The following is a 115,343-nucleotide window of genomic DNA, read 5'->3' on the forward strand; positions in this document are numbered from 1 at the left end:
CAGGTGCAGATGCGTCAGGGCTTCTTCACCGTGCAGCAGGCGTGTCCGCACTGCCATGGCCGCGGTCAGATCATCAAAGATCCGTGCAACAAGTGCCATGGCCACGGCCGGGTAGAGAAATCCAAAACGCTGTCGGTGAAAATTCCGGCCGGCGTGGATACCGGCGACCGCATCCGCCTGGCGGGTGAAGGCGAAGCCGGCGAGCACGGTGCACCGGCGGGCGATCTGTACGTTCAGGTGCAGGTGAAGGCGCACCCGATCTTCGAGCGTGAAGGCAACAACCTGTACTGTGAAGTGCCGATCAACTTCGCCATGGCGGCGCTGGGCGGCGAGATTGAAGTGCCGACGCTGGACGGCCGGGTGAAACTGAAGGTGCCTTCGGAGACCCAAACCGGCAAGCTGTTCCGCATGCGCGGCAAGGGCGTGAAATCGGTGCGTGGCGGCAGCCAGGGCGACCTGCTGTGTCGCGTAGTGGTGGAAACCCCGGTCAATCTGAACGACAAGCAGAAGCAGCTGCTGCGTGAGCTGGAAGAGAGCCTGGGCGGCCCGTCCGGTGACAAGAACAGCCCGCGCTCGAAGAGCTTCTTCGACGGGGTGAAAAAGTTCTTTGACGACCTGACTCGTTAACCTGCTGTTTATTATAGGTTATATTAGAACCCCGGGCGTCTGCTCCGGGGTTTTTATTTGCATGCTGCACCCCTAATTCCCTATCAATAATGTGACTTATTCGTGCTTTTAATCGGTTTTTTCGAGTTATTTAGCATTTATAAACTTATTTTTTCGAACTAAAACGCCCTCTATACTCACTTCATGACTGTGGTTCGCAGGGCGCTACGCCCTGCACAGATTTGGAGAGACGTATTGTGACCAACATCATTCGTCAATTTTTACGTCAGGAAGCCGCGGGCGGCATCATTCTGATCGCGGCGGCGATCGTCGCCCTGATCATGGCCAACACCCCGGCGCAGGGGATCTATCAGGCATTCCTCAACCTGCCGGTGATGGTAAAAATTGCTTCGCTGGAAATCGCCAAGCCGCTGCTGCTGTGGATCAACGACGGCCTGATGGCCATCTTCTTCCTGGTGGTGGGGCTCGAGGTCAAGCGCGAGCTGATGCAAGGCTCGCTGTCCGGGCGCGACAAGGCGGTGTTTCCGGCGATCGCCGCGCTGGGCGGCATGCTGGCGCCGGCGCTGATTTACCTGCTGTTCAACGGCGCGGATGAAGTCACCCGCCAGGGCTGGGCGATCCCGGCCGCGACCGATATCGCCTTCGCGCTGGGCGTAATGGCGCTGCTGGGCAACCGCGTGCCGACCAGCCTGAAAGTGTTCCTGCTGGCGTTGGCGATCATCGATGACCTGGGCGTGATTATCATCATCGCGCTGTTCTACACCCACGAAGTGTCGATGGTGGCGCTGGGCGTGGCGGCGGCGGCGACGGTGCTGCTGGCGGTGATGAACTGGCGTGGGGTGGGTAAAACCTCACTGTACATGATGGTCGGGCTGGTGCTGTGGGTAGCGATACTCAAGTCCGGGGTGCACGCGACGCTGGCCGGGGTGATCGTCGGCTTTATGATCCCGCTGAACGTCAAGAAAGGGCCATCGCCGTCGGAAACGTTGGAGCATGAGTTGCACCCTTGGGTCGCGTTTATGATCCTGCCGCTGTTCGCGTTTGCCAACGCCGGGGTCTCTTTGCAAGGCGTGTCGCTGGAAGGGTTGACGTCGCTGTTGCCGGTAGGGATTGCGGCCGGGCTGTTTATCGGCAAGCCGCTGGGGATTTTCCTCTTCAGCCTGCTGGCGGTGAAAATGGGCATCGCCCGTTTGCCCGAGGGGATCGGTTTCAAACAGGTGTTTGCCGTTTCGGTGCTGTGTGGTATTGGTTTCACCATGTCGATTTTCATCGCCTCGCTGGCGTTCGGCGATGCGGATGCGGCGCTCAGCACCTATTCTCGCCTGGGGATCCTGCTGGGCTCCACCGCGGCGGCGGTGACAGGATACGGATTGCTGCGTCTGGCGTTGCCGCGGGTGCGTTAATCCTGCGTGTGCCCGATAAGGGCACACAATAAAATGGCTGGTCGGAGCTGTGCGGTATAAAATATGTGCAGCTTCGGCCGTTCTTCGTTGGGACTAATGGGGCTACACGTTGTCTGAAGCAGGGAAAGGAAGTTTGTCGCTCGTCACGGCACACCGTTTGCCGCTGCGAAACGTTGTTAAGGAGAGCCGCTCGTGAGGATGTCGCATATCAACTTTAATCACCTTTACTATTTCTGGCAGGTCTGCAAGGCCGGTTCCGTGGTCGGCGCCGCCGAAGCGTTGTTTTTGACGCCGCAGACCATCACCGGCCAGATCAAAGCGCTGGAAGAGCGGTTGGACGGCAAGCTGTTCAAACGCCAGGGGCGCGGGTTGGTGCCTTCGGAGCTGGGGCAGCTGGTGTTCCGCTACGCCGACAAGATGTTTATGCTCAGCCAGGAAATGCTGGATATCGTCAACTACCGCAAAGAGTCGAACCTGCTGTTCGACGTCGGCGTGGCGGACGCGCTGTCGAAGCGCCTGGTCAGCCAGGTGTTGGAAGCGGCGGTGGTGGTGGACAACGAACAGATCCACCTGCGCTGTTTTGAATCGACGCACGAGATGCTGCTGGAGCAGCTCAGCCAGCACAAGCTGGATATGATCCTGTCGGATTGCCCGGTGGACTCCAGTCAGCAGGAAGGGCTGTTTTCACTGAAGCTGGGCGAGTGCGGCATCAGCTTCTTCTGCCGCCAGCCGGCGCCGGAGCTGCCGTTCCCGGCCTGCCTGGAACAGCGCAAGCTGCTGATCCCCGGCCGCCGTTCGATGCTGGGGCGCAAACTGCTCAACTGGTTCAATACGCAGGGCATCCAGGTCGAGATTCTGGGCGAGTTCGACGATGCGGCGCTGATGAAAGCCTTCGGCATGTACCACAACGCGATCTTCGTGGCGCCGACGCTGTATGCGCAGGATACCTATAACGATGACAACGTGGTGGAGATTGGGCGCATCGACAGCGTGCAGGAGGAGTATTACATCATCTTCGCCGAGCGCATGATCCAGCATCCGGCGGTGCAGCGCGTGTGCAACAAAGACTTCTCGGCGCTGTTTTCCTGCTAGCGGTTCACTGAACGCAGGACGTAAAAAAACCGGCCTGAGCCGGTTTTTTTATCAAGCAGATAACGAAATGCTTATTGCATTGCGTTGATGCGTGCAGTCAGGTTTGACTTATGACGCGCTGCTTTGTTTTTGTGGATCAGGCCTTTAGCTGCCTGACGGTCCACCAGTGGCTGCATTACCAGGAATGCATTTTGTGCTGCTTCTTTGTCGCCAGCTGCGATAGCTGCGTCTACCTTCTTGATGAAGGTACGCACCATTGAGCGACGGCTTGCGTTATGCTTGCGGCGTTTCTCAGACTGTACGGCGCGTTTCTTAGCTGATTTGATATTAGCCAAGGTCCAACTCCCAAATATATTCTATTGAGGACAATTCAAAGGCCGAGGAATATGCCCTTTTAGCCTTCGTTTGTCAATGGATTTGTGCAAATAAGCGCCGTTTGTACAGGCGGCACTCGCTACGTTGTGATGGCGCAGGATTTTACCAGCTTCCCTCTTGGGAATACAGTGTTTCGCGAGAAAATTCGCCAATGTTTTGCCGCAGCGGACGCAAGCCGTTGGCCGCGGTCGAGAATCGGCCCGGCGGCGCCGGATAAACTGCGGCGAAGCCGTTTCACGCGCAGATTATCTCCGGTATGGTATGTCTATTACATAAAGGCACCAATCGCGGGTTAACCTTACCGGCTGTACAAGGTATAATCCGCCGATTTCCACTGTTTTGAGCCAGCTATGGAGCTAATTCGCGGCATTCACAATATCCGGGCGCGCCACCATGGTTGCGTGCTCACCATCGGCAACTTTGACGGCGTGCATCGCGGTCATCAGGCGTTGCTGGAGCAGTTGAAGCAACAAGGGCAACGCCTCGGGCTGCCGGTGATGGTCATGATCTTTGAGCCACAGCCGCTGGAGATGTTCGCCGCAGACAAGGCGCCGGCCCGTTTGACGCGCCTGCGCGACAAGGCCAGCTACCTGGCGCAGGCGGGCGTCGACTACCTGCTGTGCGTCAAGTTCGATCCGCGTTTTGCCGCCAACACCGCGCAGGCGTTCGTCGCCGAGCTACTGGTGGAGAAACTGGGCGTCAAATTCCTGATGGTAGGGGATGATTTTCGCTTTGGCGCTGGGCGCCAGGGCGATTTTCCGCTATTGCAGCAGGCCGGAAAAGAGTACGGCTTCGACGTGGTCAGCACCCCGACCTTCCGCGAAGGCGATCGGCGTATCAGCAGCACCGCGATCCGCACCGCGCTGAGCGAGGACGATCTGCCGCTGGCGGAGACCTTGCTGGGCCACCCGTACAGCATCTCCGGGCGCGTGGTGCATGGCGACGAGCTGGGCCGCACCATCGGCTTCCCGACTGCCAACCTGCCGCTCAAGCGCCTGGTGGCGCCGGTGAAAGGGGTGTATGCGGTAGAAGTGTACGGCCTGGGGCCGCAGCCGCTGCCGGGCGTGGCCAATATCGGTACGCGCCCGACCGTCGCCGGCGTGCGCCAGCAGCTGGAAGTGCATCTGCTGGATGTCACAATGGATCTTTACGGGCGCCATATTGAGGTGGTGCTCCGCGCAAAATTGCGCAATGAACAACGATTTGCTTCGCTCGATGCCCTGAAGCAGCAAATCGCCAATGATGTGGTGACGGCCCGGAAGTTCTTTGGGTTAAAAACACTGGTTTAATCGTTTACCCTAAACAATTCGAGTAGCATCGCGGCGGCAACCGCGCGAATCCCGATGAGCTTGCACAGGCAAGTGATTCGGGTGAGAAAGGGCGGCCGACAAAGATGCAGCTTGAAGTGTGACGGGTAAATAGCCGAAAACGGAAACGAGAATCTCATGAGTGACTACAAGAATACCCTGAACTTGCCGGAAACAGGGTTCCCGATGCGCGGCGATCTCGCCAAGCGCGAACCTGGCATGCTGCAACGTTGGTATGAACAGGATCTGTACGGGATGATTCGTACTGCCAAAAAGGGCAAAAAAACCTTCATTTTGCATGACGGCCCTCCGTATGCGAACGGCAGCATTCACATTGGTCACTCGGTTAACAAGATTCTCAAAGACATTATCATCAAGTCGAAAGGGATGGCCGGCTTCGACTCGCCTTATGTGCCGGGTTGGGACTGCCACGGCCTGCCGATCGAACTGAAGGTTGAACAGCTGTACGGCAAACCGGGCGAGAAGCTGACGGCGGCCGAGTTCCGCCAGAAGTGCCGCGAGTACGCGGCCGAGCAGGTTGAAGGCCAGAAGAAGGACTTCATCCGCCTGGGCGTGCTGGGCGACTGGGATCGCCCGTACCTGACCATGGACTTCAAAACCGAAGCCAACATCATCCGCGCGCTGGGCAAGATCATCAGCAACGGCCACCTGCTGAAAGGCGCCAAGCCGGTTCACTGGTGCACCGACTGCGGATCGTCGCTGGCGGAAGCGGAAGTGGAGTACTACGACAAGACTTCGCCGTCGATCGACGTGAGCTTCCATGCGGCCGACGCGGCTGCCGTGGCGGCCAAGTTCGGCGTGAGCCACTTCAACGGGACTATCTCCCTGGTTATCTGGACCACCACCCCGTGGACCCTGCCGGCCAACCGCGCGATCTCGCTGCACCCGGACTTCACCTACCAGCTGGTGCAGGTTGACGGCCAGTGCCTGATCCTGGCGGCCGAGCTGGTGGAAAGCGTGATGAAACGCGCCGGCATCACCGAATGGACGGTGCTGGGCAGCTGCAAAGGCGCCGATCTGGAACTGCTGCGCTTCAAACACCCGTTCATGGACTTCGACGTGCCGGCGATCCTCGGCGAGCACGTGACGCTGGACGCCGGTACCGGTGCGGTGCACACCGCGCCAGGCCACGGCCCGGATGACTTCGTGATCGGCCAGAAATACGGCCTGGAAGTGGCCAACCCGGTGGGGCCGAACGGTTGCTACCTGACCGGCACCTACCCGCTGCTGGACGGCAAGTTCGTCTTCAAGGCCAACGATCTGATCGTCGACCTGCTGCGTGAGAAAGGCGCGCTGCTGCACGTCGAGAAGTTCCTGCACAGCTATCCGTGCTGCTGGCGCCACAAGACGCCGATCATCTTCCGCGCCACGCCGCAATGGTTCGTCAGCATGGATCAGAAAGGCCTGCGTCAGCAGTCGCTGGAAGAGATCAAAGGCGTGCAGTGGATCCCGGATTGGGGCCAGGCGCGCATCGAAATGATGGTGGCCAACCGCCCGGACTGGTGCATCTCGCGTCAGCGCACCTGGGGCGTGCCGATGTCGCTGTTCGTGCACAAAGAAACCGAGCAACTGCACCCGCGCACCGTTGAGCTGATGGAAGAAGTGGCCAAGCGGGTCGAGCAAGACGGCATTCAGGCCTGGTGGGATCTGGACGCGGCCGACATCCTCGGCGCGGAAGCCGCCGACTACGTGAAAGTGCCGGACACGCTGGACGTGTGGTTCGATTCTGGTTCCACCCACGCTTCGGTGGTCGACGTGCGCCCTGAGTTCCAGGGCCACAGCGCCGACATGTATCTGGAAGGCTCCGACCAACACCGCGGCTGGTTCATGTCATCGCTGATGATCTCCACCGCGATGAAAGGTAAGGCGCCTTATAAAGAAGTGCTGACCCACGGCTTCACCGTCGATGGCCAGGGCCGCAAGATGTCCAAGTCGATCGGCAACACCGTCAGCCCGCAGGACGTGATGAACAAGCTGGGCGGTGACATTCTGCGCCTGTGGGTGGCGTCGACCGATTACACCGGCGAAATCGCGGTGTCCGACGAGATCCTCAAGCGTTCCGCCGACTCTTATCGCCGCATCCGCAACACCGCGCGCTTCCTGCTGGCCAACCTGAACGGGTTCGAGCCGAGCACCGACTGCGTAGCGCCGGAAGACATGGTGGTGCTGGATCGCTGGGCGGTCGGCCGTGCGCTGGCGGCGCAGCAGGATATCGAGCAGGCTTACGCCAACTACGATTTCCACGAAGTGGTGCAGCGTCTGATGCAGTTCTGCTCGGTCGAGATGGGCTCCTTCTACCTGGATATCATCAAGGATCGTCAGTACACCGCGAAGAGCGACAGCGTCGCCCGCCGCAGCTGCCAGACCGCGCTGTATCACATCGTGGAAGCGCTGGTGCGCTGGATGGCGCCGATTATGTCGTTCACTGCGGACGAGATCTGGGGCTTCATGCCGGGCAAACGCGCGCAGTACGTGTTCACCGAAGAGTGGTACGACGGCCTGTTCGGGCTGGCGGAAGGCGAGCCGATGAACGACGCTTTCTGGGCCGAGCTGCTGAAAGTGCGCGGTGAAGTGAACAAGGTGCTGGAGCAGGCGCGTGCAGACAAACGCCTCGGCGGTTCGCTGGAAGCGGCGGTGACGCTGTATGCCGACAGCGAGCTGGCGGCGCGCCTGAACAGCCTGCAGGATGAGCTGCGCTTCGTGCTGCTGACCTCTGCGGCAAGCGTTGCGCCATTGGCGGATGCGCCGGCCGACGCGCAGGCTTCCGAGCTGCTGAAAGGGCTGAAGATCGCCTTCAGCACGGCGCCGGGTGAGAAGTGCCCGCGCTGCTGGCATTACACCACCGATATCGGCCTGGTGGCGGAGCATGCAGACATCTGCGGCCGCTGTGTAAGCAACGTCGCCGGTGACGGCGAGAAGCGTAACTTTGCCTGAGAATTCGCGCCTGATGAGTAAACCAATTTGTTCGACCGGCCTGCGTTGGCTGTGGGTTGTGGTGGCGGTGCTGGCGCTGGATTTCGGCAGCAAGCAGTGGATCCTCGCTAACTTTACGCTGGGCCAGTCCCAGCCGTTGATCCCGTCGTTCAACCTGTTTTACGCGCGCAATTACGGCGCTGCGTTCAGCTTCCTGGCCGATCACGGCGGTTGGCAGCGCTGGTTCTTCGCCGGCATCGCCATCGCCATCGTCGCGGTGCTGCTGGTGATGATGTACCGCAGTGCGGCGCAGCAGAAGTTGAACAACATCGCCTACGCCTTCATCATCGGCGGGGCGTTGGGCAATCTGTTCGATCGCCTGTGGCACGGTTTCGTAGTCGATTTCATCGACTTCTACGTCGGTGACTGGCACTACCCGACCTTCAATCTGGCGGACAGCTTTATCTGCGTGGGTGCGGCGATGATCGTGCTGGAAGGTTTCCTGTCGCCGGCGAACAAAGGCGCAAAGAGTAAAGGTGAGTAACATGACGGCTCAGATTATCAGTGACAGCGCGGTGCTGGTTCACTTTACGCTGAAACTGGAAGACGGTTCGACCGCCGAATCTACCCGCAGCAGCGGCAAACCGGCGCTGTTCCGTCTGGGTGACGGTAGCCTGTCGGCGCCGCTGGAGGCGCAGCTGCTCGGCCTGCGCGCGGGCGACAAATGCGCCTTTACCCTGCAGCCGGAAGCGGCGTTCGGCGCGGAGAACCCGGATCTGGTCCAGTTCTTCTCGCGCCGCGACTTTGCGGAAACCGGCGTACCGGACGTGGGCACCATCATGCTGTTTACCGCCATCGACGGCAGTGAAATGCCGGGTGTGGTGCGCGCGGTGGCGGAAGATTCGATCACCGTCGATTTCAACCATCCGCTGGCGGGCCATCCGGTGACCTTCGATATCGAAGTGCTGGAGATCGATCCGCAGCAGGAGGAGACGCATGCAAATATTGCTGGCTAACCCGCGCGGCTTCTGCGCCGGGGTTGATCGTGCGATCAGCATCGTGGAACGCGCGCTGGAACTGTATGGCGCACCGATCTACGTGCGGCATGAAGTGGTGCACAACCGCTACGTGGTCGACAGCCTGCGTGAGCGCGGCGCGGTGTTTATCGAAGAGATCGCCGAAGTGCCGGACGGCTCTATCCTGATCTTCTCGGCGCACGGCGTTTCTCAGGCGGTGCGTGCCGAAGCCAAGGCGCGCGATCTGACCATGCTGTTCGACGCCACTTGCCCGCTGGTGACCAAGGTGCATATGGAAGTGGCGCGCGCCAGCCGCCGCGGCACCGAAGCGATTCTGATCGGTCACGCCGGGCATCCGGAGGTGGAAGGCACCATGGGCCAGTACAGCAACCCGCAGGGCGGCATGTACCTGGTCGAGTCGCCGGAAGACGTGTGGAAGCTGCAGGTGAAAGATGAAAGCAACCTGTGCTTCATGACGCAGACCACGCTGTCGGTTGATGATACCTCGGACGTGATCGACGCTCTGCGCCAGCGTTTCCCGAGCATTATCGGCCCGCGCAAGGATGACATTTGCTACGCTACCACCAACCGTCAGGAAGCGGTGCGCAACCTGGCCGGCGATGCGGACGTGGTGCTGGTGGTGGGGTCTAAAAACTCCTCCAACTCCAACCGTCTGGCGGAACTGGCGCAGCGCGTCGGCAAACCGGCTTATCTTATCGATTCGGCGGCGGATATTCAGGAGAGTTGGCTGAGCGGGGCGCGCCACATCGGCGTTACCGCCGGTGCCTCAGCGCCGGACGTGCTGGTGCAGGAGGTGATCTCTCGCCTGAAAGCGCTGGGCGGCCTGGACGTGCATGAAATCAGCGGGCGTGAAGAGAACATCGTGTTCGAAGTGCCGAAAGAGTTGCGCGTGGACGTTCGCCAGATTGACTGATATGCGTTAATGAATGACAACGGGGAGCTTAGGCTTCCCGTTTTTTTTTTGGGAATACGGTGCGGGGTTAAAAATAACATTCTGGCATATTCAAATTTTCTGCTAACTAAAGTCAAATTTATTCTGAGTATTTGAAATAGAGTCTGCATCATTAATTATATCGGCTGGAGAAAAGTCATTAAGAGGAATATCATTAGGCTGCAATCTAAATAGGGCCTGGTGTTGGTAAAGTGATTACAATAATTACAATAGTGGTCTTGCAGATGTTTCTTATTTTATTCTTGTCGAATATGTTCTACGGCGTTTAATCCTTTCTCCTTTAAATAGAGCTTCATATGCTCCAGCAATCGTCGGACTTTTAATGGCTGGATCTCCCGGCGCGGCATTATGGCATAGCAATTAATTTCCGGTAATCGCCAGTCGGGCAATATTTCAATCAGCTCGCCGCTGCGCAACTCACGCTCAACGTTGGCGAAGAAATTGCGAATGATGCCTTTGCCGGTCAGCGCCAGTTCCTTCATCGCCATACCGCTGTTGGTGAACAAGCGCCCGGTCATGCGCATGCGGTGTTCACCGCCGTCGCGATGGATCAGACGAACAAACTGCGGGTTGCCGAGCGGTGTAAAGGTCACCCAGTGGTGATGCGTCAGCGCCTGCGGCGAATCCGGCACGCCGTGGTGCGCCAGGTAGGCCGGCGAGGCGCACAACACTTCGCGGCAGCGTGCCAGCCGCGTGGAAACGTAGCTGGAGTCGGCCAGCACGCCGCCACGTATCGCCAGATCGATGCGTTGCGTGATGAGGTCTATCTTCTCATCGTGGATTTCCAGTCGCAGCGTAAGCTGCGGGTGTTCATCGAGGAAGCTCTGCAGCGCCGGCACCAGATAGTGGGTGGCGAATTCGGTGGAGGTGGCGACGCGCAGTTCGCCGACCAGTTCGCCACGCAGCGCGGCGATCCGTTGTTGGCCTCTTTCGGCGGCGTGGATCATCAGCAGGCAATCTTCATAAAAGCACAATCCGGCTTCGGTCAGACTCAATGAACGCGTCGATCGCAGCAGTAATTGAATGCCCAGATGTTCCTCCAACTGGCGAATATGTTGGCTGACGGCCGATGTCGTCATGCCCAATTCTTTTGCCGCCATGCTGAATGCGCCGCAATCGACCACTTTTGAGAAAATGGCCATGCGTTTTAAAATATTGCTCATAGTTTGTTAAGCACAACTTAACCAAGATTGTGAATTATACGGGCTAATAATATAGCACCATCTCTTCTATATTGCCTGAAGCATATAAACGCCGGGCTGATTATTATCTCGCAGAGGTTTTTTCTCTTTTTGATAAATCTTATTGCGCTTTTCAATAATACACCCGCGCCGCATCGCAACAGGAGCACATTGTGGACAGCGTTCAGAAAGATGAAATAGCGTTAAAAATCCTACGTGAATTATTGCAATACCGCCGCCGTTTCCCCGGCGGCGACACCTCAATTGCCGAAGAAGAACAGCGGGTCACTCAGGTGCAGTTGCCACGCATTCGGGCATTCATTGAAAACGAGCAGCGCATCGAATTCGTGCTGCCGGCCTTTCCGACCAAGTCACCCAACACCAACAAGGTGATCGGCGCGGTGCCGGATATGGCGGAGCGGCTGTCGCTGATCTTCCTCAATTCGCTGTGCCAACGTATTCAGCTCTATTACCCGCCGGGTGCGCATATCGTTATCTGCTCCGACGGCCACGTGTTCGGCGATCTGATCCGCGTCAGCGACGACGCGATCAACCACTATCAGCGTGAGATTGAAAGCCTGCTGCATGAAGTGGGCGCGACGCACCTGAGCGTGTTCAACCTCGGCGACGTCAAAGGCCTGGCGGAGCATACCGATGATTACGACCTGCTGCGCCGGCTGTTGGTGGACGGCTACGCCGAATCGGAAGAGGCGATCAAGCAACAGCTGATGCAGGACGAACAGGGTCTCTTGCTGTACCGCGCCATCACGCGCTTCCTGTATGAAGACAGCCAGCTGCCGGGCTACAGCGGTTCCAACGCCGCGCTGCAGAAAGACGCCAAACAGCGTGCCTGCGGCGTGATCCAGCGCAGCTGGGCCTGGGGCAACCTGCTGGCGCAGCACTTCCCGGCGGCGATCCGTCTGTCGATTCACCCGCAGCCGGTCGACAGCCTGAAGATGGGCATCCATATGATGCCGACCAAAGACGACTGGCTGACGCCGTGGCACGGCGTGGCGGCCAACGTGAACGGCCAGTTCGTGCTGATGAAGCGTAAAGACGCGCAGAGCCTGGACGGTGAACTGGTGGAGATTCGCGGCACGCCGAGCCATTACCTGATCGAGCAGCCGCAGATGGCCTAAGGCCGCTGCAAGCTTTTGCGCCCGAAATCCTGGCGGGCGCGTTTTTGACGGCACGTTGCCGTGTGAGCAGCACATTCGATGCAAGGAGAATACCGATGAACAACCAACCGCTTAATTGCCACATCCAACCGAATACCCCGTTCGGCGCGATCCTGACGCCGCAGCATCCGGGGCAAAAGATCGGCGAGCTGCCGGTGGCGGCGCTGCGAGCGCTGGCGCAGGAACACCACTTGCTGGTGCTGCGCGGATTCGACTCCGGTTTCAGCGAGGCGGAAGTCCTGACTCGCTATGCCGAACAGTGGGGCGAGATCATGATGTGGCCGTTCGGTGCGGTGCTGGACGTGAAGGAGCATCCTGACGCCAAGGATCATATCTTCGACAGCAGCTACGTCCCGCTGCATTGGGATGGCATGTATAAGCCGACCATCCCCGAGTTCCAGCTGTTCCACTGCGTAGCGGCACCTTCTCAGGACGAAGGCGGATGCACCACCTTCGTCGACACCACGCGGCTGCTGGCCAATGCGGACGAAGCGCTGCTGGATCAGTGGCTGTCGGTCTCGATCACCTACCGCATCAAACAGGTGGTGCATTACGGTGGCGAAGTCTGTTCGCCGCTGGTGGTGCAGCACCCGAACGGCAGGGGGTTAATCATGCGCTACAATGAACCGCCGACGGAGGGGAAAAAATTCCTCAACCAGCATGCGCTGGAATATCACGGCGTGCCTGAACAGCAGCAGGAACAATTCCACCACACCCTGCAGCAGCATCTGTACGATCCGCGTCACTATTATGCTCACCAATGGCAACAGGGTGACGTAGTGGTGGCGGACAACTTCTCGCTGCTGCATGGCCGTGAGGGCTTTACCGCCCGTTCCGCGCGTCATTTGCAGCGCGTGCATATCCAGAGCAACCCGGTGTGCGCCAATCTGGCGCTGAAGCCGGCCAACGCAGAAGCGTAAAGGAGCATTATGGCAAGGATACTGATGGCGGCGGTCGCCACTCCGGGGCACGTCTACCCGATGTTAGCCATCGCTCGCCACCTGATTGCCCAAGGGCATCAGGTGCGGGTGATGACCGGCGCGCTGTTCCGCGAACGCGCCGAGGCGGTTGGGGCAAGCTTCGTGCCGTTCGACGCGCAGGTGGATTTCGATTATCGCCACCTGGAGGAACATTTCCCCGAGCGCGCCGCGCTGCCGCCGGGCAATGCGCAGATGGCGCTGGCGCTGAAGGATTTCTTCGCCGCACCGATCCCGTTGCTGGATCGGCAGCTGCGTGCGGCCATCGCCGCCGAAAAGATCGACCTGCTGATGGTGGAGAACTGCTTCTACGGCGTGCTGCCGCTGCTGCAGTCCGCCGAGCGGCCGCCGGTCTTCGGTATCGGCGTCACACCGCTGTCGTATTCTTCGCGCGATGCTATTTTTTATGGCCCGCGTATCCCGCCGGCGCTGCTGCCGCGGGCGCTGACCCGCGAGCAACTGGTGGATGAAGCGACGCGGGTGTTGCTTGATGAGGTGCAGCAAAGCTTTGATGCGGCACTGGTGCAGGCGGGCGGGCGGGCGCTGAATCGCCCGTTTACCGACGCGCTGATCGGCGGCTGCGAGCGTTTCCTGCAGTTGGCCACCACGGCGCTGGAATATGAGCGCGACGATCTGCCGAGCGGCGTGCGCTTCGTCGGCCCGCTGCGCAGCGGCGGCCAGCCGGCGGCGGAAGAGACGCTGTGGGAGAAGGACGATGATCGGCCGCTGGTGATCGTGTCTCAGGGCACGCTGGCCAATGTCGATTTGCATCAGCTGATCGTACCGACGCTGCAAGCGCTGGCGCATCTGCCGGTGAGGGTGTTGGCCACCACCGGCGGGCGGGCGACGGAAGGGCTGATGGAGGCACTGCCGGGCAATACCAGAGTACGGAAGTTTATCTCCTTCGAACGCTGGCTGCCGGAGGCGGCGCTGCTGATCACCAACGGCGGTTATGGCTCGATCAACTATGCGCTGGACAGCGGCGTGCCGCTGATCGTCGCCGGCACCGGCGAAGACAAACTGGAGGCGGCCGCGCGCGTGGTGGCCGCCGGCTGCGGCATCAGCCTGCACACCAGCACGCCGAGCGCCGAACAGATTCTGGCGGCGGCGACGCGTATTCTGCAACAGCCGATCTATCGGCAACGCGCGGCGCTGGTACGTGAGGACTATGCTCGCTACGACGCGCTGACGGCGATTGCCAACGAAGTGGCCGCCATTACCGCCTGACCTCGCCGTTCTCCCTTCCTCAGGCGCCGTTTTCGGCGCCTTTTTTCTGCATTTTTTTGCCATGCAAACTGCATGATTATGTACAATCGTCGCAGGCCGCCAAATCGGTTGAATGTTAATCTCACGACAGCGCCGCTGATGAGAACGGAGGAATATCATAATTTTCTAATTATGAAATGAATCCTCTGGCGACGCTGAAGCGGGGCGGTTACCCTGAATCGATAGCCTAATGGGATAGGCGTCAAATCAAGAAGAGAGCAAGCATGAGTGATTCACAAATCCGCATTGCGATTGCGGGCGCCGGCGGCCGGATGGGCCGTCAATTGATCCAGGCGGTGCAGCAGGCGGAAGGCGTGGTGTTGGGGGCAGCGTTGTCGCGCCCGGGCTCCAGCCTGGTCGGCGTCGACGCCGGCGAACTGGCGGGCATCGGCGCGTTGGGCGTCAAGGTGAGCGACAGTCTGGAGAAGGTGGCGAACGAGTTCGATATTTTGATCGACTTCACCCGCCCGGAAAGCACCCGGGGCTACCTGGATTTTTGCGTGGCGCACCATAAGGCGATGGTGATTGGCACTACCGGCTTCGATGACGCCGGCAAACAGGCGATCCGCGATGCGGCGCAGCATATCGGCATCGTGTTCGCCGCCAACTTCAGCGTCGGCGTTAACCTGGTGCTGAAACTGCTGGAGAAGGCCGCGCAGGTGATGGGCGACTATACCGATATCGAAATCGTCGAGGCACACCACCGCCACAAAGTGGATGCGCCGTCGGGCACGGCGTTGGCCATGGGCGAAGCGATCGCCGGCGCGCTGGGGCGCGATCTGAAAAGTTGCGCGGTCTATGCGCGCGAAGGCCATACCGGCGAACGCGATCCGAAAAGCATCGGCTTTGCCACCATTCGCGCCGGCGACATCGTCGGCGAGCACACCGCGATGTTCGCCGACATCGGTGAACGGGTGGAAATCACCCATAAGGCCTCCAGCCGTATGACTTTTGCCAGCGGCGCGGTGCGCGCGGCCGCCTGGTTGCATAATCGGGATAAAGGCCTGTTTGATATGCGCGACGTGTTGAATTTGGACCAATTATAATTGATTTGCATACCATCGTGATGTGGTTGTATTGATCATAATGCTATGATAATCGGACAATAATTTTATTGTCCTTTTTTTTAACATGAAAAATGAAGCATTGGTGTGATTTTGTTTCATTGACTGTTATTTATTGATATTTACCTTGCTAATCATCCCGTTTTTATCCGCCAAATCCCATTTTAAGGTCTTTTTGAGTCTATTCTGGCGCCATTTTCCGTCATTCAGCCTCGCAACCGTTTTCCAGCCCCGGTTTTCTGTGTTTTTATCGTCGCTCAAGCCGCATGAGCGGCGAGAACTGCAAAAATAAAACAAAAAACGGCAGTTTGGGTAGACAAGCCGGGCACTCATCATTAAAATGCGCCCAATTTGCCAAAAATTGGCCTCGCGGACGGTTTTTGCATTGATTTAGATCGTGATATCTGAATTAATATGCAAATATTGTGATTGATTATTCCTCGGAGGATGTTTTGATAAAGTCAGCGCTATTGGTTCTGGAAGACGGAACCCAATTCCACGGTCGGGCCATCGGGGCAGAGGGAACGGCAGTGGGGGAAGTGGTCTTCAATACGTCGATGACCGGTTATCAAGAAATCCTCACTGATCCTTCCTATTCCCGCCAGATCGTTACTCTTACTTATCCTCATATCGGCAATGTCGGCACCAATGCTTCCGACGAAGAATCCTCCGCAGTACACGCCCAAGGCCTCGTCATTCGTGACCTCCCGCTGATCGCCAGCAACTACCGCAACGAAGAAAGCCTGTCCGACTACCTCAAGCGTCACAACATCGTGGCGATCGCCGATATCGATACCCGTAAATTAACCCGCCTGCTGCGCGAGAAGGGCGCCCAGAACGGCTGCATCATCGCCGCCGACTCGCCGGACGCCGCGCTGGCCCTGGCCAAGGCGCAAGGTTTCCCGGGGTTGAAGGGCATGGATCTGGCGAAAGAAGTCACCACCCGAGAGGCCTACAGCTGGCAGCAAGGCAGCTGGACGCTTGAAGGCGACCTGCCTGAAGCCAAAACCGCCGCGGAGCTGCCGTTCCACGTGGTGGCTTACGACTACGGCGCCAAGCGCAACATCCTGCGCATGCTGGTGGATCGCGGCTGCCGCCTGACCGTGGTGCCGGCACAGACCCCGGCCGACGAGGTGCTGAAAATGAATCCGGACGGCATCTTCCTGTCCAACGGCCCGGGCGACCCGGAGCCGTGCGACTACGCCATCGCCGCCATCAAACAGTTCCTGGAAACCGACATTCCGGTGTTCGGCATCTGCCTGGGCCACCAACTGCTGGCGCTGGCCAGCGGGGCGAAAACCATGAAGATGAAGCTCGGCCACCACGGCGGCAACCACCCGGTGAAGGATCTGGACAACAACACCGTGATGATCACCGCGCAGAACCACGGCTTCGCCGTCGATGAAAACAACCTGCCGGCGAACCTGCGCGTGACGCACAAATCGCTGTTCGACCACACGGTGCAGGGCATTCACCGCACCGACAAGGCGGCGTTCAGCTTCCAGGGGCACCCGGAAGCCAGCCCAGGCCCGCACGACGCCGCGCCGCTGTTCGATCACTTTATCGAACTGATTGAGACTCACCGTTCTAACGCCAAATAATCAGGAGCAGTAAAAAATGCCAAAACGTACAGACATAAAAAGCATCCTGATCCTCGGCGCTGGCCCGATCGTTATCGGCCAGGCGTGTGAGTTCGACTACTCGGGTGCCCAGGCGTGTAAAGCGCTGCGCGAAGAGGGTTACCGCGTCATTCTGGTCAACTCCAACCCGGCGACCATCATGACCGACCCGGAAATGGCCGACGCGACCTACATCGAGCCGATCCACTGGGAAGTGGTGCGCAAGATCATCGAAAAAGAGCGCCCGGATGCGGTGCTGCCGACCATGGGCGGCCAGACGGCGCTGAACTGCGCGCTGGAGCTGGAGCGTCAGGGCGTGCTGGCCGAGTTTGGCGTTACCATGATCGGCGCGACCGCCGATGCGATCGACAAGGCCGAAGACCGTCGCCGTTTCGACGTGGCGATGAAGAAAATCGGTCTGGACACCGCGCGTTCCGGCATCGCGCACACCATGGAAGAAGCGCTGGCGGTGGCCGCTGACGTCGGCTTCCCGTGCATCATCCGTCCTTCCTTTACCATGGGCGGCACCGGCGGCGGCATCGCCTACAACCGCGAAGAGTTCGAAGAGATCTGCGAACGCGGTCTCGACCTGTCGCCGACCAAAGAACTGCTGATCGACGAATCGCTGATCGGTTGGAAAGAGTACGAGATGGAGGTGGTGCGCGATAAGAACGACAACTGCATCATCGTCTGCTCCATCGAAAACTTCGACGCCATGGGCATCCACACCGGCGACTCGATCACCGTCGCACCGGCCCAGACCCTGACCGACAAGGAATACCAAATCATGCGCAACGCCTCGATGGCGGTGCTGCGTGAGATCGGCGTCGAAACCGGCGGCTCCAACGTGCAGTTCTCGGTCAACCCGAAAACCGGCCGCCTGATCGTTATCGAAATGAACCCGCGCGTGTCGCGCTCCTCGGCGCTGGCGTCGAAAGCCACCGGCTTCCCTATCGCCAGCGCCGAGGCCAAGCTGGCGGTGGGCTACACCCTCGATGAGCTGATGAACGACATCACCGGCGGCCGCACCCCGGCGTCGTTCGAACCGTCCATCGACTATGTCGTGACCAAGATCCCGCGCTTCAACTTCGAGAAGTTCGCCGGCGCCAACGACCGCCTGACCACCCAGATGAAATCGGTCGGCGAAGTGATGGCCATCGGCCGCACCCAACAGGAGTCGCTGCAAAAAGCGCTGCGCGGTCTGGAAGTGGGTGCCACCGGCTTCGATCCGAAAGTCAGCCTGGACGATCCGGAAGCGCTGACCAAAATCCGCCGTGAGCTGAAAGACGCCGGTTCCGACCGCATCTGGTACATCGCCGACGCCTTCCGCGCCGGTCTGTCGGTCGACGGCGTCTTCAACCTGACTAACGTCGACCGCTGGTTCCTGGTGCAGATTGAAGAGCTGGTGCGCCTGGAAGAGCAGGTGGCCGACGCGGGCATCAACGGCCTGAACAAAGAATTCCTGCGCACCCTGAAGCGCAAGGGCTTCGCCGATGCGCGTCTGGCCAAGCTGGCCGGCGTCGCCGAGAGTGAAATTCGCAAGCTGCGCCACAGCCACGGCCTGCATCCGGTGTACAAGCGCGTGGATACCTGCGCGGCGGAATTCGCCACCGACACCGCCTACATGTATTCCACCTATGAAGAAGAGTGCGAGTCCAACCCGACCAACGACCGGCCGAAAGTGATGGTGCTGGGCGGCGGGCCGAACCGTATCGGTCAGGGCATCGAGTTCGACTACTGCTGCGTGCACGCCTCGCTGGCGCTGCGCGAAGACGGTTACGAGACCATCATGGTCAACTGCAACCCGGAAACCGTCTCTACCGACTACGACACCTCCGACCGCCTGTACTTTGAGCCGGTAACGCTGGAAGACGTGCTGGAAATCGTGCGTATCGAGAAGCCGAAAGGCGTTATCGTGCAGTACGGCGGCCAGACCCCGCTGAAGCTGGCGCGCGAGCTGGAAGCCGCAGGCGTGCCGATCATCGGTACCAGCCCGGATGCCATCGACCGTGCCGAAGACCGCGAACGCTTCCAGCAGGCGGTCAACCGCCTGGGCCTGAAGCAGCCGGCCAACGCCACCGTCACCGCCATCGAGCAGGCGGTAGAGAAGGCGGCGGGCATCGGCTATCCGCTGGTGGTGCGTCCTTCCTACGTGCTGGGCGGTCGGGCGATGGAAATCGTCTATGACGAAATCGACCTGCGCCGCTACTTCCAGACCGCAGTCAGCGTGTCCAACGATGCACCGGTGTTGCTGGACCGCTTCCTGGACGACGCGGTGGAAGTGGACGTCGATGCTATCTGCGACGGCGAGCGCGTGCTGATTGGCGGCATCATGGAGCACATCGAGCAGGCGGGCGTGCACTCCGGCGACTCCGCGTGTTCGCTGCCGGCGTACACCCTGAGCCAGGAAATTCAGGACGTGATGCGTCGTCAGGTGGAAAAACTGGCGTTCGAGCTGCAGGTGCGCGGCCTGATGAACGTGCAGTTCGCGGTGAAAGACAACGAAGTCTACCTGATTGAAGTGAACCCGCGCGCCGCGCGTACCGTGCCGTTCGTGTCCAAAGCGACCGGCGTGCCGCTGGCCAAAGTAGCCGCGCGCGTGATGGCGGGCAAAACGCTGGTCGAGCAGGGCGTGACCGAAGAAATTATCCCGCCGTACTACTCGGTGAAAGAAGTGGTGCTGCCGTTCAACAAATTCCCGGGCGTCGACCCGATTCTGGGGCCGGAAATGCGCTCTACCGGGGAAGTGATGGGCGTGGGCCGCACCTTTGCGGAAGCCTTCTCCAAAGCGATGCTGGGCAGTAACTCGGGCATGAAGAAGCAGGGCCGCGCGCTGCTGTCGGTGCGTGAAGGCGACAAGGCTCGCGTGGTCGATTTGGCCGCCAGCCTGCTGAAGCAGGGCTTCGAGCTGGACGCCACCCACGGCACCGCAGTGGTGCTGGGCGAAGCGGGCATCAACCCGCGCCTGGTCAACAAGGTGCACGAAGGGCGTCCGCACATTCAGGACCGTATCAAGAACGGCGAGTACACCTACATCGTCAACACCACGGCCGGCCGTCAGGCGATTGAAGACTCCAAGCTGATTCGCCGCAGTGCCCTGCAGTACAAGGTGCACTACGACACCACGCTGAACGGCGGCTTCGCCACCGCGATGGCGCTGAAAGCGGATCCGACCGAACAGGTGACTTCGGTGCAGGAAATGCACGCGCGTATCGATAAGTAACCGCGCGAGAACGTTACGCCAGGGCGCTGCAGATGCAGCGCCTTTTTTTATTCAGCGAATTTGTCGGCTGACGTTAAAAATTTCCGCTATCAATCAGTGGGCAAACTGTCACTCTGTGTGATTGGTATATGCTTGGTGTATTGGCAAGGAACGAAGGAACGACGATAACAATGATTTTGATAATTTATGCTCACCCATATCCCCGGCATTCGCATGCCAATCAGCGCCTGTTGCAGGCGGTGAGGGATCTCCCCGAGGTAGAGGTGCGCTCGCTGTATGAGCTGTATCCTGATTTCAATATCGACATCAACGCCGAGCAGCGGGCGCTGGAGCGCGCCGACCTGGTGGTGCTGCAGCATCCGATGCAGTGGTACAGCTTCCCGCCGCTGTTGAAGCTGTGGATCGACAAAGTGCTGGAGCACGGTTGGGCCTACGGCCACGACGGCAATGCGCTGGTGGGTAAAGACTGCCTGTGGGCGGTGACCAGCGGTGGCGACGAGCACCACTTCGAGCTGGGCGACTTTCCCAACTTTGCTACGCTAGGACAGCCGCTGCAGGCCACGGCGATCTACTGCGGCATGAACTGGCAGCCTTATTTCGCCCTGCACAACACCTTTACCTGCAACGAGCCGGCGCTGCTCGCCGCCGGCGAAGCCTATCGCCAGCGGTTGGTCGACTACCTGATGGAACATGCCGAAGCGGAAACACGGGAGGCCAGCCATGGATAACCACCACATGATGATCGAGGGGCTGATCTACCTCGGCTCCGCCGCGCTGTTTGTGCCGATCGCGGTGCGACTGGGGCTGGGCTCGGTACTCGGTTACCTGATCGCCGGCTGCATCATCGGCCCCTGGGGGCTGAAACTGGTATCGGACGCCGAGTCGATCCTGACCTTCGCCGAGATCGGCGTGGTGCTGATGCTGTTTATTATCGGCCTGGAGCTGGATCCCAAGCGGCTGTGGACGCTGCGCGCCTCGGTGTTCGGCGGCGGCAGCATTCAGATGGTGGGCTGCGGCCTGGCGCTGAGCGCCTTCTGTTACTTCCTCGGCCTCAACTGGAAGGTGGCGCTGTTGATCGGTTTGACGCTGGCGCTCTCATCCACCGCCATTGCCATGCAGGCGATGAGCGAACGCAATTTGACGCCGTCGCCGATCGGCCGCAGCGCGTTTGCGGTGCTGCTGTTCCAGGATATCGCGGCGATCCCGCTGGTGGCGATGATCCCGCTGCTGGCCAGCAGCGGCGCCACCACCACGCTGGGCGCTTTTGTGCTGTCGGCGGCCAAGGTGGTGGGCGCACTGGTGATGGTGGTGCTGCTCGGCCGCTACGTCACCCGCCCGCTGTTGCATTTCGTCGCCCGTTCGGGCATGCGCGAGGTATTCAGCGCCGTGGCGCTGTTCCTGGTGTTCGGCTTTGGCATCCTGCTGGAGATGGCCGGGCTGTCGATGGCGATGGGGGCGTTCCTCGCCGGGGTGCTGCTGGCGAGCTCGGAATACCGCCACGCGCTGGAGAGCGATATTCAGCCGTTCAAGGGGCTGCTGCTGGGGCTGTTCTTTATCGGCGTCGGCATGTCGATCGACTTCGGCACGCTGTTCCATCACCCGCTGCTGATCGCCTCGCTGCTGCTGGGCTTTATGCTGATCAAGGCGGCGCTGCTGTGGCTGATTGGGCCGCTGCTCGGCGTGCCGAAGCGCCAGCGCGGCCTGTTCGCCATTCTGCTGGGGCAGGGCAGTGAGTTCGCTTTCGTTATCTTCAGCGCCGCACAGCTGGCCGGCGTATTGCCGGTCGAATGGGCCAAGTCGCTGACGCTGGCGGTGGCGCTGTCGATGGCGGCCACGCCGCTGCTGTTGGTGATCGCCGCGCAGCTGGAGAAAAATGCGCCGAAAGAGGAGCGCCCGGCTGACGTCATTGACGACGAAAATGCCAGCGTGATCATCGCCGGCTTCGGCCGTTTCGGTCAGATCGCCGGCCGCTTGCTGTTGGCCAACGGCGTACACACCGTGGTACTGGATCACGATCCGGACCATATCGAGACGCTGCGCAAATTCGACACCAAGGTGTTCTACGGCGACGCCACGCGCGCCGATTTGCTGGAGGCCGCCGGCGCCGCCCACGCCAAGGTGTTGATCAACGCCATCGACGACGTGGAAGACAGCCTGGCGTTAACCGAGCTGGCCAGGCAGCACTTCCCGCATCTGAAGGTGGTGGCGCGGGCGCGCGACGTCGATCACTGGTATCAGCTGCGGCAGTTGGGGGTGGAAAAGCCGGAGCGTGAAACCTTTGAAAGCTCGCTGCGCATCGGCCGTGAAACGCTGGAGCTGCTGGGGCTGGACGCCTATGAGGCGCGCGAGAAGGCAGACACGTTCCGCCGCTATAACCTGAAGATGCTGGAAGACACGCTGGAGAATTATCAGGACACCGAGTTCCGCATCGCCAGCCTGCAGCGGGCCAAAGAGATGCTCAGCGCGGCCATCGAGCAGGATCAGAATCGGCTGGCGCGGGTGCAGCAGACCGGCTGGCGCGGCAGTATCGACGGCAAGGCGCCGGAGGACGAAGTGGTGGAAGCCAAAGGATAACCGCAGGGGCGCCAGATTGGCGCCCCGTTTTTTTGCTTAGCTCAGCGCGACCTTGATGCCTAAGGCGATCAGCATACCGCCCAGCAGCTTGTCGACGATTTTCTGGGTCTTTTCCAACCCGCGGCGCACCGGACCGCTTTGGATCAGGAACACCAGCAGCGGCCACCAGATGACCGACAGGCCGAGAATAATCCCCGCGTACCACAGCTTGTCGGCCAGGCCGGAATCGATCTGCAGCACCTGGGTGAATACCGCCAGGAAGAACAGGGTGGCTTTCGGGTTCAGCAGGTTGCACAGGTAGCCTTGCGCAAAGGCGCTCTTCAGGCTGACCTGTTGCTGCGGCAGATTGCTGACGTTCATCTTGCCGCCGCCGCGCGACAGCAGCGCCTGGATGCCGATCCACACTAGATAGACCGCCCCGGCGTATTTCAGCAGGTTAAACAGCCACGGCGTGGTGGTGATCACCACCGCCAGCCCGGCGACGCAGTAGGACATGTGGGTGGCGACACCGCAGATCACGCCGAAGGCGGTCATCATGGCGGCCAGCCGCGGATAGCGGGCGGCGTTTTTGATCACCAGGAAAAAATCCGGGCCGGGGGAGAGCATGCCGAGGGCGGCAATGCCGGCGACGAACAGCGAAGTTTCAAGCATGGGGCGTCTCGCGCAAAAGACAGAGTTCTGGCGATAATAACGCCGCTTCCTCTGATGCGCATCAACCCAATGAGGTATTGTTAGGCTCTATGATAATAATTCATCTACCGCCAGCGACGGAGCACCATGCAGCAGACTACCGCCACAGACATGCCGGAGCCGCACCGGCAACAGCGTGAAATTACCCGCCTGTGCATTCAATGCGCCATGCTGCTGTTGCAGCATGGCGCCGAGAGCACGGTGGTGGAACAGCTGTCGACCCGCCTGGGGTTGGCGCTGGGGATGGACAGCGTGGAAAGTTCAATCTCCGCCAATGCGGTGGTGTTGACCACCCTCAGCCATGGCGCCTGCCTGACCACCACCCGCAAGAATGTCGATCGCGGCATCAATATGCAGGTGGTGACCGAAGTGCAGCATATCGTGATCCTCGCCGAGCACCATCTGGCGGATGCGCACGACGTGGCGCGTCGCTTTGAAAGGATCCGGCCGCTACGCTACCCGCGCTGGCTGGTGGTGCTGATGGTGGGCCTGTCCTGTGGATGTTTCAGCATGCTCAACGGCGGCGGCGGCGACGCCTTTTTGGTGACCTTTATCGCCAGCGGCGCGGCGATGCTGGTACGTCAAATCCTCACCGCCCGTCATATGAATCCGCTGATCAATTTTTGCCTGACGGCGTTTGTCGCGACGTCGATCTCCGGACTGCTGCTGCGCCTGCCGGCGTTTAAAGACACCTCCAGCGTGGCGATGGCCGCCAGCGTGCTGTTGCTGGTACCGGGCTTCCCGCTGATCAACGCGGTGGCCGATATGTTCAAGGGGCACGTCAATACCGGGCTGGCGCGCTGGGCGATGGCCAGCCTGCTGACGCTGGCGACCTGCATCGGGGTGGTGATGGCGATGTCGCTGTGGGATCTGCGGGGGTGGTCATGAGTCTGCTGTGGGCATTGTTGCAGGAGATGCTGTTGGCGGCGGTGCCGGCGCTGGGCTTTGCCATGGTGTTCAACGTGCCGCTGCGCGCGCTGCGCTATTGCGCGCTGCTCGGGGCCATCGGGCGCGGCTCGCGCATGCTGATGATGCACGGCGGCATGAACATCGAGTGGGCCTCGCTGCTGGCGGCGATCCTGATCGGTATCATCGGTATCTACTGGTCGCGCTGGCTGTTGGCGCATCCCAAGGTGTTCACCGTGGCGGCGGTGATCCCGATGTTCCCCGGCATTTCCGCCTATACCGCGATGATAACTGTGGTAGAGATCTCACATCTGGGCTACAGCGAAGCCTTGATGGAGACCATGATCACCAACTTCCTCAAGGCCAGTTTCATCGTCGGCGCGTTGTCGATCGGCCTGTCGTTGCCGGGCCTGTGGCTGTACCGCAAACGCCCCGGCGTGTGAAATTTCCCGGCGGGAGAACGTTGGTTATTAGATATGCTGATAAGAGCTATCTTATATATTCATCTTGCTTGATTAGCCTATCGACGGCACTCAGGCCTTTACGTATAGTGTCACCAATTTTGCTGCCTACACAGGGTTAAACAATGATTATCAGCCTGATCGCTGCCTTGGCGGCGGATCGCGTTATTGGCATGGAAAACGCCATGCCGTGGCACCTGCCGGCGGACCTTGCGTGGTTTAAACGCAACACGTTGAACAAACCGGTTATTATGGGCCGCAAGACCTTCGAGTCCATCGGCCGCCCGTTGCCGGGCCGCCACAATATCGTTTTGAGCAGCCGTCCGGGCAGCGAAGCCGGGGTGACCTGGGTGACCTCGCTGGATGAAGCGCTGGCCGCCGCCGGCGACGTGGAAGAAGTGATGGTGATCGGCGGTGGGCGTATCTATACCCAGCTGCTGCCGCGCGCCGATCGTCTTTACCTGACGCACATCGACGCCGAAGTCGGCGGCGATACCCACTTCCCGGATTATGAGCCGGACGAGTGGGAAACCACCTTCAGCGAGTTCCACGACGCCGACGATCTGAACTCGCACAGCTACTGCTTCGAGATCCTGCAGCGCCGCTGATTTCAGCGCGTTAGCCAACTCTCCCCGGGGGCGCAAGCAATTGCGCCCCCGGCCTTTTTGCGCCCGTCGTCCGTAACCTTTCCGTCACATTACCTGATTAGTATGAAGCCCAACTCCGAGCGCCCCGGCAACTCTGGTGAATCTTGACCGCGGCGCCATAACTAAAAAGGTAACCACGCTATGACCAAGCAATTTGAGCAAGTAGACGCCGACCGCCTGATCGATCCCACTCGCCGTAAACTGCTGCTCGGCAGCGCCGGCGCCGTCGGCCTGGCCGGCTTTCTCGGCGGCGGCATCTGGTCGGTCTCCGCCGAGGCGTTGGCCGAGGATCTGCCGCCCAACACGCTGCTGGGCTTTCAGGGCATCGCCGCGTCTACCGCCGACGAGGTGACCATCGCACCGGGCTACCGCGCGGAGGTGCTGATCTCCTGGGGCGAGCCGCTGGTGGATGGCGCACCGGCCTTCGATCCGCAGGGCAACAACAGCGCCGCCGATCAGGAAAAACAGTTCGGCGACAATAACGACGGCATGAGTTTCTTCCCGATCGACGATCGCCACGGCGTGATGGCCATCAATAACGAATACGTCAACGAGCAGTACCTGTTCGCCCATGGCGGCGCCAAGGCCACCAGCCTGGAAGAGGTGCGTAAATCCCAGGCGGCGCACGGTGTTTCCATTGTGGCGGTAAAGCGCGTCGGCGACAGCCAGCGTTGGGAAGTGGAGCGCCCATCGCGCTATAACCGCCGCGTCACCGCCAACACCGACATGCAGTTCAGCGGCCCGGCCGCCGGGCATCCGCTGCTGCAGACCGCCGCCGATCCGAGCGGGCGCAAGGTGCTGGGTACCTTCGGTAACTGCGCCAACGGCAAGACGCCGTGGGGCACTTACCTGACCTGCGAAGAAAACTTCGATACCTACTTCGGCACCCGTCAGGCCGATTACCCAACCACGCCGGAACAGAAGCGCTACACGCTGAAGGTCAGCGAGCCGGAGCGCAACTGGCCGGACTATGACGAGCGCTTCGACGTGGCGAAGAACCCCAACGAATTCAACCGCCACGGCTGGATCGTGGAGATCGATCCGCTGAATCCGACCTCGACGCCCATCAAGCACACCGCGCTGGGCCGCTTCAAGCATGAAAATGCGGCGGTGACCGTGGCCAAAGATGGCCGCCTGGTGGTGTACATGGGGGACGACGAGCGCGGCGAGCATATCTATAAGTACGTTTCCAAAGGCGTGGTCGACGCCGCCAACCCGGCCAACAATCGCACGCTGTTGGACGAGGGAACGCTGTACGTGGCGCAGTTCGACGGCGACGACGTCGGCACGCCGCTGAAGGGCAAAGGGCGCTGGATTGCGCTCGAGTTCGGCAAGAACGGCCTGACGCCGGAGAACGGTTTCCGCGATGAGGCCGAAGTGCTGATCTTCGCCCGCAAGGCGGCGCAGCAGGTCGGCGCCACCAAAATGGATCGCCCGGAGTGGATCGCGGTGAACCCGCATGACGGCCGTGCGTACTGCACGCTGACCAACAACAGCAAACGCGGTGAGGAAGGGATGCCGCTGAACGCCGCCAACCCGCGGCCGAACAATATCTATGGCCAGATCATTCGCTGGGACGAAGGCGGCGACGCCACCGCCGGCACCTTTGCCTGGGACATGTATGCGCTGTGCGGCAACCCGATTGCCCACCCGGAAGGCGTCAACCGCGGCACGCCGAACATCACGGCGGACAACACGTTCAACAGCCCGGACGGGCTGGGCTTCGATCGCGCCGGCCGCCTGTGGATCCTCACCGACGGCAAGTATAGCAACAAGGGGGATTACGTTGGGCAGGGCAACAACCAGATGCTGGTGGGCGATCCGGTCAGCGGCGAAATTCGCCGTTTCATGGTAGGGCCGAAGTCCTGCGAACTGACCGGTATCACGTTCACTCCGGACTACAAGACGATGTTCGTCAACGTGCAGCATCCGGGAGAAGAAGGCGATTCGCACTTCCCGAACAACAGCCCGCGTCCGCGTTCATCGGTGTTGATGATTACGCGTGAAGATGGCGGGGTGATTGGGGCGTAAGGCAGTAAAGAGAACCAAGGCGGCCATGGGCCGCCTTTATGTTTTCAGGATGCGGCCAGTCTGCCGGCGTGGTCAGGCGCCTCGCCACGGTTGGCGGGCTGCGTGAAGTAACGGCGGTCTTCCCAGCGCAGCATCGTCAGATCGCCGCCCCAGCAGCAGCCGGTATCCAGCCCGATCACGCCCTCCGGCGTGCCCTTGCCTTCCAGCGAGGCCCAGTGGCCGAAAATGATGGTGTATTCCGGATCCACCAGGCGCGGCAGCTCGAACCACGGCTTCAGCGGCGCCGGCGCGGTGCCCGGCGCATCTTTGCAGATCATGTCGAGCTGGCCGTTGGGGAAGCAGTAGCGCATGCGCGTGAATGCATTGGTGCTGAAACGCAGGCGCGCCAGGCCGCTCAGCTCCGGCGACCAGTTGTTCGGCATGTCGCCGTACATGGCGTCGAGAAACAGCGGGTAGCTGTCGCTGCTCAATACCGCTTCCACTTCGCGCGCGCACATTTTCGCGGTGTCGATATCCCACTGCGGGGTGATACCGGCGTGCGCCATCACCAGCTTTTGCTCATCGTCCACCTGTAGCACCGGCTGGCGACGCAGCCAGTTGATCAGCTCGTCGGCGTCCGGCGCTTCCAGCAGCGGGGTGATGCGATCTTTGGGTTTGTTGCGGCTGATGCCGGCGTAGACCGCCAGCAGGTGCAGATCGTGGTTGCCCAGCACCATGCGCACCGCCGGGCCGAGCGAGCGCACGAAGCGCAGCACGTCCAGCGAGGCGGGGCCGCGCGCCACCAGATCGCCGGTCAGCCACAGCCGATCGCGCTCGGGATCGAAAGCAGCCTGAGCCAGCAGCGACTTCAGTTCATCGTAACAACCGTGAACGTCGCCGATAAGGTATGTCGACATAATTAATGGATCAGCGTTGGAATGGCTAAGCGAAACACGGGAATAGCGGTGCGGAATGGCTGACCCTGATGGTCCACCATTTCGTAATGGCCTTCCATGGTGCCCAGCGGCGTTTCCAGAATGGCGCCGCTGGTATACTGAAACTCTCCGCCGGGCGGAATGACGGGCTGTTCGCCGATCACGCCTTCGCCCTGAACTTCGGTTTGACGGCCGTTGCTGTTGGTGATCAGCCAGTAACGGCCCAGCAGTTGCACGTCGGTCCGCCCCAGATTGCGGATAGTGATGGTATAGGCGAAGACGTAACGCTCTTCTTCAGGGATCGACTGTGATTCCACATAGATGCTCTGAACCTGAATACACACGCGGGGCGAATCAATCATGACAACAACTCCTTATTGCTGCGGCGTCGGATTGGCTGACAGCCAGTTCGCCAGCTTACAGTACTGCGCCACAGAAATATTTTCTGCTCTGAGCGAAGGATCGACGCCCAGCTCCGTCAGCTGCTCCGGCGTGAACAGGTCGCCCAGGCTGTTGCGGATGGTTTTCCGCCGCTGGTTAAAGGCCTGCGTAGTGATGCGGCTCAGCATGCGCACGTCGCCCACCGGGTTCGGCAGCACGCTGTGCGGCACCAGGCGCACCACGGCGGAATCGACCTTCGGCGGCGGCGCGAACGCGGTCGGCGGCACTTCCAGCACCGGAATGACGTTGCAGTAGTACTGCGCCATCACGGTCAAACGCCCGTAGGCCTTGCTGTTCGGGCCGGCCACCAGACGGTTGACCACCTCTTTTTGCAACATAAAGTGCATGTCGCGGATTGCCTGAGTATAGCTGAAAAGGTGGAACATCAGCGGCGTCGAAATATTGTACGGCAGGTTACCAAATACGCGCAGCGGTTGGCCAGCTTCCTCGGCCAGTTCGGCGAAATTCACCGTCATGGCGTCCTGCTGGTGGATGGTCAGCTTGTCTTTCAGGCGCGGGTGGTTCTCCAGCCGGGTGGCCAGATCGCGGTCCAGTTCGATCACCGTCATGCGGTCCATGCGTGCGCCGACCGGCTCGGTCAACGCGCCGAGGCCGGGGCCGATCTCGACCACCGCTTCGCCCGGCTGTGGGTGAATGGCGGAGACAATGCTATCGATGACAAACTGATCGGTTAAAAAGTTTTGTCCAAAGCGTTTGCGGGCAAAGTGCCCTTGGTGGACTCTGTTATTCATTACAATTAATTATCATTTTAATGGCGAGATTCAGGGCCGTTTGGAAACTGCCGACATCGGCGGTGCCGGTGCCGGCCAGTTCCAGAGCGGTACCGTGGTCGACCGAGGTGCGTATGAAAGGCAAACCGAGGGTGATATTCACCGCGCGGCCGAACCCTTGGTATTTTAGCACCGGCAGTCCCTGATCGTGATACATCGCCAGCACCGCATCGGCATCTTGCAGATATTTGGGCTGGAACAGGGTGTCCGCCGGCAGCGGGCCGACAAGATGGATGCCGTCAGCGCGCAGCGCATCGAGCGCCGGGATGATGGTATCTATCTCTTCGTGCCCCATATGGCCGCCTTCCCCGGCGTGGGGGTTCAGACCGCAAACGTAAATGTGCGGCTGGGCGATGCCAAATTTGGTTTTCAGATCGTGGTCGAGGATACGGATGACTTCGAACAGGCTCTGTTGCGTGATGGCGCCCGGCACCGCCAGCAGCGGCAGGTGGGTGGTCGCCAGCGCCACGCGCAGCTCTTCGGTCGCGAGCATCATCACCACGCGATCGCAGCGGCTGCGATCGGCAAAGAATTCGGTATGGCCGATAAACGGCACGCCGGCGTCGTTGATCACGCCCTTGTTCACCGGGCCGGTGATCAACGCCGCGAACTCGCCGTTCAGGCAGCCGTCGCAGGCGCGCGCCAGGGTTTCCACCACATAGGCGCTGTTGCCGACGTTCAACTCACCGGCGGTAACCGGGTGAGCGAGCGGGACCGGCAGCACGGTCAGCGTGCCGGCGCGTTGCGCTTCGGCCGGTTGCTGCGGCTGGTAGTCGCGCAGCGTCAGCGGCAGGCCCAAACGCTTGGCGCGTTCAAGCAGCAGGGCCGGATCGGCGCACACCACCAGCTCAACAGGCCAATCCTGTTGCGCCAGCGCTGCCACCAAATCCGGCCCAACCCCGGCAGGTTCGCCGGGGGTAATGACGACGCGTTTATTGCTGTGCATCGCTGCCATCGAGGATCTTCACGTAAGCCTGGGCGCGCTGTTCCTGCATCCAGGTCTGCGCTTCTTCGGCGAACTTACGGTTGAACAGCATACGGTAAGCGCGATCTTTCTGCGCGGCGTCGGTCTTATCCACCTGGCGGGTATCCAGCAGCTGGATCAGGTGCCAACCGAAGGAGGAGTGGACCGGCGCGCTGATTTCACCCTTGCTCAGCTTCAGCAACGCATCGCGGAAGGCCGGATCGTAGATGTCCGGGGAAGCCCAGCCCAGATCGCCGCCCTGCATCGCAGAACCCGGATCTTGCGACAGCTGTTTGGCTTCGTCGGCAAACTTGGCGCGGCCGCTCTTGATCGCTTCCGCCACGGATTGCAGTTTGGCGCGCGCCTGATCGTCGGTCAGCACCACCGAAGGTTTCAGCAGGATGTGACGGGCGTGCACTTCGGTGACCGACACTGACTGGCTCGCGCCGCGGATGTCGTTCACTTTCAGGATGTGGAAGCCGACGCCGGAACGGATTGGGCCGACGACGTCGCCTTTCTTGGCGCTCACCAGACGTTCCGCGAACAGGGTCGGGATCTCTTGCAGTTTGCCCCAGCCCATGTTGCCGCCTTTCAGCGCCTGAGAGTCGGCGGAGTAGGTGATCGCCAGCTTGCCGAAGTCGGCGCCGCTGTTGATCTCACCCACCAGGCGTTTGGCCAGCTCTTCGGCTTTGTCGACCTGCTGCTGCGACGGGTTCTCCGGCAGCGGGATCAGGATGTGGCTGATGTTCATTTCGGTGTCGCTGCCGTTCTGCGCACCCACCTGTTTCGCCAGCGAGTCCACTTCCTGCGGCAGGATGGTGACGCGGCGGCGTACTTCGTTGTTACGCACTTCGGAGATCAGCATCTCTTTACGGATCTGCGAACGGTAGGTGTTGTAGTTCAACCCTTCGTACGACAGGCGGCTGCGCAGCTGATCGACGCTCATCTTGTTTTGCGCGGCGATGTTGGCGATCGCCTTGTCCAGATCGGCGTCGGACACGGTGATGCCCATTTTCTTGGCCATCTGCAGCTGGATGTTATCCATGATCAGGCGTTCGATGATCTGATGACGCAGCGTCTTGTCGTCCGGCAGCTGTTGGCCGGCCTGCTGGGCGTTGAGCTTCACGGACTGCAACAGACCGTTGACGTCGCTTTCGAGTACCACGCCGTTATCCACGACGGCGGCGACTTTATCCACTTCTTGGGGTGCTGCGAACGCGGCATTGGCGCAAACCACCAATCCGAGAATAAGCGTTCTCCAGTTCTTCATACATTTCCCATTATGTAATCCGCAAATGCGGGTGAAAGTTCTCGTTTTCAAAGTGTTGCAAAGCGTCAGAATGCGCGCTGATACGGCAGAATGCCGGAGCGCAGCATTTCTGCGGAGCCGAGACTATGATCGCTGCTCAGGCCGCGCAGTTCGACGTTGAACGAAACTCTGTTGTCGTAAACGCTGGTATTGTTGCTGTTGTTCCAGTCGGTGATCTTGCGCTCATAGCCCAGAGTCACCGCCCAGCAGCAGGTGTTGTACTTCAGCCCCACCAGCTGATCGGCGGATTGTTTGGCGCGGGTGTCGTAATAATACGCCCCGACCACCGCCCAACGATCGGCGATCGGCCAACTGCCGGTGATGCCCACCTGCGAGATGCCGTCCTGGAAGGCCGGAACCTGCCGGGTGTTCAGCGCCGTCTGGATATATTCCGGCGTGGCGTAACGGTAGTTCAACTGCACCACGCGCTCGCTGTCCTGGCGGTATTCCACCACGCCGTTGCCCAGCGAGATGCTGTTCAGGCGGGTGTCGTACTGCAGGCCGCCGCGCAGGCCCCAACGATCGTCGATTTTCCAATAGGTATCGCCGGCCCAGGCCACGCTGCCGGTGTCGTCGTTGTTGTCATAACCGGTCATCCGGTCACCGGTACGGGAACGGCTGAAGTAGTAGATTTGACCCACGGAAGCGTTAAAACGTTCAACCAGTGCGTCATCATAAATGCGGGTGGTCAAACCGGTAGAGACGCGGTTCTGCGAAGCGATGCGATCCAGGCCGCTGTAGGTGCGGTCACGGAACAGGCCGGAGTAGTCGGTCTGCAGCAGCGTGGTGTCGTAGGTGTAGATGTTACTCTGGTCGCGGTACGGTACGTACAGGTACTGCACGCGCGGCTCCAGCGTCTGGGTGGCGCCTTCGGCCCAGATCATCGGGCGTTCGAACACCAGCTTGCCGTCGACCTTGAACTGCGGCAATACGCGGTTGACCGAGTCATCAAGTTCCGGTGCAGCGGCGCCTTTGCGGTTCTGGTAGTTGGTGGCGAAACCGTCAGGAATATCCTGCTGGTAGTGGGTCGCCATCACCTTGGCCTCGGTGTTCAGGCTGGCCCAGCCGTTGGTGAGCGGCAGGCTCAGCGTCGGCTCCATGTGCAGACGGGTAGCGTCCGGGCTGTACGGGTTGACGCTGGTGAACTTGGCCGCCTGGCCGTAAATATGGAAGTCGAACGGGCCGAGGTCGTTCTTGTAGTAGTTCAGGTCCAGCTGCGGCTGAACTTTATATGAGTCCGACTGTGAACGATCGGTATCGTCGTAGATCTGGAACTGCTTGGAGCTCAGCGTGGCGTTCCAGTTCTCGTTGGCGTAGCCGAGGCTGAATTTCTGCGTGGCGTAGCCGTCGGTGGTGGAACCGTATTTGGAGTCAAGATCGGTGAAGTATTTGGAATCGCTGACCTTGGTGTAGTCGACGTTGAAGCGCCATACCTGATCCATGACGCCGTTGTGGTTCCAGTAGAACAACCAGCGTTTGTTGTCGTCATGATCTTTGCCGTATTCCTTGTCGTCCGGCAGCCAGTCGAACTCCATCAGGCCGAGGCCCGGCTGCACCAGATAACGGAACTCGGTCTGCCACTGCAGGCCGCGCTTGGACATATAGTGCGGCGTGATGGTGGCGTCGTAGTTCGGCGCAATGTTCCAGTAGTACGGCAACATGAACTCGAAGCCGTTGTTGCTGCCGTATTTGGCGTTCGGGATCAGGAAGCCGGAGCGGCGCTTGTCGCCGACCGGTAATTGCAGGTACGGGCTGTAGAACACCGGCACGCCACCGATGCGGAAGCGGGCGTTCCATATTTCCGCCACCTGCTCTTCGCGATCGTGGATCACTTCGGAGCCGACCACGCTCCAGCTGTCGTCACCCGGCAGACAGGAGGTAAAGGTGCCGTTTTCCAGGATGGTGTAGCGGTTGGCGCCGCGCATTTTCATCTTGTCGGCGTCGCCGCGCCCCTGGCGGCCTACCATCTGGTAGTCGCCTTCATAGACGTCGGTATCTTTGGTATTCAGGTTCGACCAGGCCTTCGGGCCTTTCAGTTTGATCTGATTGTCGCTGTAGTGCACGTCGCCGGTGGCGGTGACGGTGCGAACCGGATCCGTCTGGCCGGGTTTTTCCGTCTGGTTCAGCTCAACTTCTTTGGCGGTCAGGGTGCTATTGCCCTGCTCGACGCGCACGTTGCCGCTGAACAGGGCGCTTTTCGGGTAGTCGGCGCGCGAGTCATCGGCATTGATGGTCACCGGTTGGCTGTTCGGATCGCCGCTGACCAAAGGCTTGTCGTAAACGGGAACGCCAAGCATGCATTGCTCGGCCAGATCAGCCAGCGCATGCTGACTGTAGAGTGCCGTCCAAATCATCGTGGCCAGCAGTGTTGGGAAACTTTTTTTCATACGCGGTTTTGGTGTTCCGTCATCAGAGGCGTCATGTCCGGCAAACGGTCAGAGACTATATTACTCATCTGCGTTGCGCTAGTGCTAAATCCAGCCGTTTACTTGCGTCGTCGTTAGGCGCAAAGATAAATGACAGGTATGATAATCCAAATTCTAGGAAAAATCGCCTGCGCCCTTTCCTGAAACGGAGGAGAGCGGGCGGCTTTCGGCATGATAATTGAGGAGTATATGCAGTATTGGGGAAAACTGCTCGGCGTCATCGTTGCCATCTGGTCTGGCGCGGGATTCTGGGGTGTAGTTCTGGGGCTGATTATCGGTCATATGATCGATACGGCGCGCAGCAACAAGCGCAGCCGGGGATTTTTCACCGATCAGCAAACGCGGCAAACGCTGTTTTTCCGCACCACTTTTCAGGTCATGGGCCACCTGACCAAATCCAAAGGACGCGTCACCGAGGCGGATATCCAGATCGCCAGCCTGTTCATGGATCGTCTGCAGCTGCACGGCGAAGCGCGCACCGCCGCGCAGCAGGCGTTCCGCGAGGGCAAACAGAGCCAGTTCCCGCTGCGTGAGACGCTGCAGCAGTTCCGCAGCATCTGTTTCGGCCGCTTCGATTTGATTCGGATGTTTCTGGAAATTCAGATTCAGGCGGCGTTCGCCGACGGGTCGCTGCACCCGAATGAACGTCAGGTACTGTATGTCATCGCCGAAGAGCTGGGCATTTCGCGGGCGCAGTTCGATCAGTTCCTCAGCATGATGGAGGGCGGGCGCCAGTTCGGCGGCGGTCAGCAGGGCGGGTATTCGCAGGGCGGCTATCAGCAGGCTCAGCGTGGCCCGACGCTCGACGATGCGTGCAAGGTGCTCGGCGTGCGCAGCAGCGACGATGCCGCCACCATCAAACGTGCCTACCGCAAGCTGATGAGCGAACACCATCCGGATAAGCTGGTGGCGAAAGGCTTGCCGCCGCAAATGATGGAAATGGCCAAGCAGAAAGCGCAGGAAATCCAGGCGGCGTACGACCTGATCAAACGCGAGAAAGGCTTTAAATAACGATACCCGTCATACTTCGAGCCGCAGGTGTGTTGGCTGCCCGCGCTTACCCCGGTCACGTACTTTTTGTACGCTCCCTGGGCTGTGCTTAGTTGCCGCCTTCCTGCAACTCGAATTATTTAGGGTATCCCTGAGTGGTGGGCTCAGAAATCCGGCTCGGCGCGAAAGTGCATCGGCGTCTGGAAAGCGGGGTGGGTGATGCGCAGCTCCTGCGCGTGCAGCTGCAGCCGTGGCGCCATCGCTTTGGCTTCCGGCGGGGCATAGAAACCGTCGCCAAGGATCGGGTGCCCCAGCGCCAGCATGTGCACCCGCAGCTGATGCGAGCGGCCGGTGATCGGGGTTAGCTTCACACGGGTGCTGCCGTCGGCGTCGCGCGACAGCACCCGATATTCCGTTTGCGCCGCTTTGCCGGTGTCAAAACAGACCTTCTGCAGCGGCCGGTTCGGCCAATCGCAGATCAGCGGCAAGTCCACCAACCCTTCATCATGCGCCATATGCCCCCAAACGCGGGCGATATAGGATTTCTTCGGTTCGCGTTCGCGAAACTGACGCTTCAGCTCACGCTCGGCGGCCTTGTTGAGCGCCACCACGATCACCCCGCTGGTGGCCATATCCAGCCGGTGCACCGATTCGGCGGCCGGGTGATCGGCCTGAATGCGGGTCATCAGGCTGTCTTTGTTTTCCGGCGCGCGGCCGGGCACCGACAGCAAGCCGCTCGGCTTGTTGACCACCATGATGTGTTCATCCTGATACAGGATGTGCAGCGGGTCCTGCGGGGGATTGTAGGGTTCCATCTTGGCTCCGCGAAAAGGGCCGAACGGGGAGACGGTGGTCTCCCCGCATCGCGCCGGTTACTGGTGGGTGACCACCACCAGACGAATGGCGTCCAGGCGCCAGCCGGCTTCATTGAGGTTAGCCAACACCTGACGGCGGTTGAACTCCAGCGTTTCGACTTCGTCGTCGCGGATGTTCGGGTTGACCGCCTTCAGCGCTTCCAGACGCGCCAGCTCGGCGCTCAGCTTGTCGTCCGCCTCTTGCTTCGCCTGTTCGATAAGCGTGCGTGCCTGCGCTTCCACCAGGCTTTCCGCCTGCTGCAGCATGGCGTGCACATCTTGCTGCACGGCGTTGACCAGCTTGCTGGAGGTGTGGCGGTTGACCGCGTTCAACTGGCGGTTGAAGCTTTCGAACTCGACCTGCGCCGCCAGGTTGGTGCCCTTGCGGTCCATCAGCATGCGGATCGGCGTCGGCGGCAGGAAGCGGGTCAGCTGCAGGTGCTTCGGCGCCTGGGCTTCCACCACGTACACCAGTTCAACCAGCAGAGTGCCAACCGGCAACGCTTTGTTTTTCAACAGGGACACCGCGCAGCTGCCGGTATCGCCGGAGAGGATCAGATCCAGGCCGTTGCGGATGATCGGGTGTTCCCAGCTGACGAACTGCGCATCTTCGCGCGACAGCGCCTGATCGCGGTCGAAGGTGACGGTGCAGCCGTCCTGCGGCAGGCCAGGGAAGTCCGGCACCAGCATATGATCGGACGGTGTCAGCACGATCAGGCTGTCGCTGCGGTCTTCCTGATTGATGCCGACGATGTCGAACAGGTTGAGCGCGAAGCCCACCAGGTTGACGTCGTTATCCTGCTCGGCGATGGCGGCGGCCAGCGCCTGGGCCTTGTCGCCGCCGTTGGAGTGCATCTCCAGCAGCCGGTCGCGGCCCTGTTCCAGCTGCGCTTTCAACTGATCGTGCTGCTGGCGGCAGGCGTGGATGAATTCGTCGAAGCCTTCCTGTTCGGTCGGCGCGGCCAGATAGCCGATCAATTGCTCGTAGCAGCTGTCGTAGATGGTGCGGCCGGTCGGGCAGGTGTGTTCGAAGGCATCCAGGCCCTCGTGGAACCAACGGCCCAGCACCGCCTGCGCGGTGTGCTCCAGGTAAGGCACCATGATTTGGATATCGTGCATCTGACCGATACGATCCAGACGGCCGATACGCTGCTCCAGCAGATCCGGGTTGAACGGCAGATCGAACATCACCAGCTGGCTGGCGAACTGGAAGTTGCGGCCTTCGGAGCCGATCTCGGAACACAGCAGCACCTGTGCGCCTTCTTCTTCGGAGGCGAAGTAGGCGGCGGCGCGGTCGCGCTCGATGATCGACAGCCCTTCGTGGAACACGGCGGCGCGGATCGCTTCACGCTCGCGCAGTACCTGCTCCAGCTGCAGCGCGGTGTCGGCCTTGGCGCAGATCACCAGCACTTTTTCGTTACGGTTGGCCAGCAGGTAGTCCAGCAGCCACTCGACGCGCGGGTCGAAGTTCCACCAGGTGGCGTTTTCGCCCTCGAACTCCTGATAAATCTGCTCCGGGTACAGCATGTCGCGCGCGCGTGCTTCGACGGACTTCTTGGCGCCCATGATGCCGGAGACTTTGATCGCGGTCTGATACTGGGTCGGCAGCGGCAGCTTGATCTGGTGCAGGTTGCGGTGCGGGAAGCCCTTCACGCCGTTACGGGTGTTGCGGAACAGCACGCGGCTGGTGCCGTGGCGATCCATCAGCATGGAAACCAGCTCCTGACGCGCCTGCTCGGCGTTGTCACCTTCGCTGTTGGCGGCTTTGAGCAGCGGTTCGATGTCCTGCTCGTCGATCAGCTCGCCCAGCAGGTTCAATTTGTCGTCGGTCAGGCGCTCACCGCTCAGCAGCAGGGTGACGGCGTCGGCCACCGGGCGATATTTTTGCTGCTCGGCAACGAACTCGCCGTAGTCATGGAAACGATTTGGATCGAGCAGGCGCAGGCGCGCAAAGTGGCTCTGTTGGCCCAGCTGTTCCGGGGTGGCGGTCAGCAGCAGCACGCCGGGGATATGCTCGGCCAGCTGTTCGATCACCTGATATTCGCGGCTCGGCGCTTCTTCGCTCCAGGCCAGGTGGTGCGCTTCGTCGACCACCAGCAGATCCCACTGGGCGTCCGCCAGCTCTTCCAGGCGCTGCTTGTTGCGGCGCACGAAGTCCAGCGAGCAGATCACCAGCTGTTCGGTTTCGAACGGGTTGCTGCTGTCGAGCTTGGCTTCGGCGTAGCGGCTGTCGTCGAACAGCGAGAAGTAGAGGTTGAAGCGGCGCATCATCTCCACCAGCCACTGGTGCTGCAGCGTTTCCGGCACCACGATCAACACGCGTTCGGCGCGGCCCGCCAGCAACTGCTGGTGGATGATCATGCCGGCTTCGATGGTTTTACCGAGGCCGACTTCGTCCGCCAGCAGGACGCGCGGCGCATGACGCTGACCGACTTCATGGGCGATGTGCAACTGGTGCGGGATCAGGCTGGCGCGCATGCCGCGCAGGCCGGCGAACGGCAGCCGATACTGCTCGCTCTGGTATTTGCGCGCGCGGAAACGCAGCGCGAAACGGTCCATGCGGTCGATCTGGCCGGCGAACAGGCGATCCTGCGGTTTGCTGAAGGTCAGCTTGCTGTCCAGCAGCACTTCGCGCATCGCCACGCCGCCTTCCTGGGTGTCCTGGCGGGTGCCGATATAGGTCAACAGACCGTTTTCCTCTTTCACCTCTTCCACCTGCAGCTGCCATCCCTCGTGGCTGCTGACGGTATCGCCCGGGTTGAACATCACGCGGGTGATCGGCGAATCATTTCTGGCATAGAGGCGGTTTTCACCGGTGGCGGGGAAAAGCAGGGTAACCATGCGCGCGTCCAGCGCCACGACGGTGCCCAGTCCTAATTCGCTTTCCGTATCGCTGATCCAGCGTTGACCAAGAGTAAAAGGCATATATTGTCGGCTCGATTCTTTGTAAGTAAGTCTTGTTACCGGGCGGGAAGGGCCGCGGCACCTGTACTGAACGTCTGCTAATCCCGGTTTGTTTTAAATTTGACGGGCAATAGCCGTTCACGCCATGCAGACGTCGCGAGACGGCAGGGCTAAGCGTGGTTCAGTTTTGGGAAGGGCGCTATGGTAATGGAAGGCGGCGCGTTCGTCACCTGCAAAACCGGATGATTTTTCTTAACCTGGCGCAATCTCAAAACAGCCCCATCTGCCCGGTGACCAGCGTAGTGAAATCGTCGTGCAAGAAAGGGAGTATAGCGTCTGCCACCGGTTGCAGCTGGCGTTCGAGGTAATGCTGATAGTCGATGGGCGAATGGCGGGTTTCCAGCGGTTCCGGCCCGGCGACGGTCATCACATAGCTGATCCAGCCGCCGTTCTGATACTGCAGCGGCCGCCCCTGGCTGCGGTTGTAGTCGTCGGCGATGCGCGCGGCGCGGGCGTGAGGCGGCACGTTGCGCTGATAGTCGTCGAGTTTCCTGCGCAGCCGTTTGCGGTACACCAGCTGATCGTCGAAGTCGCCGTTCAGGGTTTTGCCGACGTAGTCGCGCACGTAGTCCTGGTAGGGTTGCCGTTTGAAGATGCGCTGATAGAGCTGCTGCTGGAACTCCTGCGCCAGCGGCGTCCAGTCGGTGCGCACCGTTTCCAGGCCTTTGTACACCATCTCTTCCTGGCCGTCGGCACGCGCGATCAGGCCGGCGTAGCGTTTCTTGCTGCCCTGTTCGGCGCCGCGAATGGTCGGCATCAGGAAGCGGGAATAGTGGGTTTCGAACTCCAGCTCCAGCGCGTTCTCCAGCCCGAACTGCTGCTGCAGATGCTGCTGCCACCAGGCGTTGACCCGTTGCACCAGCGCCCGGCCGATCTGCGCGGCCTGCTGCTCGTCATGCGGCTGTTTCAGCCAAACGAAGGTGGAGTCGGTGTCGCCGTAAATCACCTGATAGCCATCGGCTTCGATCAGCTCGCGGGTTTGGCGCATGATCTCGTGGCCGCGCAGAGTGATCGACGACGCCAGCCGCGGATCGAAGAAGCGGCAGCCGCTCGATCCCAGCACGCCGTACAGCGCGTTCATGATGATCTTCAACGCCTGCGACAGGGGCTTGTTGTGTTGGCGCTTGGCGGCCTCGCGCCCCTGCCAGATCTGTTCGACGATCGCCGGCAGGCAGTGTTTGTTGCGCGAGAAACGGGCGTTGCGAAAGCCGGGCACCGAATCGGCGTCGCTGGGGTGGCGCATGCCTTCCACCAACCCGACCGGATCGATCAGGAAGGTGCGGATGATCGACGGATACAGGCTTTTATAGTCCAGTACCAGCACCGAATCGTACAGGCCGGGCTGGGAGTCCATCACGAAGCCGCCGGGGCTGTGCTCCTCCGGCTGTTCGCCAAGGTTGGGGGCGACAAAGCCCAGGCGATGCATGCGCGGCATATAGAGGTGGCTGAAGGCCGCCACCGATCCGCCGCTGCGATCGGCCGCCAGCCCGGTGACGGTGGCGCGCTCCAGCAGGAAGTTGAGCAGATCGGCCTTGGCGAAGATGCGCGTCACCAGCTCGCAGTCCTTCAGGTTGTAGCGGGCCAGCGCCGGCTTGTCTTCGGCGAAGCGTCGGTCGATCTCCGCCATGCGCTGATAAGGGTTGTCGATCGCCTTGCCTTCGCCCAGCAGCGCCTGCGAAACGTATTCCAGGCTGAAGGAAGGAAAGTTCCAGGTGGCGGATTTCAGCGCCTCGATGCCGTCGATGATCAGGCGGCCGGCGGCGGCGGCGAAAAAGTGATTCTGCTTGAAGCCGTGCTCGCGCCACTCCAGCAGGTTGCCGCTACGCCCCAGCCGCAGCGGGATTTGGTAGCGTTCGGCGTGCTTTTGCAGTACCCGCAGATCGAACTGCACCAGGTTCCAGCCGATGATGGCGTCGGGATCGTGGCGCTCCAGCCACGCGTTCAACCGTTCCAGCAGCTGAGGGCGGCTGGCGCAGTATTCCAAATCGAAATCCAGCGGCTCATCGCCGCCGTTGGCCGGCCCCAGCATGTAGACCTGCCGCTGGCCACAGCCTTCCAGCGCGATGGAGTAAAGCTCGCCGTGGGCGGTGGTTTCGATATCCAGCGACACCAGCCTGAGCGTCGGGCGGTAGTCCGGCGCCGGCTTCATCTGGCCGCTGAGCAACGGCCCATCGCCGTTGTCCTGGCCGTTGAACCACACCGGCGCGGTGATGAAGCGTTCCATCAGGTAGCGCTCGGGCGGGCGAACGTCGGCTTCATAGACCGCAACGCCGCCTTCCCGCAGCAGCTTTTCCAGCTTGATGAGCTGACGGTGCTGGCGGCAGTACAACCCCAGCATTGGGCGGTGGTGAAAATCCGTCAGTGCCAGCGGTTTCAGTTCGACTTGCCGTTCTTCACACAGCAGCAGTTCCGCGCGCTGCCTTTGTTCGGCGGGGATAAACGCCACCGAGGTTTGCGGCGGCAGGCGCAGTTGACGCGGGCCTGCGTCGGTCGCCAGCCAAAATTCGACCTCGGTGCCGGCGGGCGTGTCGCGCCAGTGGCGAGTGAGCAGGAAACCCTGTTGCAGTGCTGTCATAACCCCTTCGTCTTCGGCCGGGCGGCGTGCGCGACATTCAGCGAGATGTCGGTTTTGGCGCTAATATAGATAAATTATAGTATGTGTTTTTATACAGTCATTGTCCATCGGCGTACGGCGCTGCCAAATACGCATACAATTCATCGATTGACTCGTCTGCGGCGGCACTGGAAAATCCTCCGCCCCGTTTGGCCGAATAATCTGCAGAGGTGTAATGGAAGCCTATTTACAAGATTTGATCACCCAGTCCCTGGCTTTCACCCTGATGGTCGTTCTGCTGGTCGCTTTTCTCGAGTCGTTGGCGCTGGTGGGGCTGCTGCTGCCCGGCACGGTGATGATGGCCAGCATCGGCGCGCTGATCGGCAGCGGCAAAGTGGACTTTTACTATGCCTGGGCGGCGGGGATCGTCGGCTGCCTGCTCGGCGACTGGATCTCCTATTTCGTCGGCCGCGCCTTTAAGGGGCCTTTGCACCGCTGGTCGTTCCTGAAGAAGAACAAAGCGCTGCTCGACAAAACCGAACACGCCTTGCACCAGCACAGCATGGCGACCGTTCTGATCGGCCGCTTCGTTGGCCCGACGCGCCCGCTGGTGCCGATGGTGGCCGGCATGCTCGATCTGCCGCCGTACAAGTTCGCGCTGCCGAACATCATCGGCTGCCTGACCTGGCCGCCGGTCTATTTCTTCCCCGGCATTTTGGCGGGCGTGGCGATCGACATTCCCGCCGGCGCCAACAGCGCGATGTTCAAGTGGTTGCTGCTCGCTGCGGCGCTCACCCTCTGGCTGGCGGTGTGGCTGAGCTGGCGCTGGTGGCGTGAGGGCAAACGCAACGCCGATCGGCTGAGCCGTTGGCTGACGCCGCTGCGGCTGCGCGTGGTGTGCGCCGTGAGTTGGCTGGCGGCGCTGGCGGTCGGCTATCTGCTGAGCCAGCAGCCGCTGATGCCGGTGTATCGGCACCTGTTGTGGCAGGTGCTGTCCGGGCAATGATTGCGGGGGCGTAAGCCCCCGTTTGCCTTACTGGAAGAACGCTTCCAGCTGTTCAAATACCCGCACGTCTTCGCTGTGGCGCTTCACCTGCAGCACGTCTTCCAGCTTTTCCACCTGGCTTATCATTTGCTCCAGCCGCTGATCGTCGGCGACCAGTAGCCAAATGCGGCTCTGCTGGCCGTCCTTCAGCGGCAGACACAGAATGCCTTCGACGTTGAACGCGCGGCGGGCGAACAGCCCGCAAACGTGCGACATGACGCCGGGATGGTTGCGCACGGCCAGCTCCAGGATCACCTGGGGTTTATCTTGTGGTTGCAGCATGGCTTATTCTCCAATCATGTCGATGTTGGCGGCGCCCGGCGGCACCATCGGGAACACTTTTTCGTTGATGTCGATCAGCGCGTGGATTAGGCAAGGGCCCGGGCGTTGGATCGCTTCGGCCAGCGCGGCCTGCGGATCTTCCGCGGCGTTCAGATCGCAGGTATCCAACCCGAATCCGGCGGCGATCTTCAGGAAGTCGGTGCGCTTCGGATAGGCGGCGGCGAAGATGCGCTGCTGGTAGAACAGGGTTTGCTGCTGGTGCACCAGCCCCAGCGCCTGGTTGTTCATCAAAATGATTTTCACGTCCAGATCGTGTTCGACCGCGGTGGCCATTTCCTGAATGTTCATCATCAGGCTACCGTCGCCGGAGAAGCACAGCACTTTACGCTCGGGCTCCGCCAGCGCCGCACCGATCGCCGCCGGCAGACCGAAGCCCATGGTGCCCAGGCCGCCCGACGTCAGCCACTGGCGCGGCCGGCTCAGCGGATAGGCCTGCGCCACCCACATCTGATGCTGGCCCACGTCGGTGGTGATAATGGCGCTGTCGTCCACGCAGCGCGCGGCGGCCAGCACCAGGCCGTAATGGCTCAGCGGATCGTCGGCGTTCGGCATGTTGAACGGGAACTCGCGCTTCAGGTCGTTGACCGTGTTCAGCCACGCGCTGCGCGGCTGCGTGTCGATCTGCGGCAGCAGCTGTTGCAGTACCTGGCCGACGTCGGCATGGATCGCCACGTTGGCCTGTTTGACCTTGCCCAGCTCGGCGCGGTCGATATCCACGTGAATGATGGCGGCGTTAGGGCAGAACTGCTCGGTTTTGCCGATTGCCCGATCGTCGAAGCGCGCGCCCAGCACGATCAGCAGATCGGCCTCCTGCAGAATGAAATTGGTGCTACGCGCCGCGTGCATGCCCAGCATGCCCAGCGACAGCGGGTGTTCCACCGGCATCGCCCCCAGCGCCATCAGCGTCATGGTGGTAGGCAGACCGGCGCGCTCAGCCAGTTCCAGCGCCTGGTGGTGAGCGTCGGCGCAGATGATGCCGCCGCCCAGGTAGAGGATCGGGCGTTTCGCCTGGTTGATCATCGCCGCGGCCTGCGAAACCAGCGCCGGATCGAAGCTCGGTGCGGCGTCCGGTACGGCGATCGGCGGCAGCTCTTCCAGCGTGATGCTGGCAGTCTGCACGTCTTTCGGCACATCGATCCAGACCGGGCCGGGGCGGCCGGACTCGGCGATGCGGAATGCGTCGCCGATCACCTGCGGCAGTTCGCGGATATCGCGTACCAGATGGTTGTGCTTGGTGATCGGAATGGAAATGCCGTAGGTGTCCACCTCCTGGAAGGCGTCGGTGCCGATCATTGAGGAGGGCACCTGACCGGTGATGCACACCAGCGGAATGGAGTCGAGCTTGGCGTCGGCGATGGCGGTGACCAGGTTGGTGGCGCCCGGCCCGCTGGAGGCGATGCACACCGCCGCTTTGCCGTTGGCGCGCGCCATGCCCTGCGCCATAAAGCCCGCGCCCTGTTCGTGGCGCGCCAGCACGTGGTGTATGCGGGTGCTTTGGCTCAGCGCGTCATACAGCGGCAGCGCCGCGCCGCCGGGGATGCCGGCGACGGTGGTGATGCCCTGCCGCTCCAGCAGATGAACGATCAATTGTGCGCCGGTGAAGCGGGTGCTCGGTTGAGGCGTGCCCGAAGTTGCCATGTTCCTGTCCTTTCTCAAGGCCGGTGAGCTTTGCTGGGCAGGGTGCTAAAACAAGAAACCCCGCCCGGTTTGCGCCGGCGGGGTTTGGGAATCGATGCGTTGATTCGGACCCTACGGCGCATTGCCGACGACCACCACCACACGCACGACGACCACCGCGGCTGGTAGCGCGGTAACTAGTAGGGTCGAAGTCAGCGAGGATGCGATCACAGGGAACCTTATCATCAGTAAAAAAAGTCAGGTTTTTATAAAAACACAGGCGCAAAATTCGCACAACAGGTTTATTGGCGCAGCATAAAAAACGCGCGTCAGATCACGCTTTACCCGAAATGCCAAGCACGCGCGCTTCGGGCGCGCTGCCGTCCAGCAGGGCCTGCGTCGGGCCGTCGTAGTAGATGCGCCCGTCGACCACCAGCAGCGTGCGCGGCGCGATGCGCGCGGCGTCGTCGAGGTTATGCGACACCATCAGCAGCGTCAGGTTGCGCTGTTCGCACACCGTCTGCAGCAGCTGCAGCATCTCGTTGCGCAGCGCCGGATCGAGCGCTGAGAAAGGCTCGTCGAGCAACAGGATCGGCCGTTGGCGAATCAAACAGCGCGCCAGCGCGGCGCGCTGACGCTGGCCGCCGGAAAGCTGCGATGGCAGGCGCTCCAAGTGTTCCTCCAGGCCGACCTGACGGGCGATATGCGCCCGCTGTTGGCGCTGCTGTTCAGTCAAGCGCAGACCGGGATCCAACCCCAGCCCGATGTTCTGCGCCACCGTCAGGTGCGCGAACAGGTTGTTTTCCTGAAACAGCATCGACACCGGCCGTTTGGCCGGCGGCGTGGCGGTGTGGTCCTCGCCGTTCAGCAGCAGCCGGCCGCTGGCCGCCGGCAGAAAACCGGCGATCAAACTCAGCAGGGTGCTTTTACCGGCGCCGCTGGGGCCGAGCACCGCGACGCGCTCGCCCGGCTGAATGCGCAGATCAAAGCGCATCGGCAGGTGTTCATACAGATAGGTCAGTTTTTCAAGCGTCAGCATGGCGCCCCGGTAAGCGTTCGATCAGGGTAAACAGCAGGAAGCACAACAGCAGCAACAGCAGCGCGGTCACCGCCCCGTCGTTGCTGCGGTAGGCGCCAATCTGCTGATACAGGTAAAAAGGCAGGGTACGGAAATGCTCGTTGCCAAACAAGGCGACCACGCCGAAATCGCCGATCGACAGCACGCAGGCGAAGGCCAGCGCCTGCGCCAGCGGGCGGCGCAGGGCGCGCAGTTCGATCAGCCGCAGCCGTTGCCAGCCGCGGATATCCAGCGACAGGCACAGCGGGTTGTAACGTTCGGCGAGGTCGCGCATCGGGTTCTCCAACACCTTCAGCGCATAGGGTACCGCCATCAGCGCATTGGTGAGGATCACCAGCGCATAGGGCGACTGCGGCAGCCCGATCGTATCGCTCAGCAGCAGGAAGAAGCCGGTGGCCAGCACGATGCCCGGCATCGCCAGGATCACCATGCCGCTCAGCTCCAGCGCCTGGCCGCCGCGCAGCTGCTGCCGCAGCTTCAGCTCGCGGCTGCTCCACAGCAGCATCATCGTGAGCGCCACGCACAGCAGCCCGGCGCCGAGGGCGATGCGCAGCGACGTGAACAGCGCCTGCCACAGCACCGGCTGGCGCAGCACGCTGACGACGGCCTGATTGGCGCCGTCGGCGATCACCGCCAGCAGAGGCGGCAGCAGCAGGAGCAGCGCGGCGGCGATCAGCAGAAAATCGCCGACGCGTCGCCACCGGCTGTCTTCCGGGTTGCGCCAGCGTTGGGCGTGGGTATGGCCCACCGGCAGCGCCTGGCTCAGGCGCTGGCTGATCAACACCAGCCCCAGACAACAGCTTAACTGGATCAGCGCCAGCATGGCGGCGCGGCCCAGATCGTAGTCGTAACTCAGCGCCTGGTAGATCGCCAGTTCGATGGTGGTGGCCTGCGGTCCGCCGCCCAGCGATAGCACGGTGGCGAAGCTGGCGAAGCACAGCATAAAAATCAACGCGCCGCTCGGCAGGATCTGGCGGCGCAGCGCCGGCCATTCGACGAAGCGGAACTGCTGCCAGCCGCTCATACCCAGTTGGGCGGCCAGCTGGCGCTGCTCCACCGGAATGTTCTCCAGCGCCTGCAGCAACAGGCGGGTGGCCAGCGGCAGGTTAAAGAACAGGTGCGCCAGCAGAATGCCCTGCAGCCCGTAGGGCGAGAAGCCATACTCGACGCCCAGCCAGCCGCACAGCGTCGCCAGCCAGCCCTGGCGGCCATAGACGCTGAGCAGGCCGAACACCGCCACCAACACCGGCAGCACCAGCGTCATGGCGCACAGCCGCAGCAGCAGCTGCCGGCCGGGGAAACGGCGGCGATAGAGCGCACGCGCCAGCAGAACGGCGGGCAGCACCGAAATCAGCGCCGACAACAGCGCCTGCCAGAAGGTGAAGCGCACCACGTGCCACAGGTAGCTGTCCTGCCACAGGCCGCGCCAGTCGCTGTCCGGCGCATGGCGCCACAGCGAGCCCATCGCCAGCGCGGCGACCAGCAGGATCACGCCGGCGGCCAGCAGCCCCGGCCAGAGCCAGCGGGGGATCAACGGCTGACGGCAGTTTGCCATGCCCGGATCCAACCACCGCGTTGTGTGGCCACCTCTTCGGCGCTGTATTGCAGCGCGGTATGCGGTACGTTCATCTGCTCAAAGCCGACGGGCAGTGGGGTGTTGATCACCGGATACATCCAGTTGCCGGTCGGGATGGTGTTCTGGAACGCCGGCGTCACCATGAACTGCATGAAGCGCTCCGCCAGCTCAGGCTGTTTGGCGGCCTTCAGCTTGCCCGCCACTTCCACCTGCAGGTAGTGACCTTCACTGAACATGGCGGCGGCATAGAGATCTTTTTTCTCTGCGATCAGGTGATAGGCGGGAGAGGTGGTGTAGCTGAGCACCAGATCGCCTTCGCCTTTCAGGAACAGGCCGTAGGCCTCGCTCCAGCCTTTGGTGACGGTGACGGTCTTTTTCGCTAACTGCTGCCAGGCGGCCGGCGCCTTGTCGCCATACACTTTTTGCATCCACAGCAGCAGGCCGAGGCCCGGCGTGCTGGTGCGGGGATCTTCGTAAATCACCTTCCAGTTGCGATCGCTGCTGATCAGCTCCTGCAGGCTTTTTGGCGGGTTCTTCAGTTTTTCTTTGTTGTAGACGAAGGCGAAGTATCCGTAGTCGTAAGGCACGAAGGTCGTATCCTGCCAGCCGCCCGGCACCGTCAGTTTGGCGGTGTCGACGCCGCTCGGCGCGAACAGGCCGGTTTGCTGCGCCGCCTGCAACAGGTTATTGTCTAACCCCAGCACCACGTCGGCGGCGCTGTTCTTGCCCTCCATGCGCAGGCGGTTCAGCAGCGAGACGCCGTCTTCCAGCGCGACGAACTTCAGTTCACAGTCGCACTCGGCTTCGAAGGCTTTTTTCACCGCCGGGCCTGGGCCCCAGTCGGCGGCGAAGGAATCGTAGGTGTATACCGTCAGCGTCGGCTTGGCGAACACCGGCGCGGCGCACAGCAGCAATAAGCAGGGCAGATATTTTTTGACCACGTTGCACTCCTGAAAAATAAGGGGGCAAGGGCATCTGAGGGGGCGAGGCGGCGTCGCCGGTTCGCTGGGCTCAAATCCCTCCGCCGGTATTGACCGGATCAGGTTCGACGGGTGTGCTCTCAGCGGAAAATCGGGCTTATCACACGGCCCTATTCTCCGCACCCCGTTGAGACGGCGCTATTGTAAAGATTAACCGACCTGGGCGAAAGGCGCTTATGCCTCCGGCGGGGCAAACCAGGCGGACTTGAAGTCGAACCAGCCCAGGGTGTTCATCCGCACGCCGCGCATGCTGCGCTGGCCGTGCAGCTGCAGCCAGTGGTGGAACAGCGGATGCAGCTGGTGGTTGCTGACCAGGCGCCGGCAGAACTCGGCCAGCGGCAAGCGGTTGGCGCGCCACAGCGCCGCATCCTCCGCCAGATCCTCGTTCATGCAGTGCTGCATCAGCGGCAGTTCGTACAGCGTGGCGAACAGCGAAAACTCCAACGGCAGATAGAAGTTGGCGCTGCCGAGCCACAGATCGCTGCGCGCGTCGCCCTGGTGCCAGGTGGCGTAATCCACGCTTTGCACGATCAGGCGGATGCCGTGCTGCGCCAGCAGCGGTTCGATCGCCTGGCGAATGGCGTGAAACTCCGAATGCTCATTGAAGTGGGTCATCGTCAGTTCGGTCAGGCCCGCGGGTTTGGGCTGCTGCGCCAGCGTGCGGTTGTGGTGCCAACGCGGCAGCAGGCCGTACGCCGGCGACCAATAGCGCTGGTAGAGCGGCCCGGCGTGGCTCAGCAGCGAAATGGGGTTGATCAATTCGCACAGCCAACTGCGAATGGCAGGATCGGCCGCTAATGGGGATCGCTGATCGAACAGCAGGAAATAACAGCCTTCTTCCAGCCGGCTTTCCAGCTCGCTGTTGCCGGTTTCATTGCCCTGCAGCTGCACGCCGGAGTGCACCAGCTCTTCGGAGAATTCCGGCAGCACCCAGATATTGACCTCATCAATAAGCGCCCGGTAGCCGAAATAGTCGTCGAAGGCGTGGATCTTCATCTGGCTGGGAAGGTTGCGCACCACGCGGTAGGGGCCGGTGCCGACCGGATGGCGGGCGAAATCCGGCAGTTCGCGCCATTCGTGCGGTAGGATCATGGCCTGCACGCTGCCCAGCAGCCAGGGCAGCCAGTGATCGGGGCTGCGCAGATGCACGTGATAACGAACGGCGTCGGCGAGGTGACGCTCTCGATATGCGAGAACAGCGGTTGCGAGGTGAGACGCGAGAGGGAAGTGATGACGTCTGCCATCTCCAGCTCGCGGCCATGATGAAAATGGATTGCCGGGCGCAGATAAAACCGCCAGTGCAGCGGCGTCAGCGCCTGCCAATGGTGAGACAGATCGGATTCCAGTTCCCCGTTTTCCTCATTTATGCGCGTCAGGCCGTTGAAGATCTGGCGCGCCAAATGGGTCTCCGAACGCCGCAGCGCCGAGCCGGGCAGCAGGTTGTACAGCTGCCGGTAGTAGAGCACCCGCAGGATGTGTTTACCCTGGCGGAAGCTGCGACCCAGCTGCGACAGCAGCATCTGGCGCACCACGTTTTTGTCGCCCACCAACTGCACCAGCTGATCGATGCGGTCCTGCTCCAGCAGCTCCTCGGCCCGCTGTTGCTGCAGCGCCAGGCCGGTGTAGTGGAAGGTAAGCCGTGAACGCTTGCCGCGCCCCGACTCCGCCTGCCAGGTGAGCCAGCCTTCCCGCTGCATGGCGCTCAGCAGGGAGCGCACGTGGCGCCGCGAGCAGCTGAGCACCTCCGCCAGATCCTGCAGCGTGGTGTCAGTGGTTTCACCGTGACAGCGCTGCCACAGGCGGATGAACTGTTGCTGCAATCTGGACGTGGACATAAAAGAGGAACGCTCCCGCCTCAACTCGTCAATTTATCTTTCCCTATATTACGCCGATAATTTTCATCAATGAAAGGGGAGGGCGTAATCATGAAAGCTTTCTTATCCAGGCAGTTCTATCAGCGCTATTTCAGCGCGGTGCGCCGCCAGCGCGCCGACTGGCTGAGCGTGGTGCCCGAACAGGCGCGGCTGGCGATGCTGGCGCACCTGACGCAATGGGATATCAAAGAGATGACGGACAAACAGTATCGCGAGCACCTGTAAGGCGCTGCGGTATAAAAGTTTCTGAGTAATGGTGCTGTTTCACCAGCCAGTGGGGCGACCCACTGGTTTTTTTATGCGTGGTCATGGCGATATGCTTGCATTTTTCTCGTCGTGGCCTAAGGTTCATTCTTCTGCTTTGAGGTCAGGGAAGACGATATGCAACGCCTGAGCCGGTTGTCACTGCGCATCAACCCCATCTTTGCCGCATTCCTGCTGATCGCTTTTCTCTCCGGCATCGCCGGCGCGTTGCTGACGCCGACGCTCAGCCTGTTTCTGACCACCGAGGTCAAAGTGCGGCCGCTGTGGGTCGGTCTGTTTTACACCGCCAACGCGGTGGCCGGCATCGTGGTCAGCTTCATGCTGGCCAAGCGCTCGGACACCCGCGGCGATCGGCGCAGGCTGATCCTGCTGTGCTGCCTGATGGCGGTCGGCAATTGCCTGTTGTTCGCGTTTAACCGCGACTACCTGACGCTGATCACCGCCGGGGTGTTGATGGCGGCGATCGCCAACACCGCCATGCCGCAGATCTTCGCGCTGGCGCGGGAATACGCCGACAGCGAGGCGCGTGAAGTCGTGATGTTCAGCTCGGTGATGCGCGCCCAGCTTTCGCTGGCCTGGGTGATTGGCCCGCCGCTGTCGTTTGCGTTGGCGCTGAACTACGGCTTTACCGTGATGTTCCTGATCGCCGCCGCCACCTTCGCGGTCTGCGTGCTGCTGGTCGGATTCATGCTGCCTTCGGTGCCGCGCGCGGCGGAGGGGGAAGGGTTGCGGGATGGCGCTTCCGCGCCGATTGCGCCCGCCAGCGCCTGGCGCAATCGCGACGTGCGTTGGCTCTTCATCGCCTCAATGCTGATGTGGACCTGCAACACCCTGTACATCATCGACATGCCGCTGTATATCACCGCCGATCTCGGCCTGCCGGAAGGGCTGGCCGGGGTGCTGATGGGCACCGCTGCCGGGCTGGAGATACCGGCGATGCTGCTGGCCGGTTATTACGTCAAACGCTTCGGCAAGCGTAATATGATGCTGCTGGCGGTGGCGGCGGGCGTGCTGTTTTATCTCGGGCTGATCGTGCTGGCGGCCAAGCCGGCCCTGATCGCGCTGCAGCTGCTCAACGCGGTGTTTATTGGCATCGTCGCCGGTATCGGCATGCTCTATTTTCAAGATTTGATGCCGGGCCGACCGGGCGCCGCCACCACGCTGTTCACCAACAGTATCTCGACCGGGGTGATCCTGGCCGGGGTGCTGCAGGGCGTGCTGGTGGAGAACCTCGGTCATGGCTCGGTGTATTGGATGGCGGCGCTGTTGGCGCTGGCGGCGCTCTGGATGAGCGCCAAAGTGCGTGAAGTGTGAGGTCAAACGACGGCATTCTTGATGCAAGTCATTGAGAAGGCTGAAGCGGACGCCCAAGCTGAAGGCATATGGAGCGCGATCGTTGCGCCCACGCCCGTCTCGCTATTGAGATGCCGCCTTGTTGTTTAGAACAGTGGGAACGTTATGGATAAACTCACACCGCTCAAACCGCTTCCTTCCTTGTGCGCCCTCGCCGCCACGCTGATTATCTGGTTCCTCATTCCCGTGCCGGAGGGCGTTGCGCCCAACGCCTGGCAGCTGCTGGCGCTGTTTATCGGCACCATCATCGCCATCATCGGCAAGGCAATGCCGATTGGCGCGGTCTCAGTGATCGCCATCGCCCTGGTGGCGGTGACCGGCGTCACCAATCCCGGCAAGCCGGGCGCCGCGCTGGACGATGCGCTCAGCGGTTTTTCCAACCAACTGATCTGGCTGATCGGCTTTTCGATCATGATCTCCCTCAGCCTGAACAAAACCGGGCTGGGCGCGCGCATTGGCTATTACTTTATTTCGCTGTTCGGCAAAAAAACGCTGGGCATCGCCTATGCGCTGACGCTGGCGGAAACCACGCTGGCGCCGGTGACGCCGAGCAACACCGCGCGCGGCGGCGGCATCATTCACCCGATCATGAAATCGATCGCCGACAGCTTCGGCTCCAAACCGGAGCTCAATACCTCCGGCAAGATCGGCCGCTACCTGTCGCTGGTGAACTACAACATCAACCCGGTTACCTCGGCGATGTTTATCACCGCCACTGCGCCTAACCCGTTGATCGTCAGCCTGATCGCCAAAGGCACCCACGGCAGCTTCGAGCTGTCCTGGTCGATGTGGGCGATCGCTGCCCTGGTGCCGGGGCTGTGTTCGCTGATCGTGATGCCGTTGGTCATCTACCTGCTGTATCCGCCGGAGGTGAAAAGCACCCCAGACGCGCCGCGCTTCGCGCGCGAAAAACTGCAGGCGCTGGGGCCGGTGACGCTACCTGAGAAAATTACCCTTGGGGTGTTCGCGCTGTTGCTGGTGCTGTGGGCGGGCATTCCGGCGATGATCTTCGGCCCGGCGCTGGCGGTCAATCCCACCACCGCGGCGCTGATCGGCCTGGCGGTGTTGCTGGCCACCGGTGTGCTGAGCTGGGAGGATGTGCTGAAGCATAAAGGGGCCTGGGACACCGTGGTGTGGTTCTCGGCACTGGTGATGATGGCCAGCTTCCTCGGCAAGCTGGGGCTGATCGGCTGGCTGTCGCAGACCGTGGGCAACGGCATTGACCATATGGGTATGAGCTGGGTGGGCGGTACGATCTTGCTGACCATTATCTATTTGTATTCGCACTATTTCTTCGCCAGTACCACGGCGCACGTGACGGCGATGTTCGCCGCCTTCTTCGCCGCCGGCATCGCGCTTGGCGCGCCACCGGCGCTGCTGGGCCTGATCCTGGCGTTCTCTTCCTCGCTGATGATGTCGTTGACGCATTACGGCACCGGCACCGCGCCGATCATCTTCGGCTCCGGCTACGTGACGCTGGGGGAATGGTGGAAAGCGGGGCTGGTGATGAGTGTGGTTAACCTGCTGATCTGGATGCTGATCGGCGGGGCATGGTGGAAGCTGCTGGGCTACTGGTGAGGAAAAAATTCACCCGCCGGGCGGCGGGTGAAGGGGATTAATTCAAAAACGCCGGCTGCTGCGCTTCGTAGCGGGAGATGTCCGCTTCGTGCTGCAGCGTCAGGCCGATGCTGTCCAGCCCGTTGATCATGCAGTGGCGGCGGAAGCTGTCGATTTCGAACGGGTAGCTTTTGCCACCGGCATTGACCGTCTGGTTCTCCAGATCCACCACGAACTCCGTCCCCTCGTTGGCGCCGACCAGAGTGAACAGCTCATCCACCTGCTGCTCGCTCAGCGTCACCGGTAACAGCTGGTTGTTGAACGAGTTGCCATAGAAGATATCGGCGAAGCTCGGCGCGATCACCACTTTGAACCCGTAGTCGGTCAGCGCCCAAGGGGCGTGCTCGCGCGAGGAACCGCAACCGAAGTTTTCCCGCGCCAACAGGATGCTGGCGCCTTTATAGCGCGGTTTGTTCAGCACGAACGCCGGGTTCGGCTGTTGGCCGGCGTCGTCGAGGAAGCGCCAGTCGTTGAACAGATGCTGGCCGAAGCCGGTACGGGTGACCTTCTGTAAGAACTGCTTGGGAATAATGGCGTCGGTGTCGACGTTGGCCGCATCCAAAGGCACCACTAAGCCGGTATGTTGAGTAAATTTAGCCACGTTAGCCCCTTAGTGAATGTCACGGATATCGGCGAAGTGACCGGCGACGGCGGCCGCGGCGGCCATCGCCGGGCTGACCAGGTGGGTGCGCCCACCGCGGCCCTGACGCCCTTCGAAGTTACGGTTGCTGGTGGACGCGCAGCGCTCGCCTGGATTCAGACGGTCGTTGTTCATCGCCAGACACATTGAGCAACCCGGCAAACGCCATTCGAAACCGGCTTCGATAAAGATTTTGTCCAACCCTTCGGCTTCCGCCTGGGCCTTCACCGGGCCGGATCCCGGCACCACGATGGCCTGCACGCCGCTGGCGACCTTGCGCCCCTTGGCTACCGCCGCCGCCGCCCGCAGATCTTCGATGCGGGAGTTGGTGCAGGAGCCGATGAACACTTTGTCGATCGGCACGTCGGTCAATTTGATGCCCGGCTTCAAATCCATGTAGGCCAAGGCTTTTTCCGCAGAGGCGCGCTCGACCGGATCGTTGAACGATTCCGGCGCCGGGATCGCCTGATTGACGGCGATCACCTGGCCGGGGTTGGTGCCCCAGGTGACCTGCGGCGCGATCTCTTCTGCGCGCAGCGTCACCACGGTATCGAACTGGGCGTCGGCGTCGGACTTCATCGTGCGCCAGTAAGCGACCGCTTGCTCCCAGTTTTCACCGGTTGGCGCGAACTGGCGCCCTTTCAGGTAGGCGAAGGTGGTGTCGTCCGGCGCAACCAACCCGGCCTTGGCGCCCATTTCGATCGCCATGTTGCACAGGGTCATGCGGCCTTCCATGCTCAACGCTTCGATCGCCTTGCCGCAGAACTCCACCACGTGGCCGGTGCCGCCGGCGCTGCCGGTTTTGCCGATCACCGCCAGCACGATGTCTTTGGCGGTAATGCCCTCGGCGGCGTCGCCGGTGACTTCAATCTTCATGGTCTTGGCGCGGCCCTGCTTCAGGGTCTGGGTCGCCAGCACGTGTTCCACTTCGGAGGTGCCGATGCCGAACGCCAGCGAGCCGAAAGCCCCGTGGGTGGCGGTGTGCGAGTCGCCGCAGACGATGGTCATGCCCGGCAGCGTCATGCCTTGCTCTGGTCCGATCACATGCACGATGCCCTGGAACGGGTGGTTCAGGTCATACAGCGAAACGCCGAATTCCGCGCAGTTCTTGATCAGCTCCTGCATTTGGATGCGCGCCATTTCGCCGCTGGCGTTGATGTCTTTGGTCTGGGTCGACACGTTGTGATCCATGGTGGCGAAGGTTTTGCCGGGTTGGCGCACCTTGCGGCCCATGGCGCGCAGGCCGTCGAACGCCTGGGGTGAGGTGACTTCGTGCACCAGGTGACGGTCGATATACAGCAACGGCGTTTCGTTCGGTGCTTCGTACACCACGTGGGCGTCGTACAGCTTCTGGTATAAGGTCTTGGCCATGTTATGCCCCCTGAGCTACAAAGCGAGCGATGATGTCGCCCATTTCATCGGTGCTGACGGCTTTACCGTCACCGGCCAGATCGGCGGTGCGGTAGCCCTGTTCCAACGCCTGGTTGATGGCGCGCTCCACGGCGTCGGCCGCTTCATCGGCGCCCAGGCTGTAACGCAGCAACAGGGTGGCGGACAGGATCTGCGCAATCGGGTTGGCGATGCCTTTGCCTGCAATATCCGGCGCGGAACCGCCCGCCGGTTCGTACAGGCCGAAACCTTGCTCGTTCAGGCTGGCGGACGGCAACATGCCCATCGAACCGGTGATCATCGCGCATTCGTCGGACAGGATGTCGCCGAACAGGTTGGAGCACAGCAACACGTCGAACTGGGACGGATCCTTGATCAGCTGCATGGTGGCGTTGTCGATATACATGTGCGACAGCGACACGTCCGGGTAATCCTTGGCGACCTGATTGACCACCTCACGCCACAGGATAGAACTCTGCAGTACGTTGGCCTTGTCGATCGACGTCACCTTGTGGCGGCGCTTGCGGGCGGATTCGAAGGCGATGCGTGCGATGCGTTCAATCTCGAAACGGTGATACACCTCGGTATCGAAAGCGCGCTCCTGCATGCCCTGGCCTTCGCGGCCCTTCGGCTGGCCGAAGTAGATGCCACCGGTCAGTTCGCGCACGCACAGAATGTCGAAGCCGCGGGCGGCGATGTCGGCGCGCAGCGGGCAGAATGCCTCCAGCCCTTGATACAGGCGCGCCGGGCGCAGGTTGCTGAACAGTTTGAAGTGCTTGCGCAGCGGCAACAGCGCGCCGCGTTCCGGCTGCTCGGCCGGCGGCAGGTGTTCCCATTTCGGGCCGCCCACTGAGCCGAACAGGATGGCGTCGGCCTGCTCACAGCCGGCGACGGTTGCCGCCGGCAACGGGCTGCCGTGGCGATCGATGGCGATGCCGCCGACGTCGTACTCGGCGGTGGTGATGCGAATGTCAAAGCGTTGACGCACCGCGTCCAACACTTTGCGCGCCTGAGCCATTACTTCCGGGCCGATGCCGTCTCCGGGCAAGACGGCAATGTGATAAGTCTTCGTCATGTTCACACCGTTTCCTGATTATTTTGATGTTTGTTTTGCTGCAGGCGCTGCTTTTCTTTTTCTACCTGCTGTGAGCGCCAAATATTGTTCAACACGTGCACCATCGCCTTGGCGGAGGACTCGACGATGTCGGTCGCCAGACCTACGCCGTGGAAGCGGCGGCCGTTGTAAGAGACCACGATATCTACCTGGCCCAGCGCGTCGCGGCCATGGCCCTTGGCGGTCAGCTGGTATTTCACCAGCTCGATCGGGTAGTCGGTGATGCGATTGATCGCCTGATAAACCGCATCGACCGGGCCATTGCCGGTGGCGGCTTCGGCTTTCTCTTCGCCGCCGCAGATCAGTTTCACCGAGGCGGTGGCCATGATGCTGCTGCCGGACTGCACGCTGAAGTAGCCCAGGCTGAAGTGCTCCGGCTCTTCCTGCTGTTTATTGATGAAGGCCAGCGCCTCCAGGTCATAGTCGAACACCTGGCCTTTTTTGTCGGCCAGCTTCAGGAAGGCGGCATACAGGGTATCCAGGTTGTAGTCCTGCTCCTGGTAGCCCATCTCTTCCATGCGGTGTTTCACCGCCGCGCGGCCGGAGCGGGAGGTCAGGTTCAACTGCACGTCCTTCAGGCCGATCGACTGCGGGGTCATGATTTCGTAGTTTTCGCGGTTCTTCAGCACGCCGTCCTGGTGAATGCCGGAGGAGTGGGCGAAGGCGTTGGAGCCGACGATCGCCTTGTTGGCCGGAATCGGCATGTTGCACAGCTGGCTGACGATCTGGCTGGTGCGGAAGATTTCCTGATGATTGATGTTGGTGTGCACGTTCATGATGTCCTGGCGCACTTTAATCGCCATGATCACCTCTTCCAGCGAACAGTTGCCGGCGCGCTCACCGATGCCGTTCAGGGTACCTTCCACCTGACGGGCACCGGCCTGTACCGCAGCGATGGAGTTGCCGACCGCCATGCCTAAATCGTCGTGGCAGTGTACGGAGATGATGGCTTTGTCGATGTTCGGCACGCGGTCATACAAGGTGGTGATGATGCCGCCGAACTGGTTCGGCGTGGTATAACCGACGGTGTCCGGAATATTGATGGTGGTGGCACCGGCGTTGATGGCGGCTTCGACCACGCGGCACAGATTGTCGATCGGCGTGCGGCCGGCGTCTTCACAGGAGAACTCTACGTCGTCGGTGTAGTTGCGGGCGCGTTTGACCGAGCGCACCGCCATCTCCAACACTTCATCGAACGAGCGTTTCAGCTTCGATTCAATGTGCAGGGTCGAGGTGGCCAGGAACACATGGATGCGGAACGCTTCAGCGACGCGCAGCGCTTCGGCGGCCACGTCGATGTCTTTGTCCACGCAGCGGGCCAGGCCGCAGACGCGGCTGTTCTTGATCTGGCGCGCGATGGTTTGCACCGACTCGAAGTCGCCCGGCGAAGAGACCGGGAAGCCAACCTCCATCACGTCTACGCCCATTCTCTCCAGCGCCAGCGCAATCTGAATCTTCTCTTTTACGCTCAGGCTGGCCTGCAATGCCTGTTCGCCATCACGCAGCGTGGTATCGAAAATAATGACTTGTTGGCTCATCGGTGCATTCCTTATCGTGTTGATTTCACGCTAAGCGGGCAAAAAAAAACCCGCGCAGTAGCGCGGGTTTCTTATGGGTGATCGGCTGAGTCAGCTCCGAACTTCGTCCACAGGCATACCGCGCAAACAAGATGCGTTAAGTAGTAGGCCTAGTAGACGGTGAGTACGGATCATAATGGTTCAGCTTCTCTTAAATTGGGTGTCTGCCTAATTTGATACGTGATTGGCCTGGCGATGTCAACACCTGATTGAATGCGGGGACAATGCACCGGCCAAGGGGCCAAACAGAGGATCATGCGGCAAAAAAGCGACGCCTTAGAGAAAAAACGGGGCCAGTTTGCGCGCTGCTTAGCATAAACGAATCGAATAGAGACTGCGCTAATTGCTTCTGGATTTCGTTGCGTTAAGATTTGTAATGAAAAATAAGAGCGATTAATCACGGGGGGCAATAAAATAACATTTTTAATACAAATGATTTAAATTGAATTCATATGATTAATTGATTGTTTTAGTCATAATATAACAAAATAATGCGTTTTTACACAAAGTGAGCGGTGTTTTTAGATGGTTTGATTGCTTATGATGTGTTTTTATAGTTTGTCCCATACTGTGCGGTTAGGTTGTTTAATTGTATTAATCATTGTTGATACCTAATTATTAGTACCACCCAGGTGGCATTCTTCCCGCTGACGGGAGAAGCTGCTGACATGCATTCCATATACGACTTATATCGTGACGATAACACGAGGTTTTTTATCGGCTGATGGCGGTAATGGCAGGATTTGTCGTGCAAAGATAAGACAATGCGGCGTTTCATTGTTTGTCGAGCATAAGGATTAGATTATCTACACAGGATTTAGTGGAGTGAAATATGGCTGAATATGATTCAGAAATCGCCATGGTCAAAGAGCCGGCGGACATTCATTTGCGCAGCGTCGATCTTAATTTGCTGACGGTGTTTGACGCCGTGATGCAAATGCAAAATATTACGCGAGCCGCTAATTCGTTGGGGATGTCGCAGCCGGCGGTGAGCAATGCGGTGGCGCGCCTGAAGGTGATGTTCAACGATGAGCTGTTCGTGCGCTGTGGGCGCGGGATCCAGCCCACCATGCGGGCCAGGCAGCTTTTTGGGCCGGTGCGGCAAGCGCTGCAGCTGGTGCAAAATGAGTTGCCGGGCGCCGAGTTCGAACCGTTGACCAGCACGCGAGCGTTCTCCCTGTCGCTGTGCAGCCCGCTCGATTTGCGTCTGGGCGCCGGGATAATCAATCACGTCAAACAGATCGCGCCGCAGCTTAACCTGCAAATAAAATCGTACATCAACAATAATATTGAGCATCAATTGCGTTATCAGGACGTCGAGTTTGTCATCGGCTACAGCCGTTTCGAATCGGCGGAGTTTCGCAGCCTGGCGATGTTCGACGACGAATTAGTGCTGGCGGTTGCGCAGGCGCATCCGAGAATAGGCGAGGAGGTGACGCCGGAGCACATACTGGCCGAGCAGCACGCTGCGGTTTCCCTAGAAAGTTTTGGATCGTTCAGTAAACCTTTTTATTTAGAGGAACCGATGCTGCGCGCCGTGACGCAACAGTGCACGGATCTTTACAGCGTGTTGAATATGGTGTCGCAAACGGAAATGGTGGCGATTGCGCCCGCTTGGTTGGTGCGGCAACAGGCGGAGGCGTTGAAAATAAAGGCGGTTCCTTTATGTGGCAACGATAATAAAGCCACTTGCTATCTCTCCTGGCATGAATCCTCCGAGCGGGATAAAGGCCACCAGTGGATGAAATCCGTCCTGATTGAGGCCGGTAACCCAAAGTAAAGCGATAAAAAATGGGAACCAAATAAAGATAATATTCAACTGAGCGTTTTTTTCTCATGATAAAAGCTAAGAACTATCTGTGTTTTTATTAAGATGTTTCTTGGTTTTACGGCGATAAAATAACTTATTTTCAGAGTGGGTTTGTTCGTTCAGCAAAAATAATTAATATAAATTAATATTCTGATTTTTACTTCCCGGCTGGTATTTTAAACTAACCGATGCGGCGGCCCGAATGGGCCGCGTTTTATTGCCGCCACCAAACCTTTTCCTTCCCATTCTGTCCAACCTATGGAAGCGCGAAAGCCGGCCTGAGTTTTGGCTCACACTTCTACGCTGAAATCACTTTTCCCTCTGCCTGAGAGTAGGTAGACTGCGCGGAAAAAAGTAAACACGTGTAAGCTGAGATGAGGGCCGCAAGGCGTCGTTCAGGCTTAACTGTATGATTCATTTCAGGCTTAGAGCACTATGATCACTAATCTGCTGCAATACCATCTTATCCATCGTATACAGCATCAAATCATCCACCGAGCCGATCGCACAGCTTTTCGCCAATGGTCGCCCAACGGCGAGTTTCAGTTGACCTGGGGAGAGGCCGCCACTCGTATTGATCGCATTGCCGCCGGGCTGCTGGGGCTTGGCGTCGACGTGCAAGAACGCATCGGTATTTTCGCCAATAACACGATGGCCTGGGCGTTGGCCGATCTCGCTATCCTGCATCTGCGCGGCGTCAGCGTGCCGCTGTATTCCACCAATACGCCGGCACAGGCGGCGTTCGTCACCAACGACGCCGACATCCGTATACTGTTCGTCGGCGAGCAGGCGCAGCTTGACGCCGCCATCGCGCTGCGCGGCGTCTGCCCACAGCTGCGTCATATTGTCGTCTTCGACGAGGGGGCCGATCTGCGCGGCTGCGAGATCGCACAGCATCTGAGCGTCTTCGAACGCGCTGCCGATCCGGCGGCTTTTGCCGCTCAACGTCGGCAGCGTATTGAAGAGTGCGACCTGCAGGATCTCTTCACCCTGATCTATACCTCGGGCACTACCGGCGAGCCGAAAGGGGTGATGCTGGACTACCGCAACCTGGCGGCGCAGCTTTACCTGCATGATGAAAGGCTGACGGTCGGCGAAGAAGATGTATCGCTCAGCTTCCTGCCGCTGTCGCACGTTTTTGAACGGGCCTGGAGCTTCTTTGTGATGCATTCTGGCGCGCAGAACGTTTTCCTGCCGAACACCGACTGGGTGCGGGAAGCGATGGGGCAGGTCCGCCCGACGCTGATGTGTGCGGTGCCGCGTTTCTACGAAAAGATTTTCAGCGCGGTGCACGAAAAAGTGGCGCGCGCCCCTTGGCTGCGCCGTGCGTTGTTCCACTGGGCGATCGTCTGCGGCGAGCGCAAATTCCTGCAGGAACGCGCCGGTAAACCGTTGGGCAAACTGTTCGACTTCACCCACCGCTGGGCCGATAAGCTGGTGTTGAGCAAGCTGCGCGGTATCCTCGGCGGCCGGGTGCGCTTTCTGCCGGCGGCGGGCGCCAAGCTGGACGACAATGTGATTCTGTTTTTCCAGGCGATGGGCGTCAACATCAAGTACGGTTACGGCATGACCGAAACCTGTGCGACCGTCTCCTGTTGGGAAGAGGGGCATTTCCGCTTCGGCTCTATCGGCAAACCGCTGCCGGAGGTTGAGGTGCGCATCGGTGAAGAAAATGAAATCCAGGTGCGCGGGCCGATCGTGATGCGCGGCTATTTCAACAAGCCGTTGGAAACCGCCGCGACCTTTACCGCAGACGGCTGGCTGAAAACCGGCGACGCCGGGGCGATCGATGAAGAGGGCAATCTGTTCATCACCGAGCGCCTGAAGGATTTGATGAAAACCTCCGGCGGCAAATACATCGCGCCGCAGATGCTGGAAGGCACGCTGGCGCAGGATCGCTTTATTGAGCAGGTGGCGATCATCGCCGATGCGCGCAAGTTCGTTTCCGCGCTGATCGTGCCGTGCTTTGAGTCGCTGGAAGAGTATGCGAAGTCAGTGAACCTGAAATACCAGGATCGTCTGGAGCTGCTGCGCAACGGCGAGATCCTCGAGATGTTCGAAAAGCGCCTGCGCGAAATGCAAAAGGAGCTGGCGCGCTTCGAACAGGTGAAGAAGTTCACTCTGCTGCCGGCGGCCTTTTCTATGGAGTTGGGGGAGTTGACGCCCACGCTGAAGCTGCGCCGTAAAGTGATCCTGCAGCGCTACCAGCGTGAAATCGACTCGATGTACCAGGAGCAGGCCTGACGCCGCCGCCGGAACGCGCGTCCGGCGAAAAAAACGGCATATTCTTCGCCTGATTTAGTTCTGTAATTTTCCCCCTGTTCGAAACAATGCCTAGCCCGATAACCCCAGGGCTAGCGCATTGTTTTTATAAAGCCGCGATCTCCAGCCGCTTGGCAATAACCCCGCTACCGTTAAGCTATTTTGCCGTTTGCCTGCCCCATATTCTGACGTTATGTTAATTCGATAGCGACAACCCATAAAAACTTTGGGGCATTGCCCCGCAGCAGGCGCTACGTTCCGGCGCCAGAGAAGAATAAGCAAGCCTGGAGGCAAACCCATGGAGATGTTGTCAGGAGCCGAGATGGTCGTCCGATCGTTAATCGATCAGGGCGTTAAGCATGTATTCGGCTACCCCGGCGGGGCGGTGCTCGATATCTACGACGCCCTGCATACGGTAGGAGGGATCGATCATATTCTGGTGCGCCACGAGCAGGGGGCGGTGCACATGGCTGACGGCTACGCGCGCGCCACCGGTGAAGTGGGCGTGGTGCTGGTGACCTCCGGCCCCGGCGCCACCAACGCCATTACCGGCATCGCCACCGCCTACATGGACTCGATCCCGATGGTGGTGCTGTCGGGGCAGGTGCCCAGCTCGCTGATCGGCTACGACGCCTTCCAGGAGTGCGATATGGTGGGGATTTCTCGCCCGGTGGTGAAGCACAGCTTCCTGGTAAAACGCACCGAAGACATCCCGGCGGTGTTGAAGAAGGCGTTCTACCTGGCTTCCAGCGGCCGCCCCGGCCCGGTGGTGATCGATCTGCCGAAAGATATCGTCGGCCCGGCGGTGCGGATGCCTTATGCCTACCCGCAGGACGTGAGTATGCGTTCTTATAACCCGACGGTGCAGGGGCACCGCGGGCAGATCAAACGCGCGTTGCAAACCATTCTGGCGGCCAAAAAGCCGGTGATGTACGTCGGCGGCGGCGCGATCAACGCCGGTTGCGAGGCCGAGCTGTTGGCGTTGGCGGAGCAGCTGAACCTGCCGGTGACCAGCAGCCTGATGGGATTGGGCGCTTTCCCCGGCACCCATCGTCAGAGCGTCGGCATGCTCGGCATGCACGGCACCTATGAAGCCAACAAAACCATGCACCATGCCGACGTGATCTTCGCCGTCGGCGTGCGCTTCGACGATCGCACCACGAATAATCTCGCTAAATATTGCCCGGACGCCACTGTGCTGCACATCGATATCGATCCGACCTCGATCTCCAAAACGGTGGACGCCGATATTCCGATCGTCGGCGATGCCAAGCAGGTGTTGGTTCAGATGCTGGAGCTGCTGGCGCAGGACGAGAAAGCGCAGGATCACGACGCGCTGCGCGATTGGTGGCAGTCTATTGAGCAGTGGCGTGCCCGCGACTGTCTGGGTTACGACAAGCACAGCGGCACCATCAAGCCGCAGGCGGTGATCGAAACCCTGCACCGCCTGACCAAAGGCGACGCCTATGTCATCTCGGACGTGGGCCAGCACCAGATGTTCGCCGCACTCTATTATCCGTTCGACAAACCGCGCCGCTGGATCAACTCCGGCGGCCTCGGCACCATGGGCTTCGGTTTGCCGGCGGCATTGGGTGTCAAGCTGGCGCTGCCGGAGGAAACTGTGGTGTGCGTGACCGGCGACGGCAGCATTCAGATGAACATTCAGGAGCTGTCCACCGCGCTGCAATATAACCTGCCGGTGGTGGTGGTGAACCTCAACAACCGCTATCTGGGCATGGTGAAGCAGTGGCAGGACATGATTTATTCCGGCCGTCACTCGCAGTCCTACATGGATTCGTTGCCGGACTTCGTCAAGTTGGCCGAGGCTTACGGCCATGTCGGCATCGCCATCCGCACGCCGGATGAGCTGGAAAGCAAGCTGGCGCAGGCGCTGGCGGAAAAAGAGCGGCTGGTGTTCGTCGACGTGACCGTCGATGAAACCGAACATGTTTACCCGATGCAGATCCGCGGCGGAAGCATGGACGAAATGTGGCTTAGCAAAACGGAGAGGACCTGATCATGCGCCGTATTTTATCTGTCTTGCTGGAAAACGAATCCGGCGCGTTGTCGCGCGTGGTCGGGCTGTTCTCTCAGCGCGGTTATAACATCGAGAGCCTGACGGTGGCACCGACCGACGATCCGACGCTGTCGCGCATGACTATCCAGACCGTCGGCGACGAGAAAGTGCTGGAGCAGATTGAGAAACAGCTGCACAAGCTGGTGGACGTGCTGCGCGTCAGCGAGCTGGTGCAGGGCGCTCACGTCGAGCGCGAGATCATGCTGGTGAAGCTGCAGGCCAGCGGCTACGGCCGTGAAGAGGTGAAGCGCTGCGCCGACATTTTCCGCGGCCAGATCGTTGATGTGACGGCGACGCTGTACACGGTACAGCTGGCCGGCACCAGCGACAAGCTCGACGCCTTCCTGAGCGCGGTGCGTGAAGTGGCGGAGATCGTGGAAGTGGCCCGTTCCGGCGTGGTTGGCGTGTCGCGCGGCGACAAAATCATGCGCTGAGCGCGGTCTGGCGGCGAATAATCGGGGGCGCGGCGTGGCTGCGCCCTTTGTTTTTCGGTATTTTTTGCCCGATTGCTGGCACCTTTCGGCAAAAGCGGTTGCTAGGCAGTGTTTTCTGCTGTTAGATCGCAGAGGCTGGATTGAATAACCGCACGGGATGTCATGGTTAATCCGAGCACAGCCTTCACTTCTATTTTCAGCGTCATTAAGGGGTTAATGTGAAACTGGATGAAATCGCGCGTCTCGCGGGCGTTTCGCGCACGACGGCCAGTTACGTCATCAACGGCAAGGCGAAGCAGTATCGTGTCAGCGATAAAACCGTCGAGAAAGTGATGGCCGTGGTCAGGGAGCATAACTATCACCCGAATGCCGTCGCGGCGGGGCTGCGTGCCGGGCGTACCCGTTCTATCGGTCTGGTGATCCCGGATCTGGAAAATACCAGCTATACCCGCATCGCCAACTACCTGGAACGCCAGGCGCGCCAGCGTGGCTACCAATTGCTGATCGCCTGTTCCGAAGATCAGCCGGACAACGAAATGCGCTGTATTGAGCACCTGCTGCAGCGCCAGGTGGACGCCATCATCGTCTCCACCGCCTTGCCGCCGGAGCATCCTTTCTATCAACGCTGGGCCAACGATCCGCTGCCGATCATCGCGCTGGACCGCGCGCTGGATCGCGAGCATTTCATCAGCGTCGTCGGGGCCGATCAGGAAGACGCCTTTGCGCTGGCGCAGGAGCTGCGCACCTTCCCGGCTGAATCGGTGCTGTATCTGGGCGCCTTGCCGGAGCTTTCGGTGAGCTTCCTGCGTGAGCAGGGCTTCCGTCAGGCCTGGCAAGAAGATCCCCGCCACGTCGATTATCTGTACGCCAACAGCTATGAACGTGAAGCCGCCGGCGCGCTGTTTGCCGAATGGCTGAAAACGCACCCGATGCCGCAGGCGTTGTTCACTACCTCGTTCTCGCTGTTGCAGGGCGTGATGGACGTGACGCTGAAGCAACGTGGCCGTTTGCCGACCGATCTGGCGATTGCCACCTTCGGCGACCATGAACTGTTGGATTTCCTCGAGTGCCCGGTGCTCGCGGTGGCGCAGCGCCATCGGGACGTAGCCGAACGCGTGCTGGAGCTGGTGTTGGCCAGCCTGGACGAACCGCGTAAACCCAAACCGGGGTTGACGCGTATTCGCCGCAATCTGTTCCGCCGCGGTAGCCTGAGCCGCAAATAGTTCGCTCTACAGGAGCCCGGCGTGTTGGGCTCCTGATTTAAACGTACCCCGCCACCCGGAACAGCCGCCGGCAATACTCCAGGAAATAGCCATACACCACGCCCATCGCCATGGAGACCAGCGCATTGCTGGTGACCGCCGCCAGCATTTGTTGACCGTCGGCGCCTACGCTCCATAGAATGGCGGCATAAACCGGCGACTGGAAGCTGACGTAGGCCAGCAGGTCGGCGAGGTTGCGCAGCACGAACTGGCCGCGCGGGCAGCGGCGCGCCGTGCGGATAAACAGATCGCGATGGCGGCCGTAAGGCCAGGCGATCAGGATGTTGACCGGGATCGACAGCAGGCGCGAAGAGAGGGATTGCTGGAAGCTCATGCCGGAGATCAACACTTCTATCGCCATACCGGCGATAAAGCAGTACACCACCAGTGCGAACGTATCGGCAGCGGCGCTACGCCAGTGAGCGGCGGGCGAAAGCATGTGTTATCCCTATTGGTTAAAATGCCGTTAAATTATTAATAATTGGATGTTAATTCTAGTTTTTAGCATTATTGTTAGTTTACTAATCTGCATTGTGTTTTTTAACTAGATTTATATTTTTATTTTTAACATTTGTTCGGTTTTTGTCCCGTAGAACGGAGGTTCAGGATGGGGCGGAGAGATTAAAATCGGCATTTTTAAATAAATCGATAAAAAACATAAGGTTGCGATTTTTGATGTTTGAAGGGGATTTTTTCCGGCAAAAATTGTGGAAATAAAGGTGTAAGAAAATGAAACCATAATTGTAAACAGGTATTTTGGGAATAATCTTACCAAATTGATTTAAATCGAAATTACTTCTGCTCGTAATATCCGAACCATTTATTTTTATCGCGGCCGCATCACGGCCATGCAAATTGAAGTAAAATAGCGCCCGGTTTTACGGTGAATAACGATTGAGCGTTATTAACTCAAGGAGTTATGGCCTTATTCCGCGATCGGTTCGCCCGACGCCGAGCCTTGGCGGGCGCGGCTCGCCAGCGGTTACGGCCCTGAGATTGCCGAGCTGAAAAATGAGACATGGCTTGCAGAAGGAAGTAATGAGTTAATTAATCGCCAGTTCGTCAGGTTTTTAATCAGATTCTTTCCGCTTAGAAAATTCTCTCCGTTTATCATGATGTTAATTTTTAATCGTCGAATAATCAGAGTTTCTTTCGCGAGTCAGCTCCCAAAATGACCAGAGAAATATTGCCAAAGCGCTGGCGCTCTGGCTTGACAAGGTTTTCATACCCTCCGTAAACTCCATTGTGTGGGAATTTGTGGGGTAAAGTGGTGAAAACGGTCACTAAGGGGTAGCTCAGGAATGTTCCGTGGAGCGACGATGGTCAACCTCGACAGCAAAGGGCGGCTCGCCGTACCTACCCGATATCGGGAATTGCTCAACGAGGAATCGCAAGGCCAAATGGTCTGTACCATTGACCTCCATCAGCCCTGCCTGCTGCTTTATCCTTTGCCCGAATGGGAAATTATTGAACAAAAATTATCACGTCTGTCGAGCATGAATCCCGCCGAGCGCCGCGTTCAGCGCCTGCTGCTGGGGCATGCCAGTGAGTGTCAGATGGATAGTGCCGGTCGTTTGCTGCTCGCCAATACGCTGCGGCAGCACGCCGGACTCACGAAAGAAGTGATGCTGGTCGGTCAGTTCAACAAGTTTGAACTGTGGGATGAACAGACCTGGTATCAACAAGTCAAGGATGATATTGACGCTGAACAGTCGACTCAGGAACCGTTGTCTGAGCGGCTACAGGACTTGTCGCTATAAGCATGTTGGAAAACTATAAACACACCACCGTCCTGCTGGACGAAGCCGTCAACGGCCTCAACATCCGCAGCAACGGCATATATATCGACGGTACTTTTGGTCGCGGTGGCCATTCTCGTCTGATTCTGTCCCAGCTGGGGCCGGAAGGGCGCTTGCTGGCGATTGACCGTGACCCTCAGGCGATTGCAGCCGCCAAATCTATTGAAGATCCTCGTTTTACCATCGTACACGGCCCATTTTCCGAGTTGTCGCACTATGTGCGGGAGCGCGAACTGGTCGGCAAGATCGACGGCGTTCTGCTCGATCTGGGCGTTTCCTCGCCGCAGCTTGACGATGCGGAGCGCGGATTCTCCTTTATGCGCGATGGTCCGCTGGACATGCGCATGGATCCGTCCACCGGCCTGTCTGCCGCGGAATGGCTGATGAAGGCCGAGGCGGACGACATCGCCTGGGTGCTGAAAACCTTTGGCGAAGAGCGTTTCGCCAAGCGCATCGCGCGCGCCATCGAGGAAAGAAACCGCGTGGAGCCGATGACGCGCACCAAAGAGTTGGCGGATCTGATTGCCGATGCCAGCCCGTTCCGTGAAAAGCACAAACATCCGGCGACGCGCAGCTTCCAGGCGATTCGTATCTATATCAACAGCGAGCTGGAAGAGATCGAGCGTGCGCTCGACGGCGCGCTGGAAGTGCTGGCCCCACAGGGCCGTTTGTCGATCATTAGCTTCCACTCGCTGGAAGACCGCATCGTCAAACGCTTTATGCGTCACCATAGCCGCGGCGCTCAGGTGCCGGCGGGCATTCCGTTGACCGAAGAGCAACTGCGCAGCATGGGCGGGCGAACGCTGAAAGCGCTGGGCAAAATGATGCCGTCGGAAGCGGAAGTGGCGGACAACCCGCGTGCGCGCAGCTCGGTGCTGCGTATTGCTGAGAGGATGCCCGCGTGATCGGCAACGAACGTCACGGTTTGGTCGGGGTCATTGGCGGCGACCTGCTGCGCAACGCCAAGATCCCCATGATTTTACTGATTGCGTCACTGGTCTCCGCGATTTTCGTGGTGACCACCGCGCACCGCACCCGCCTGCTGACCGCCGAGCGCGAACAGCTGGTTCTGGAGCGCGATGCGCTGGATATCGAGTGGCGCAACCTGATTTTAGAAGAGAACGCCCTCGGCGATCACAGCCGGGTTGAACGTATCGCGACAGAAAAACTGCAGATGCAACACGTTGATCCATCGCAGGAAAATATCATCGTTAAACAATGAATGGTTTAACCGGAATAATGACACGGAGTAGAAAGGAAACGCATGAAAGCAGCGCGCCCCGGTAAGATGAGACGCCAGGAAGATCAGGCCAGCTTTGTCAGCTGGCGTTTTGCGTTGCTGTGCGGCTGCATTTTGCTGGCGATGGTCGGCCTGATGCTGCGCGTCGCGTACCTGCAGGTCATCAACCCCGATCGTCTGGTGAAAGAAGGCGACATGCGTTCGCTGCGCGTGCAGGAAGTGCCGACCGCGCGCGGCATGATCAGCGATCGCGCCGGCCGTCCGTTGGCGGTCAGCGTGCCGGTCAATGCGGTGTGGGCGGATCCGAAAGAGCTGAACGAGCGCGGCGGTATCACGCTGGACAGCCGTTGGAAAGCGCTTTCCGATGCGCTGAACATCCCGCTGGACCAACTCTCCAACCGCATCAACGCCAACCCGAAAGGGCGCTTCGTTTATCTGGCGCGCCAGGTGAACCCGGCGATCGGCGACTACATCCACAAGCTCAAGCTGCCGGGGATCTACCTGCGGCAGGAGTCGCGCCGGTACTACCCGGCGGGGCAGGTGACGTCGCACATCATCGGCGTGACCAACATCGACGGGCAAGGCATCGAAGGTGTCGAGAAGAGCTTCGACCGCTGGCTGACCGGGCAACCGGGCGAAAGAACGGTGCGTAAGGACCGCTTCGGCCGGGTGATCGAAGATATTTCCTCCGTCGACAGCCAGGCTGCGCACAACCTGGTGCTGAGCGTCGATGAGCGCCTGCAGGCGCTGGTGTATCGCGAGCTGAACAACGCCGTGGCGTTCAACAAGGCCGAATCGGGCACTGCGGTGCTGATCGACGTGAACACCGGCGAAGTGCTGGCGATGGCCAACAGCCCGTCTTACAACCCGAACAACATGGCCGGTACGCCGAAAGAAACCATGCGTAACCGTGCTATCACCGATATTTTTGAACCCGGTTCAACCGTGAAGCCGATGGTGGTGATGACCGCGCTGCAAAATGGCGTGGTGAGAGAAAACAGCGTGCTGAACACCATCCCGTACCGCATTCAGGGCCACGAGATCAAAGACGTGGCGCGGTACTCGGAGCTGTCATTGACCGGGATCTTGCAGAAGTCGAGTAACGTCGGTGTTTCAAAGCTGGCGTTAGCGATGCCGTCCTCAGCGTTAGTAGATACTTACTCTCGTTTTGGGCTGGGAAAAGCGACCAATTTGGGGCTGGTCGGAGAAAGCAGTGGCATATACCCAAAAAAACAACGGTGGTCTGACATAGAGAGGGCCACCTTCTCTTTCGGCTACGGGCTGATGGTAACTCCGTTACAGTTGGCGCGAGTCTATGCAACGATCGGCAGCCTGGGCGTGTATCGCCCATTGTCGATCACCAAGGTTGACCCTCCGGTCGCCGGCGAACGCGTTTTCCCTGAACCTCTGGTGCGCACCGTGGTGCACATGATGGAAAGCGTGGCCTTGCCGGGCGGCGGCGGCGTGAAAGCCGCCATCAAGGGATACCGTATCGCCATCAAAACCGGTACCGCGAAAAAAGTGGGCCCGGACGGCAAATACGTCAGCCGATACATCGCTTATACCGCCGGCGTCGCGCCGGCAAGTAACCCCCGTTTTGCCCTGGTGGTCGTCATCAACGACCCGCAGGGTGGGAAATACTATGGTGGCGCAATCTCCGCGCCGGTGTTCGGTGCCATCATGGGCGGCGTATTGCGCACCATGAACGTCGAGCCTGACGCATTGCCTACCGGTGACAAAAGCGAATTAGTGATTAACAAGAAAGAGGGTTCAGGTGGCAGATCGTAATTTGCGCGACTTACTCGCCCCGTGGGTGCCGACGGCACCCGGGCGCGCGCTGCGGGAAATGACATTAGACAGCCGTGTGGCGGCTGCCGGGGATCTGTTTGTCGCCGTTGTCGGCCATCAAACGGATGGGCGCCGCTATATTCCGCAGGCCATCGCGCAGGGCGTCGCCGCCGTGATCGCCGAAGCTGACGGTCAGGCCGAAGACGGCGCCATCGTTGAAATGCACGGCGTGCCGGTGATCTACCTGAGCCAACTGAACCAGCGCCTTTCCGCGCTGGCCGGGCGTTTTTACCACCAGCCGGGCGAGCGTCTGCGTCTGGTCGGCGTGACCGGCACCAACGGCAAAACCACCACTACGCAGCTGTTGGCGCAGTGGAGCCAACTGCTGGGCGAAACCAGCGCGGTGATGGGCACCGTCGGCAACGGCCTGCTGGGCCAAGTGTGTCCGACCGAGAATACCACCGGTTCTGCGGTGGATGTTCAACACGTATTAAACGAGTTGGCGGAACAGGGCGCGACCTTTGCCGCCATGGAAGTCTCTTCCCACGGTCTGGTGCAACACCGGGTGGCGGCGCTGCCGTTCGCCGCGGCGGTCTTCACCAACCTGAGCCGCGATCACCTGGATTACCACGGTGACATGGCCAATTACGAGGCGGCTAAATGGTCGCTGTTCGCCGCCCACAGCGTGGGGCAGGCGATCATCAACGCCGACGATGAAGTCGGTCAGCGCTGGCTCGGCAAGCTGCCGGATGCGGTGGCGGTGACGATGCAGGGCAAACTGCAGCCGGGCGGCCACGGCCGCTGGCTGAAAACCACGGCGGTCGATTATCACGACAACGGCGCCACCGTTCGTTTCAGCTCCAACTGGGGCGACGGCGAAATCGAAAGCCGCCTGATGGGCGCTTTCAACGTCAGCAACCTGCTGTTGGCCTTGGCGACGCTGCTTTCGCTGGGCTATCCGCTGGAGGCGCTGGTAGAAACCGGCAGCCGCCTGCAGCCGGTCTGCGGCCGCATGGAAGTGTTTAACGCGCCGGGCAAACCGACGGTGGTGGTGGATTACGCCCACACGCCGGATGCGCTGGAGAAAGCGCTGGAAGCCGCGCGCCTGCACTGCCAGGGGCAGCTGTGGTGCGTCTTCGGCTGCGGCGGCGATCGCGACAAGGGCAAGCGTCCGCTGATGGGCGGCATCGCCGAGCAGTTCGCCGATCGCGTGGTGATCACCGATGACAACCCGCGTACCGAAGAGCCGCGCGCGATTATCAACGACATCCTGACCGGATTGCTGGACGCCGGGCAGGCGCTGGTGATCCACGGCCGCGCCGAAGCGGTAACCAGCGCCATCATGCAGGCGCAGGAGCAGGATGTGGTGTTGGTGGCGGGCAAAGGCCACGAAGATTATCAACTGGTGGGCAACCGCCGCCTGGATTACTCCGACCGCACGACGGTCGCCCGACTGCTGGGGGTGCTGGCATGATCCCTGTCTCTCTTCAGACACTGGCTGAGGTATTGAGCGCTGAACTGATTGGCGCCGATTGCCAAATTGTCGAGGTGACGACAGACACCCGCAAGGTGACCGCCGGTTGCCTGTTTGTGGCGCTGAAAGGCGAGCGTTTTGACGCTCACGACTTCGCGGCGGATGCCGTAGCCGCAGGTGCCGGGGCGTTGCTGGTCAGGAAGCGCTTATTGGTGGACGTGCCGCAGCTGGTGGTGCAAGACACCCGTCTGGCGCTGGGGCAGCTTGGCGCCTGGGTGCGTCAGCAGGTGCCGGCGCGCGTGGTGGCTCTGACCGGCTCCTCGGGCAAGACATCGGTGAAAGAAATGACCGCCGCCATTCTGCGTGAATGCGGCGAAGTGCTGTATACCGCCGGTAACTTCAATAACGACATCGGCGTGCCGCTGACGCTGTTGCGTCTGGAGCCGCAGCATGACTTTGCCGTGATAGAGCTGGGCGCTAATCACATTGGCGAAATCGCTTACACCACCGCATTGACGCGTCCGCAGACCGCTTTGGTGAACAACCTGGCGGCGGCGCACCTGGAAGGCTTCGGCTCGCTGGCCGGCGTCGCCCAGGCGAAAGGTGAAATCTTTACCGGCCTGCCGGCCGATGGCGTGGCGATCGTCAACGCCGATAACAACGATTGGCCGCACTGGCAGAGCATGCTGGGCGGCAAAACCGTCTGGCGCTTCTCGCCGCAGGCTGCCGAAGGCGTGGACTTCTTCGCGGACGACGTGCGGGTGAACGGCGCAGGCACGCAGTTCACGCTGCACAGCCCGTTCGGCACCGCCGAGATCGCGCTGCCGCTGCCGGGGCGCCACAACGTGGCCAACGCGCTGGCGGCCACGGCGCTGGCGATGTCGGTGGGCGCCACCCTCGAAGCGGTGCGTCAGGGGTTGAAACAACTGCAGGCGGTGCCGGGGCGTCTGTTCCCGGTGGCGCTGGCCGAAGGCAAGCTGCTGCTGGACGACAGCTATAACGCCAACGTCGGGTCGATGACCGCGGCGGCGCAGGTACTGGCGGAAATGCCGGGCTACCGCGTGATGGTGGTCGGCGACATGGCCGAGCTGGGCGCAGAAGCGGAAGAGTGCCACCGTCAGGTGGGCGAGGCCGCCCGTCTGGCCGGGGTCGACAAAGTGATCAGCGTCGGCGGGTTGAGCCGCGTGCTGAGCGAAGCCTCCGGCAACGGCGAACATTATCAGGACAAGACAGCAGTGATCGCGCGCGTGGCGGAATTACTGTCGGAACATGCGGTCATCACCGTGTTAATCAAAGGTTCACGTAGTGCCGCAATGGAGCAGGTAGTACGCGCGTTACAGGAGAAAGCACCATGTTAGTTTGGCTGGCCGAACATTTGGTCAAGTATTACTCAGGCTTCAACGTCTTTTCTTATCTGACGTTCCGAGCCATTGTCAGCCTGCTGACCGCGCTGTTCCTGTCGCTGTGGATGGGCCCGCGGGTGATCAAGCGTCTGCAAGAAATGTCCTTCGGTCAGGTGGTGCGTAACGACGGCCCCGAGTCGCACTTCAGCAAGCGCGGCACGCCGACCATGGGCGGCATCATGATCCTGACCTCTATCACCATTTCGGTGCTGATGTGGGCTTACCCGTCCAACCCGTATGTCTGGTGCGTGCTGTTTGTGCTGGTGGGTTACGGCATCGTCGGCTTCGTCGACGACTACCGTAAGGTGGTGCGTAAGGACACCAAAGGGCTGATCGCCCGCTGGAAGTATTTCTGGCAGTCGGTGATTGCGCTGATTGTCGCATTCGCCATGTACGCCGTAGGAAAAGACACGCCAGCCACCGAGCTGGTTGTGCCGTTCTTTAAGGACGTGATGCCGCAACTGGGCCTGCTGTACATCCTGCTGGCCTATTTCGTCATCGTCGGCACCAGCAACGCGGTCAACCTGACTGACGGCCTGGACGGCCTGGCGATCATGCCAACGGTATTCGTGGCGGCCGGCTTCGCGCTGGTGGCCTGGGCGACCGGTAACATGAACTTCGCCAACTACCTGCATATTCCGTATCTGCGTCATGCCGGTGAGTTGGTGATCGTGTGTACCGCCATCGTCGGCGCTGGCCTCGGGTTCCTGTGGTTCAACACTTACCCGGCCCAGGTGTTTATGGGCGACGTCGGTTCGTTGGCGCTGGGCGGCGCGCTGGGCACCATCGCGGTGCTGCTGCGTCAGGAATTCTTGTTGGTGATCATGGGCGGCGTATTCGTGGTAGAGACGCTGTCGGTGATCCTGCAGGTGGGATCGTTCAAGCTGCGCGGGCAACGCATTTTCCGCATGGCGCCGATTCACCACCACTATGAATTGAAAGGCTGGCCGGAGCCGCGCGTTATCGTGCGCTTCTGGATCATTTCGCTGATGCTGGTGCTGATTGGCCTGGCAACGCTGAAGGTGCGTTAATCATGGCAGACTATCAGGGTAGAAAAGTCGTCATCATCGGGTTGGGCCTCACCGGCCTGTCCTGCGTCGATTTCTTCATGGCGCGCGGCGTGACGCCGCGCGTGATGGATACCCGTATCGCGCCGCCAGGGTTGGACAAACTGCCTGAAAGCGTGGAGCGCCATCTGGGCGATCTGAATCAGGACTGGCTGCTGGCGGCGGATCTGATCGTCGCCAGTCCGGGCGTCGCGTTGGCGACCCCGGCATTGAGCGCCGCGGCGGACGCCGGCGTGGAAATCGTCGGCGACGTCGAACTGTTCTGCCGTGAAGCGCAGGCGCCGATCGTGGCGATCACCGGCTCCAACGGCAAAAGCACCGTCACCACCCTGGTGGGCGAGATGGCGAAAGCCGCCGGTTGGGCGGTGGGCGTGGGCGGCAATATCGGCCTGCCGGCGCTGAGCCTGTTGCGTCAGGAATGCCAGCTTTACGTGCTGGAGCTGTCCAGCTTCCAGCTGGAAACGACGTATAGCCTGCGGGCGGCGGCGGCGACCATCCTGAACGTGACCGAAGATCATATGGATCGTTATCCGTTCGGCCTGCAGCAGTATCGCGGCGCCAAGCTGCGCGTCTATGAAAATGCCGCCGTGTGCGTGGTGAACGCGGACGACGCGCTGACCATGCCGGTGCGCGGCGCCGACGAGCGCTGCGTCAGCTTCGGTGCGGACGTCGGCGATTATCACCTGAACCGCCAGCAGGGGGAAACCTGGCTGCGGGTGCGCGGTGAGAAGGTACTGAATACGCGCGAGATGAAGCTGACTGGCCGCCACAACTACACCAACGCCCTGGCGGCGCTGGCGTTGGCGGATGCGGTCAATATCCCGCGCGCGTCCAGCCTGAAGGCGCTGACCACCTTCACCGGCCTGGCGCACCGCTTCCAGCTGGCCTGGGAGCACAACGGCGTGCGTTGGATCAACGATTCCAAAGCCACCAACGTCGGCAGTACCGAAGCGGCGCTGAACGGCCTGCAGGTAGACGGCACGCTGCATCTGCTGCTGGGCGGCGACGGCAAGTCCGCCGATTTCTCGCCGCTGGCGCGCTACCTGCAGGGCGACAACGTGCGTCTGTATTGCTTTGGCCGCGACGGCGCCCAGCTGGCACAGCTGCGGCCGGAGGTGGCGACGCTGACCGAGACCATGGAGCAGGCGATGCGCACCATCGCCGGCCGCGTACAGCCTGGCGACATGGTATTGCTGTCGCCGGCCTGCGCCAGCCTCGATCAGTTCCGTAATTTTGAAGTGCGCGGCGATGAGTTCGCCCGCCTGGCGCAGGAGCTTGGCGGATGAAACTACGCTTGCCGAACTTCGGGCTGACAGAACGGCTGAAAGACTGGGTGACCGGCGCGCGCGACAACGACGCGGTCAACATGGTGCTGTACGATCGCACCCTGCTGTGGCTGACCTTCGGGTTGGCGATCATCGGCTTCGTGATGGTGACCTCGGCGTCGATGCCGATCGGCCAACGCCTGGCGGACGATCCGTTCCTGTTCGCCAAACGTGATGCGCTGTACCTCGGCCTGGCGTTCGGCCTGTCGCTGGTGACGCTGCGCATCCCGATGGAAGTTTGGCAGCGCTACAGCAACGTGATGCTGCTGATGTCGATCGTGATGCTGCTGATCGTACTGGTGGTGGGGAGCTCGGTAAACGGGGCTTCGCGCTGGATCGCGCTCGGCCCGCTGCGTATTCAGCCGGCGGAGCTGTCCAAGCTGTCGCTGTTCTGTTACCTGGCGAGCTATCTGGTGCGCAAGGTGGAAGAGGTGCGCAGCAACTTCTGGGGCTTCTGCAAGCCGATGGGCGTGATGGTGGTGTTGGCGGTACTGCTGCTGGCGCAGCCGGACCTCGGCACCGTGGTAGTGCTGTTCATCACCACGCTGGCGATGCTGTTCCTGGCCGGTGCGAAAATGTGGCAGTTCCTGGCGATCATCGGTTCCGGCGCGTTCGCCGTAGTGCTGCTGATCATTGCTGAACCTTACCGTATGCGCCGCGTGACCTCGTTCTGGAACCCGTGGGCCGATCCGTTCGGCAGCGGCTACCAGCTGACCCAGTCTCTGATGGCCTTTGGCCGCGGCGAGTTCTGGGGGCAGGGGCTCGGCAACTCGGTGCAGAAACTGGAGTATTTGCCGGAAGCGCACACCGACTTCATCTTCTCCATTTTGGGTGAAGAACTGGGCTATATCGGTGTGGTTTTAGCCCTGTTAATGGTATTCTTCGTCGCTTTTCGCGCGATGTCCATCGGGCGCCGCGCGCTGGAGATCGACCAACGCTTCTCCGGCTTCCTGGCCTGCGCGATCGGCGTATGGTTCAGCTTCCAGGCGCTGGTTAACGTCGGTGCCGCGGCAGGCATGCTGCCGACCAAAGGTCTGACGCTGCCGCTGATCAGTTACGGCGGTTCGAGCTTGCTGATTATGTCGACGGCCATCGTGCTGTTGCTGCGAATTGATTATGAAACGCGCCTGACCAAGGCTCAGGCGTTTGTGAAGAGGTAAGGGATGAGCGGGAAACCTAAGCGTTTAATGGTGATGGCAGGCGGTACCGGCGGGCACGTGTTCCCGGGGCTGGCGGTCGCGCATCATCTGATGGCGCAGGGCTGGCAGGTGCGCTGGCTCGGAACCGCAGACCGAATGGAAGCCGATCTGGTGCCGAAGCACGGGATCGAGATTGATTTTATCCGCATCTCTGGCCTGCGCGGCAAAGGCCTGAAGGCCCAGCTGACCGCGCCGCTGCGGATCTGGCAGGCGGTGCGCCAGGCGAAAGCCATCATGCGCAGCTATCAGCCGGATGTGGTGCTGGGGATGGGCGGCTACGTTTCCGGCCCCGGCGGCCTGGCGGCCTGGCAGTGCGGCATCCCGGTGGTGCTGCACGAGCAGAACGGCATCGCCGGCTTGACCAACCGCTGGCTGGCGCGCATCGCCGCCAAAGTGATGCAGGCCTTCCCCGGCGCGTTCCCGAACGCCGAGGTGGTGGGCAACCCGGTGCGTACCGACGTGTTGGCGCTGCCGTTGCCGGCGGAGCGGTTGCAAGGGCGCGAAGGCCCGATCCGCGTGCTGGTGATTGGCGGAAGTCAGGGCGCGCGCGTGCTGAATCAGACAGTTCCTGAAGTCGCGGCGCGTTTGGGCGATAGAATTACGCTCTGGCATCAGGTTGGCAAGGGCGCGCTGGAAACGGTGCTGCGCGACTACGAAAGGGTAGGGCAGACGCAGCACAAGGTGACCGAGTTCATCGACGACATGGCCGCCGCCTATGCCTGGGCCGACGTGGTGGTCTGCCGCTCCGGCGCGTTGACCGTCAGCGAAATCGCGGCGGCGGGGCTGCCGGCGATCTTCGTGCCGTTCATGCACAAGGACCGTCAGCAGTACTGGAACGCACGTCCGCTGGAAGAAGCCGGCGCGGCGAAGATTATCGAACAGCCGCAGTTCAACGCCGATGTGGTGGCCGAACTGCTGGCGAGCTGGGATCGCAAGACGCTGCTGGTCATGGCCGAGAAAGCGCGTGCGGTCGCCATTCCGGATGCCACCGAGCGCGTGGCGGCGGAGCTGGTGCGGCTCGCCAAGTAACGAATGCAGGGGTTCGGTATGCCGAACCTGAATAAAGCAATGTGATGTAGGGCCGGGGTACCGGATCCGGATTAGAGAGAGTGATGAATACACAACAACTGGCGAAACTACGTACTATCGTGCCCGAGATGCGTCGCGTCCGGCACATTCACTTTGTCGGCATCGGTGGCGCCGGCATGGGTGGTATCGCCGAAGTGTTGGCAAACGAAGGGTATCAGATCAGCGGCTCCGACCTGGCGCCGAATCCGGTCACCCAGCAGTTGAGCGCGCTCGGGGCGACGATTTACTTCAATCACCGTCCGGAAAACGTGCTGGATGCGAGCGTAGTGGTGGTGTCTACCGCCATCTCCGCCGACAACCCGGAGATCGTCGCCGCCCGTGAAGCGCGCATCCCGGTGATTCGCCGCGCAGAAATGCTGGCGGAGCTGATGCGTTTTCGCCACGGCATCGCTATCGCCGGCACGCACGGCAAAACCACCACCACGGCGATGGTTTCGAGCATTTACGCCGAAGCCCGCCTGGACCCGACCTTCGTCAATGGCGGGTTGGTGAAGGCGGCGGGCACCCACGCGCGACTGGGGTCCAGCCGTTATCTGATCGCGGAAGCGGATGAGAGCGATGCGTCGTTCCTGCATCTGCAGCCGATGGTGGCCGTGGTCACCAACATCGAAGCCGACCATATGGACACTTACCAGGGCGACTTCGAAAACCTGAAGCAGACGTTTATCAATTTCTTGCACAACCTGCCGTTCTACGGCCGTGCGGTGATGTGCATCGACGATCCGGTAGTGCGCGAGCTGTTGCCGCGCGTGGGTCGCCACATTACCACCTACGGCTTCAGTGAAGATGCCGATGTGCGCATCGAAGACTACCGGCAGATTGGGCCGCAGGGGCACTTTACCCTGAGCCGTCAGGACAAACCGTTGCTGACGGTGACGCTGAACGCGCCGGGCCGCCACAATGCGTTGAACGCGGCGGCGGCGGTAGCGGTCGCGACCGAAGAAGGCATCGACGACGAAGATATCCTGCGCGCGCTGGCGGGCTTCCAGGGGACCGGGCGTCGCTTCGATTTCCTCGGCGAGTTCCCGCTGGAGCCGGTCAACGGCAAAGCGGGCAGCGCGATGCTGGTGGACGACTACGGCCACCATCCGACCGAGGTGGACGCCACGCTGAAAGCGGCGCGCGCCGGCTGGCCGGACAAGCGTCTGGTGATGATCTTCCAGCCGCACCGTTATACGCGCACCCGCGATCTGTACGACGATTTCGCCAACGTGCTGTCGCAGGTGGATGTGCTGCTGATGCTCGACGTGTACGCCGCCGGCGAAGCGCCGATTCCGGGCGCGGACAGCCGTTCGCTGTGCCGTACCATCCGCAGCCGCGGCAAGCTGGATCCGATCCTGGTTTCCGATGCCGATACCGTGCCGGAAACCCTGGCGCAGCTGCTGCAGGATGAAGATCTGGTGCTGGTGCAAGGCGCCGGCAACGTGGGCAAAATCGCCCGTAAACTGGCCGAGCTGAAGCTGCAGCCGCCGAAGAAAGAGGAGGAGCACCATGGCTGATAAAGTTGCAGTTCTGCTGGGCGGCACCTCCGCCGAACGTGACGTTTCCCTGCAATCCGGCGCCGCGGTGCTGGCCGGGTTGCGCGAAGCCGGCATCGATGCGCACGGCGTCGATACCCGCGATTTCCCGGTAACCCAGCTGAAAGATCAGGGGTTCACCAAAGTGTTTATCGCGCTGCACGGCCGCGGCGGCGAGGACGGTACCCTGCAGGGGCTGCTGGAGTTCCTCGAGCTGCCTTATACCGGCAGCGGCGTGATGGCCTCGGCGCTGACCATGGATAAATGGCGCACCAAGATGGTGTGGCAGTCGATGGGCTTGCCGGTGGCGCCTTACGTGGCGTTGAATCGCCAGCTGTACCTCGGCGTTGAAAAAGCGGCGCTGCTGGCGCGCGTGGCGGATCTCGGCCTGCCGCTGATCGTCAAGCCGAGCCGCGAAGGCTCCAGCGTCGGCATGAGCAAGGTCACCGAGAGCGCCACGTTGGAAGCCGCGCTGGAAGAAGCCTTCCGCCATGACGACGATGTGCTGGTGGAAAAGTGGCTGAGCGGCCCGGAATACACCGTGGCGATGCTGGGCGACCAGGTGCTGCCGTCGATCCGTATCCAGCCGGCCGGCGTGTTTTACGACTATCAGGCCAAGTACATTTCGGACGACACGCAATACTTCTGCCCGAGCGGTTTGAGCGCCGAGCAGGAAGCCGAAATGGCGGCGTTGGCGCTGCGCGCCTACCGCGGCCTGGACTGCAGCGGCTGGGGCCGCGTCGACGTGATGCAAGACAGCGATGGCAGCTTCTATCTGCTTGAGGTGAACACCTCCCCGGGCATGACCAGTCATAGCCTGGTGCCGATGGCAGCGCGCCAGTTTGGATTAAGCTTCTCGCAGCTAGTGGCGAGAATTTTGGAGTTGGCCGACTGATATGTCGCAAGCTGCCCTGAATGCGCGCGATCGCGAGGTGGATAACGGCCCGCGCCGCAGCAATGGAACCCAGTTGGCGGGAATGATTTTCCTGCTGATGGTGTTGGGAACGGTCGTGTGGAGCGGTTGGGCGGTGCTTGGCTGGATGAAAGACGCCAGTCGCCTGCCGCTCTCAAGGCTGGTGGTGACCGGCGAACGCCACTACACCACCAACGATGATATTCGTCAGGCGATCCTGGCGCTGGGCGCACCCGGCACCTTTATGACGCAGGATGTGGACGTCATCCAGCAGCAGATCGAACGTCTGCCGTGGATCAAGCAGGCCAGCGTGCGCAAACAATGGCCGGATGAGCTGAAGATCCATTTGGTGGAGTACGTTCCGGTGGCGCGCTGGAACGATTTGCACATGGTGGACGCCGAGGGCAAAGCGTTCAGCGTGCCGGCGGAGCGGGCGGGCAAGCAGAAGTTGCCGCTGCTCTACGGGCCGGAAGGGAGCGAGCAGGATGTGCTGGAGGGCTATCGGGCGATGAGCGCCACGTTGGCGGCCAGCAAATATACGCTGAAAATGGCGGCGATGACCGCGCGCCATTCCTGGCAGCTGGCGCTGGACAACGATGTCCGGCTTGAGCTGGGGCGCGATGACCGCAACGGGCGTTTGCAGCGGTTTATCGAGCTTTACCCGGTATTGCAGCAGCAGGGCCAGGCGGAGAGCAAGCGTGTCAGCTATGTCGATCTGCGCTACGAGTCCGGCGCTTCGGTAGGATGGGCTCCGGTGTTGGTCGATCCGCAGGCGCTTGGCGGTCAGCAAAACAGTAATCAGCAACAGAATCAGGCACAGGCAAAACAACAATGATCAAGTCGACGGACAGAAAACTGGTAGTTGGACTGGAGATCGGTACTGCAAAAGTCTCCGCGTTGGTAGGGGAAGTTCTGCCCGATGGCATGGTCAACATTATCGGGGTGGGCAGCTGCCCGTCTCGCGGCATGGATAAGGGTGGCGTAAACGACCTGGAGTCGGTGGTGAAGTGCGTACAGCGCGCCATCGATCAGGCCGAGCTGATGGCGGACTGCCAGATCTCGTCGGTGTATCTGGCGCTGTCGGGCAAGCACATCAGCTGCCAGAACGAAATCGGCATGGTGCCGATCTCGGAAGAGGAAGTGACGCAGGACGACGTGGAGAACGTGGTGCACACCGCCAAATCGGTGCGCGTGCGCGACGAACATCGCATCCTGCACGTGATTCCTCAGGAATACGCCATCGATTATCAGGAAGGCATCAAAAACCCGGTTGGGCTGTCCGGCGTGCGCATGCAGGCCAAGGTGCATCTGATTACCTGCCATAACGATATGGCGAAGAACATCGTCAAGGCCGTGGAACGTTGCGGCCTGAAAGTTGACCAACTTATTTTCGCCGGTCTGGCCGCGAGCTACGCGGTGCTGACCGAAGATGAACGCGAACTCGGCGTTTGCGTGGTGGATATCGGCGGCGGCACCATGGATATGGCGGTGTACACCGGCGGTGCGCTGCGCCACACCAAAGTGATCCCTTATGCCGGGAACGTGGTCACCAGCGATATCGCCTACGCCTTCGGCACGCCGCCGACCGACGCGGAAGCGATTAAAGTTCGACACGGCTGTGCGCTTGGGTCGATTGTTAGCAAGGATGAGAATGTAGAGGTGCCTAGCGTCGGGGGACGTCCTCCGCGCAGTCTGCAAAGACAGACGCTGGCTGAAGTCATTGAGCCACGCTACACCGAACTGTTGAATCTGGTTAACGATGAAATTTTGCAATTGCAGGAGCAACTGCGTCAGCAAGGGGTGAAGCATCATCTGGCAGCCGGTATCGTGCTGACCGGTGGTGCCGCCCAGATTGATGGCCTGGCAGCCTGTGCGCAACGGGTGTTCCACACTCAGGTACGCATCGGCCAACCCTTGAACATCACGGGTCTGACGGATTATGCGCAGGAGCCTTACTACTCGACGGCGGTAGGTCTGCTGCACTATGGAAAAGAGTCTCACCTGAGCGGTGAGACAGAAGTAGAAAAACGCGCCTCGGTGGGCAATTGGTTTAAACGCATCAATAGCTGGCTGAGAAAAGAGTTTTAATGTTTCAACAAAGAGATCATGCTGAGTAATCTTTTTATGATCTCGCAGCGACAGGCACAAAACGGAGAGAAACTATGTTTGAACCAATGGAACTAACCAATGACGCGGTGATTAAAGTCATCGGCGTCGGCGGCGGCGGTGGCAACGCCGTTGAACACATGGTGCGCGAGCGCATCGAAGGTGTTGAATTCTTCGCTGTGAACACGGACGCCCAGGCGCTCCGCAAAACGGCGGTTGGCCAAACCATCCAGATTGGTAGCGGTATTACCAAAGGTCTGGGTGCGGGCGCGAACCCTGAAGTGGGTCGCAATTCAGCGGAAGAAGACCGCGAAGCCCTGCGCGCAGCGCTGGACGGCGCAGACATGGTCTTCATCGCAGCCGGCATGGGCGGCGGTACCGGTACCGGTGCGGCGCCAGTGGTGGCTGAAGTGGCTAAAGATTTGGGTATTCTGACCGTGGCCGTGGTGACCAAGCCTTTCAACTTCGAAGGCAAGAAGCGCATGGCATTCGCGGAGCAGGGTATCGCTGAACTGTCCAAACACGTGGACTCGCTGATCACCATCCCGAACGACAAATTGTTGAAAGTTCTGGGTCGCGGCATCTCTCTGCTGGACGCGTTCGGCGCGGCCAACGACGTGCTGAAAGGCGCGGTGCAGGGTATCGCCGAGCTGATCACCCGTCCGGGCCTGATGAACGTCGACTTCGCCGACGTGCGCACCGTGATGTCCGAAATGGGCTACGCGATGATGGGTTCCGGCGTGGCTTGCGGTGAAGACCGTGCCGAAGAAGCGGCCGAAATGGCGATCTCCAGCCCACTGCTGGAAGACATCGACCTGTCCGGTGCGCGCGGCGTGCTGGTCAACATTACCGCCGGCTTCGACCTGCGTCTGGATGAGTTCGAAACCGTGGGTAACACCATCCGCGCGTTCGCGTCCGACAACGCTACCGTGGTTATCGGTACCTCGCTGGATCCGGAAATGAACGACGAACTGCGCGTTACCGTGGTTGCAACCGGTATCGGTATGGACAAACGTCCTGAAATCACCCTGGTGACCAATAAGCAGGCCAGCCAGCCGGTGATGGATCACCGTTATCAGCAGCACGGTATGTCGCCTCTGCCGCAGGAAGTGAAACCTGCCGCCAAGGTGGTCAACGACCAAGCTGCGCAGCCGAATAAAGAGCCCGACTATCTTGATATTCCAGCCTTCCTGCGTAAACAGGCAGACTAAGAATATCCTGAGAATTTGGAATCTCCGCTCTTTGTGCTAAACTGTCCCGCCAGCCATGCTGTATGCTTGGCTGGTAGGATGGATAACATTGCGAGATAAAACGATGATCAAACAAAGGACATTAAAACGTATTGTTCAGGCGACTGGCGTCGGTTTGCATACCGGCAAGAAAGTCACGCTGACAATGCGCCCAGCGCCGGCTAATACCGGGGTCATCTATCGTCGCACTGACTTGAATCCACCGGTTGATTTTCCGGCTGATGCAAAATCCGTGCGTGATACCATGCTCTGTACTTGCCTGGTGAATGAGCATGACGTGCGTATTTCGACCGTTGAGCACCTCAACGCCGCGCTGGCTGGGCTGGGCATCGACAACATCGTCATTGAAGTCGACGCCGCTGAAATCCCAATCATGGACGGCAGCGCCAGTCCGTTCGTGTTCTTGCTGCTGGATGCCGGCATCGAAGAACTGAACTCGGCGAAGAAATTCCTGCGTCTGAAAGAGACCGTGCGTGTTGAAGATGGCGACAAGTGGGCCGAGCTGTCCCCGCATAACGGGTTCCGCCTGGACTTCACCATCGACTTCAACCACCCGGCTATCGACGCCAGCGCTCAGCGCTATCGTCTTGATTTCTCGGCTGAGTCGTTCGTGCGTCAAATCAGCCGCGCTCGCACCTTCGGTTTCATGCGTGATATCGAATACCTGCAGTCCCGTGGCCTGGCCCTGGGCGGCAGCTTCGATTGCGCCATCGTGGTAGATGATTATCGCGTGCTGAACGAAGACGGTCTGCGTTTCGAAGACGAATTTGTACGTCACAAAATGCTGGACGCCATCGGCGACCTGTTCATGTGCGGCCACAACATCATTGGCGCGTTCACCGCGTTCAAGTCTGGCCACGCGCTGAACAACAAACTGCTGCAGGCCGTGCTGGCCAAGCAGGAAGCGTGGGAATACGTGACCTTCCAGGACGAAGCCGAAATGCCATTGGCATTCAAGGCACCGTCTACCGTATTGGCGTAAGGTCTGAATTCCTCGCCTGCGAATAACGGCAGGCGCATCCTCTGAGAGCCTGATCATTCAGGCTCGTGATGCCGGCTGTCGGATGTTTTGCAGTTCGTGTCGCTGATTACTTATCACGACTGGTTGTGTTGGTACCCTCTCCGGCCAATGCAGCCAGCCGTTCCAAAATCTTGCGCAGTTTCTCCGGGCTACGGCTCGCCAATCCTCTCAGTTCCTCCGCACTTTCCAGACTCAAATGCCGCATTGGCACGGGTTTTTCAGGCGCTTTTTCGGCGTTTTGCACCTGGTTGCTGCCTTTCGCCATCAAGGCCGGATTAATCCTGATGTCGATCGACGACAATGATGGTAGAATTTGCGCTCGTAGTGCAGATAGCAAAGCGGGTTGTTCGTAGCGCAAGCGCATCATCCAACTGGCATTTGCCGTTTCGAGCACTAAAATACCCTGTCGGAAATTCGCGACGCGGCACCAGGGATGCAGGGGAGCGGGCAACAAGCCCTTCACTGCACGGTTAAGCTTGAGTAGCGCCACCGCGCGTTGCTGGACGTTTTGCAGCGTCCCTTTGCTGCCGGCAGACGCGTCGTCGAACAGGACATCTAATAATTGTGGACGGCTATCGCGCATAATGGGCTCCGGCGGATTATAAACTCGTGATCGGTATTCTAAATCGTTGGCGACAATTTGGCAGACGTTATTTCTGGCCCCATCTCCTGTTAGGGATGGTTGCGGCCACGCTTGGCGCGTCTTCCAATTTGTCCGGCGCCCCCGATCAGGCCGCACTGCCGAATACGTCGTCCAGCCTTAACCGGCAAAATTCGGCCAACGGCACCTTCAATAGCCTGGCTCTGCTGCAGGACGCGCACCGCCGTCCTACCTTCAGCGTAGATTATTGGCAGCAACATGCGCTGCGCACCGTCATTCGTCACCTCTCTTTCGCGCTGGCGCCGCAGGCAGTTTATGCGCGGGTGCAGGAGAGCGAAGCCGAAGCGGAGCCCCCTTTGCAAGTGGCGCAACTGGCGCTGCTTTCTACTCTCAACGCGCTGCTGACGCACGAGCCGAAGCCGCCGACCATCATTCGTCATACCCACCTTGAGGTGTTGCCAACGCTGGCACGGCACCAGACCGGCCTGTGGGTGGCGCAGGTGCAAGGCATTCGTGCCGGGCCCGCCGCGCTCGTCTGACTTCGCCCTTCGGGCACAAAAACCATAAATAATAGCAAGTTGACTGCCGTGCTCGGCCGTCATGACAGAGATATCAAACATCATGTTAGTGAAATTATTAACCAAAGTTTTTGGCAGCCGTAACGATCGTACCCTGCGCCGCATGCGCAAAGTGGTTGAGCAGATCAACCGTATGGAACCGGACATGGAAAAACTGTCCGATGACGAGCTGAAAGCGAAAACCAACGAGTTCCGCGCACGCCTGGAGAAAGGCGAGTCGCTGGACAGCCTGATCCCTGAAGCCTTCGCCGTAGTGCGTGAGGCGAGCAAGCGCGTGTTCGGCATGCGTCACTTCGACGTTCAGCTGCTGGGCGGTATGGTGTTGAACGATCGCTGCATCGCCGAGATGCGCACCGGTGAAGGTAAAACCCTGACCGCGACGCTGCCGGCCTACCTGAACGCCCTGAGCGGCCGCGGTGTGCACGTCGTGACCGTCAACGACTATCTGGCGCAGCGTGACGCCGAAAACAACCGTCCGCTGTTCGAGTTCCTCGGCCTGAGCATCGGCATCAACCTGCCGGGCATGCCGGCACCGGCCAAGCGTGAAGCTTACGCTGCCGACATCACCTACGGTACCAACAACGAATACGGTTTTGACTACCTGCGCGACAACATGGCGTTCAGCCCGGAAGAGCGCGTGCAGCGTAAATTGCACTATGCGTTGGTGGATGAGGTGGACTCCATCCTGATCGATGAAGCGCGTACGCCGCTGATCATCTCCGGCCCGGCAGAAGACAGCTCCGAGATGTACATCAAGGTTAACAAGCTGATCCCTAAACTGATCCGCCAGGAAAAAGAAGACTCCGACACCTTCAAGGGTGAAGGGCACTTCTCGGTGGATGAGAAGGCGCGTCAGGTTCACCTGACCGAACGCGGCCTGATCCTGATCGAAGAGATGCTGGTAGAAGCCGGCATCATGGATGAAGGCGAATCGCTGTACTCGCCGACCAACATCATGCTGATGCACCACGTTACCGCCGCGCTGCGCGCCCACGTGCTGTTTACCCGCGACGTGGACTACATCGTGAAAGACGGCGAAGTGATCATCGTCGATGAGCACACCGGCCGTACCATGCAGGGCCGCCGCTGGTCCGACGGTTTGCACCAGGCGGTGGAAGCCAAAGAAGGCGTGGAGATCCAGAACGAGAACCAGACGCTGGCTTCGATTACCTTCCAGAACTACTTCCGTCTGTACGAGAAGCTGGCCGGGATGACCGGTACCGCCGATACCGAAGCCTTCGAATTCAGCTCGATCTACAAGCTGGACACCATCGTGGTGCCAACCAACCGTCCGATGATCCGTAAGGATATGCCGGATCTGGTGTACATGACCGAGAAAGAGAAGATCGGTGCCATCATCGAAGACATCCGCGAGCGTACCGCCAAAGGCCAGCCAGTGCTGGTGGGTACCATCTCAATCGAGAAATCCGAAGTGGTTTCCCATGAGCTGACCAAAGCGGGTATCGAGCACAAGGTGCTGAACGCCAAATTCCACGCCATGGAAGCGGACATCGTCGCCCAGGCCGGCCAGAGCGGTGCGGTAACCATCGCCACCAACATGGCGGGCCGTGGTACCGACATCGTGCTGGGCGGCAGCTGGCAGGCCGAAGTGGCGCTGTTGGAAGAGCCGACCGAAGAACAAATTGAAGCCATCAAAGCGGCCTGGAAAGTACGCCACGACGCGGTGCTGGCGGCGGGTGGCCTGCATATCATCGGCACCGAGCGCCATGAATCGCGCCGTATCGATAACCAGCTGCGCGGCCGTTCCGGTCGTCAGGGCGACGCCGGTTCATCCCGCTTCTACCTGTCGATGGAAGATGCCCTGATGCGTATCTTCGCTTCGGATCGCGTGTCCGGCATGATGCGTAAACTGGGTATGAAAGAAGGCGAGGCGATTGAGCACCCGTGGGTGACCAAGGCGATTGCCAACGCTCAGCGCAAGGTGGAGAGCCGCAACTTCGACATCCGTAAGCAGCTGCTGGAATACGACGACGTCGCCAACGATCAGCGCCGCGCCATCTACAGCCAGCGTAACGAATTGCTGGACGTGTCCGACGTGAGCGAAACCATCGCCAGCATCCGCGAAGACGTGTTCAAGAGCACCATCGACAACTACATCACGCCGCAGTCGCTGGAAGAAGAGTGGGATATTCAAGGGCTGGAAGAGCGCCTGAAGAACGACTTCGATCTGGAGATGCCGATCGCACAATGGCTGGACAAAGAGCCGGAGCTGCACGAAGAGACGCTGCGCGAACGTATTCTGGAGAACGCCAAAGAGCAGTACCTGCGTAAGGAAGAAGTGGTCGGCAGCGAAATGATGCGCAATTTCGAGAAGGGCGTGATGCTGCAGACGCTGGATTCCCTGTGGAAAGAGCACCTGGCGGCGATGGACTACCTGCGTCAGGGTATCCACCTGCGCGGCTATGCACAGAAAGATCCGAAGCAGGAGTACAAGCGCGAATCCTTCAACATGTTCGCCACCATGCTGGAATCGCTGAAATATGAAGTGATCAGCGTGCTGAGCAAGGTGCAGGTGCGGATGCCGGAAGAGGTGGAAGCGCTGGAACAGCAGCGCCGTGAAGAGGCCGAGCGCCTGGCGCAGCACCAACAGCTGAGCCATCACGACGAGAACGCGCTGGTGACTGAAGATCCGAACGCGCCGGCCACCGCCGAGCGTAAAGTGGGCCGCAACGATCCTTGCCCATGCGGCTCCGGCAAGAAATACAAGCAGTGTCACGGCCGCCTGCAGTAATGCCGGCCGCGGTTAACCGATAACACCCAGGGGTTCAGCTTGCTGAGCCCCTGTTTTTTGGCACCCATCAGGAGGGTGAGATGAAACATCTGAATATCGCCGTGGGCATCATCCGCAATGCTCAACGGGAGATCTTTATTACCCGCCGCGCCGCCGACGCGCACATGGCCGGATTCTGGGAGTTTCCCGGCGGCAAGATCGAACAGGATGAAACGGCGGAACAGGCGCTGAGCCGCGAGCTGCGTGAAGAGACCGGTATCGAAGCCGAACGTGCCGAACTGCTGGAGGTGGTGGAACACCGCTTCAGCGATCGCATCGTAACGCTGAATTTTTATCTGGTGGAAGCCTGGACGGGTGAGCCGTTCGGCCGTGAGGGGCAACCGATGCGCTGGGTAAAACAGGCCGATCTGCGTGAAGACGAGTTCCCGGAAGCCAACGTCGGCATTATTCAACTGCTGGTAGCGCAGGCTAACGCCGCGCAATAACTAGATTGGCCTGGCGCCCGCCAGGCCTTCAACCGGCGATTAGCGGTCGTCGAGTTCACTCCAGTCTTCGCTTTCCGACAGATCGCTGTTGCTCGGAATGCGCTTCTCTTCATCGGCCCATTCGCCAAGGTCAATCAACTGGCAGCGTTTGCTGCAAAACGGCCGGAACGGGCTGACTTCACCCCAAACCACGCCGGTGCCACAGGTTGGGCATTTTACTACGGTCGTCATAACGGTTCCTTACGCCTTCTGTCAGTGCTGAGAAGGCTTTCTTTCACAAGTTCAACAACAGGCCAGTTCGAACGTCAGGCGTTCAGGCACCACGCCATTTTCACTGTCCAGCGGCAGGAAACGAATGGCATAACGCGTCTTGTGGCCGGAAATCTGCGGATAAAGCTGCGGCGCCAGATGGAGGCGCAGGCGCAGGAGATCCGCCCCTTCGGCGTTGTCCTGGAAAAAGCCGTTCAGGCTGATTTGATTGCGGAATGGCCCGGATTGGCGGATCAGATCCAACACCATGATCAGCGCCTGGTTCAGCGGATCCAGCGACTGTAGCCAGGCGGCGACGTCGGCATCGCGATCCTGCTGCGGCGCGTGCATCCACATGTGCAGGGTTGGCAGATCGAAGCTGCAGCAGCCGCCGGGAATGTTCAGCCGCTGACGGACCAGACCGATCAGCCGGTCTTCACGCAGCGCCTGGCCGAGGCGCGGCGCCGCCATCAGCGCCGATGAGCGCGACTTCAACTGGCCGCGCAGCTGGTCAATCAGCGCCATATCCACGCCCGGCACATCGGCCCAGGCCAACAGTTTCTGCTGCTGGCGCTCCAGCTCTTTAAGCAGTTCGGTGCGCACTTCGCCGCGCTCCAGCACGTCCAGCAGGTCGGAGACGGTGCGAAAGAAGGTGAGGGCGATGGCGGTTTCACTCAGGGCGCGTTGGCCGTGCAGCTGTTGCAGCAGGAATTCGATGCGCAGCCAGGTGCGCATTTTTTCGTTCAGCGGATGTTCAAAGAGAACGGTTGGGGAAACATCACTCATGCAGTTTAATCCTGTTGGGGCGCTGTTGCCGCCAGTTCAAGGTAGCGACGATGCAGTGCGGCGACCTGTGGCTCTATCCCCTGAGCGGCGCCGCTGTTGTCAATAATGTCATCCGCCACGGCGAGGCGCTGCCGGCGCGTGGCCTGGGCGGCGAGAATGCTCTGCGCTTGCTCACGGCTGACGCCGTCGCGCGCGATGGTGCGAGCCAGCTGGGTTTCGGCGTCGACGTCGATCACCAGCACCCGATCGGCGCGATCCTGCAGACCGTTTTCCACCAGCAGCGGCACGACCCACAGCGCGTATGGGCCGGTGGCCTGCGCCAGTTGGCGCTGGGTTTCACGGTGTATCAGCGGATGCAGCAGCTGGTTCAGCCAGGTTTTGTCATCGGGATGACTGAAGATGCGCTGACGCAGCGTAGCGCGGTTCAACGCGCCGTCCGGCAGCAACATTTCATTACCAAATCGCTCGGCGATCGCGGCCAAAGCAGGGGTGCCCGGCTCGACGACCTGACGGGCGATCACGTCGGCATCGACGAGGGTTGCGCCGTGGCGCGCAAAGGCGTTCGCGACGGTCGTCTTGCCGCTGCCTATGCCCCCGGTCAACGCAACAATGTAGGCCATGGTGTTAGGTGCATCCGATGTTCATAAAAAAATAATAGTCGAATCATAAAGCGATCGCGCAGAAGTGCAAGTCGGCAGGCGGCGCTTGCGCATCGGCACCGATCGAGTGGCGAGAAAAAGCGCAGCGGCACGGCAAAAATGAGCGGGCAATCACACTGCAATTATGCAGGTAAATTTGTCGGATTGTAGCGTAAATAAAGGCGAATTCGCAGTCTTGTTCGGCGATTATTAGCGCGTATTATAACGTCACTGGAACTGGCATTAATCTCGCCGCCGTCTTTTTGCGCCACTGGAAAGCCGTCGGGCAGAGGTTCGAATATCCTCCTTGCGATCCGTCGCCATTAACCAGGAAATCATAAGTCATGCGTATTGAAGAAGATTTGAAGTTGGGCTTTAAAGACGTGTTGATCCGCCCTAAGCGCTCCACGCTGAAAAGCCGTTCCGAGGTTGAACTGGAACGTCAGTTTACCTTCAAACATTCAGGTTGCAGCTGGTCCGGCGTGCCGATTATCGCCGCCAACATGGACACGGTGGGCACCTTCCGCATGGCCGAGGCCCTGGCTTCTTTCGACGTTCTCACCGCCGTACACAAGCATTACAGCGTCGAGCAATGGGCTGACTTCGTGCAGCGCATGCCGGAATCGGTGCTGCGCCATGTGATGGTGTCCACCGGTACTTCCGAAGCCGACTTCGCCAAAATGCAGCAGATCCTGGCCCTGTCTCCGGCGCTGAAATTCATCTGTATCGACGTGGCCAACGGCTACTCTGAACACTTCGTCGCCTTCCTGCAGAAAGCGCGCGAAGCCTGCCCGAATCACGTGATCTGCGCCGGTAACGTAGTGACCGGCGAGATGGTGGAAGAGCTGATCCTTTCCGGCGCCGACATCGTTAAGGTCGGCATCGGCCCGGGCTCAGTTTGTACCACCCGCGTGAAAACCGGCGTGGGCTACCCGCAGCTGTCGGCGGTAATCGAATGCGCCGATGCGGCCCATGGGCTGGGTGGCCAAATCGTCAGCGACGGCGGCTGCTCGGTACCGGGCGACGTCGCCAAAGCCTTCGGCGGCGGCGCTGACTTCGTGATGCTGGGCGGCATGCTGGCCGGCCACGACGAGTGCGAAGGCACCGTGGTGGAAGAGAACGGCGAGAAGTTCATGCTGTTCTACGGCATGAGCTCCGAGTCGGCGATGAAGCGCCACGTCGGCGGCGTGGCGGAATATCGCGCGGCCGAAGGCAAAACCGTCAAGCTGCCGCTGCGCGGCGAGGTGGAGTTCACCGTGCGCGATATCCTCGGCGGCCTGCGTTCCGCCTGTACCTACGTCGGTGCAGAGCGCCTGAAAGAGCTGACCAAGCGCACCACCTTTATCCGCGTGGCGGAGCAGGAAAACCGCGTCTTCGGCAGCAAATAAGCCGCACCTCGCATTCGGGCGCTGCGCACAGCGGCGCCCGCTAACCTCTTGTTATCCCAGCACGCTGCCCAGTTGAAAAATAGGCAGGTACATAGCGATCACCAAAGCCCCGACAATCCCGCCCACCACCAGCATCAGCAGCGGCTCCAGCGTTTGCGCCAGCGTATCGGCCAACTCGTGCGTCTGCCGTTCATACCACTGCGCCAATTTTTCCAGCAAGGCGTCCAGCGAACCGGATTCTTCGCCCACCCGCACCAGTTGCCGGCACAGCGGCGGAAACAGCGGTTGCAGGCCCAGAGCATGATGAAACGCCTCGCCTTCGGCGATCTGCCGCTGCACCTGTTCCAGCGCTTGTCGGTATAGCAGATGATCCGCCGCCAGCATCGCCGCGTTTAACCCTTCCACCAGCGTCAGCCCCGCGCGTTGGGTCATGGTCAGAATACGAAACGTTTGGCTCAGCGCGCCGCCGCTCACCAGCCGGGCGATCAGCGGCAGGTGCAGCAAGGCGGCCTGTTCACGTCGGCGCCATGGCGGGCGCGGATGTAGCCAGCGGCAATAGCCGAGCAGCAATGCGCCGAGCAGCAGCGCCAAATAGGGGCCAACGGCGATCAGCAGCGCAGACACCCCCAATAACCCTTGGGTAAACCAGGGCAGCGGCGCATCGAACGACTGATAAACCTTGGCGAATTCCGGCAGCACCATCACCAGCATCAGCACGCTGACCAACAGCGCCACCGCACAAATGAAGAGGGGATACCGCAGCGCTTTGGTCACTTTGCGGCGCAGCAGCAGCTGGGCTTCCTGCTGTTGTGCCAGCTGCAGGCAACAGCGATCGAGGTTGCCGGTCAGTTCGCCGATGGCGATCAGTTGGCGATAGATAGGCGGAAAAACGCCTGGTTGCGCGGCAAGGGTTTCGGAGAGTGGCTGCCCTTCGCGCACCTGTTCTGCCAACTGACGCAACAGGCAACGCCAGGCTGCCGAAGGGTGCTCTGTCGCCAGCAGCTGCAGCGTATTGACCAGCGGCAGCCCGGCCTGCAACAGAGTAGCGAGTTGGCGCGTGAAGTGGATTAACGGTTCCCCACGCCACTGGCCGGGCGTGACGCGTTTGCCGTGCCCGATCCGCCACGGTTGCATGCCTTGCTCAATCAGTAATCGGCTCACCTGCCGTTTTTCTTCGCTCATCAGTTCGCCGCGGCGTAAGGCGCCCTGAGCGTCGAAAGCCTGCCACAGAAACAGGCGCCGCGCTTTCATGGCGTGGTTACGCCGAGCTGGACGACGTCGATCACGCGATACAGTTCTTCCAGCGAGGTCGTGCCTTCGGCGGCCAGAGTCAGCCCGGCCTGCAGCAGCGAAAGCTGCCCCTGCTCACGGGCGACATTCGCCAGCAGGCTAGGAGCAGCGTTCGCCAGCAGCGCCGCCTGTATTTCCGGCGTAATGGCCAACAGCTCATACACGCCGATGCGCCCATAGTAGCCGCCGAAGCAATGCTCGCAGCCGTCAGCGCGCCAGGCGGTCAGCGGTTCTGGCCAGACCGCTGTGGGAAAATGCGTCGGCTGGCTATGTGGGTATCGGCAGTGGCGGCACAACCTGCGCACCAACCGCTGCGCGACGACCAGCTTCAGGCAGCCGGCGAGCAGGTAACCGGGGATCCCCATGTGCATCAGCCGTGTCAGGGTTTCGCCGGTGGAGTTGGTATGCAGCGTCGACAGCACCAGGTGGCCGGTTTGTGCGGCCTTGACCGCGATCTCGGCGGTTTCCGCATCGCGGATCTCGCCGATCATGATGACGTCCGGATCCTGGCGCAGCAGGGCGCGCAGCACCCGGGCGAAACTCAGCTCGGTTTTGGCGTTGATCTGGGTTTGATTGACGCCGAACAGCGGGATCTCGACCGGATCCTCGACGCTGCACAGGTTGCTTTGCGCATCGTTCAACTGGCGCAGACCGCTGTACAGCGTGACCGTCTTGCCGCTGCCGGTCGGGCCGGTCACCAGGATCAACCCTTGCGGGCAGGCCAGCGCCGTCGCGTAGCGCGCCAGATCCGCCCGGCTCATGCCCAGTTGATCCAGCGGCAGCTCCTGCTGCTCACCCTGCTGAACGCGCAGCACCACCTTTTCGCCGTGCAGCGTCGGCAGGGTGGCGATACGCATGGCATAGCGCGCGCTGTCCAGCGTCAGGCTGAGATGTCCGTCCTGAGGCTGACGGCGCTCGGCGATATCCAACTGGCCGAGGATCTTCAGCCGGGCGATGAGGCGCGCGGTCAGCTGCTGCGGCGGCGAGGCGAGGGTTTGCAGTACGCCGTCGATGCGCAGACGAATGCGAAAATGCTGCCGAAAGGGCTCGAAGTGGATGTCCGAGGCGCGGCGCTGAATGGCTAGGCGCAGCGTCTGGTTAATGAACTGTACCACCGGCGCATCGCCGTCGTCGGGGTAGGCGATGTCGGTCGTGTCCTCTTCGGCCGCCAACGCTGCCGAGAGCGGCTCGTGGTGCTGATTCAGCGCCAGTTCCAGCCTGGCCGCCGGCCATTGTTCCAAATGGATGTGCTTGCCGGTGGCGAAACGCAGCGCCGCCAGCAGCCCCTGCGGCGCTTCTTCGCTGAGCGCGACCGTCAGAGTGGTCGGGTCTTCGCTCAGCGCCAGCGCCTGATAGCGCCGGCACAGGGCGTGAACCTCTTCGCTGATTTGCGCGTTCATCGCCGTTACTCCGCCGCGTTGTCGAAGCGGAAGACTTCCTGGCATACCTCAACCAGCGTCGCGTTTTCGCTGCTGCACAGCCGGCTCCAGCGGGTCAGCCCATCGGCGTTGGATTTGGGGGTTAATGCTACCGCCAGCCCCTGCAGCGTTTGGGTGCCGGTCAGCGTGATCACCCCTTTAACGACCTTCACCCCGCTGACGTAACGCGACGAGCCGCCGGTGGGGATGCCTTTGCTGCCGGCCTCACAGCCGGCGGGGGCGCCCTCGTCCAGCACGCACAGCTCGACCGCCAGCTTATACGGCGCCATGGTTTGCAGCATGTCGGTCATCGCCGCTTTCTGGATGTAGCGCTGGTAGGCGGGAATGCCGATGGCGCTGAGGATGGCGATGATGGCGATCACCACCATCAGTTCTATCAGGGTAAAGCCGCGTTGCGTTTCCATGTGTTGTTTCCTCCATTGGGGTGTGGAAGGCAACGGTAGCGGCTTGCTCGGGGGCACGGCGAGCGGGTTTTACGCGTTTCTCGGCGCGCTTCCATCAGTAATGATGTCGTTTGCAGCGGTGAAAAAAATGGTGAGAGGGGGTTCGCAATTTTATGGTAACGCCCCCGGCAGCGGCCGGGAGCGAGGGGATCATTTGAAGCGCATCGACAGATCGAGTGCGGTGATGTGCTTGGTCAGCGCGCCGACCGAAATGTAATCCACGCCGGTCTCGGCGAAGGTGCGCAGCGTCTCGCTGGTGACGTTGCCGGACACTTCCAGCTGGGCGCGGCCCTGGGTTTGGGCGACCGCCTGGCGCATCATCTCGACGCTGAAATTGTCCAGCATGATGATATCGGCACCGGCATCCAGCGCCTGCTGCAGCTCATCGAGCGATTCGACTTCCACTTCCACCGGCACGTCGGCGTGCAGCCAGAAGGCTTTTTCCACTGCGTTTTTGATTGAGCCGGAGGCGATGATGTGGTTTTCCTTGATCAGGAAGGCGTCGGACAGCCCCAACCGGTGGTTGCTGCCGCCCCCGCACAGCACGGCGTATTTCAGCGCGGTGCGCAGGCCGGGCAAGGTCTTGCGGGTATCGAGCAGGCGAGTCCGGGTGCCTTCCAGCAGGGCCACGTAGCGGCTGACCTCGGTCGCCACGCCGGAGAGCGTCTGCACGAAGTTCAGCGCGGTGCGCTCGCCGGTCAGCATCACCCGCGCGGGGCCGTGCAGCCGGCAAAGGGGTTGGTTCGGCGCCAGACGGTCGCCGTCTGCCACCAGCCACTCCACCTGCACCTGGTTGCCCAACTGAATAAAGACTTCATTCAGCCAGCGTTGGCCGCAGAACACGCCGGTTTCGCGGGTGATGACGGTGGCCTCGGCCTGCTTGTCCGCCGGTAACAATTGCGCGGTAATATCGCGCCCGGCGTCGACTTCACCCCCCAGGTCTTCGCGCAGCGCCTGGGCGACGGCATAGGGAATATCACTTTCAATTCGTTCAAGAAGCTCGGTGCGGCGACTGTCGGCACTGTAGCGGCGTGTCGGCATGGAAAACTCCGAAATGGACGGTTAGATCGTAGGGGAACATGCTACTCTGTTGCAGGAATAAGTACCACCGCAGAGAGGTGTCTGATGCAGTTGGAAAATGGCTGGATTGTCGGGGTGACGCGAGTGGTCTCGCCGCACTGCGATCGGCGCCCGGATGACGAGCCGCCCTCGCTGCTGGTCATCCACAACATCAGCCTGCCGCCCGGCGAGTTCGGTGGCCCCTATATTGACCAGCTGTTCACCGGCACGCTCGACCCTGCGCAGCACCCTTATTTCGTTGAAATCCATCAGCTGCGGGTGTCGGCGCATTGCCTGATCCGCCGTGACGGGGAGATGGTGCAGTATGTGCCTTTCGACCAGCGTGCCTGGCACGCAGGCGTTTCCCTGTATCAGGGACGTGAGCGGTGCAACGATTTCTCCATCGGCATCGAGCTGGAAGGCACTGACCAATTACCCTATACCGAGGCGCAATATCGCACGCTGCAGGCGGTCACCGCGCTGCTGGCCGAACGTTATCCGCCGCTGGTGGCCAATATCGCCGGGCATTGCGATATCGCCCCCGGCCGCAAGACCGATCCCGGGCCGGCGTTCGATTGGGATCGCTATCTGGCATCTCTGGAACAACGCGGCGCGCCCGCTGACGCTATGCTTGAGACAAGAAAAAGGGAGAGGAATCGCTAATGACGCTGTTTACGCTGTTGCTGGTTTTGGCCTGGGAACGCCTGTTCAAGCTGGGAGAACACTGGCAGCTGGATCATCGCCTCGAAGTGGTATTTCAACGGCTGCATCGGGTTTCGCTGGCGCAGACGCTGGCGATGACCGCCGCCTGGATGGTGATCGTCTGGGGTGTTCTGTGGTTGTCGCACGGGTTGTTCTTCGGCGTGGTGACGCTGCTGCTGTGGATCGTCATCGACCTGCTGTGCGTCGGCGCCGGCATCAAGCGCAAACACTACCGCGCCTACCTGAAAGCGGCGCGGCAGGGCGATACCCACGCCAGCGATCAGATGGCGGAAGAGCTGGCGTTGATCCACGGCTTGCCGGTGGACTGCAGCGAAGAGCTGCGCCTGCGTGAGCTGCAAAACGCGCTGCTGTGGATCAACTTCCGCTATTACCTGGCGCCGTTGTTCTGGTTCGTGGTCTTTGGGCCGTACGGGCCGATCGCGCTGGCGGGATATGCCTTCCTGCGCGCCTATCAAACCTGGCTGGCGCGCCACAATACGCCGCTGGAGCGTTCGCAGTCGGGCATCGATCATCTGCTGAACTGGCTGGACTGGATCCCGGTGCGTTTGGCCGGGGTGGCCTATGCGCTGTTTGGCCACGGCGAGCGCGCGCTGCCGGCCTGGTTCGCCTCGCTGGGGGATCGGCATTCGTCGTCGTATCAGGTGTTGACGCGGCTGGCGCAGTTCTCGCTGGCGCGCGATCCGCATATGGATCCGGTGCAAACGCCGCGCGCGGCGGTGACGTTGGCGCGCAAGGTGACGATGATCATCGTGGTGGTGGTGGCGCTGTTGACCATTTACGGCACGCTGCTTTAAGCCGCAGCGAAAAACAAAACGGGCGCCGAGGCGCCCATTTTTTTGGCCATTCGGCCGGGATTACAGCTTGGCGAAGCAGCGACGCGCGGCGTCGATGGTGCGCTTGATGTCTTCCTTGCTGTGCGCCACGGACATGAAGCCCGCTTCGAAGGCGGACGGTGCCAGATACACCCCTTCTTCCAACATCAGGTGGAAGAAGCGCTTGAAGCGTTCCACGTCGCACTGCATCACGTCCTGGTAGCAGGTGACTGTCGGCGCGTCGGTGAAGAACAGGCCGAACATGCCGCCGACGTTGTTGACCACCAACGGGATATTCTCTTCCTGCGCCGCATGCAGCAGGCCTGCGGCCAGCATCTCGGTCAGTTCGGTCAGCGTCTGGTGCACGCCCACCTGCGACACTTCGGTCAGGCAAGCGTAGCCCGCCGCCATGGCGATCGGGTTGCCGGACAGGGTGCCCGCCTGGTAGACCGGACCGGTCGGCGCCAGCGCCTCCATCACATCGCGACGGCCGCCGAAGGCGCCCACCGGCATCCCCCCGCCGATGATTTTGCCGAGGCAGGTCAGATCCGGCTCAACGCCGTAATAGGATTGCGCGCCGGCCAGCGCCACGCGGAAGCCGGTCATCACTTCGTCGATGATCAAGAGCGCGCCGTACTTGTCGCACAGGGCGCGCAGGCCCGGCAGGAATTCCGGCAGCGGCGGTACGCAGTTCATGTTGCCGGCAACCGGCTCGACGATGATACAGGCGATCTCGGACGGGTACTGCTCGAAGGCGGCACGCACCGAATCCAGGTCGTTGTAGGTGCAGGTCAGGGTGTGCTTGGCGAAGTCGGCCGGCACGCCCGGTGAGTTCGGCTGGCCGAGGGTCAGCGCGCCGGAACCGGCTTTCACCAGCAGGCAGTCGGCGTGGCCGTGGTAGCAGCCTTCGAACTTGATGATTTTATCGCGGTTGGTGTAGCCGCGCGCCAGGCGGATGGCGCTCATGGTAGCTTCGGTGCCCGAGTTCACCATGCGCACCATATCCATGGTAGGCACCAGCTCGGTGACCAACTGCGCCATTTTGACTTCCATCTCGGTTGGCGCGCCGAAGCTCAGGCCGCGCTGCGCCGCTTCGATCACCGCGTCGCGGATCGCCGGGTGGTTATGCCCCAGCACCATCGGCCCCCAGGAACCGACATAGTCGATATAGGCCTTGCCGTCGGCATCGAACAGGTAAGCCCCGTCTGCCCGCTCGATAAACAGCGGCACACCGCCTACGCCGGTGAATGCACGCACCGGAGAGTTCACCCCACCGGGGATCAACTGTTGCGCCTGGGCGTACAGACTTTCGGACTTGCTGTGTAGGCTCATAAATCGGCTCCTGGATTCTCTTTTGAATGATTTGACCGCGCTATTCTAGAGGAGAGCGCCGCGTTATGAAACGATCACAGTCAGATACCATTAACGGCAGCGCCCGCCACCGGGTTGGGGTAGAATAACCGCCTTGCCTATTTGTATTACAAATTACCTGACGAATTACTCGCGATGACGGAAACACAATCACAGCCAGTCGGGACGCTGAGCCCGCGTCTTAGCCGCAGCGATGCGGTGCGTCAGTTTATTCGCCGTGATAAAACCCCGGTGGCGATCCTGGTGATGGCCGCGCTGGTGGGGACGCTGGCCGGTTTGCTCGGCGTGGCTTTCGATAAGGCGGTGGAGTGGGTGCAGCAGCAGCGGCTGGCTTCGTTGGCGCAGGTCGCCGACTCCTGGCTCCTGGTGTGGCCGCTGGCATTTATCCTGTCCGCCGCGCTGGCGGCGCTGGGCTATTACCTGGTGCGGCGCTTTGCGCCTGAGGCGGGCGGCTCGGGCATTCCGGAGATCGAAGGCGCGCTGGAGGAGCTGCGGCCGGTGCGCTGGTGGCGCGTGATTCCGGTGAAATTCATCGGCGGCATGGGCACGCTGGGAGCGGGCATGGTGCTGGGGCGAGAAGGGCCCACGGTGCAAATGGGCGGCAACGTCGGGCGTATGGTATTGGACGTGCTGCGCATTCGCGGCGCCGAGGCGCGTCATACGTTGCTGGCGACCGGGGCCGCCGCCGGGTTGTCCGCCGCGTTCAACGCGCCGCTGGCCGGCATCTTGTTCATCATCGAAGAGATGCGGCCGCAGTTCCGCTACAACCTGATCTCGATTAAAGCGGTGTTTATCGGCGTTATCATGTCGAGCGTGGTGTTCCAGCTGTTTAACGGCCAGGGCTCGGTGATCGCGGTCGACAAACTTTCTTCGGCGCCCATCAACACCCTGTGGCTCTATCTGGTGCTGGGGGCGATATTCGGCGCGGTGGGCGTGGGGTTCAACGCGCTGATCTTCCGCACCCAAGACATGTTCGCGCGCCTGCACGGCGGCAGAATGCGCAATATCTTGTTGATGGGTGGGCTGCTCGGCGGCGTGTGCGGCATTCTGGGGCTGATCCAGCCGGAGGCGGCGGGTGGCGGCTTTGGGCTGATCCCGATCGCCGCGGCGGGCAATTACAGCGTCGGCATGTTGATGTTTATCTTCATTACCCGCATCTTCACCACGCTGCTGTGCTTCGGTTCCGGCGCGCCGGGCGGCATCTTTGCGCCGATGCTGGCGCTGGGCACGCTGTTCGGCACCGCCTTCGGGCTGGCCGGGACGCATCTGTTCCCGCAATACGGCATCGAGGCTGGCACCTTCGCCATCGCCGGTATGGGGGCGCTGTTCGCCGCCACGGTGCGCGCTCCGTTGACCGGCATCGTGCTGGTGCTGGAAATGACCGACAACTACCAACTCATTTTACCGATGATTATCACCTGCCTCGGCGCCACGGTAGTGGCGCAGCTGCTCGGTGGCAAGCCGCTGTATTCGTCGATCCTGGCTCGCACGCTGCAAAGGCAGGAGGCGCAGCTGGCACGGGAAGCGGCGGAGAAAACAGGTAAGGAAAATACAACAAATGCGGTGAATACTTGAACGCAACACTCAGGTATCGGATAATCGTTAATATTAATCAGGCAGCCATAGTAGCGATCTGATGCTGAACAATGTTGGGAGTAAAGAGTATGAGTGATCAAACGGCACTGCCCCTGCAATTTACCGAGGCAGCAGCAAACAAGGTTAAGTTCCTGATTGCTGACGAAGAAAACCCGAACCTGAAGTTGCGGGTTTACATTACCGGCGGCGGCTGCAGCGGATTCCAGTACGGCTTCACTTTTGACGACAAGGTCAACGATGGCGACATGACCATCGAGAAGCAGGGCGTGGCGCTGGTGGTCGATCCGATGAGCCTGCAGTATCTGGTTGGCGGTTCGGTGGACTACACCGAAGGGCTGGAAGGGTCGCGCTTCGTGGTGACCAACCCGAATGCCAAAACCACCTGCGGTTGCGGTTCGTCGTTCAGCATCTGAGTTTGCCTGTCAGAACATCAACCCGCTCGCCTTACGGCCGGCGGGTTTTTTTTTATGCCTACCATTCCACGAGGATCACTTCCGCACCGTTCTCCTGCGTCGGTGGGGTGCGGATGATGTTCGGCTGCGCCGTCGCGTGGCTACATTCGGCCTGTGGGGCGGTGGCCTCGAGGCGCACGGCGCATTGCGGTTCAATGGTCAGGGTAACGCCGATCTGGCCGCTGACGGCATCGGCATACGCGGCGCCACTCAGCAGGGTGCCACAGCAGGCAAGCAGAATTTTTTTCATCATTGCGGGAATAGTCATCCGTAAGCCATCTTGTGATGACTTATCGGCAAAAAGTTAAAAGTCTTAACAGCGCGGGGAAGGGATTAACCTGCGGATAACAGAATTTTACATCGTCACTACGCTATTTTTTGGTCGAAAATAATACCATTAACCCCGTTAATAGTCTAATAAATCACCTGGTGCGGCGTTGCCAAGCGTCGCCCCGCAGGGCGACGGCTCAGCGTTCGAGAATAAAGGCGGGCAGTTTGAGGTGCCAGCGGATGGCCGCCAGCCGAATGGTCAGGGTGATGATCATGCCCAGCATCATGGCCTGTTGCAGCGGCATGTGGAAGGTGTAAAACGCCGTGGCGTGCACGATGCCGCCGATGATGCAGGCGGTAGCGTAAATTTCGGTGCGCAGGATCATCGGGATCTCGCGCGCCAGCACGTCGCGGATAATGCCGCCGCCGACGCCGGTGATCACTCCCATGCAGATTGCCACCAGCGGGCCGGTGCCGGCCGCGAAGGCCTTGTTGACGCCGATGCCGACGAACACCGCCAGCCCGACGGCGTCCAGCACCGGCAGCACCCACTTCGGCAGCCGGCGCGGCTGGCGCACCAGCAGCAGCGTCAATATGCAGGTGATCATCGCCACCACCAGATCGGTGGGATCCTTGACCCAGAATACCGGACCGTTGGCCAGTGCCATATCGCGGATGGTGCCGCCGCCGACCGCGGTAACCACGCCCAATACCAGCACGCCGAACGGATCCATGCGCAGCTTGCCGGCCAGCAATACACCGGAGACGGCGAACACCGCGGTGCCGAGAATATCCAGCCAGAACACCAGCATCAGCGGATCTCCGCCAGTTGGCGGCACAGCTGCTGCGCCGCCAACAGGATGCGCGGCCCGCCGCGGTTGAACCAGTCTTCGTTCAGCGCGATCACCGGCACCTGCAGCTGCGGGGCCCAGAAGGCTTTCACATTGGCGGCTTCTTTCGCGCCCCCGGTGATGACGATGGCCTGCGGCTGGCGCGCCAACACCTGCTCGCGGCTGATCTGCGGCCAAGGGGTGCGGCTGTCGGCGAAGACGTTCTGCCCGCCGCACAGCGCCAGCACCTGGCTCTGCAATGTGGCGCCGGCGCTGGTGAACAGCGGCTGGGTGCCGAACTGCAGCAACACGCGCCGTGGCGAGTTAGCGGCGTATTGTTGCTTGAGAGCGGCGAACTGGCGGCGAAGGTCGTCTGCCGCCTGATGCGCCTGATCCGGGTGCGGGCTGTATTGCGCCAGCTTATCCAGCAAGCCGGCGATCCCTTCGAGGGTGTCGGCGTCCGCATAGAAAATCGGGATGCCGAACGCGGCGAGCTGATCCAGCACGCGCTGCGGATTGCCGCCGCGCCAGGCGAGGATCAGATCCGGCTTGAGCGCCAGCACCCGCTCCAGGTTGATGCCCTGCCAGGAGGCCACCTGCTCCAGTTTGGCGGCCTGCGGCGGATAATCGGAATAGGCGCTCGCCGCCACCAGCACATCGCCCATGCCGGCGGCATAGGCGAGTTCGGTGGCGTTGGGCGCCAGGCTGATCACCCGCTGGGCGGCGCCGACCGGCAGGGCCAGCCAGAGCGCCAACAGACAGAGCATCGAGGTGAAGCGCAGCCTCACATCAACCGCGCTTGGCCAGGGTTTGCAGCATGGCATTGACCATCAGCGTAGACTGCTTGGCCGCTACCACCAGGAACTCGTCAAAGCTCATGTGCGACTCGCTGTCGGCGACGTCGGAAATGGCGCGCACCACCACGAACGGCGTGCCGAACAGATGACAGACGTGGGCGATCGCCGCGGCTTCCATTTCCACGGCGGCGACGCGCGGGAAAGTGGCGCGGATGCGCGCCAGCGGCTCGGCGCCGTTGATGAAGGCGTCACCGCTGCAGATCAGGCCGCGCACCGCGTGCAGCTCCAGCTGTTTGATGCAGCTTTCCGCCAGCGCGATCAGCGCGTCGTCGGCGACGAACGCCGCCGGGCAGCCGGCCATCTGGCCCGGCTCGTAGCCGAAGGCGGTGACGTCGGCGTCGTGGTAGCGCACTTCTTCCGACACCACGATATCGCCCACGTGCAGGGTGCTGGCCAGGCCGCCGGCGGAACCGGTGTTGATCACCAGATCCGGGCTGCAGTGTTCCAGCAGCAGGGTGGTGCCCATGGCCGCAGAGACTTTGCCGATGCCGGATTTCAGCAGGGCCACGTCAACGCCGCCGATCTGGCCGGTGTAGATTTCGCAGCCCGCGCGCTGGATAGTTTGACGGTTTTCGATTTGATCGCGCAGCAGGGTAACTTCCTGCTCCATTGCGCCGATGATGCCTACTTTCATAAATAATACTCGCTGATTGGCCGTGAGAATTGCGGCATAGTCTATCATGGCTGTGTATCAGAGATAATGCGTTGCATCCGCCGCCGGGAATTGTTATCACGGGGGCAGGGCGCAACGGCGGAGAAACAGATGTCCGGGATCGACTTCAAGCAAAAAATCAGCTTTCAACGGCCTTTCAGCAAACCGATCGAGGCCGAGGAAGAGTACGACATCGTGCGGCAGTTCGAGAGCGATCGCGGGCGCATCGTCAACTCGGCCGCCATTCGCCGTCTGCAGCAAAAAACCCAGGTGTTTCCGCTGGAGCGCAACGCGGCGGTGCGCAGCCGCCTGACGCACTCGATGGAGGTGCAGCAGGTTGGACGCCACATCGCCAAAGAGATCCTCAATCGCTTCAAACAGGCGGGGAGAATTGATGAGCTCGGCCTGACCCGGCTGCTCGATCCGTTTGAAAGCATCGTGGAAATGGCCTGTCTGATGCACGACATCGGCAATCCGCCGTTCGGACACTTCGGCGAGTCGGCGATCAACGACTGGTTCGCCCAGCGGCTCGATCCCGCCAGCTGCGGCAGTGAGCCGGGCAGCCACGATCGCTGCCAGGTGGTGACGCTGCGCCTGCATGAAGGGGAGAGCGATCTGAACCGGCTGCGCAGCCGGATCCGTCAGGATCTCAGCCACTTCGAGGGCAACGCCCAGGCGATCCGCATGGTGTACAGCCTGCTCAAGCTCAACCTGACCTACGCGCAGGTCGGCTGCATTTTGAAATACACCCGCCCGGCCTACTGGGCGAGCGACATCCCTGCCAGCCACAGTTACCTGATGAAAAAGCCCGGCTACTATCTGGCGGAAGAGGCCTTCGTCGATCGGTTGCGGCGCGAGCTGCACATGGGCGAGTTCGATCGTTTCCCGCTGACCTATATTATGGAAGCCGCCGACGATATCTCGTACTGCGTGGCCGATCTGGAAGACGCGGTGGAGAAGAGCATTTTCACCGTCGAGCAGCTGTATCAGCACCTGATTCAGGAGTGGGGCGAGGTGGTGCCGGGCGATCTGTTCGACAAGACCGTCGCCAGCGCGTTTCGCAAGATCGATCGCGGCGGCGCGCGGCGCAGCGCGGAAGATCAGTTCTTCATGTATCTGCGGGTGTTTACCGTGGCGCGGCTGGTGCCGCATGCGGCGCAGCGCTTTATCGACAATCTGGACGCGGTCTATCAAGGCAGTTTCAATCAGGCGCTGCTGGAGGATTCCAGCCCGGCCTATCGGCTGCTGAAGATATTTAAAAATGTGGCGTTCAAGCACGTGTTCAACCACCCTGAGGTCGAGCAGCTCGAGCTGCAAGGCTATCGGGTGATCAGCGGCCTGCTGGACATTTACAGCCCGCTGTTGGCGATGTAGCTGGCGGACTTCAGCCAGCTGGTGCGCGAGGACAGCCATCGCGCTTATCCGATTGAAACACGCCTATTCCACAAGCTGTCCACCAAGCATCGGCTGGCGTATGCGGAGGCGGTAGAAGGGCTGCAGCATTTATCGCCGGAGCAGCAAGCCATTCGGGAATATTATTTCCGCGCGCGTTTATTGCAGGACTATATCAGCGGAATGACCGACCTTTACGCCTATGATGAATATCGTCGATTGATGGCGGCGGAATAATTGAGCTGAAGAATAATTATCAGCAATTCCAACCGGTTGGCTGTCTCGAGTTTTGTAAAGACGGACAATATTTGTTTACTATTGCCAATCATCTGTGCCGGAACTTCGGGCTATTAATTAACTCTGAATAAGCACGCAAGACAGCCATTCTTTTTGAACGACTTTATAAGAGACACACAGATGAAAAAAACCGCATTAGTTCTGAGCGTACTGGCATTCAGTATCGGTATGGCGATGGGTCCGACGACGGCCAGCGCCGCTGAAACCGCCTCTTCCAGCACCCAACAGCTGCCGAGCCTGGCACCGATGCTGGAAAAGGTAATGCCTTCCGTGGTGAGCATTAACGTTGAGGGCAGCACCACGGTTAATACGCCGCGCATGCCGCAGCAATTCCAACAGTTCTTCGGCGAAGATTCGCCGTTCTGCCAGGACGGTTCGCCGTTCCAGGGCTCACCGATGTGTCAGGGTGGCGAACAGCCTGGGCCGGATGGCCAGCCGCAGGGCACGCAGCAGAAATTCCAGGCGCTGGGCGCCGGGGTGGTTATCGATGCCGCCAAGGGCTATGTGGTGACCAATAACCACGTGGTGGACAACGCCAACAAGATCCAGGTGCAGTTGAGCGATGGCCGCCGTTTCGACGCCAAGGTGATCGGCAAGGATCCGCGTTCCGATATCGCCCTGATCCAGCTGAAAGACTTCAAGAATCTGACGGCGATCAAGATGGCGGATTCCGATCAGCTGCGCGTCGGCGATTACACCGTGGCGATCGGTAACCCGTACGGGCTGGGTGAAACCGCCACATCGGGTATCGTATCCGCCCTGGGGCGCAGCGGCCTGAACATCGAAAACTACGAAAACTTTATCCAGACCGATGCGGCGATTAACCGCGGTAACTCCGGCGGTGCGTTGGTTAACCTGAACGGCGAGCTGATCGGCATCAACACCGCGATCCTGGCGCCGGACGGCGGCAACATCGGTATCGGCTTCGCCATTCCGAGCAACATGGTGAAAAACCTGACGGCGCAAATGGTCGAATATGGCCAGGTGAAACGCGGCGAACTGGGCATCATGGGTACCGAGCTGAACTCCGAGCTGGCCAAGGCGATGAAGGTTGACGCGCAGCGCGGGGCCTTCGTCAGCCAGGTGATGCCGAAGTCTTCCGCGGCGAAGGCGGGCATCAAGGCCGGCGACGTGATCGTCACCATGAACGGCAAGGCCATCTCCAGCTTCGCCTCGTTCCGGGCGGAGATCGGTACATTGCCGGTCGGCAGCAAGATGTCGCTGGGCATTATTCGCGACGGCAAGCCGGTAACGATTGACGTCACGCTGGAGCAAAGCGCGCAGACCCAGGTGGCCTCGGGCAATATCTACACCGGCATTGAAGGCGCCGAGCTGAGCAACACCCAGGTCGGCAACGTGAAGGGTGTCAAGGTTGACAGCGTGAAAGCCGGCAGCGCCGCGGCGCGCATCGGCCTGAAAAAGGGCGACGTGATCCTGGGCGTGAACCAGCAGCCGATCCAGAACCTGGGTGAGCTGCGTAAAATCCTCGACAGCAAGCCGTCGGTGCTGGCGTTGAATATTCAGCGCGGGGAGAGCCAGCTTTACCTGCTGGCACAGTGATAAGCGTCGGGCGTTAAAAAAAACAAAGGCACGCTATGGCGTGCCTTTTTGCGTTATGGCCAGAGGATTCAGGCGGGTTGCGCCAGATGCGCGCGCGCCGCGTGGATCACCAGTTCAATCTCATCCAACAGCTCCAGCCACTCCGGCTCCAGTTCGTCGTTGGTGATGCCCTGGCGCAGCTGCCGCTCGAGGTAGAAACACAGCTGCTTGAGGCGCGGTACGCCGCTGTAGCTGCAACTGCCGTGCAGCTTATGGATCAGATCGAGGATCTCGTCGTCGTGTTGCCCCTCCAATAGCGCCTGTACCCGTTCGCGCACCTCCGGCAGGAAATCGAGCAGCATTTGCAGCAGATCGCGCGCCAGGTCCGGTTTGTTGGCCGCCTGACGCAGCGCCAGTGGCCAGTCGAGCGACAGCGGCGCGTCGTCGGCGACGGCGTTTTCCACGCCGCCGCTGTGGTAACGCGACAGCACGCGGGTCAGCATTTTCTCGTCGATCGGTTTGGCCAGATAGTCGTCCATCCCGGCCTGCAGCAGGTGCTCGCGCTCGCCGCTGGCGGCATGGGCGGTAACGGCGACGATCGGCGTGGAGTTGTGATGCGGCAGCTGGCGGATCAGCTCGCTGGCGTGAATGCCGTCCATCTTCGGCATCTGAATGTCCATCAGGATCAGATCCAGCACGTTGTCGCGCGCCAGCGCCAGCGCTTCCTCACCGCTTTCGCACAGCAGGGTTTTTTCTACCTGTTCCCCCAGCAGCGTGCCGATCAGCTTCAGGTTGGCCGGGTTGTCGTCCACCGCCATCACGGTCAGCGGCAGGCGTTTACGCTCAGGCTGCGCGGTGAGACGTGCTGGCGCTTCCATCCGGAGCAGCGGGAACAGTCGTGTGCTGGTGATCGGCTTGATCAGGCAGCCGAGCGCGCCTTGTTGTTTAAGCAGCTCGGCGTCGATCTGCGCCTGGCACGGCAGCGCCAGAATCACCCGATCGGCCAGCTTCAGCGACGCCAGCAATTTGTCTTCGTGCTGCGCCATGTTGTCGCGGAACGGGATGGGCACGCCGGCCAGCAGGAAGTCATAGTGGCCTGGCGGCAACTGGCCCAGCGTCGGCGAGTGGGTGATCACCAGCTGTGTGATGCTGAGCATGTTGAGCGTCGCCTGCGCCGCCGTCGGGTTGGACTCGATATAGGCGAGCGTTTTGCCGCTCAGATCCGGCAGGCTCGGCGCCAGCGACAGCATGCCCTCGTTCAGATCCAGCGTGATGTGGAACCAGAAGGTCGAGCCGCGGTTCAACTGGCTGTGGAAGCAGATATCGCCCCCCATCTCCTTCACCAGTTTTTGCGTGATCACCAGCCCCAGCCCGGTGCCGCCGTGGCGGCGGGAGATGCTGGCATCCGCCTGACGGAATGCCTGGAACAGCTGTGACTGCTGGCGTTCGGAGATGCCGATGCCGGTGTCGTGGATCTGCACTTCCACTTCCACCCGGCGATCCAGCTGTTTGCGCAGCTCGACGCGAATGTCGATATTGCCGGTTTCGGTGAACTTGATGGCGTTGCCCAGCAGGTTGGTAATGATCTGCTGCAGGCGCAGCGAGTCGCCGATCACCTGCTCCGGCACGTCGTTGTGCACATCCAGCGTCAGCTCCAGCCCTTTGTCGTGGGCGCTGGGCGCCAGCAGCACCACCACTTCGTCCAGCGTTTCACGCAGGGCAAAAGGAATATGCTCCAGCACCAGCTTGCCGGCCTCCAGCTTGGAGAAGTCCAGCACGTCGTTGATGATGGTCAGCAGGTTGTTGGCCGAGCGTTCGATGGTCTGCAAATAATCGGTCTGGGTCACGCTCAGATCGGTTTTCAGCATCTGACGGGTGAAGCCGATCACGCCGTTGAGCGGAGTACGCAGCTCGTGCGACATGTTGGCCAGGAATTCGGACTTGATGCGCGCTGCCTCCTGCGCGCGTTTTTTCGCCAAATCCAGCTCGACGTTCTGGATCTCCATTTGCTCCAGCGTTTCACGCAGGTCGGAGGTGGCCTGATCGATGTTCTGCTGCATCTCTTCGTGATAGGCGGTAAGCGACATCGCCATCGAGTTGATGCCGTTCTTCAGCATGTGCAGCTCGCCGAGCATGTAGCCCTCCACGCGGCTGTCGAGCTGGCCGCGGCGGATGCGGTCGACGGTGTTCACCATGTTGCGGATCGGGCCGGTCACGTCGCGCATCAGCCGGTAAGCAAACAGGATGGCGATGCACATGCACAGCAACAGCAGCAGGGTGGAGACGAACACCTCTTTATATTGCTGCAACCGCACCGACTGCAGATCCAGCTCGATCGCCACATAGCCCAGGTTGTTGTCGGGGTGGCTGCCGCCGTCGGCGGTTTCATCCGGATATTGGTTTTCCGACAGGATCGGCGTGCGCAGGATCAGCGAATCGCCGCGTCGGGTGAGCATCAGCTCGGTGGGCAACGGCACGCCTTTCGGCAGCTGCAGCTGAGCGAAGTTGTGGTGATAATTGGAGGTGACGAACAAATTGTTCTGCGCATCGAACACGGTGATCGAACGCACGATGTCCGAATGGCGGCGGTGCAACAGGCTGACCAACTGCCTGACCGATTCGCGGCTGCGGAACGTCATGCCGTACTCGCTGGCCACCGCCAGCGGCTCGATGATGCTGGCGCCGGCGTCGACCAATTGCTCCTGCAGCTCGTTATAGCGGTGCACCACGAAGAAGGTGCTGAGCAGCAAACCAATCAGCAAGGTCGGGGCCAGAATCAGGATCATCATGCGCGCACGCAGGCTGTATTTGGTCATGGGATTCCAATGTGGGAGAATTGACAGCTGACACTAGCTTAATGAACCAGCACACAATCGACAAATATGGCGCAATTCTACTCTCCCAAACGCCGCGTGACGACCCGGCAGAGCTCACAAATCTTCACCGTGACGGTGAGCGATCTCGATCCTTTCGGCCAGGGCGTGGCGCGCCACGACGGCAAAGCGGTGTTCGTGCCGGGCGTATTGCCGGGCGAGCAGGCGGAAATCCAGCTGACCGAAGACAAGCGCCAGTTCGCCAAAGGCAAGCTCAAGCGCCTGCTGAGCCGCAGCCCGCAGCGGGTGGCACCGCGCTGTCCGCATTTCGGCGTGTGCGGCGGCTGCCAGCAGCAGCATGCGGATGAGGCACTGCAGCAGCAGAGCAAGGCGGCGGCGCTGGTGCGCATGATCGCCCGCGAAACCGGGGTGACCCCGCAGCAGGAACCGGTGATCGCCGGCCCGGAATACGGTTATCGCCGCCGCGCCCGCCTGAGCCTGGCGTGGCAGCCGAAGTTGCAGCGCCTGATGATGGGCTTTCGACAGGCGGCCTCGAGTGAGCTGGTGGTGGTGGAGCACTGTCCGGTGCTGCGGCCGGAGCTGGAACAGCTGCTGGCGCCGGTGCGCGCCTGCCTGAGCGGGTTGCAGGCGGTACGGCGGCTGGGGCACGTGGAGCTGGTACTGGCGGATAACGGCCCGCTGCTGGTGCTGCGCCATCTCGACGCGTTGAAAGAGGCGGATCGGCAGGCGCTGTTGGCGTTTGGCGAGCGGGAAAACGTCGCCGTTTATCTGGCGCCGGACAGCGATCGCGTGGAGAAACTGTGCGGTGACACGCCGTATTATCAGGTTGACGGGCTACGCTTAGACTTCAGCCCGCGCGACTTTATTCAGGTCAATGACGCCGTAAACCAACAAATGGTGGCGCAGGCCCTTGAATGGCTCGATATTCAACCCAATGATCGGGTGCTGGACCTGTTCTGCGGCATGGGTAACTTCACCCTGCCGTTGGCGCGCCGGGCCGCTGCGGTGGTGGGCATCGAAGGTGTTGCCACGCTGGTAGCGAATGGGCAATATAATGCACATAAGAATAAGCTGAATAATGCATCGTTCTTCCACGAGAATCTGGAGGACGACGTTGCACGGCAACCTTGGGCAGCACAAGGGTTTGATAAGGTGATGCTGGATCCCGCCCGTGCCGGTGCGGCCGGGGTGATGTCACACATTGTAAAACTGGCGCCGGCGCGGGTGGTGTATGTTTCCTGTAACCCCACCACGCTGGCTCGCGACAGCAAAGTGCTGTTGAGCGCCGGTTATCGTCTTGCGCGCGTGCGGATGTTGGATATGTTTCCGCACTCGGGGCATCTTGAATCAATGGCGCTGTTTATCAACGAGCGTGCGCCAGAGGTCGCTGCAAAGTAGGGAGAAGTTATGGTTGCGGTAAGAAGTGCACATCTGAATACGGCGGGTGAGTTCGCTCTTGATGAGTGGATCGCCGGCTTGGGGCTACCTAACCCGCAGTCATGTGAGCGATTGGCCGCAACCTGGCGTTATTGTGAGCAGCAGACCCTGAACCATCCCGACGCCTCGCTGCTGCTGTGGCGCGGCTTGGAGATGGTGGAAATCCTCTCGACGCTGAGCATGGATAACGACAGCATGCGCGCCGCGCTGCTGTTCCCGCTGGTGGACGCCGGCATCGTGCAGGAAGAGACCCTGACCGAAGCGTTCGGTAATGGCATCGTCGCGCTGGTGCACGGCGTGCGCGACATGGACGCCATTCGTCAACTGAAAGCCACCCAAAACGACTCGATGGCCTCCGAACAGGTCGACAACGTGCGCCGCATGCTGTTGGCGATGGTGGAGGATTTCCGCTGCGTGGTCATCAAGCTGGCGGAGCGTATCGCCCACCTGCGCGAGGTGAAGGACGCGCCGGAAGACGAACGCGTGCTGGCGGCGAAAGAGTGTTCCAACATCTACGCCCCGCTGGCCAACCGGCTTGGCATCGGCCAGTTGAAGTGGGAGCTGGAAGATTTCTGCTTCCGCTACCTGCATCCGGAAGAATACAAGCGCATCGCCAAGCTGTTGCACGAGCGCCGCATCGACCGCGAACAGTTCATCGACGATTTCGTCGCTGGGCTGCGCGCCGAGATGGCCAGCGAAGGCATTCGGGTGGAGATTTACGGCCGGCCGAAACACATCTACAGCATCTGGCGCAAGATGCAGAAAAAGCACCTGGCGTTTGACGAACTGTTCGACGTGCGCGCGGTGCGCATCGTGGCGGAGCGTCTGCAGGATTGCTATGCGGCGTTGGGCATCGTGCATACCCACTTCCGCCACCTGCCGGACGAGTTCGACGACTACGTCGCCAACCCGAAACCCAACGGCTACCAGTCTATCCACACCGTGGTGCTGGGGCCGCGCGGCAAAACCGTCGAGATTCAGATCCGCACCCGGCAAATGCATGAAGACGCCGAGCTGGGCGTGGCCGCACACTGGAAGTACAAAGAGGGCGCTGGCGTGACCGTGCGCTCCGGCTACGAAGAGCGCATCGCCTGGCTGCGTAAGCTCATCGCCTGGCAGGAAGAGATGGCGGACTCCGGCGAGATGCTCGACGAAGTGCGCAGCCAGGTGTTCGACGATCGGGTCTATGTGTTTACCCCGAAAGGCGACGTGGTGGATCTGCCGGCCGGCTCTACGCCGCTTGATTTTGCCTATCACATTCACAGCGACGTCGGTCACCGCTGTATCGGCGCCAAGATCGGCGGCCGCATCGTGCCGTTTACCTATCAGCTGAAGATGGGCGATCAGATTGAGATCATCACCCAGAAACAGCCGAACCCGAGCCGCGACTGGCTGAACCCGAACCTGGGCTACGTCACCACCAGCCGCGGGCGCTCGAAGATCCACAACTGGTTCCGCAAGCAGGACCGCGACAAGAACATTCTCGCCGGCCGCCAGATGTTGGACAACGAACTGGAACACCTCGGCATCAGCCTGAAAGAGGCCGAGAAGCTGCTGATCCCGCGCTACAACATGAACTCGCTGGACGAGGTGCTGGCGGCGATCGGCGGCGGGGACATTCGCCTGAACCAGATGGTGAATTACCTGCAGGGCAAGTTCAACAAGCCGAGCGCCGAAGAGCAGGATCGTGAGGCGCTGCGCCAGCTGGTGCAGCAGAAAGCGCCGCCGCCGACCCGCAACAAGGATAACGGCCGCGTGGTGGTGGAGGGCGTGGGCAACCTGATGCACCACATCGCCCGCTGCTGCCAGCCGATCCCGGGCGACGACATCGTCGGTTTTATCACCCAGGGGCGCGGTATTTCGATCCACCGTGCGGACTGCGATCAGCTGGTCGATTTGCAATCGCACGCGCCGGAGCGCATCGTCGATGCGGTATGGGGCGAAAGCTACTCCAGCGGTTATTCGCTGGTGGTGCGCGTGATGGCCAACGATCGCAGCGGGCTGTTGCGCGACATTACCACCATTCTGGCCAACGAAAAGGTCAATGTGCTGGGCGTCGCCAGCCGCAGCGATACCAAGAAGCAGTTGGCCACCATCGACATGGATATCGAAATTTACAACCAGCAGGTGCTGAGCCGGGTGCTGGCGAAGCTGAACCAACTGCCGGACGTGATAGACGCCAAGCGTTTGCACGGCAACTAAGCCCACATCGCCTTTCGGGCCGTATCGATAGCGGATGCGGCCAGAAATCCATGAATTCTGCGGGCGCTCCCCTGCGCCCCCATTCTTTCTCAGAGATTTTTTATGACCCAATCCACTCCGCTGCAGCGTCTGCTGAATATCATGAAAACGCTGCGCGACCCGCAGCTCGGCTGCTCGTGGGACCGCAAGCAAACCTTCGCCACCATTGCGCCTTATACGTTGGAAGAGACTTACGAAGTGCTGGACGCCATCGAACGGCAGGACTACGCCGATCTGCGCGATGAGCTGGGCGACTTGCTGTTTCAGGTGGTGTTCTACGCCCAGATGGGGCAGGAGCAGGGGCTGTTCGATTTTGATGAGGTGTGCACCGCCATCAGCGACAAGCTGGAGCGCCGACATCCGCACATCTTCGGCGACGCCGAGGGCGGAGACAGCGAAGCCGTGGCGGCGCGCTGGGAGCAGCTGAAGGCCGGCGAGCGCGCCGAAAAAGCGCTGCACTCGGTGCTGGACGACATTCCGCAGGCGCTGCCGGCGTTGATGAAAGCGCACAAGATCCAAAAACGCTGCGCCTCGGTCGGCTTCGACTGGAACACCCTGGGGCCGGTACTGGACAAAGTGTACGAAGAGATCGACGAAGTGATGCACGAAGCCCGCCAGGCGGTGGTCGACGAGAGCAAGCTGGAAGAGGAGATCGGCGATCTGCTGTTCGCCACGGTGAACCTGTCGCGCCATTTGGGCCACAAGGCGGAGAACGCATTGCAGGCGGCGAACCGCAAGTTCGAGCGCCGCTTCCGTCAGGTGGAAGAGATTGTCCAGCAACGCGGGCTGCGGTTGGAGGACGCCACGCTGGAGCAGATGGAAGAGGCCTGGCAGCAGGTGAAACGCCAGGAAAATTGAATCGCTGCAACGACAATGTTGATCGCCGACAAGGTTCATTCAAGCTGAAACGGTTAAGCTTGCGGTCAGATCGGCGGCGCATGGCTGTCGGCGGCAGCAAAAGGGCAACAAACTGAAATCTAAGGCGTTTTATCGCTCCTGAGGGGCGGTAAAAAGAAATTTTCTCTGCTAACTCTTTGTTTTACCTGGAGGGTTTATGCGGCGCCGGCGGAGTAAACCCT

General features: G+C 60.7%; 95 protein-coding genes, 2 pseudogenes and 1 riboswitch (1 of these 98 cut by a window edge). Of the genes and pseudogenes, 59 read left to right on the forward strand and 38 right to left on the reverse strand.

Annotated elements, in window-relative coordinates; translation table 11 throughout:
• From dnaJ to nhaR, 3 genes are all read left to right on the forward strand, one after another.
• On the forward strand, positions 1-627 hold the 3' portion of the coding sequence (gene dnaJ / locus FUU19_RS03110; RefSeq protein WP_004932969.1) for a molecular chaperone DnaJ. Its footprint begins 498 nt before the window's first position; 627 of the gene's 1,125 nt are visible here — the last part of the coding sequence; the start codon falls outside the window, past its left edge; its stop codon occupies positions 625-627.
• Between the two features lie 236 nt (positions 628-863).
• Entirely contained in the window at positions 864-2,030 is a 1,167-nt protein-coding gene (gene nhaA / locus FUU19_RS03115) for a Na+/H+ antiporter NhaA (protein ID WP_141971026.1), read from the forward strand.
• Positions 2,031-2,222: 192 nt separating this feature from the next.
• Positions 2,223-3,122, forward strand: a complete 900-nt coding sequence (nhaR, locus tag FUU19_RS03120; protein WP_025159627.1) for a transcriptional activator NhaR — start codon at positions 2,223-2,225, stop codon at positions 3,120-3,122.
• A gap of 71 nt (positions 3,123-3,193) precedes the next feature.
• On the opposite strand, the gene rpsT is transcribed toward nhaR, so the two are convergent.
• Positions 3,194-3,457 carry a 30S ribosomal protein S20 gene (gene rpsT, locus FUU19_RS03125; protein ID WP_004932960.1) on the reverse strand — a complete coding sequence of 88 codons (264 nt, stop codon included), beginning with the start codon at positions 3,455-3,457 and terminating at the stop codon, positions 3,194-3,196.
• A gap of 390 nt (positions 3,458-3,847) precedes the next feature.
• On the opposite strand from rpsT, the gene ribF reads away from it, so the two are divergent.
• The 5 genes from ribF to ispH all read left to right on the forward strand — a co-directional run bounded on the left by ribF (position 3,848) and on the right by ispH (position 9,688).
• Positions 3,848-4,786 (forward strand): bifunctional riboflavin kinase/FAD synthetase, encoded by a 939-nt coding sequence (gene ribF, locus FUU19_RS03130; RefSeq protein ID WP_141971024.1) that lies wholly within the window; start codon positions 3,848-3,850, stop codon positions 4,784-4,786.
• A 156-nt stretch (positions 4,787-4,942) separates the two neighbouring features.
• A complete protein-coding gene (gene ileS, locus FUU19_RS03135) occupies positions 4,943-7,759 on the forward strand; it encodes an isoleucine--tRNA ligase (RefSeq protein ID WP_141971023.1) in 2,817 nt (938 codons plus the stop codon).
• 13 nt (positions 7,760-7,772) lie between these two features.
• Positions 7,773-8,282, forward strand: a complete 510-nt coding sequence (lspA, locus tag FUU19_RS03140; protein ID WP_025301524.1) for a signal peptidase II — start codon at positions 7,773-7,775, stop codon at positions 8,280-8,282.
• Between the two features lies 1 nt (position 8,283).
• On the forward strand, positions 8,284-8,754 hold the full coding sequence (gene fkpB, locus FUU19_RS03145; RefSeq protein ID WP_038628869.1) for an FKBP-type peptidyl-prolyl cis-trans isomerase: 471 nt from the start codon (positions 8,284-8,286) through the stop codon (positions 8,752-8,754).
• Positions 8,735-9,688: a 4-hydroxy-3-methylbut-2-enyl diphosphate reductase gene (gene ispH, locus FUU19_RS03150; RefSeq protein WP_141971021.1), complete on the forward strand. Its 954-nt coding sequence runs from the start codon at positions 8,735-8,737 to the stop codon at positions 9,686-9,688. The genes fkpB and ispH overlap by 20 nt, the downstream gene beginning before the upstream one ends.
• Positions 9,689-9,963: 275 nt before the next feature.
• Here ispH and FUU19_RS03155 read toward each other — a convergent pair whose 3' ends face one another.
• Positions 9,964-10,890, reverse strand: a complete 927-nt coding sequence (locus FUU19_RS03155) for a LysR family transcriptional regulator (RefSeq protein WP_141971020.1) — start codon at positions 10,888-10,890, stop codon at positions 9,964-9,966.
• A 191-nt stretch (positions 10,891-11,081) separates the two neighbouring features.
• Between FUU19_RS03155 and pvcA the strand changes: the two genes are divergently transcribed.
• The 8 genes from pvcA (at position 11,082) to kefC (ending at position 22,809) form a co-directional block, all read left to right on the forward strand.
• On the forward strand, positions 11,082-12,047 hold the full coding sequence (pvcA, locus tag FUU19_RS03160) for an L-tyrosine isonitrile synthase (RefSeq protein ID WP_141971018.1): 966 nt from the start codon (positions 11,082-11,084) through the stop codon (positions 12,045-12,047).
• A 95-nt stretch (positions 12,048-12,142) separates the two neighbouring features.
• Entirely contained in the window at positions 12,143-13,006 is an 864-nt protein-coding gene (locus tag FUU19_RS03165; protein WP_049272798.1) for a TauD/TfdA dioxygenase family protein, read from the forward strand.
• A 24-nt stretch (positions 13,007-13,030) separates the two neighbouring features.
• Complete coding sequence (locus FUU19_RS03170) at positions 13,031-14,290, forward strand: glycosyltransferase (protein ID WP_230489630.1); 1,260 nt, start codon at positions 13,031-13,033, stop codon at positions 14,288-14,290.
• A gap of 263 nt (positions 14,291-14,553) precedes the next feature.
• A complete protein-coding gene (gene dapB / locus FUU19_RS03175; protein WP_060422408.1) occupies positions 14,554-15,375 on the forward strand; it encodes a 4-hydroxy-tetrahydrodipicolinate reductase in 822 nt (273 codons plus the stop codon).
• A gap of 470 nt (positions 15,376-15,845) precedes the next feature.
• Entirely contained in the window at positions 15,846-16,994 is a 1,149-nt protein-coding gene (gene carA / locus FUU19_RS03180; RefSeq protein WP_141971017.1) for a glutamine-hydrolyzing carbamoyl-phosphate synthase small subunit, read from the forward strand.
• 16 nt (positions 16,995-17,010) lie between these two features.
• A complete protein-coding gene (gene carB, locus FUU19_RS03185; protein WP_230507071.1) occupies positions 17,011-20,235 on the forward strand; it encodes a carbamoyl-phosphate synthase large subunit in 3,225 nt (1,074 codons plus the stop codon).
• A gap of 170 nt (positions 20,236-20,405) precedes the next feature.
• A complete protein-coding gene (gene kefF, locus FUU19_RS03190; RefSeq protein WP_141971012.1) occupies positions 20,406-20,963 on the forward strand; it encodes a glutathione-regulated potassium-efflux system oxidoreductase KefF in 558 nt (185 codons plus the stop codon).
• Positions 20,956-22,809, forward strand: a complete 1,854-nt coding sequence (gene kefC / locus FUU19_RS03195) for a glutathione-regulated potassium-efflux system protein KefC (protein WP_202670054.1) — start codon at positions 20,956-20,958, stop codon at positions 22,807-22,809. Before kefF ends, kefC begins: the two co-directional genes overlap by 8 nt.
• A 36-nt stretch (positions 22,810-22,845) precedes the next feature.
• Here kefC and FUU19_RS03200 read toward each other — a convergent pair whose 3' ends face one another.
• The gene (locus FUU19_RS03200; RefSeq protein WP_230489593.1) at positions 22,846-23,460 is read right to left on the reverse strand and encodes a LysE family translocator; all 615 of its coding nucleotides are present in this window, start codon (positions 23,458-23,460) and stop codon (positions 22,846-22,848) included.
• Between the two features lie 126 nt (positions 23,461-23,586).
• Here FUU19_RS03200 and FUU19_RS03205 point away from each other — a divergent pair, with 126 nt between their 5' ends.
• The 4 genes from FUU19_RS03205 (at position 23,587) to FUU19_RS03220 (ending at position 27,544) form a co-directional block, all read left to right on the forward strand.
• Positions 23,587-24,387, forward strand: a complete 801-nt coding sequence (locus FUU19_RS03205) for a threonine/serine exporter family protein (protein ID WP_230507072.1) — start codon at positions 23,587-23,589, stop codon at positions 24,385-24,387.
• Entirely contained in the window at positions 24,384-24,848 is a 465-nt protein-coding gene (locus FUU19_RS03210) for a threonine/serine exporter (protein WP_033637072.1), read from the forward strand. The genes FUU19_RS03205 and FUU19_RS03210 overlap by 4 nt, the downstream gene beginning before the upstream one ends.
• A 143-nt stretch (positions 24,849-24,991) precedes the next feature.
• Positions 24,992-25,474, forward strand: a complete 483-nt coding sequence (folA, locus tag FUU19_RS03215; protein WP_019455037.1) for a type 3 dihydrofolate reductase — start codon at positions 24,992-24,994, stop codon at positions 25,472-25,474.
• 180 nt (positions 25,475-25,654) lie between these two features.
• Positions 25,655-27,544 carry a PhoX family protein gene (locus FUU19_RS03220; protein ID WP_230489594.1) on the forward strand — a complete coding sequence of 630 codons (1,890 nt, stop codon included), beginning with the start codon at positions 25,655-25,657 and terminating at the stop codon, positions 27,542-27,544.
• A gap of 44 nt (positions 27,545-27,588) precedes the next feature.
• Here the strand turns inward: FUU19_RS03220 and apaH are convergent, their stop codons facing one another.
• The 6 genes from apaH to lptD form a co-directional block, all read right to left on the reverse strand.
• Complete coding sequence (gene apaH, locus FUU19_RS03225; protein WP_141971002.1) at positions 27,589-28,440, reverse strand: bis(5'-nucleosyl)-tetraphosphatase (symmetrical) ApaH; 852 nt, start codon at positions 28,438-28,440, stop codon at positions 27,589-27,591.
• Positions 28,441-28,442: 2 nt separating this feature from the next.
• Complete coding sequence (gene apaG / locus FUU19_RS03230; protein ID WP_016929119.1) at positions 28,443-28,820, reverse strand: Co2+/Mg2+ efflux protein ApaG; 378 nt, start codon at positions 28,818-28,820, stop codon at positions 28,443-28,445.
• A 12-nt stretch (positions 28,821-28,832) separates the two neighbouring features.
• On the reverse strand, positions 28,833-29,651 hold the full coding sequence (gene rsmA, locus FUU19_RS03235; protein ID WP_060422426.1) for a 16S rRNA (adenine(1518)-N(6)/adenine(1519)-N(6))-dimethyltransferase RsmA: 819 nt from the start codon (positions 29,649-29,651) through the stop codon (positions 28,833-28,835).
• Entirely contained in the window at positions 29,644-30,645 is a 1,002-nt protein-coding gene (gene pdxA / locus FUU19_RS03240; RefSeq protein ID WP_373275462.1) for a 4-hydroxythreonine-4-phosphate dehydrogenase PdxA, read from the reverse strand. Before pdxA ends, rsmA begins: the two co-directional genes overlap by 8 nt.
• Positions 30,623-31,924, reverse strand: coding sequence for a peptidylprolyl isomerase SurA (surA, locus tag FUU19_RS03245; protein WP_048232625.1), 1,302 nt, complete (start codon positions 31,922-31,924; stop codon positions 30,623-30,625). Before surA ends, pdxA begins: the two co-directional genes overlap by 23 nt.
• A gap of 65 nt (positions 31,925-31,989) precedes the next feature.
• Positions 31,990-34,350: an LPS assembly protein LptD gene (lptD, locus tag FUU19_RS03250; protein ID WP_141971000.1), complete on the reverse strand. Its 2,361-nt coding sequence runs from the start codon at positions 34,348-34,350 to the stop codon at positions 31,990-31,992.
• Positions 34,351-34,578: 228 nt separating this feature from the next.
• On the opposite strand from lptD, the gene djlA reads away from it, so the two are divergent.
• Positions 34,579-35,400, forward strand: coding sequence for a co-chaperone DjlA (gene djlA / locus FUU19_RS03255; protein WP_015376627.1), 822 nt, complete (start codon positions 34,579-34,581; stop codon positions 35,398-35,400).
• A 143-nt stretch (positions 35,401-35,543) separates the two neighbouring features.
• Here the strand turns inward: djlA and rluA are convergent, their stop codons facing one another.
• The 3 genes from rluA to FUU19_RS03270 form a co-directional block, all read right to left on the reverse strand.
• Positions 35,544-36,194: a bifunctional tRNA pseudouridine(32) synthase/23S rRNA pseudouridine(746) synthase RluA gene (gene rluA / locus FUU19_RS03260; protein ID WP_043135978.1), complete on the reverse strand. Its 651-nt coding sequence runs from the start codon at positions 36,192-36,194 to the stop codon at positions 35,544-35,546.
• Between the two features lie 57 nt (positions 36,195-36,251).
• On the reverse strand, positions 36,252-39,158 hold the full coding sequence (rapA, locus tag FUU19_RS03265; protein ID WP_197833304.1) for an RNA polymerase-associated protein RapA: 2,907 nt from the start codon (positions 39,156-39,158) through the stop codon (positions 36,252-36,254).
• A gap of 247 nt (positions 39,159-39,405) precedes the next feature.
• Positions 39,406-41,772 (reverse strand): DNA polymerase II, encoded by a 2,367-nt coding sequence (locus tag FUU19_RS03270; protein ID WP_230489595.1) that lies wholly within the window; start codon positions 41,770-41,772, stop codon positions 39,406-39,408.
• A gap of 214 nt (positions 41,773-41,986) precedes the next feature.
• On the opposite strand from FUU19_RS03270, the gene FUU19_RS03275 reads away from it, so the two are divergent.
• A complete protein-coding gene (locus FUU19_RS03275; protein WP_126179554.1) occupies positions 41,987-42,757 on the forward strand; it encodes a DedA family protein in 771 nt (256 codons plus the stop codon).
• A gap of 27 nt (positions 42,758-42,784) precedes the next feature.
• On the opposite strand, the gene ilvN (FUU19_RS03280) is transcribed toward FUU19_RS03275, so the two are convergent.
• From ilvN (FUU19_RS03280) to sgrR, 7 genes and pseudogenes are all read right to left on the reverse strand, one after another.
• On the reverse strand, positions 42,785-43,078 hold the full coding sequence (gene ilvN, locus FUU19_RS03280; protein ID WP_016929110.1) for an acetolactate synthase small subunit: 294 nt from the start codon (positions 43,076-43,078) through the stop codon (positions 42,785-42,787).
• 3 nt (positions 43,079-43,081) lie between these two features.
• The gene (ilvB, locus tag FUU19_RS03285; protein ID WP_230489596.1) at positions 43,082-44,776 is read right to left on the reverse strand and encodes an acetolactate synthase large subunit; all 1,695 of its coding nucleotides are present in this window, start codon (positions 44,774-44,776) and stop codon (positions 43,082-43,084) included.
• Between the two features lie 111 nt (positions 44,777-44,887).
• Positions 44,888-45,001: an ilvB operon leader peptide IvbL gene (ivbL, locus tag FUU19_RS03290; RefSeq protein WP_154747116.1), complete on the reverse strand. Its 114-nt coding sequence runs from the start codon at positions 44,999-45,001 to the stop codon at positions 44,888-44,890.
• A gap of 88 nt (positions 45,002-45,089) precedes the next feature.
• The gene (gene thiQ, locus FUU19_RS03295; RefSeq protein WP_025301552.1) at positions 45,090-45,794 is read right to left on the reverse strand and encodes a thiamine ABC transporter ATP-binding protein ThiQ; all 705 of its coding nucleotides are present in this window, start codon (positions 45,792-45,794) and stop codon (positions 45,090-45,092) included.
• Positions 45,781-47,388 (reverse strand): thiamine/thiamine pyrophosphate ABC transporter permease ThiP, encoded by a 1,608-nt coding sequence (gene thiP, locus FUU19_RS03300; RefSeq protein ID WP_230489597.1) that lies wholly within the window; start codon positions 47,386-47,388, stop codon positions 45,781-45,783. The genes thiQ and thiP overlap by 14 nt, the downstream gene beginning before the upstream one ends.
• Positions 47,364-48,350, reverse strand: a complete 987-nt coding sequence (gene thiB, locus FUU19_RS03305) for a thiamine ABC transporter substrate binding subunit (RefSeq protein ID WP_141970992.1) — start codon at positions 48,348-48,350, stop codon at positions 47,364-47,366. The genes thiP and thiB overlap by 25 nt, the downstream gene beginning before the upstream one ends.
• 57 nt (positions 48,351-48,407) lie before the next feature.
• A riboswitch (TPP riboswitch) is annotated at positions 48,408-48,526 on the reverse strand.
• A gap of 37 nt (positions 48,527-48,563) precedes the next feature.
• Positions 48,564-50,224 (reverse strand): annotated as a pseudogene (gene sgrR, locus FUU19_RS03310) (HTH-type transcriptional regulator SgrR).
• Positions 50,225-50,314: 90 nt separating this feature from the next.
• Between sgrR and sgrT the strand changes: the two are divergent.
• The 3 genes from sgrT (at position 50,315) to FUU19_RS03325 (ending at position 53,458) form a co-directional block, all read left to right on the forward strand.
• On the forward strand, positions 50,315-50,488 hold the full coding sequence (sgrT, locus tag FUU19_RS03315; RefSeq protein ID WP_004932838.1) for a glucose uptake inhibitor SgrT: 174 nt from the start codon (positions 50,315-50,317) through the stop codon (positions 50,486-50,488).
• Between the two features lie 156 nt (positions 50,489-50,644).
• Entirely contained in the window at positions 50,645-51,841 is a 1,197-nt protein-coding gene (locus FUU19_RS03320; RefSeq protein WP_141970988.1) for an MFS transporter, read from the forward strand.
• 144 nt (positions 51,842-51,985) lie between these two features.
• Positions 51,986-53,458: a DASS family sodium-coupled anion symporter gene (locus FUU19_RS03325; protein ID WP_230489598.1), complete on the forward strand. Its 1,473-nt coding sequence runs from the start codon at positions 51,986-51,988 to the stop codon at positions 53,456-53,458.
• Positions 53,459-53,495: 37 nt separating this feature from the next.
• On the opposite strand, the gene leuD is transcribed toward FUU19_RS03325, so the two are convergent.
• Genes leuD through leuA form a run of 4 tightly spaced genes read right to left on the reverse strand, consistent with a single transcriptional unit; the run spans position 53,496 to position 58,178 of the window.
• Positions 53,496-54,098 carry a 3-isopropylmalate dehydratase small subunit gene (gene leuD / locus FUU19_RS03330; protein ID WP_141970984.1) on the reverse strand — a complete coding sequence of 201 codons (603 nt, stop codon included), beginning with the start codon at positions 54,096-54,098 and terminating at the stop codon, positions 53,496-53,498.
• Positions 54,099-54,107: 9 nt separating this feature from the next.
• Positions 54,108-55,508, reverse strand: coding sequence for a 3-isopropylmalate dehydratase large subunit (gene leuC, locus FUU19_RS03335; RefSeq protein WP_230489599.1), 1,401 nt, complete (start codon positions 55,506-55,508; stop codon positions 54,108-54,110).
• A gap of 1 nt (position 55,509) precedes the next feature.
• Positions 55,510-56,601, reverse strand: coding sequence for a 3-isopropylmalate dehydrogenase (gene leuB / locus FUU19_RS03340; RefSeq protein WP_025159635.1), 1,092 nt, complete (start codon positions 56,599-56,601; stop codon positions 55,510-55,512).
• 2 nt (positions 56,602-56,603) lie between these two features.
• On the reverse strand, positions 56,604-58,178 hold the full coding sequence (gene leuA / locus FUU19_RS03345; protein ID WP_004932820.1) for a 2-isopropylmalate synthase: 1,575 nt from the start codon (positions 58,176-58,178) through the stop codon (positions 56,604-56,606).
• An 871-nt stretch (positions 58,179-59,049) separates the two neighbouring features.
• Here leuA and leuO point away from each other — a divergent pair.
• The 5 genes from leuO (at position 59,050) to cra (ending at position 66,023) form a co-directional block, all read left to right on the forward strand.
• Positions 59,050-59,997: a transcriptional regulator LeuO gene (gene leuO / locus FUU19_RS03350; protein WP_141970980.1), complete on the forward strand. Its 948-nt coding sequence runs from the start codon at positions 59,050-59,052 to the stop codon at positions 59,995-59,997.
• A 465-nt stretch (positions 59,998-60,462) separates the two neighbouring features.
• A complete protein-coding gene (locus FUU19_RS03355) occupies positions 60,463-62,271 on the forward strand; it encodes an AMP-dependent synthetase/ligase (RefSeq protein ID WP_230489600.1) in 1,809 nt (602 codons plus the stop codon).
• A 316-nt stretch (positions 62,272-62,587) separates the two neighbouring features.
• Positions 62,588-64,306 (forward strand): acetolactate synthase 3 large subunit, encoded by a 1,719-nt coding sequence (ilvI, locus tag FUU19_RS03360; protein ID WP_230489601.1) that lies wholly within the window; start codon positions 62,588-62,590, stop codon positions 64,304-64,306.
• A gap of 2 nt (positions 64,307-64,308) precedes the next feature.
• Entirely contained in the window at positions 64,309-64,800 is a 492-nt protein-coding gene (ilvN, locus tag FUU19_RS03365) for an acetolactate synthase small subunit (protein ID WP_004932806.1), read from the forward strand.
• A gap of 218 nt (positions 64,801-65,018) precedes the next feature.
• On the forward strand, positions 65,019-66,023 hold the full coding sequence (cra, locus tag FUU19_RS03370) for a catabolite repressor/activator (RefSeq protein WP_004932801.1): 1,005 nt from the start codon (positions 65,019-65,021) through the stop codon (positions 66,021-66,023).
• A gap of 37 nt (positions 66,024-66,060) precedes the next feature.
• Here cra and FUU19_RS03375 read toward each other — a convergent pair whose 3' ends face one another.
• Positions 66,061-66,501, reverse strand: a complete 441-nt coding sequence (locus tag FUU19_RS03375; RefSeq protein WP_230489603.1) for an L-alanine exporter AlaE — start codon at positions 66,499-66,501, stop codon at positions 66,061-66,063.
• A gap of 862 nt (positions 66,502-67,363) precedes the next feature.
• On the opposite strand from FUU19_RS03375, the gene mraZ reads away from it, so the two are divergent.
• From mraZ to lpxC, 16 genes are all read left to right on the forward strand, one after another.
• Positions 67,364-67,822, forward strand: coding sequence for a division/cell wall cluster transcriptional repressor MraZ (gene mraZ / locus FUU19_RS03380; RefSeq protein ID WP_025159638.1), 459 nt, complete (start codon positions 67,364-67,366; stop codon positions 67,820-67,822).
• A 2-nt stretch (positions 67,823-67,824) separates the two neighbouring features.
• Positions 67,825-68,766 (forward strand): 16S rRNA (cytosine(1402)-N(4))-methyltransferase RsmH, encoded by a 942-nt coding sequence (rsmH, locus tag FUU19_RS03385; protein WP_230489604.1) that lies wholly within the window; start codon positions 67,825-67,827, stop codon positions 68,764-68,766.
• Positions 68,763-69,083, forward strand: a complete 321-nt coding sequence (gene ftsL / locus FUU19_RS03390; protein ID WP_033651674.1) for a cell division protein FtsL — start codon at positions 68,763-68,765, stop codon at positions 69,081-69,083. The genes rsmH and ftsL overlap by 4 nt, the downstream gene beginning before the upstream one ends.
• A 42-nt stretch (positions 69,084-69,125) precedes the next feature.
• Positions 69,126-70,889 carry a peptidoglycan glycosyltransferase FtsI gene (locus FUU19_RS03395; RefSeq protein WP_141970976.1) on the forward strand — a complete coding sequence of 588 codons (1,764 nt, stop codon included), beginning with the start codon at positions 69,126-69,128 and terminating at the stop codon, positions 70,887-70,889.
• The gene (gene murE, locus FUU19_RS03400; RefSeq protein ID WP_230489605.1) at positions 70,876-72,363 is read left to right on the forward strand and encodes a UDP-N-acetylmuramoyl-L-alanyl-D-glutamate--2,6-diaminopimelate ligase; all 1,488 of its coding nucleotides are present in this window, start codon (positions 70,876-70,878) and stop codon (positions 72,361-72,363) included. The genes FUU19_RS03395 and murE overlap by 14 nt, the downstream gene beginning before the upstream one ends.
• The gene (gene murF, locus FUU19_RS03405; protein WP_230489606.1) at positions 72,360-73,721 is read left to right on the forward strand and encodes a UDP-N-acetylmuramoyl-tripeptide--D-alanyl-D-alanine ligase; all 1,362 of its coding nucleotides are present in this window, start codon (positions 72,360-72,362) and stop codon (positions 73,719-73,721) included. The genes murE and murF overlap by 4 nt, the downstream gene beginning before the upstream one ends.
• Positions 73,715-74,797 (forward strand): phospho-N-acetylmuramoyl-pentapeptide-transferase, encoded by a 1,083-nt coding sequence (mraY, locus tag FUU19_RS03410; protein WP_004932782.1) that lies wholly within the window; start codon positions 73,715-73,717, stop codon positions 74,795-74,797. The genes murF and mraY overlap by 7 nt, the downstream gene beginning before the upstream one ends.
• 2 nt (positions 74,798-74,799) lie before the next feature.
• Positions 74,800-76,119: a UDP-N-acetylmuramoyl-L-alanine--D-glutamate ligase gene (gene murD, locus FUU19_RS03415; RefSeq protein ID WP_025301569.1), complete on the forward strand. Its 1,320-nt coding sequence runs from the start codon at positions 74,800-74,802 to the stop codon at positions 76,117-76,119.
• Entirely contained in the window at positions 76,116-77,318 is a 1,203-nt protein-coding gene (ftsW, locus tag FUU19_RS03420) for a cell division protein FtsW (protein ID WP_141970970.1), read from the forward strand. Before murD ends, ftsW begins: the two co-directional genes overlap by 4 nt.
• A gap of 3 nt (positions 77,319-77,321) precedes the next feature.
• Positions 77,322-78,386, forward strand: a complete 1,065-nt coding sequence (murG, locus tag FUU19_RS03425) for an undecaprenyldiphospho-muramoylpentapeptide beta-N-acetylglucosaminyltransferase (protein ID WP_103101742.1) — start codon at positions 77,322-77,324, stop codon at positions 78,384-78,386.
• Between the two features lie 83 nt (positions 78,387-78,469).
• On the forward strand, positions 78,470-79,945 hold the full coding sequence (murC, locus tag FUU19_RS03430; RefSeq protein WP_025301571.1) for a UDP-N-acetylmuramate--L-alanine ligase: 1,476 nt from the start codon (positions 78,470-78,472) through the stop codon (positions 79,943-79,945).
• Positions 79,938-80,858: a D-alanine--D-alanine ligase gene (locus FUU19_RS03435; RefSeq protein ID WP_202670043.1), complete on the forward strand. Its 921-nt coding sequence runs from the start codon at positions 79,938-79,940 to the stop codon at positions 80,856-80,858. The genes murC and FUU19_RS03435 overlap by 8 nt, the downstream gene beginning before the upstream one ends.
• A 1-nt stretch (position 80,859) precedes the next feature.
• Positions 80,860-81,711: a cell division protein FtsQ gene (gene ftsQ / locus FUU19_RS03440; protein ID WP_004932761.1), complete on the forward strand. Its 852-nt coding sequence runs from the start codon at positions 80,860-80,862 to the stop codon at positions 81,709-81,711.
• Positions 81,708-82,964: a cell division protein FtsA gene (gene ftsA, locus FUU19_RS03445; protein WP_004932758.1), complete on the forward strand. Its 1,257-nt coding sequence runs from the start codon at positions 81,708-81,710 to the stop codon at positions 82,962-82,964. The genes ftsQ and ftsA overlap by 4 nt, the downstream gene beginning before the upstream one ends.
• Before the next feature lie 74 nt (positions 82,965-83,038).
• Complete coding sequence (gene ftsZ / locus FUU19_RS03450) at positions 83,039-84,193, forward strand: cell division protein FtsZ (protein WP_004932757.1); 1,155 nt, start codon at positions 83,039-83,041, stop codon at positions 84,191-84,193.
• A 103-nt stretch (positions 84,194-84,296) separates the two neighbouring features.
• Entirely contained in the window at positions 84,297-85,214 is a 918-nt protein-coding gene (lpxC, locus tag FUU19_RS03455; protein WP_025301573.1) for a UDP-3-O-acyl-N-acetylglucosamine deacetylase, read from the forward strand.
• Between the two features lie 106 nt (positions 85,215-85,320).
• Here lpxC and FUU19_RS03460 read toward each other — a convergent pair whose 3' ends face one another.
• Positions 85,321-85,836 carry a DUF721 domain-containing protein gene (locus FUU19_RS03460; RefSeq protein WP_025301574.1) on the reverse strand — a complete coding sequence of 172 codons (516 nt, stop codon included), beginning with the start codon at positions 85,834-85,836 and terminating at the stop codon, positions 85,321-85,323.
• A 26-nt stretch (positions 85,837-85,862) separates the two neighbouring features.
• Between FUU19_RS03460 and secM the strand changes: the two genes are divergently transcribed.
• The 3 genes from secM to mutT all read left to right on the forward strand — a co-directional run bounded on the left by secM (position 85,863) and on the right by mutT (position 89,669).
• Complete coding sequence (gene secM / locus FUU19_RS03465) at positions 85,863-86,393, forward strand: secA translation cis-regulator SecM (RefSeq protein WP_033641259.1); 531 nt, start codon at positions 85,863-85,865, stop codon at positions 86,391-86,393.
• An 82-nt stretch (positions 86,394-86,475) separates the two neighbouring features.
• Positions 86,476-89,184 carry a preprotein translocase subunit SecA gene (gene secA / locus FUU19_RS03470; protein WP_141970962.1) on the forward strand — a complete coding sequence of 903 codons (2,709 nt, stop codon included), beginning with the start codon at positions 86,476-86,478 and terminating at the stop codon, positions 89,182-89,184.
• Positions 89,185-89,264: 80 nt separating this feature from the next.
• Positions 89,265-89,669: an 8-oxo-dGTP diphosphatase MutT gene (gene mutT / locus FUU19_RS03475; RefSeq protein WP_230489607.1), complete on the forward strand. Its 405-nt coding sequence runs from the start codon at positions 89,265-89,267 to the stop codon at positions 89,667-89,669.
• A gap of 39 nt (positions 89,670-89,708) precedes the next feature.
• Here mutT and yacG read toward each other — a convergent pair whose 3' ends face one another.
• The 3 genes from yacG to coaE are packed head-to-tail and all read right to left on the reverse strand — an operon-like array spanning position 89,709 to position 91,324.
• A complete protein-coding gene (gene yacG, locus FUU19_RS03480) occupies positions 89,709-89,900 on the reverse strand; it encodes a DNA gyrase inhibitor YacG (protein WP_025301578.1) in 192 nt (63 codons plus the stop codon).
• Between the two features lie 51 nt (positions 89,901-89,951).
• Positions 89,952-90,704: a cell division protein ZapD gene (gene zapD, locus FUU19_RS03485; protein WP_025301579.1), complete on the reverse strand. Its 753-nt coding sequence runs from the start codon at positions 90,702-90,704 to the stop codon at positions 89,952-89,954.
• 5 nt (positions 90,705-90,709) lie between these two features.
• Positions 90,710-91,324: a dephospho-CoA kinase gene (gene coaE / locus FUU19_RS03490; protein ID WP_141970958.1), complete on the reverse strand. Its 615-nt coding sequence runs from the start codon at positions 91,322-91,324 to the stop codon at positions 90,710-90,712.
• 362 nt (positions 91,325-91,686) lie between these two features.
• Between coaE and FUU19_RS03495 the strand changes: the two genes are divergently transcribed.
• The gene (locus FUU19_RS03495) at positions 91,687-92,730 is read left to right on the forward strand and encodes a GMP reductase (protein ID WP_015376656.1); all 1,044 of its coding nucleotides are present in this window, start codon (positions 91,687-91,689) and stop codon (positions 92,728-92,730) included.
• Positions 92,731-92,781: 51 nt separating this feature from the next.
• Here FUU19_RS03495 and hofC read toward each other — a convergent pair whose 3' ends face one another.
• The 4 genes from hofC to nadC all read right to left on the reverse strand — a co-directional run bounded on the left by hofC (position 92,782) and on the right by nadC (position 96,943).
• Entirely contained in the window at positions 92,782-93,981 is a 1,200-nt protein-coding gene (gene hofC / locus FUU19_RS03500) for a protein transport protein HofC (RefSeq protein WP_197833322.1), read from the reverse strand.
• Positions 93,978-95,420, reverse strand: a complete 1,443-nt coding sequence (gene gspE, locus FUU19_RS03505) for a type II secretion system protein GspE (RefSeq protein WP_230489608.1) — start codon at positions 95,418-95,420, stop codon at positions 93,978-93,980. The genes hofC and gspE overlap by 4 nt, the downstream gene beginning before the upstream one ends.
• A gap of 5 nt (positions 95,421-95,425) precedes the next feature.
• Positions 95,426-95,863: a prepilin peptidase-dependent pilin gene (gene ppdD, locus FUU19_RS03510; RefSeq protein WP_141970953.1), complete on the reverse strand. Its 438-nt coding sequence runs from the start codon at positions 95,861-95,863 to the stop codon at positions 95,426-95,428.
• Between the two features lie 189 nt (positions 95,864-96,052).
• On the reverse strand, positions 96,053-96,943 hold the full coding sequence (nadC, locus tag FUU19_RS03515; protein ID WP_141970951.1) for a carboxylating nicotinate-nucleotide diphosphorylase: 891 nt from the start codon (positions 96,941-96,943) through the stop codon (positions 96,053-96,055).
• Positions 96,944-97,027: 84 nt separating this feature from the next.
• Between nadC and ampD the strand changes: the two genes are divergently transcribed.
• Both ampD and ampE read left to right on the forward strand, forming a co-directional pair.
• Positions 97,028-97,624: a 1,6-anhydro-N-acetylmuramyl-L-alanine amidase AmpD gene (ampD, locus tag FUU19_RS03520; RefSeq protein ID WP_197833325.1), complete on the forward strand. Its 597-nt coding sequence runs from the start codon at positions 97,028-97,030 to the stop codon at positions 97,622-97,624.
• Entirely contained in the window at positions 97,624-98,478 is an 855-nt protein-coding gene (ampE, locus tag FUU19_RS03525) for a beta-lactamase regulator AmpE (protein ID WP_033631795.1), read from the forward strand. Before ampD ends, ampE begins: the two co-directional genes overlap by 1 nt.
• A gap of 60 nt (positions 98,479-98,538) precedes the next feature.
• Here ampE and hemL read toward each other — a convergent pair whose 3' ends face one another.
• Positions 98,539-99,828 carry a glutamate-1-semialdehyde 2,1-aminomutase gene (gene hemL, locus FUU19_RS03530; RefSeq protein WP_230489609.1) on the reverse strand — a complete coding sequence of 430 codons (1,290 nt, stop codon included), beginning with the start codon at positions 99,826-99,828 and terminating at the stop codon, positions 98,539-98,541.
• A 174-nt stretch (positions 99,829-100,002) separates the two neighbouring features.
• Between hemL and clcA the strand changes: the two genes are divergently transcribed.
• A complete protein-coding gene (clcA, locus tag FUU19_RS03535) occupies positions 100,003-101,442 on the forward strand; it encodes a H(+)/Cl(-) exchange transporter ClcA (RefSeq protein ID WP_230489610.1) in 1,440 nt (479 codons plus the stop codon).
• Positions 101,443-101,531: 89 nt separating this feature from the next.
• Positions 101,532-101,876, forward strand: a complete 345-nt coding sequence (gene erpA / locus FUU19_RS03540) for an iron-sulfur cluster insertion protein ErpA (RefSeq protein ID WP_004932708.1) — start codon at positions 101,532-101,534, stop codon at positions 101,874-101,876.
• A 58-nt stretch (positions 101,877-101,934) separates the two neighbouring features.
• On the opposite strand, the gene FUU19_RS03545 is transcribed toward erpA, so the two are convergent.
• The 4 genes from FUU19_RS03545 to mtnN form a co-directional block, all read right to left on the reverse strand.
• On the reverse strand, positions 101,935-102,183 hold the full coding sequence (locus FUU19_RS03545) for a hypothetical protein (protein ID WP_141970941.1): 249 nt from the start codon (positions 102,181-102,183) through the stop codon (positions 101,935-101,937).
• Between the two features lie 199 nt (positions 102,184-102,382).
• Positions 102,383-102,997: a TRIC cation channel family protein gene (locus tag FUU19_RS03550; RefSeq protein WP_141970939.1), complete on the reverse strand. Its 615-nt coding sequence runs from the start codon at positions 102,995-102,997 to the stop codon at positions 102,383-102,385.
• The gene (btuF, locus tag FUU19_RS03555) at positions 102,997-103,782 is read right to left on the reverse strand and encodes a vitamin B12 ABC transporter substrate-binding protein BtuF (RefSeq protein WP_230489631.1); all 786 of its coding nucleotides are present in this window, start codon (positions 103,780-103,782) and stop codon (positions 102,997-102,999) included. Before btuF ends, FUU19_RS03550 begins: the two co-directional genes overlap by 1 nt.
• 22 nt (positions 103,783-103,804) lie before the next feature.
• The gene (gene mtnN / locus FUU19_RS03560) at positions 103,805-104,506 is read right to left on the reverse strand and encodes a 5'-methylthioadenosine/S-adenosylhomocysteine nucleosidase (protein ID WP_230489611.1); all 702 of its coding nucleotides are present in this window, start codon (positions 104,504-104,506) and stop codon (positions 103,805-103,807) included.
• A 129-nt stretch (positions 104,507-104,635) separates the two neighbouring features.
• On the opposite strand from mtnN, the pseudogene dgt reads away from it, so the two are divergent.
• Positions 104,636-106,153 (forward strand): annotated as a pseudogene (gene dgt / locus FUU19_RS03565) (dGTPase).
• Between the two features lie 180 nt (positions 106,154-106,333).
• A complete protein-coding gene (gene degP / locus FUU19_RS03570) occupies positions 106,334-107,773 on the forward strand; it encodes a serine endoprotease DegP (protein WP_141970935.1) in 1,440 nt (479 codons plus the stop codon).
• Between the two features lie 68 nt (positions 107,774-107,841).
• On the opposite strand, the gene barA is transcribed toward degP, so the two are convergent.
• Positions 107,842-110,568: a two-component sensor histidine kinase BarA gene (barA, locus tag FUU19_RS03575; protein WP_197833329.1), complete on the reverse strand. Its 2,727-nt coding sequence runs from the start codon at positions 110,566-110,568 to the stop codon at positions 107,842-107,844.
• Positions 110,569-110,634: 66 nt separating this feature from the next.
• Here barA and rlmD point away from each other — a divergent pair, with 66 nt between their 5' ends.
• The 3 genes from rlmD (at position 110,635) to mazG (ending at position 115,122) form a co-directional block, all read left to right on the forward strand.
• The gene (rlmD, locus tag FUU19_RS03580; RefSeq protein ID WP_230489612.1) at positions 110,635-111,984 is read left to right on the forward strand and encodes a 23S rRNA (uracil(1939)-C(5))-methyltransferase RlmD; all 1,350 of its coding nucleotides are present in this window, start codon (positions 110,635-110,637) and stop codon (positions 111,982-111,984) included.
• A gap of 9 nt (positions 111,985-111,993) precedes the next feature.
• Positions 111,994-114,225, forward strand: a complete 2,232-nt coding sequence (gene relA, locus FUU19_RS03585; RefSeq protein WP_141970930.1) for a GTP diphosphokinase — start codon at positions 111,994-111,996, stop codon at positions 114,223-114,225.
• Positions 114,226-114,327: 102 nt separating this feature from the next.
• Positions 114,328-115,122: a nucleoside triphosphate pyrophosphohydrolase gene (gene mazG / locus FUU19_RS03590; RefSeq protein WP_141970928.1), complete on the forward strand. Its 795-nt coding sequence runs from the start codon at positions 114,328-114,330 to the stop codon at positions 115,120-115,122.
• Positions 115,123-115,343 lie beyond the last annotated feature (221 nt).

Source organism: Serratia montpellierensis, assembly GCF_020858655.1.
In the GTDB taxonomy this organism is placed as follows: domain Bacteria; phylum Pseudomonadota; class Gammaproteobacteria; order Enterobacterales; family Enterobacteriaceae; genus Serratia; species Serratia montpellierensis.

Excerpts from the sequence above, each read along its gene's own strand:
- ribF (WP_141971024.1), top strand. The coding sequence starts at position 3,848 with ATGGAGCTAATTCGCGGCATTCACAATATCCGGGCGCGCCACCATGGT.
- ileS (WP_141971023.1), top strand. The coding sequence starts at position 4,943 with ATGAGTGACTACAAGAATACCCTGAACTTGCCGGAAACAGGGTTCCCG.
- lspA (WP_025301524.1), top strand. The coding sequence starts at position 7,773 with ATGAGTAAACCAATTTGTTCGACCGGCCTGCGTTGGCTGTGGGTTGTG.
- fkpB (WP_038628869.1), top strand. The coding sequence starts at position 8,284 with ATGACGGCTCAGATTATCAGTGACAGCGCGGTGCTGGTTCACTTTACG.
- ispH (WP_141971021.1), top strand. The coding sequence starts at position 8,735 with ATGCAAATATTGCTGGCTAACCCGCGCGGCTTCTGCGCCGGGGTTGAT.
- FUU19_RS03155 (WP_141971020.1), bottom strand. The coding sequence starts at position 10,890 with ATGAGCAATATTTTAAAACGCATGGCCATTTTCTCAAAAGTGGTCGAT.
- FUU19_RS03165 (WP_049272798.1), top strand. The coding sequence starts at position 12,143 with ATGAACAACCAACCGCTTAATTGCCACATCCAACCGAATACCCCGTTC.
- FUU19_RS03170 (WP_230489630.1), top strand. The coding sequence starts at position 13,031 with ATGGCGGCGGTCGCCACTCCGGGGCACGTCTACCCGATGTTAGCCATC.
- dapB (WP_060422408.1), top strand. The coding sequence starts at position 14,554 with ATGAGTGATTCACAAATCCGCATTGCGATTGCGGGCGCCGGCGGCCGG.
- carB (WP_230507071.1), top strand. The coding sequence starts at position 17,011 with ATGCCAAAACGTACAGACATAAAAAGCATCCTGATCCTCGGCGCTGGC.
- kefF (WP_141971012.1), top strand. The coding sequence starts at position 20,406 with ATGATTTTGATAATTTATGCTCACCCATATCCCCGGCATTCGCATGCC.
- kefC (WP_202670054.1), top strand. The coding sequence starts at position 20,956 with ATGGATAACCACCACATGATGATCGAGGGGCTGATCTACCTCGGCTCC.
- FUU19_RS03200 (WP_230489593.1), bottom strand. The coding sequence starts at position 23,460 with ATGCTTGAAACTTCGCTGTTCGTCGCCGGCATTGCCGCCCTCGGCATG.
- FUU19_RS03205 (WP_230507072.1), top strand. The coding sequence starts at position 23,587 with ATGCAGCAGACTACCGCCACAGACATGCCGGAGCCGCACCGGCAACAG.
- FUU19_RS03210 (WP_033637072.1), top strand. The coding sequence starts at position 24,384 with ATGAGTCTGCTGTGGGCATTGTTGCAGGAGATGCTGTTGGCGGCGGTG.
- folA (WP_019455037.1), top strand. The coding sequence starts at position 24,992 with ATGATTATCAGCCTGATCGCTGCCTTGGCGGCGGATCGCGTTATTGGC.
- FUU19_RS03220 (WP_230489594.1), top strand. The coding sequence starts at position 25,655 with ATGACCAAGCAATTTGAGCAAGTAGACGCCGACCGCCTGATCGATCCC.
- apaH (WP_141971002.1), bottom strand. The coding sequence starts at position 28,440 with ATGTCGACATACCTTATCGGCGACGTTCACGGTTGTTACGATGAACTG.
- apaG (WP_016929119.1), bottom strand. The coding sequence starts at position 28,820 with ATGATTGATTCGCCCCGCGTGTGTATTCAGGTTCAGAGCATCTATGTG.
- rsmA (WP_060422426.1), bottom strand. The coding sequence starts at position 29,651 with ATGAATAACAGAGTCCACCAAGGGCACTTTGCCCGCAAACGCTTTGGA.
- pdxA (WP_373275462.1), bottom strand. The coding sequence starts at position 30,645 with ATGGCAGCGATGCACAGCAATAAACGCGTCGTCATTACCCCCGGCGAA.
- surA (WP_048232625.1), bottom strand. The coding sequence starts at position 31,924 with ATGAAGAACTGGAGAACGCTTATTCTCGGATTGGTGGTTTGCGCCAAT.
- lptD (WP_141971000.1), bottom strand. The coding sequence starts at position 34,350 with ATGAAAAAAAGTTTCCCAACACTGCTGGCCACGATGATTTGGACGGCA.
- djlA (WP_015376627.1), top strand. The coding sequence starts at position 34,579 with ATGCAGTATTGGGGAAAACTGCTCGGCGTCATCGTTGCCATCTGGTCT.
- rluA (WP_043135978.1), bottom strand. The coding sequence starts at position 36,194 with ATGGAACCCTACAATCCCCCGCAGGACCCGCTGCACATCCTGTATCAG.
- rapA (WP_197833304.1), bottom strand. The coding sequence starts at position 39,158 with ATGCCTTTTACTCTTGGTCAACGCTGGATCAGCGATACGGAAAGCGAA.
- FUU19_RS03270 (WP_230489595.1), bottom strand. The coding sequence starts at position 41,772 with ATGACAGCACTGCAACAGGGTTTCCTGCTCACTCGCCACTGGCGCGAC.
- FUU19_RS03275 (WP_126179554.1), top strand. The coding sequence starts at position 41,987 with ATGGAAGCCTATTTACAAGATTTGATCACCCAGTCCCTGGCTTTCACC.
- ilvN (WP_016929110.1), bottom strand. The coding sequence starts at position 43,078 with ATGCTGCAACCACAAGATAAACCCCAGGTGATCCTGGAGCTGGCCGTG.
- ilvB (WP_230489596.1), bottom strand. The coding sequence starts at position 44,776 with ATGGCAACTTCGGGCACGCCTCAACCGAGCACCCGCTTCACCGGCGCA.
- ivbL (WP_154747116.1), bottom strand. The coding sequence starts at position 45,001 with ATGATAAGGTTCCCTGTGATCGCATCCTCGCTGACTTCGACCCTACTA.
- thiQ (WP_025301552.1), bottom strand. The coding sequence starts at position 45,794 with ATGCTGACGCTTGAAAAACTGACCTATCTGTATGAACACCTGCCGATG.
- thiP (WP_230489597.1), bottom strand. The coding sequence starts at position 47,388 with ATGGCAAACTGCCGTCAGCCGTTGATCCCCCGCTGGCTCTGGCCGGGG.
- sgrT (WP_004932838.1), top strand. The coding sequence starts at position 50,315 with ATGAAAGCTTTCTTATCCAGGCAGTTCTATCAGCGCTATTTCAGCGCG.
- FUU19_RS03320 (WP_141970988.1), top strand. The coding sequence starts at position 50,645 with ATGCAACGCCTGAGCCGGTTGTCACTGCGCATCAACCCCATCTTTGCC.
- FUU19_RS03325 (WP_230489598.1), top strand. The coding sequence starts at position 51,986 with ATGGATAAACTCACACCGCTCAAACCGCTTCCTTCCTTGTGCGCCCTC.
- leuC (WP_230489599.1), bottom strand. The coding sequence starts at position 55,508 with ATGGCCAAGACCTTATACCAGAAGCTGTACGACGCCCACGTGGTGTAC.
- leuB (WP_025159635.1), bottom strand. The coding sequence starts at position 56,601 with ATGACGAAGACTTATCACATTGCCGTCTTGCCCGGAGACGGCATCGGC.
- leuA (WP_004932820.1), bottom strand. The coding sequence starts at position 58,178 with ATGAGCCAACAAGTCATTATTTTCGATACCACGCTGCGTGATGGCGAA.
- leuO (WP_141970980.1), top strand. The coding sequence starts at position 59,050 with ATGGCTGAATATGATTCAGAAATCGCCATGGTCAAAGAGCCGGCGGAC.
- FUU19_RS03355 (WP_230489600.1), top strand. The coding sequence starts at position 60,463 with ATGATCACTAATCTGCTGCAATACCATCTTATCCATCGTATACAGCAT.
- ilvI (WP_230489601.1), top strand. The coding sequence starts at position 62,588 with ATGGAGATGTTGTCAGGAGCCGAGATGGTCGTCCGATCGTTAATCGAT.
- ilvN (WP_004932806.1), top strand. The coding sequence starts at position 64,309 with ATGCGCCGTATTTTATCTGTCTTGCTGGAAAACGAATCCGGCGCGTTG.
- FUU19_RS03375 (WP_230489603.1), bottom strand. The coding sequence starts at position 66,501 with ATGCTTTCGCCCGCCGCTCACTGGCGTAGCGCCGCTGCCGATACGTTC.
- mraZ (WP_025159638.1), top strand. The coding sequence starts at position 67,364 with ATGTTCCGTGGAGCGACGATGGTCAACCTCGACAGCAAAGGGCGGCTC.
- rsmH (WP_230489604.1), top strand. The coding sequence starts at position 67,825 with ATGTTGGAAAACTATAAACACACCACCGTCCTGCTGGACGAAGCCGTC.
- FUU19_RS03395 (WP_141970976.1), top strand. The coding sequence starts at position 69,126 with ATGAAAGCAGCGCGCCCCGGTAAGATGAGACGCCAGGAAGATCAGGCC.
- murF (WP_230489606.1), top strand. The coding sequence starts at position 72,360 with ATGATCCCTGTCTCTCTTCAGACACTGGCTGAGGTATTGAGCGCTGAA.
- mraY (WP_004932782.1), top strand. The coding sequence starts at position 73,715 with ATGTTAGTTTGGCTGGCCGAACATTTGGTCAAGTATTACTCAGGCTTC.
- murD (WP_025301569.1), top strand. The coding sequence starts at position 74,800 with ATGGCAGACTATCAGGGTAGAAAAGTCGTCATCATCGGGTTGGGCCTC.
- ftsW (WP_141970970.1), top strand. The coding sequence starts at position 76,116 with ATGAAACTACGCTTGCCGAACTTCGGGCTGACAGAACGGCTGAAAGAC.
- murG (WP_103101742.1), top strand. The coding sequence starts at position 77,322 with ATGAGCGGGAAACCTAAGCGTTTAATGGTGATGGCAGGCGGTACCGGC.
- murC (WP_025301571.1), top strand. The coding sequence starts at position 78,470 with ATGAATACACAACAACTGGCGAAACTACGTACTATCGTGCCCGAGATG.
- FUU19_RS03435 (WP_202670043.1), top strand. The coding sequence starts at position 79,938 with ATGGCTGATAAAGTTGCAGTTCTGCTGGGCGGCACCTCCGCCGAACGT.
- ftsQ (WP_004932761.1), top strand. The coding sequence starts at position 80,860 with ATGTCGCAAGCTGCCCTGAATGCGCGCGATCGCGAGGTGGATAACGGC.
- ftsA (WP_004932758.1), top strand. The coding sequence starts at position 81,708 with ATGATCAAGTCGACGGACAGAAAACTGGTAGTTGGACTGGAGATCGGT.
- ftsZ (WP_004932757.1), top strand. The coding sequence starts at position 83,039 with ATGTTTGAACCAATGGAACTAACCAATGACGCGGTGATTAAAGTCATC.
- lpxC (WP_025301573.1), top strand. The coding sequence starts at position 84,297 with ATGATCAAACAAAGGACATTAAAACGTATTGTTCAGGCGACTGGCGTC.
- FUU19_RS03460 (WP_025301574.1), bottom strand. The coding sequence starts at position 85,836 with ATGCGCGATAGCCGTCCACAATTATTAGATGTCCTGTTCGACGACGCG.
- secA (WP_141970962.1), top strand. The coding sequence starts at position 86,476 with ATGTTAGTGAAATTATTAACCAAAGTTTTTGGCAGCCGTAACGATCGT.
- mutT (WP_230489607.1), top strand. The coding sequence starts at position 89,265 with ATGAAACATCTGAATATCGCCGTGGGCATCATCCGCAATGCTCAACGG.
- yacG (WP_025301578.1), bottom strand. The coding sequence starts at position 89,900 with ATGACGACCGTAGTAAAATGCCCAACCTGTGGCACCGGCGTGGTTTGG.
- zapD (WP_025301579.1), bottom strand. The coding sequence starts at position 90,704 with ATGAGTGATGTTTCCCCAACCGTTCTCTTTGAACATCCGCTGAACGAA.
- coaE (WP_141970958.1), bottom strand. The coding sequence starts at position 91,324 with ATGGCCTACATTGTTGCGTTGACCGGGGGCATAGGCAGCGGCAAGACG.
- FUU19_RS03495 (WP_015376656.1), top strand. The coding sequence starts at position 91,687 with ATGCGTATTGAAGAAGATTTGAAGTTGGGCTTTAAAGACGTGTTGATC.
- hofC (WP_197833322.1), bottom strand. The coding sequence starts at position 93,981 with ATGAAAGCGCGGCGCCTGTTTCTGTGGCAGGCTTTCGACGCTCAGGGC.
- gspE (WP_230489608.1), bottom strand. The coding sequence starts at position 95,420 with ATGAACGCGCAAATCAGCGAAGAGGTTCACGCCCTGTGCCGGCGCTAT.
- ppdD (WP_141970953.1), bottom strand. The coding sequence starts at position 95,863 with ATGGAAACGCAACGCGGCTTTACCCTGATAGAACTGATGGTGGTGATC.
- nadC (WP_141970951.1), bottom strand. The coding sequence starts at position 96,943 with ATGCCGACACGCCGCTACAGTGCCGACAGTCGCCGCACCGAGCTTCTT.
- ampD (WP_197833325.1), top strand. The coding sequence starts at position 97,028 with ATGCAGTTGGAAAATGGCTGGATTGTCGGGGTGACGCGAGTGGTCTCG.
- ampE (WP_033631795.1), top strand. The coding sequence starts at position 97,624 with ATGACGCTGTTTACGCTGTTGCTGGTTTTGGCCTGGGAACGCCTGTTC.
- hemL (WP_230489609.1), bottom strand. The coding sequence starts at position 99,828 with ATGAGCCTACACAGCAAGTCCGAAAGTCTGTACGCCCAGGCGCAACAG.
- clcA (WP_230489610.1), top strand. The coding sequence starts at position 100,003 with ATGACGGAAACACAATCACAGCCAGTCGGGACGCTGAGCCCGCGTCTT.
- erpA (WP_004932708.1), top strand. The coding sequence starts at position 101,532 with ATGAGTGATCAAACGGCACTGCCCCTGCAATTTACCGAGGCAGCAGCA.
- FUU19_RS03545 (WP_141970941.1), bottom strand. The coding sequence starts at position 102,183 with ATGACTATTCCCGCAATGATGAAAAAAATTCTGCTTGCCTGCTGTGGC.
- FUU19_RS03550 (WP_141970939.1), bottom strand. The coding sequence starts at position 102,997 with ATGCTGGTGTTCTGGCTGGATATTCTCGGCACCGCGGTGTTCGCCGTC.
- btuF (WP_230489631.1), bottom strand. The coding sequence starts at position 103,782 with ATGCTCTGTCTGTTGGCGCTCTGGCTGGCCCTGCCGGTCGGCGCCGCC.
- mtnN (WP_230489611.1), bottom strand. The coding sequence starts at position 104,506 with ATGAAAGTAGGCATCATCGGCGCAATGGAGCAGGAAGTTACCCTGCTG.
- degP (WP_141970935.1), top strand. The coding sequence starts at position 106,334 with ATGAAAAAAACCGCATTAGTTCTGAGCGTACTGGCATTCAGTATCGGT.
- barA (WP_197833329.1), bottom strand. The coding sequence starts at position 110,568 with ATGACCAAATACAGCCTGCGTGCGCGCATGATGATCCTGATTCTGGCC.
- rlmD (WP_230489612.1), top strand. The coding sequence starts at position 110,635 with ATGGCGCAATTCTACTCTCCCAAACGCCGCGTGACGACCCGGCAGAGC.
- relA (WP_141970930.1), top strand. The coding sequence starts at position 111,994 with ATGGTTGCGGTAAGAAGTGCACATCTGAATACGGCGGGTGAGTTCGCT.
- mazG (WP_141970928.1), top strand. The coding sequence starts at position 114,328 with ATGACCCAATCCACTCCGCTGCAGCGTCTGCTGAATATCATGAAAACG.